This window comes from Sphingobium sp. B11D3D (genome assembly GCF_025961755.1).
Lineage (GTDB): Bacteria > Pseudomonadota > Alphaproteobacteria > Sphingomonadales > Sphingomonadaceae > Sphingobium.
In genome coordinates, this window is sequence record NZ_JAOQOG010000001.1 from 2,836,771 (window position 1) to 2,951,161 (window position 114,391).

105 protein-coding genes and 1 pseudogene (1 of these 106 cut by a window edge) are annotated in these 114,391 nt (G+C 65.0%); 36 read left to right on the plus strand and 70 right to left on the minus strand.

Annotated features, from left to right (window positions below):
• From M2334_RS13425 to M2334_RS13550, 26 genes are all read right to left on the minus strand, one after another.
• Nucleotides 1–423: the beginning of a D-alanine--D-alanine ligase gene (locus M2334_RS13425; protein ID WP_264605686.1), read on the minus strand. 540 nt of this gene lie to the left of the window's left edge; only the first 423 of its 963 coding nucleotides appear in the window; its start codon is at nt 421–423; its stop codon lies beyond the left edge, outside the window.
• The gene (gene murB / locus M2334_RS13430; protein WP_264605687.1) at nt 420–1,364 is read right to left on the minus strand and encodes a UDP-N-acetylmuramate dehydrogenase; all 945 of its coding nucleotides are present in this window, start codon (nt 1,362–1,364) and stop codon (nt 420–422) included. The genes M2334_RS13425 and murB overlap by 4 nt, the downstream gene beginning before the upstream one ends.
• Nucleotides 1,364–1,597 carry a hypothetical protein gene (locus tag M2334_RS13435; RefSeq protein ID WP_181558866.1) on the minus strand — a complete coding sequence of 78 codons (234 nt, stop codon included), beginning with the start codon at nt 1,595–1,597 and terminating at the stop codon, nt 1,364–1,366. Before M2334_RS13435 ends, murB begins: the two co-directional genes overlap by 1 nt.
• The gene (gene murC, locus M2334_RS13440; protein ID WP_181558865.1) at nt 1,597–3,024 is read right to left on the minus strand and encodes a UDP-N-acetylmuramate--L-alanine ligase; all 1,428 of its coding nucleotides are present in this window, start codon (nt 3,022–3,024) and stop codon (nt 1,597–1,599) included. The genes M2334_RS13435 and murC overlap by 1 nt, the downstream gene beginning before the upstream one ends.
• Entirely contained in the window at nt 3,021–4,187 is a 1,167-nt protein-coding gene (murG, locus tag M2334_RS13445; protein ID WP_264595019.1) for an undecaprenyldiphospho-muramoylpentapeptide beta-N-acetylglucosaminyltransferase, read from the minus strand. Before murG ends, murC begins: the two co-directional genes overlap by 4 nt.
• Nucleotides 4,184–5,344 (minus strand): putative lipid II flippase FtsW, encoded by a 1,161-nt coding sequence (ftsW, locus tag M2334_RS13450; protein ID WP_264572369.1) that lies wholly within the window; start codon nt 5,342–5,344, stop codon nt 4,184–4,186. The genes murG and ftsW overlap by 4 nt, the downstream gene beginning before the upstream one ends.
• Before the next feature lie 113 nt (nt 5,345–5,457).
• Entirely contained in the window at nt 5,458–6,792 is a 1,335-nt protein-coding gene (murD, locus tag M2334_RS13455) for a UDP-N-acetylmuramoyl-L-alanine--D-glutamate ligase (protein WP_264595020.1), read from the minus strand.
• Nucleotides 6,789–7,859 carry a phospho-N-acetylmuramoyl-pentapeptide-transferase gene (gene mraY, locus M2334_RS13460; RefSeq protein ID WP_264605688.1) on the minus strand — a complete coding sequence of 357 codons (1,071 nt, stop codon included), beginning with the start codon at nt 7,857–7,859 and terminating at the stop codon, nt 6,789–6,791. The genes murD and mraY overlap by 4 nt, the downstream gene beginning before the upstream one ends.
• The gene (locus M2334_RS13465; protein WP_264605689.1) at nt 7,859–9,238 is read right to left on the minus strand and encodes a UDP-N-acetylmuramoyl-tripeptide--D-alanyl-D-alanine ligase; all 1,380 of its coding nucleotides are present in this window, start codon (nt 9,236–9,238) and stop codon (nt 7,859–7,861) included. The genes mraY and M2334_RS13465 overlap by 1 nt, the downstream gene beginning before the upstream one ends.
• A complete protein-coding gene (locus M2334_RS13470) occupies nt 9,235–10,662 on the minus strand; it encodes a UDP-N-acetylmuramoyl-L-alanyl-D-glutamate--2,6-diaminopimelate ligase (protein ID WP_413716461.1) in 1,428 nt (475 codons plus the stop codon). Before M2334_RS13470 ends, M2334_RS13465 begins: the two co-directional genes overlap by 4 nt.
• Nucleotides 10,662–12,416 (minus strand): peptidoglycan D,D-transpeptidase FtsI family protein, encoded by a 1,755-nt coding sequence (locus M2334_RS13475; RefSeq protein ID WP_181558859.1) that lies wholly within the window; start codon nt 12,414–12,416, stop codon nt 10,662–10,664. The genes M2334_RS13470 and M2334_RS13475 overlap by 1 nt, the downstream gene beginning before the upstream one ends.
• Complete coding sequence (locus M2334_RS13480; RefSeq protein ID WP_264605691.1) at nt 12,416–13,045, minus strand: colicin transporter; 630 nt, start codon at nt 13,043–13,045, stop codon at nt 12,416–12,418. The genes M2334_RS13475 and M2334_RS13480 overlap by 1 nt, the downstream gene beginning before the upstream one ends.
• Complete coding sequence (gene rsmH / locus M2334_RS13485) at nt 13,042–14,022, minus strand: 16S rRNA (cytosine(1402)-N(4))-methyltransferase RsmH (RefSeq protein ID WP_181558857.1); 981 nt, start codon at nt 14,020–14,022, stop codon at nt 13,042–13,044. The genes M2334_RS13480 and rsmH overlap by 4 nt, the downstream gene beginning before the upstream one ends.
• On the minus strand, nt 14,022–14,519 hold the full coding sequence (locus tag M2334_RS13490) for a division/cell wall cluster transcriptional repressor MraZ (RefSeq protein ID WP_181558856.1): 498 nt from the start codon (nt 14,517–14,519) through the stop codon (nt 14,022–14,024). The genes rsmH and M2334_RS13490 overlap by 1 nt, the downstream gene beginning before the upstream one ends.
• Nucleotides 14,520–14,698: 179 nt before the next feature.
• Nucleotides 14,699–16,087, minus strand: coding sequence for a GldG family protein (locus tag M2334_RS13495; RefSeq protein WP_264605692.1), 1,389 nt, complete (start codon nt 16,085–16,087; stop codon nt 14,699–14,701).
• A gap of 20 nt (nt 16,088–16,107) precedes the next feature.
• Nucleotides 16,108–16,536 (minus strand): hypothetical protein, encoded by a 429-nt coding sequence (locus M2334_RS13500; protein ID WP_264572193.1) that lies wholly within the window; start codon nt 16,534–16,536, stop codon nt 16,108–16,110.
• An 11-nt stretch (nt 16,537–16,547) separates the two neighbouring features.
• Complete coding sequence (locus M2334_RS13505; RefSeq protein ID WP_264572192.1) at nt 16,548–17,534, minus strand: cysteine synthase A; 987 nt, start codon at nt 17,532–17,534, stop codon at nt 16,548–16,550.
• Nucleotides 17,535–17,629: 95 nt separating this feature from the next.
• Nucleotides 17,630–18,418, minus strand: coding sequence for a twin-arginine translocase subunit TatC (tatC, locus tag M2334_RS13510; protein WP_264574577.1), 789 nt, complete (start codon nt 18,416–18,418; stop codon nt 17,630–17,632).
• Nucleotides 18,415–18,885, minus strand: a complete 471-nt coding sequence (tatB, locus tag M2334_RS13515) for a Sec-independent protein translocase protein TatB (RefSeq protein ID WP_264595028.1) — start codon at nt 18,883–18,885, stop codon at nt 18,415–18,417. The genes tatC and tatB overlap by 4 nt, the downstream gene beginning before the upstream one ends.
• A 29-nt stretch (nt 18,886–18,914) precedes the next feature.
• The gene (locus tag M2334_RS13520; protein WP_181558851.1) at nt 18,915–19,157 is read right to left on the minus strand and encodes a twin-arginine translocase TatA/TatE family subunit; all 243 of its coding nucleotides are present in this window, start codon (nt 19,155–19,157) and stop codon (nt 18,915–18,917) included.
• Nucleotides 19,158–19,252: 95 nt separating this feature from the next.
• A complete protein-coding gene (gene scpB / locus M2334_RS13525; RefSeq protein WP_264595029.1) occupies nt 19,253–19,870 on the minus strand; it encodes an SMC-Scp complex subunit ScpB in 618 nt (205 codons plus the stop codon).
• Complete coding sequence (locus M2334_RS13530) at nt 19,867–20,622, minus strand: segregation and condensation protein A (protein WP_264585986.1); 756 nt, start codon at nt 20,620–20,622, stop codon at nt 19,867–19,869. Before M2334_RS13530 ends, scpB begins: the two co-directional genes overlap by 4 nt.
• 62 nt (nt 20,623–20,684) lie before the next feature.
• Complete coding sequence (gene nagZ / locus M2334_RS13535) at nt 20,685–21,701, minus strand: beta-N-acetylhexosaminidase (RefSeq protein ID WP_264595030.1); 1,017 nt, start codon at nt 21,699–21,701, stop codon at nt 20,685–20,687.
• A 10-nt stretch (nt 21,702–21,711) separates the two neighbouring features.
• Nucleotides 21,712–22,473, minus strand: coding sequence for an SPOR domain-containing protein (locus M2334_RS13540; protein ID WP_181558849.1), 762 nt, complete (start codon nt 22,471–22,473; stop codon nt 21,712–21,714).
• A complete protein-coding gene (argS, locus tag M2334_RS13545; protein WP_264605693.1) occupies nt 22,473–24,200 on the minus strand; it encodes an arginine--tRNA ligase in 1,728 nt (575 codons plus the stop codon). Before argS ends, M2334_RS13540 begins: the two co-directional genes overlap by 1 nt.
• A 71-nt stretch (nt 24,201–24,271) precedes the next feature.
• The gene (locus tag M2334_RS13550; protein ID WP_264576441.1) at nt 24,272–24,925 is read right to left on the minus strand and encodes a hypothetical protein; all 654 of its coding nucleotides are present in this window, start codon (nt 24,923–24,925) and stop codon (nt 24,272–24,274) included.
• Between the two features lie 245 nt (nt 24,926–25,170).
• Here M2334_RS13550 and ispH point away from each other — a divergent pair, with 245 nt between their 5' ends.
• The 5 genes from ispH (at nt 25,171) to M2334_RS13575 (ending at nt 29,427) form a co-directional block, all read left to right on the plus strand.
• Nucleotides 25,171–26,136 carry a 4-hydroxy-3-methylbut-2-enyl diphosphate reductase gene (ispH, locus tag M2334_RS13555; protein WP_264605694.1) on the plus strand — a complete coding sequence of 322 codons (966 nt, stop codon included), beginning with the start codon at nt 25,171–25,173 and terminating at the stop codon, nt 26,134–26,136.
• Nucleotides 26,137–26,139: 3 nt separating this feature from the next.
• Complete coding sequence (thrB, locus tag M2334_RS13560; protein ID WP_264605695.1) at nt 26,140–27,123, plus strand: homoserine kinase; 984 nt, start codon at nt 26,140–26,142, stop codon at nt 27,121–27,123.
• The gene (rnhA, locus tag M2334_RS13565; RefSeq protein ID WP_264572183.1) at nt 27,120–27,557 is read left to right on the plus strand and encodes a ribonuclease HI; all 438 of its coding nucleotides are present in this window, start codon (nt 27,120–27,122) and stop codon (nt 27,555–27,557) included. The genes thrB and rnhA overlap by 4 nt, the downstream gene beginning before the upstream one ends.
• Before the next feature lie 133 nt (nt 27,558–27,690).
• A complete protein-coding gene (gene amyA / locus M2334_RS13570; protein ID WP_264605696.1) occupies nt 27,691–29,178 on the plus strand; it encodes an alpha-amylase in 1,488 nt (495 codons plus the stop codon).
• Between the two features lie 105 nt (nt 29,179–29,283).
• Nucleotides 29,284–29,427 carry a hypothetical protein gene (locus M2334_RS13575; RefSeq protein ID WP_181558843.1) on the plus strand — a complete coding sequence of 48 codons (144 nt, stop codon included), beginning with the start codon at nt 29,284–29,286 and terminating at the stop codon, nt 29,425–29,427.
• A gap of 62 nt (nt 29,428–29,489) precedes the next feature.
• Here M2334_RS13575 and M2334_RS13580 read toward each other — a convergent pair whose 3' ends face one another.
• The 3 genes from M2334_RS13580 to M2334_RS13590 all read right to left on the minus strand — a co-directional run bounded on the left by M2334_RS13580 (nt 29,490) and on the right by M2334_RS13590 (nt 34,692).
• Nucleotides 29,490–30,707, minus strand: coding sequence for an argininosuccinate synthase (locus M2334_RS13580; RefSeq protein ID WP_264605697.1), 1,218 nt, complete (start codon nt 30,705–30,707; stop codon nt 29,490–29,492).
• Between the two features lie 410 nt (nt 30,708–31,117).
• A complete protein-coding gene (katG, locus tag M2334_RS13585; RefSeq protein WP_264605698.1) occupies nt 31,118–33,349 on the minus strand; it encodes a catalase/peroxidase HPI in 2,232 nt (743 codons plus the stop codon).
• A gap of 107 nt (nt 33,350–33,456) precedes the next feature.
• Nucleotides 33,457–34,692, minus strand: a complete 1,236-nt coding sequence (locus M2334_RS13590) for an SAM-dependent methyltransferase (protein WP_264576448.1) — start codon at nt 34,690–34,692, stop codon at nt 33,457–33,459.
• 119 nt (nt 34,693–34,811) lie between these two features.
• Here M2334_RS13590 and M2334_RS13595 point away from each other — a divergent pair, with 119 nt between their 5' ends.
• Entirely contained in the window at nt 34,812–35,435 is a 624-nt protein-coding gene (locus M2334_RS13595) for a flavin reductase family protein (RefSeq protein ID WP_264605699.1), read from the plus strand.
• Nucleotides 35,436–35,444: 9 nt separating this feature from the next.
• Here M2334_RS13595 and rlmN read toward each other — a convergent pair whose 3' ends face one another.
• The gene (rlmN, locus tag M2334_RS13600) at nt 35,445–36,713 is read right to left on the minus strand and encodes a 23S rRNA (adenine(2503)-C(2))-methyltransferase RlmN (RefSeq protein ID WP_264586663.1); all 1,269 of its coding nucleotides are present in this window, start codon (nt 36,711–36,713) and stop codon (nt 35,445–35,447) included.
• A 259-nt stretch (nt 36,714–36,972) separates the two neighbouring features.
• Between rlmN and M2334_RS13605 the strand changes: the two genes are divergently transcribed.
• A complete protein-coding gene (locus M2334_RS13605) occupies nt 36,973–37,266 on the plus strand; it encodes a PepSY domain-containing protein (protein WP_264605700.1) in 294 nt (97 codons plus the stop codon).
• On the opposite strand, the gene M2334_RS13610 is transcribed toward M2334_RS13605, so the two are convergent.
• Together M2334_RS13610 and M2334_RS13615 are read right to left on the minus strand one after the other, a co-directional pair.
• On the minus strand, nt 37,247–38,842 hold the full coding sequence (locus M2334_RS13610) for a M28 family metallopeptidase (protein WP_264605701.1): 1,596 nt from the start codon (nt 38,840–38,842) through the stop codon (nt 37,247–37,249). The genes M2334_RS13605 and M2334_RS13610 overlap by 20 nt on opposite strands.
• An 86-nt stretch (nt 38,843–38,928) precedes the next feature.
• Entirely contained in the window at nt 38,929–39,444 is a 516-nt protein-coding gene (locus M2334_RS13615) for a hypothetical protein (protein WP_264605702.1), read from the minus strand.
• A 172-nt stretch (nt 39,445–39,616) separates the two neighbouring features.
• Between M2334_RS13615 and dnaN the strand changes: the two genes are divergently transcribed.
• Nucleotides 39,617–40,729, plus strand: a complete 1,113-nt coding sequence (gene dnaN, locus M2334_RS13620; protein ID WP_181558834.1) for a DNA polymerase III subunit beta — start codon at nt 39,617–39,619, stop codon at nt 40,727–40,729.
• A gap of 15 nt (nt 40,730–40,744) precedes the next feature.
• Here the strand turns inward: dnaN and M2334_RS13625 are convergent, their stop codons facing one another.
• Nucleotides 40,745–42,076 carry an amidohydrolase gene (locus M2334_RS13625; RefSeq protein WP_264605703.1) on the minus strand — a complete coding sequence of 444 codons (1,332 nt, stop codon included), beginning with the start codon at nt 42,074–42,076 and terminating at the stop codon, nt 40,745–40,747.
• A 152-nt stretch (nt 42,077–42,228) separates the two neighbouring features.
• Between M2334_RS13625 and M2334_RS13630 the strand changes: the two genes are divergently transcribed.
• The gene (locus M2334_RS13630) at nt 42,229–43,806 is read left to right on the plus strand and encodes a gamma-glutamyltransferase family protein (protein WP_264606091.1); all 1,578 of its coding nucleotides are present in this window, start codon (nt 42,229–42,231) and stop codon (nt 43,804–43,806) included.
• 25 nt (nt 43,807–43,831) lie between these two features.
• Here the strand turns inward: M2334_RS13630 and hpxZ are convergent, their stop codons facing one another.
• The 4 genes from hpxZ to M2334_RS13650 are packed head-to-tail and all read right to left on the minus strand — an operon-like array spanning nt 43,832 to nt 46,207.
• Entirely contained in the window at nt 43,832–44,215 is a 384-nt protein-coding gene (gene hpxZ, locus M2334_RS13635) for an oxalurate catabolism protein HpxZ (protein WP_264595041.1), read from the minus strand.
• Complete coding sequence (locus M2334_RS13640; protein WP_264595042.1) at nt 44,215–45,015, minus strand: cysteine hydrolase family protein; 801 nt, start codon at nt 45,013–45,015, stop codon at nt 44,215–44,217. The genes hpxZ and M2334_RS13640 overlap by 1 nt, the downstream gene beginning before the upstream one ends.
• Nucleotides 45,015–45,443, minus strand: coding sequence for a cupin domain-containing protein (locus tag M2334_RS13645; protein WP_264595043.1), 429 nt, complete (start codon nt 45,441–45,443; stop codon nt 45,015–45,017). Before M2334_RS13645 ends, M2334_RS13640 begins: the two co-directional genes overlap by 1 nt.
• A complete protein-coding gene (locus M2334_RS13650; protein ID WP_264605704.1) occupies nt 45,440–46,207 on the minus strand; it encodes a creatininase family protein in 768 nt (255 codons plus the stop codon). The genes M2334_RS13645 and M2334_RS13650 overlap by 4 nt, the downstream gene beginning before the upstream one ends.
• A 242-nt stretch (nt 46,208–46,449) precedes the next feature.
• On the opposite strand from M2334_RS13650, the gene M2334_RS13655 reads away from it, so the two are divergent.
• Together M2334_RS13655 and M2334_RS13660 are read left to right on the plus strand one after the other, a co-directional pair.
• The gene (locus M2334_RS13655) at nt 46,450–47,805 is read left to right on the plus strand and encodes an FAD-binding oxidoreductase (protein WP_264595044.1); all 1,356 of its coding nucleotides are present in this window, start codon (nt 46,450–46,452) and stop codon (nt 47,803–47,805) included.
• Nucleotides 47,806–47,820: 15 nt separating this feature from the next.
• The gene (locus M2334_RS13660; RefSeq protein ID WP_264576461.1) at nt 47,821–49,131 is read left to right on the plus strand and encodes a Rieske 2Fe-2S domain-containing protein; all 1,311 of its coding nucleotides are present in this window, start codon (nt 47,821–47,823) and stop codon (nt 49,129–49,131) included.
• A 25-nt stretch (nt 49,132–49,156) separates the two neighbouring features.
• Here M2334_RS13660 and M2334_RS13665 read toward each other — a convergent pair whose 3' ends face one another.
• The 10 genes from M2334_RS13665 to M2334_RS13710 all read right to left on the minus strand — a co-directional run bounded on the left by M2334_RS13665 (nt 49,157) and on the right by M2334_RS13710 (nt 59,473).
• Complete coding sequence (locus M2334_RS13665) at nt 49,157–50,008, minus strand: bifunctional 5,10-methylenetetrahydrofolate dehydrogenase/5,10-methenyltetrahydrofolate cyclohydrolase (RefSeq protein WP_264595045.1); 852 nt, start codon at nt 50,006–50,008, stop codon at nt 49,157–49,159.
• On the minus strand, nt 50,008–51,171 hold the full coding sequence (locus M2334_RS13670) for a hypothetical protein (protein ID WP_264605705.1): 1,164 nt from the start codon (nt 51,169–51,171) through the stop codon (nt 50,008–50,010). The genes M2334_RS13665 and M2334_RS13670 overlap by 1 nt, the downstream gene beginning before the upstream one ends.
• Entirely contained in the window at nt 51,168–52,010 is an 843-nt protein-coding gene (locus M2334_RS13675; protein WP_264574553.1) for an ABC transporter permease, read from the minus strand. Before M2334_RS13675 ends, M2334_RS13670 begins: the two co-directional genes overlap by 4 nt.
• Nucleotides 52,007–52,795, minus strand: a complete 789-nt coding sequence (locus M2334_RS13680) for an ABC transporter ATP-binding protein (protein WP_264574552.1) — start codon at nt 52,793–52,795, stop codon at nt 52,007–52,009. The genes M2334_RS13675 and M2334_RS13680 overlap by 4 nt, the downstream gene beginning before the upstream one ends.
• Before the next feature lie 2 nt (nt 52,796–52,797).
• Nucleotides 52,798–53,379, minus strand: coding sequence for an NAD(P)H-dependent oxidoreductase (locus tag M2334_RS13685; RefSeq protein WP_264574551.1), 582 nt, complete (start codon nt 53,377–53,379; stop codon nt 52,798–52,800).
• 166 nt (nt 53,380–53,545) lie between these two features.
• Complete coding sequence (locus M2334_RS13690) at nt 53,546–54,253, minus strand: TetR family transcriptional regulator (RefSeq protein ID WP_181558823.1); 708 nt, start codon at nt 54,251–54,253, stop codon at nt 53,546–53,548.
• A gap of 104 nt (nt 54,254–54,357) precedes the next feature.
• Nucleotides 54,358–55,227, minus strand: coding sequence for a bifunctional 5,10-methylenetetrahydrofolate dehydrogenase/5,10-methenyltetrahydrofolate cyclohydrolase (locus tag M2334_RS13695; protein ID WP_264605706.1), 870 nt, complete (start codon nt 55,225–55,227; stop codon nt 54,358–54,360).
• Between the two features lie 180 nt (nt 55,228–55,407).
• The gene (gene argE / locus M2334_RS13700) at nt 55,408–56,571 is read right to left on the minus strand and encodes an acetylornithine deacetylase (RefSeq protein WP_264574549.1); all 1,164 of its coding nucleotides are present in this window, start codon (nt 56,569–56,571) and stop codon (nt 55,408–55,410) included.
• On the minus strand, nt 56,571–57,866 hold the full coding sequence (locus M2334_RS13705) for a cytosine deaminase (protein WP_264574548.1): 1,296 nt from the start codon (nt 57,864–57,866) through the stop codon (nt 56,571–56,573). The genes argE and M2334_RS13705 overlap by 1 nt, the downstream gene beginning before the upstream one ends.
• Complete coding sequence (locus M2334_RS13710) at nt 57,863–59,473, minus strand: CocE/NonD family hydrolase (protein ID WP_264595051.1); 1,611 nt, start codon at nt 59,471–59,473, stop codon at nt 57,863–57,865. Before M2334_RS13710 ends, M2334_RS13705 begins: the two co-directional genes overlap by 4 nt.
• A gap of 231 nt (nt 59,474–59,704) precedes the next feature.
• Here M2334_RS13710 and M2334_RS13715 point away from each other — a divergent pair, with 231 nt between their 5' ends.
• A complete protein-coding gene (locus M2334_RS13715; RefSeq protein ID WP_264572156.1) occupies nt 59,705–59,917 on the plus strand; it encodes a DUF4089 domain-containing protein in 213 nt (70 codons plus the stop codon).
• Complete coding sequence (locus tag M2334_RS13720; RefSeq protein ID WP_264595052.1) at nt 59,914–61,329, plus strand: AtzE family amidohydrolase; 1,416 nt, start codon at nt 59,914–59,916, stop codon at nt 61,327–61,329. The genes M2334_RS13715 and M2334_RS13720 overlap by 4 nt, the downstream gene beginning before the upstream one ends.
• A gap of 43 nt (nt 61,330–61,372) precedes the next feature.
• Here the strand turns inward: M2334_RS13720 and M2334_RS13725 are convergent, their stop codons facing one another.
• From M2334_RS13725 to M2334_RS13745, 5 genes are all read right to left on the minus strand, one after another.
• Nucleotides 61,373–61,975 (minus strand): nuclear transport factor 2 family protein, encoded by a 603-nt coding sequence (locus tag M2334_RS13725; protein ID WP_264605707.1) that lies wholly within the window; start codon nt 61,973–61,975, stop codon nt 61,373–61,375.
• 127 nt (nt 61,976–62,102) lie between these two features.
• Nucleotides 62,103–64,271, minus strand: a complete 2,169-nt coding sequence (locus M2334_RS13730) for a TonB-dependent receptor (protein ID WP_264605708.1) — start codon at nt 64,269–64,271, stop codon at nt 62,103–62,105.
• A gap of 460 nt (nt 64,272–64,731) precedes the next feature.
• Nucleotides 64,732–65,850, minus strand: a complete 1,119-nt coding sequence (locus M2334_RS13735) for a type I restriction enzyme HsdR N-terminal domain-containing protein (protein WP_264605709.1) — start codon at nt 65,848–65,850, stop codon at nt 64,732–64,734.
• 80 nt (nt 65,851–65,930) lie between these two features.
• Entirely contained in the window at nt 65,931–67,229 is a 1,299-nt protein-coding gene (locus M2334_RS13740) for an FAD-dependent oxidoreductase (RefSeq protein ID WP_264605710.1), read from the minus strand.
• A gap of 167 nt (nt 67,230–67,396) precedes the next feature.
• Nucleotides 67,397–68,158, minus strand: a complete 762-nt coding sequence (locus M2334_RS13745; protein WP_264605711.1) for a CsgG/HfaB family protein — start codon at nt 68,156–68,158, stop codon at nt 67,397–67,399.
• A 211-nt stretch (nt 68,159–68,369) separates the two neighbouring features.
• Between M2334_RS13745 and lepA the strand changes: the two genes are divergently transcribed.
• The 4 genes from lepA to M2334_RS13765 all read left to right on the plus strand — a co-directional run bounded on the left by lepA (nt 68,370) and on the right by M2334_RS13765 (nt 71,253).
• Nucleotides 68,370–70,190, plus strand: a complete 1,821-nt coding sequence (lepA, locus tag M2334_RS13750; RefSeq protein ID WP_264605712.1) for a translation elongation factor 4 — start codon at nt 68,370–68,372, stop codon at nt 70,188–70,190.
• Nucleotides 70,187–70,501 (plus strand): alkylphosphonate utilization protein, encoded by a 315-nt coding sequence (locus M2334_RS13755; protein ID WP_264605713.1) that lies wholly within the window; start codon nt 70,187–70,189, stop codon nt 70,499–70,501. Before lepA ends, M2334_RS13755 begins: the two co-directional genes overlap by 4 nt.
• A 40-nt stretch (nt 70,502–70,541) precedes the next feature.
• Nucleotides 70,542–70,736 carry a hypothetical protein gene (locus tag M2334_RS13760; protein WP_181558813.1) on the plus strand — a complete coding sequence of 65 codons (195 nt, stop codon included), beginning with the start codon at nt 70,542–70,544 and terminating at the stop codon, nt 70,734–70,736.
• A 190-nt stretch (nt 70,737–70,926) separates the two neighbouring features.
• Nucleotides 70,927–71,253, plus strand: coding sequence for a hypothetical protein (locus M2334_RS13765; RefSeq protein WP_264572147.1), 327 nt, complete (start codon nt 70,927–70,929; stop codon nt 71,251–71,253).
• A 20-nt stretch (nt 71,254–71,273) separates the two neighbouring features.
• On the opposite strand, the gene M2334_RS13770 is transcribed toward M2334_RS13765, so the two are convergent.
• The gene (locus M2334_RS13770; protein WP_264605714.1) at nt 71,274–71,462 is read right to left on the minus strand and encodes a flagellar FlbD family protein; all 189 of its coding nucleotides are present in this window, start codon (nt 71,460–71,462) and stop codon (nt 71,274–71,276) included.
• A 112-nt stretch (nt 71,463–71,574) separates the two neighbouring features.
• Nucleotides 71,575–71,778: a Flp family type IVb pilin gene (locus tag M2334_RS13775; RefSeq protein WP_264578257.1), complete on the minus strand. Its 204-nt coding sequence runs from the start codon at nt 71,776–71,778 to the stop codon at nt 71,575–71,577.
• Between the two features lie 397 nt (nt 71,779–72,175).
• Between M2334_RS13775 and gmk the strand changes: the two genes are divergently transcribed.
• From gmk to M2334_RS13790, 3 genes are all read left to right on the plus strand, one after another.
• Complete coding sequence (gene gmk / locus M2334_RS13780; protein WP_264595056.1) at nt 72,176–72,856, plus strand: guanylate kinase; 681 nt, start codon at nt 72,176–72,178, stop codon at nt 72,854–72,856.
• Between the two features lie 191 nt (nt 72,857–73,047).
• The gene (locus M2334_RS13785) at nt 73,048–74,847 is read left to right on the plus strand and encodes a DEAD/DEAH box helicase (protein WP_264595057.1); all 1,800 of its coding nucleotides are present in this window, start codon (nt 73,048–73,050) and stop codon (nt 74,845–74,847) included.
• Nucleotides 74,847–75,296 (plus strand): YaiI/YqxD family protein, encoded by a 450-nt coding sequence (locus tag M2334_RS13790; RefSeq protein WP_264577533.1) that lies wholly within the window; start codon nt 74,847–74,849, stop codon nt 75,294–75,296. The genes M2334_RS13785 and M2334_RS13790 overlap by 1 nt, the downstream gene beginning before the upstream one ends.
• A 20-nt stretch (nt 75,297–75,316) precedes the next feature.
• Here M2334_RS13790 and M2334_RS13795 read toward each other — a convergent pair whose 3' ends face one another.
• The 6 genes from M2334_RS13795 to M2334_RS13820 form a co-directional block, all read right to left on the minus strand.
• Complete coding sequence (locus M2334_RS13795; protein ID WP_264586641.1) at nt 75,317–76,393, minus strand: ABC transporter substrate-binding protein; 1,077 nt, start codon at nt 76,391–76,393, stop codon at nt 75,317–75,319.
• Between the two features lie 917 nt (nt 76,394–77,310).
• Nucleotides 77,311–77,709: a VOC family protein gene (locus M2334_RS13800; protein WP_181560230.1), complete on the minus strand. Its 399-nt coding sequence runs from the start codon at nt 77,707–77,709 to the stop codon at nt 77,311–77,313.
• A 236-nt stretch (nt 77,710–77,945) separates the two neighbouring features.
• Complete coding sequence (locus tag M2334_RS13805; RefSeq protein ID WP_264586640.1) at nt 77,946–79,571, minus strand: ABC transporter ATP-binding protein; 1,626 nt, start codon at nt 79,569–79,571, stop codon at nt 77,946–77,948.
• Complete coding sequence (locus M2334_RS13810) at nt 79,568–80,587, minus strand: ABC transporter permease (RefSeq protein ID WP_413714904.1); 1,020 nt, start codon at nt 80,585–80,587, stop codon at nt 79,568–79,570. The genes M2334_RS13805 and M2334_RS13810 overlap by 4 nt, the downstream gene beginning before the upstream one ends.
• A 65-nt stretch (nt 80,588–80,652) precedes the next feature.
• Nucleotides 80,653–81,732, minus strand: coding sequence for a microcin C ABC transporter permease YejB (locus tag M2334_RS13815; protein ID WP_181558805.1), 1,080 nt, complete (start codon nt 81,730–81,732; stop codon nt 80,653–80,655).
• Nucleotides 81,729–83,699: an extracellular solute-binding protein gene (locus M2334_RS13820; RefSeq protein ID WP_264595059.1), complete on the minus strand. Its 1,971-nt coding sequence runs from the start codon at nt 83,697–83,699 to the stop codon at nt 81,729–81,731. The genes M2334_RS13815 and M2334_RS13820 overlap by 4 nt, the downstream gene beginning before the upstream one ends.
• 274 nt (nt 83,700–83,973) lie before the next feature.
• Here M2334_RS13820 and M2334_RS13825 point away from each other — a divergent pair, with 274 nt between their 5' ends.
• On the plus strand, nt 83,974–84,903 hold the full coding sequence (locus M2334_RS13825) for a 1-phosphofructokinase family hexose kinase (RefSeq protein ID WP_264595060.1): 930 nt from the start codon (nt 83,974–83,976) through the stop codon (nt 84,901–84,903).
• On the opposite strand, the pseudogene M2334_RS13830 reads toward M2334_RS13825, so the two are convergent.
• A pseudogene (locus tag M2334_RS13830) lies at nt 84,890–85,358 on the minus strand (low molecular weight protein-tyrosine-phosphatase). The gene M2334_RS13825 and the pseudogene M2334_RS13830 sit on opposite strands and share 14 nt — an antisense overlap.
• 80 nt (nt 85,359–85,438) lie before the next feature.
• On the opposite strand from M2334_RS13830, the gene otsB reads away from it, so the two are divergent.
• The 3 genes from otsB to M2334_RS13845 are packed head-to-tail and all read left to right on the plus strand — an operon-like array spanning nt 85,439 to nt 89,525.
• Nucleotides 85,439–86,272 (plus strand): trehalose-phosphatase, encoded by an 834-nt coding sequence (gene otsB / locus M2334_RS13835; RefSeq protein ID WP_319801199.1) that lies wholly within the window; start codon nt 85,439–85,441, stop codon nt 86,270–86,272.
• The gene (locus M2334_RS13840) at nt 86,272–88,068 is read left to right on the plus strand and encodes a glycoside hydrolase family 15 protein (RefSeq protein WP_264572137.1); all 1,797 of its coding nucleotides are present in this window, start codon (nt 86,272–86,274) and stop codon (nt 88,066–88,068) included. The genes otsB and M2334_RS13840 overlap by 1 nt, the downstream gene beginning before the upstream one ends.
• Nucleotides 88,065–89,525, plus strand: a complete 1,461-nt coding sequence (locus M2334_RS13845; RefSeq protein WP_264605715.1) for an alpha,alpha-trehalose-phosphate synthase (UDP-forming) — start codon at nt 88,065–88,067, stop codon at nt 89,523–89,525. Before M2334_RS13840 ends, M2334_RS13845 begins: the two co-directional genes overlap by 4 nt.
• Here the strand turns inward: M2334_RS13845 and M2334_RS13850 are convergent.
• Together M2334_RS13850 and M2334_RS13855 are read right to left on the minus strand one after the other, a co-directional pair.
• Nucleotides 89,504–90,805, minus strand: a complete 1,302-nt coding sequence (locus tag M2334_RS13850) for an MFS transporter (protein ID WP_264605716.1) — start codon at nt 90,803–90,805, stop codon at nt 89,504–89,506. The genes M2334_RS13845 and M2334_RS13850 overlap by 22 nt on opposite strands.
• A gap of 64 nt (nt 90,806–90,869) precedes the next feature.
• Nucleotides 90,870–92,495 carry a GMC family oxidoreductase gene (locus M2334_RS13855; RefSeq protein WP_264605717.1) on the minus strand — a complete coding sequence of 542 codons (1,626 nt, stop codon included), beginning with the start codon at nt 92,493–92,495 and terminating at the stop codon, nt 90,870–90,872.
• Nucleotides 92,496–92,623: 128 nt separating this feature from the next.
• Between M2334_RS13855 and M2334_RS13860 the strand changes: the two genes are divergently transcribed.
• From M2334_RS13860 to M2334_RS13870, 3 genes are all read left to right on the plus strand, one after another.
• Nucleotides 92,624–93,013 carry a nuclear transport factor 2 family protein gene (locus tag M2334_RS13860; RefSeq protein ID WP_264574524.1) on the plus strand — a complete coding sequence of 130 codons (390 nt, stop codon included), beginning with the start codon at nt 92,624–92,626 and terminating at the stop codon, nt 93,011–93,013.
• 152 nt (nt 93,014–93,165) lie between these two features.
• Complete coding sequence (locus M2334_RS13865; protein ID WP_264605718.1) at nt 93,166–94,617, plus strand: sensor histidine kinase; 1,452 nt, start codon at nt 93,166–93,168, stop codon at nt 94,615–94,617.
• The gene (locus tag M2334_RS13870; RefSeq protein ID WP_264572131.1) at nt 94,614–95,009 is read left to right on the plus strand and encodes a response regulator; all 396 of its coding nucleotides are present in this window, start codon (nt 94,614–94,616) and stop codon (nt 95,007–95,009) included. The genes M2334_RS13865 and M2334_RS13870 overlap by 4 nt, the downstream gene beginning before the upstream one ends.
• Before the next feature lie 35 nt (nt 95,010–95,044).
• On the opposite strand, the gene M2334_RS13875 is transcribed toward M2334_RS13870, so the two are convergent.
• Nucleotides 95,045–96,304 carry a threonine ammonia-lyase gene (locus tag M2334_RS13875; RefSeq protein WP_181558795.1) on the minus strand — a complete coding sequence of 420 codons (1,260 nt, stop codon included), beginning with the start codon at nt 96,302–96,304 and terminating at the stop codon, nt 95,045–95,047.
• Between the two features lie 57 nt (nt 96,305–96,361).
• Here M2334_RS13875 and M2334_RS13880 point away from each other — a divergent pair, with 57 nt between their 5' ends.
• The 5 genes from M2334_RS13880 to M2334_RS13900 all read left to right on the plus strand — a co-directional run bounded on the left by M2334_RS13880 (nt 96,362) and on the right by M2334_RS13900 (nt 102,079).
• Entirely contained in the window at nt 96,362–97,231 is an 870-nt protein-coding gene (locus M2334_RS13880) for an NAD(P)-dependent oxidoreductase (protein WP_264605719.1), read from the plus strand.
• Entirely contained in the window at nt 97,228–98,898 is a 1,671-nt protein-coding gene (locus M2334_RS13885; RefSeq protein WP_413716449.1) for an amidohydrolase, read from the plus strand. The genes M2334_RS13880 and M2334_RS13885 overlap by 4 nt, the downstream gene beginning before the upstream one ends.
• Nucleotides 98,899–98,901: 3 nt before the next feature.
• Nucleotides 98,902–99,711, plus strand: coding sequence for a class I mannose-6-phosphate isomerase (locus M2334_RS13890; RefSeq protein ID WP_264605720.1), 810 nt, complete (start codon nt 98,902–98,904; stop codon nt 99,709–99,711).
• A 149-nt stretch (nt 99,712–99,860) separates the two neighbouring features.
• The gene (locus M2334_RS13895; protein ID WP_264572128.1) at nt 99,861–100,706 is read left to right on the plus strand and encodes a beta-etherase; all 846 of its coding nucleotides are present in this window, start codon (nt 99,861–99,863) and stop codon (nt 100,704–100,706) included.
• Between the two features lie 140 nt (nt 100,707–100,846).
• A complete protein-coding gene (locus tag M2334_RS13900; RefSeq protein WP_264605721.1) occupies nt 100,847–102,079 on the plus strand; it encodes a serine hydrolase domain-containing protein in 1,233 nt (410 codons plus the stop codon).
• 108 nt (nt 102,080–102,187) lie between these two features.
• Here the strand turns inward: M2334_RS13900 and M2334_RS13905 are convergent, their stop codons facing one another.
• Both M2334_RS13905 and M2334_RS13910 read right to left on the minus strand, forming a co-directional pair.
• Nucleotides 102,188–102,889, minus strand: coding sequence for a hypothetical protein (locus tag M2334_RS13905; RefSeq protein WP_264605722.1), 702 nt, complete (start codon nt 102,887–102,889; stop codon nt 102,188–102,190).
• A gap of 95 nt (nt 102,890–102,984) precedes the next feature.
• Nucleotides 102,985–104,313, minus strand: a complete 1,329-nt coding sequence (locus M2334_RS13910) for a S8 family serine peptidase (protein WP_264605723.1) — start codon at nt 104,311–104,313, stop codon at nt 102,985–102,987.
• A gap of 115 nt (nt 104,314–104,428) precedes the next feature.
• Between M2334_RS13910 and M2334_RS13915 the strand changes: the two genes are divergently transcribed.
• Both M2334_RS13915 and M2334_RS13920 read left to right on the plus strand, forming a co-directional pair.
• Entirely contained in the window at nt 104,429–104,887 is a 459-nt protein-coding gene (locus tag M2334_RS13915; RefSeq protein ID WP_264606093.1) for an RNA polymerase sigma factor, read from the plus strand.
• Between the two features lie 28 nt (nt 104,888–104,915).
• A complete protein-coding gene (locus tag M2334_RS13920) occupies nt 104,916–105,626 on the plus strand; it encodes an anti-sigma factor family protein (RefSeq protein WP_264605724.1) in 711 nt (236 codons plus the stop codon).
• A gap of 164 nt (nt 105,627–105,790) precedes the next feature.
• Here the strand turns inward: M2334_RS13920 and M2334_RS13925 are convergent, their stop codons facing one another.
• Nucleotides 105,791–106,927 carry an LLM class flavin-dependent oxidoreductase gene (locus tag M2334_RS13925; RefSeq protein WP_181558785.1) on the minus strand — a complete coding sequence of 379 codons (1,137 nt, stop codon included), beginning with the start codon at nt 106,925–106,927 and terminating at the stop codon, nt 105,791–105,793.
• A gap of 413 nt (nt 106,928–107,340) precedes the next feature.
• Here M2334_RS13925 and M2334_RS13930 point away from each other — a divergent pair, with 413 nt between their 5' ends.
• The gene (locus M2334_RS13930; protein ID WP_264605725.1) at nt 107,341–110,193 is read left to right on the plus strand and encodes a TonB-dependent receptor domain-containing protein; all 2,853 of its coding nucleotides are present in this window, start codon (nt 107,341–107,343) and stop codon (nt 110,191–110,193) included.
• 177 nt (nt 110,194–110,370) lie between these two features.
• Here the strand turns inward: M2334_RS13930 and M2334_RS13935 are convergent, their stop codons facing one another.
• The 3 genes from M2334_RS13935 to M2334_RS13945 are packed head-to-tail and all read right to left on the minus strand — an operon-like array spanning nt 110,371 to nt 113,318.
• Nucleotides 110,371–110,877, minus strand: a complete 507-nt coding sequence (locus tag M2334_RS13935; protein WP_264605726.1) for a flavin reductase family protein — start codon at nt 110,875–110,877, stop codon at nt 110,371–110,373.
• Nucleotides 110,878–110,890: 13 nt separating this feature from the next.
• On the minus strand, nt 110,891–111,529 hold the full coding sequence (gene ribB, locus M2334_RS13940) for a 3,4-dihydroxy-2-butanone-4-phosphate synthase (protein WP_319801351.1): 639 nt from the start codon (nt 111,527–111,529) through the stop codon (nt 110,891–110,893).
• A 22-nt stretch (nt 111,530–111,551) separates the two neighbouring features.
• A complete protein-coding gene (locus tag M2334_RS13945) occupies nt 111,552–113,318 on the minus strand; it encodes a CocE/NonD family hydrolase (RefSeq protein WP_264605727.1) in 1,767 nt (588 codons plus the stop codon).
• A 56-nt stretch (nt 113,319–113,374) separates the two neighbouring features.
• On the opposite strand from M2334_RS13945, the gene M2334_RS13950 reads away from it, so the two are divergent.
• Nucleotides 113,375–114,223, plus strand: coding sequence for a TetR/AcrR family transcriptional regulator (locus M2334_RS13950; protein ID WP_264595076.1), 849 nt, complete (start codon nt 113,375–113,377; stop codon nt 114,221–114,223).
• Nucleotides 114,224–114,391 lie beyond the last annotated feature (168 nt).

Below are 114,391 nucleotides of genomic sequence, written 5' to 3' on the forward strand. Positions count from 1 at the left end.
ATAGGGGCGCGGCAGGGGATCGCCGGCGAACAGGCTCTCGCATTCGACGACATGGCCGCCGGGCATCGGGATGCCATGGGGCACGAGATGCTGCTTGGTGAGCTGCTTGTCGATGGCGATGACCGAGGTTGCCAGACCGCTATGCGTGTAGGCGAACCCCATGATGTCCATGAGTCCCTGCACGGTGCCATCCTCGCCCGGCACGCCATGCAGGGCATTGAACACGATGTCGGGATTGGCCGCGATGAGCTTGGCCGGAAAATCACGGCCCTCCGCCCGGGTGGCGCCCAGGTCGATGGGCACGACCTCATGGCCGCGCTCTTCCAGCGCCTGGATGATGCCTTTCGCGCTCGACAGCGAGACATGCCGCTCGGCGGCCCAGCCCCCCATGAGCACGGCGACCTTGAGACGCTTGATGCTCATTGTCCCTGCTCCTGCGCCGAACGCCCCACGCGCTGAATCTCCCATTCGAGGGTTATGCCACTTTCTGCCTGCACGCGACGGCGCACTTCCTCGCCAAGGGACTCGATGTCCGCACTGGTCGCCCCGCCGATGTTGATGAGGAAATTGGTGTGCTTCTCGCTCACTTGCGCCCCACCAAGGCTGAGGCCCCGGCAGCCGGCCCGGTCGACCAGCGCCCAGGCCTTTTCGCCCGGCGGGTTCTTGAAGGTCGATCCACCCGTCTTGCTGCGCAGCGGCTGCGATTCTTCCCGCGCGGTCGCGATCCGGTCCATTTCCGCCTGAATAGCCGCTGGCTCGGCCGGCACGCCGCGAAAGGTGGCCGCGATCACCACTGCGCCTTCGGGCAGCGTCGAATGCCGATAGGTGAAGCCGAGCGCATCCAGCGGCAGAACAATCTGCTCGCCGGATCGCAGGATGACCTCGGCCTCGACCAGAATGTCCTTCACCTCCCGGCCATAAGCACCGCCATTCATGCGCACGAAGCCCCCGACCGTGCCGGGGATGGAGCGGAGAAACTCAAGCCCGCCAATGCCCGCATCGCGTGCGGTGGAGGAGACCAGAATGCCAGACGCGCCCCCGCCGCACCGCAGCGTCTGCGGCGCGCTCCGCTCGACGCGCGCGAAGGCCTTGCCGAGCCGCACCACCACGCCGGGCACGCCGCCATCGCGAACGATCATGTTAGACCCAAGGCCCAGCGCCATCACCGGCACCGAGAGATCCAGCGCCGAGAGGAATTGCGCGAGGTCATCCGCATCCGCCGGCTCGAACAACCAATCCGCCGCACCGCCCGCCTTGAACCACACCAAAGGCGCGAGCGGCGCACCGCGCGTCAGCTTTCCCCGTACGGCAATGCCGTCGGGGTTCAGGTGTCGATCGACGTTCACGGAAGCGGCAGGATTCATCAGGAGCGACCGCTCCACCAGCTGGACCAACGCCCGATCAAGTCGGCCTGTGCCTTGCCGGCGCGGTTCATGGCTTCACCCATGTCGAGCGCGGCCTGCCCCATGCCCTTCGGCCCCATAGCGGCATGGCTCTCGACGGCGTCGATCATTTCGCGCGCCATGTCGAGGCTCTTGCCATGCACCTCGATCATGCGCTCCTGCATCTCCAGGCCAATGCGCATCAGCTCCCACATCAGCCGCGCCCCTCGCCCGATGCCGCGATGGCCGGCGCCAGACCGGCCGCCCATTTGGTGATGTCGCCCGCGCCGAGGCAGACGATCATGTCATCGGCCTTCAGATCCGCGGCGAGGGCCGCGGCGAGCGCATCGGCATCGCCGATGGTCTGCGCCGCGCGATGGCCGCGACGCTTGAGGCCGGCGACCAGCGCATCGGCATCCACGCCCTCGATGGGCTGCTCGCCAGCCGGGTAGACGGGCGAAACATAGACCATGTCGGCATCGTTGAAGGATTGCTGGAACTCGTCCATCAGATCGCGCAGCCGCGTGAAGCGGTGCGGCTGCACCACGGCGATCACCCGGCCCTGCGCCCCCTCGCGGGCCGCTGCGAGGACCGCGCGGATTTCGACCGGGTGGTGGCCATAATCATCGATGACGACGGCCTTGCCGCCGCCCGTCTCGATCTCGCCCACCTTGGTGAAGCGCCGCTTGACGCCGCCGAAGCTGGCGAAGCCGGTCTGGATCGTTGCATCGTCAATGCCCATCTGCAGGGCGACGCCAATGGCGGCCATGGCATTCAGAACATTGTGCCGGCCGGGCATCGGCATGGTGATGTCCGCAATGCGTCGCGTCGAGCCATCACGCTCGCGGATCTGCACGTCGAACATATTGCCACCGGGAACGGGCCGGACATTTTCGCCGCGCAGGTCGGCCTGTGCGGAAAAGCCATAGGTCACGATGCGCCGATCCTGCACGCGCGGCAGGATCGCCTGCACCTCCGGGTGATCCAGGCAGAGCATGGCGGCGCCATAGAAGGGCACATTCTCGACAAACTCGACGAACGCGTCCTTCACCGCATCGAACGAGCCATAATGATCGAGATGCTCGGGATCGATGTTGGTGACGACGGCATAGGTACCGTCCAGCCGCAGGAAGCTGCCATCACTCTCATCGGCCTCGACCACCATCCAGTCGCTGTTGCCGAGGCGCGCGTTGGAACCGTAGCTGTTGATGATGCCGCCATTGATGACGGTGGGGTCAATGCCGCCGGCATCGAGCAGCGCCGCGATCATCGAGGTCGTCGTCGTCTTGCCGTGCGTGCCGGCCACCGCGACGGTGGATTTGAGCCGCATCAGTTCGGCCAGCATCTCGGCGCGGCGGATGACGGGCACGCGATTCTCCAGCGCCAGCTCCACCTCCGGATTGCCGCGCTTGATCGCGGTGGAGGTCACCACCACGGCGGCATCACCCAGATTCTCGGCCTTGTGACCGATCATCACATTGATGCCGAGATCGCGCAGGTGCTGGATGACATAGCCTTCCGACATGTCACTGCCCTGCACGCTGTAACCCATATTGTGCATCACCTCGGCGATGCCGGACATGCCGATGCCGCCAATGCCGATGAAGTGGATCGTACCGATATCCGTGCCGACGCCCTTCATGCGCCCGCTCCCGCAAGGCCAGCCATGCGCGGCGCTTCTGCGGCCCGCACGGTGTCGATGGTCTGCGGCGCGGGGCCGAAGCTCTCGATGAGATCGCACATGTCCTTCACCGCATCCGGGCGGCCGCAGCGATGCGCGCGCTTGGCGGCGTTCTGGAGCGCGCCCGGTTCCATTGCCAGCTTCTGCATCTGGCGCGCCAGCTCGGCGGGCGTGAACTTGCTCTGGTCGATCGCGCGGGCGCCGCCCGCCTTCACCATCTCGAGGACATTATAGGCTTGGTGGTTATCCATGGCACTCGGCAAAGGTATGAGGATGGCGGGGCGCCCCGCGGCGGTGAGTTCGGCAATGGTCGAGGCGCCGGCGCGCCCGATCACAAGGTGCGACCAGGCCAGCTTGGTCGGCATGTCCTCGATATAGGTCGCCAGATCGGCAGGAATTTCCATCTCGGCATAGAGCGCGCGGACCTGCTCGATGTCCTCGGGCCGGCATTGCTGCGTGACCTGCAGCCGGCGGCGCAGGCTGATCGGCAACATGCCAAGCCCGGCCGGCACGACTTGCGAGAGGATCGACGCGCCCTGGCTTCCGCCGGTGACCAGCAGGCGCAGCACGCTCTCATCGGAGAAGACCGGGAACGGCTCGTCGCGCAGGGCCAGAACGGACTCCCGCACCGGATTGCCGACCAGATAGGTCTTGTCCGCATGGCGTTTGGCGAGGCGCTTCACATCGGGATAAGCGGTCGCGATCGCAGCCACCTTGCGGGCCACCAGCCGGTTGACGCGGCCGAGCACCGCATTCTGCTCATGCACGATCGCCGGTATGCCTGCCGCAAAGGCGCCGAGCATCGCCGGCAGCGCCGGATAGCCGCCGAAGCCCACCACGGCGGCCGGCTCGAAGGTCGAATAAAGCTGCCTGGCCATGGCGCGCCCTTCGAGAATGGCCTTGAAGCCCCTGATCCAGCCGGAAATACCGCCGGACATGCGGCCGGCCGGCAGCACATGCGTCTGCACATCCTCGAACAGGCCCGGAATCTTGGCGCCACGCTCGTCGGTAATCAGGGCGACGCGGTGGCCCCGCGCCATAAGCTCCTGCGCGATGGCGTGGGCGGGGACCATGTGCCCACCCGTGCCACCGGCAGCCAGAACATAATGCCGAAAAAGGCTCATCGCCCGCTCCATGTGACGACGTAGGGGGAGCGCGACATATACGGGTTCCGCCGGGTGAAGGCCAGCAGCAGGCCGATGCCCGAGCACAAGGCAATCATCGACGAGCCGCCATAGCTGATGAATGGCAGCGTCATGCCCTTGGAGGGGAAGATATGAATGTTCACGCCCATGTTGATGACCGCCTGCACGCCCATCACGAAGACAAGGCCGGAGGTTGCCATGACGATGAATGGATCTTCCTCATCCAGCAGCCGCAGCAGCACCCGCACGATGATGGCGAGATAGACGAGCGCAATGGCGATGCAGGCGATCAGGCCGAACTCCTCGCCGATCACCGAGAAAATATAGTCGGTATGGGCCTCGGGCAGATTGAACTTGGCGGTGCCGCCGCCGGGACCAACGCCAGTCAGGCCGCCGCGCGTGATGGTCGCATAGGCCAGCTGCACCTGATCCGGCCCCGCCGCCGGATCGACGACCGGGTTGAGGAAGGAATCGATGCGCTCACGACCATTGTCGTAGAAGAGATAGGTCAGCACGAACAGGCCGAGGCCGCCGCATGCAAAACCCGAGAGGAGCTTGATCGAGGCGCCGCCCACCAGCAGCAGCGCACCCCAGCAGGCCACGAAAATGACCGTCTGGCCGAAGTCCGGCTGTCGCATGAGCAGGAGGGCGACGATGCCGGTCAACATGCCCGTCAGTGGGATCACCGGTAGTGACGGATCGCGCGCGCGCAGCGACAGCAGCCAGGCAATCGCAACGACGAAGAAGGGCTTGAGAAACTCGGAGGGCTGGAAGCGGAAGGCGCCGCTGCCCAGCCAGCGCGAGGCGCCATTCACGCTCGTCCCGATGATCGGCACCAGCACCAGCATCACCGCGAACAGCGCCGCCAGACCGACCGCCAAACGGCGGGCCTGGGTACGCGGGAGCATGGAAATCACGATCATCAGCGGCAGACCGAGGCCGATCCACATGAGCTGGCGATAGAAGAAATAGAGGGGCGAGAGCGAGGCCGAATGGGTCGACAGCTTGGCCGCCGCCACGGGCGAGGCCGCCGCGACCGCCACCAGCCCGATCGCGATCAGCACCACGATGAGGCCGAGCAGCACTCGGTCGATCTCCCAGAACCAGATCGCCAGCGCGGTCCGCTCGCGCGGCATGGGCTTGCCGGGGCGGGCGCGCAAAGGAGACAAGGCGACATCGAGCGGCGGCGCGGTAACCGGCTTCGCCGCCTCGCCTTCGACCATGACTACGCCTTCGTCCCCGCGCTCGCTCATGCCCCTGCCCCCGTTTCTGCCCCTGCTTTATCGCGAAGCGCGGCCACGGCGGCCGCAAAGGCATCGCCCCGCGCCTCGAAATCCCGGAACTGATCGAACGACGCGCAGGCCGGCGAAAGCAGGACGATATCGCCCGGCTGCGCATGCGCGGCAGCCTCGGCCACGGCCGTGACCATCAACTCGCATTCGGTGACGGGCACGGAGGCCTCACCCAGCAGACGGGCGAACAGCGGCCCGGCCTCGCCAATGGTGTAGCCCCGCGCGATGTTGGGGAAGCCCGCCGCGCACTCATCGAGCGAATCCGACTTGGCGAGACCGCCGAGAATCCAGTGGATGCGCGACCGTCCGTCGACCGGCGGCCAGGCAGCGAGCGCCGGCGCGGTCGAGGCGGCGTTGGTCGCCTTGCTGTCGTTGACGAACAGCACGCCGTCGATTTCGGCAACGCGCTGCATGCGGTGCGGCAGGCTGACATAGCTCGCCAGCGCCTGCGCCGTCGTCTCGGGCGCAATGCCCAGCGCCTCTGCCACGGCCTTGGCGACCGCGACATTCTGCGCATTGTGCGGCCCCTGCAAGGCGGGCCAGCGGGACTGGTCCTCGGCGGCAACCGACTGGGCCGTCACGGGCACGGTCTGCGGCAGAGCATCGGCGATGCGCCGCGTCACCGCGTCGTCCACCGCAATGATCGCCGGATGATCGGGCGACTGCATGGCAAAGAGGCGCTGCTTGGACGCGACATAGCCCTCAAAGCCATCATAGCGGTCGAGATGATCGGGCGTGATGTTGAGCAGCACCGCCACGTCGCAATCGAGACTGAAGGTCAGATCGATCTGATAGCTGGAAAGCTCCAGCACATAGACGCCGCCCTCCGGCAGCGGTGCCTGCGCGAGAATGGGCAGGCCGATATTCCCGCCCATGCGCGAGGGCAGGCCTGCGGTGCGCACGATATGATCTATCAGCGCCGTCGTGGTCGATTTGCCATTGGTGCCGGTGATGCCGACCACGCGATGCGCGGGCAGGCTCGACCGTGCCAGCGCGAAGAGTTCGATGTCCCCGATGATCGGCACGCCGGCGGCGCGTGCACGGCAGGTCACCGGATGGCGGTTGAGCGGCACACCGGGTGATACGACCAGCGCGTCCAGCCCGGCCAGATCCATCTCCATCGGATCGCCCAGCTCGGCCTTGTCCGCAACCAGTGCCCGCGCATCCTCGCGCTGGTCCCAGGCGATGACATGGGCACCGCTGGCCGCCAGGGCATCGACCGTGGCAAGACCGGAGCGGGCCAGCCCCAGAACGGCATAGCGCTTGCCGGCAAAGGCGGGGGAAACGATCATCGCAGCTTCAACGTCGCGAGACCGGCGAGCGCAAGCACGAAGGAGACGATCCAGAAGCGGATCACCACCGTGGATTCAGGCCAGCCAAGCTGCTCGAAATGATGATGGATGGGCGCCATGCGGAACACCCTTTTGCCGGTGCGCTTGTAGAAGAACACCTGAATGACGACCGACATCGCCTCCACCACGAAGATGCCGCCGATGACCGCCAGCACGATCTCGTGATGGGCCGCCACGGCGATCACGCCGATGGTGCCGCCCAGTGCGAGGCTGCCGGTATCACCCATGAACACCGCCGCCGGGGGCGCATTGAACCACAGGAAGGCAAGGCATGCCCCGACAATCGCGCCGCACAGGATCACCAGATCGCCCGCGCCCGGCACATGGGGAATGCCGAGATAGGACGCATAGTCGGCGCGGCCGACAAGATAGACGATCAGCATGAAGGCCATCGACGCCACGATCACCGGCATGGAGGCCAGCCCGTCCAGCCCGTCCGTGAGGTTCACCGCATTACCGAAGGCGACGATGACGAAGGCGCCGAACAGATAATAAAGCGGCCCAAGGTCCAGCGCGCCGCCGCTCCAGAAGGGCAGATACAGCAAGGTGCCGTTCTGGCTGACAATCAGCCAGGTGGCGAAACCGGCGATGCCGAATTCCGCCAGCAGGCGCGCCCGGGCGGAGAGGCCCTTGTGGCTCGCCTTGGTCACCTTGTCATAATCGTCCATGAACCCGATGGCGCCAAAGCCCAGCGTGACGATGAGGCAGGCCCAGATATAGACCGAGGTGACGTTCATCCACAGCAGCACGGCGCTCGCCATGGCGGTGAGGATCATCAACCCGCCCATGGTCGGCGTCCCGCGCTTGACGAAGTGCGTCTGCGGCCCATCCTCTCGGATCGGCTGCCCCTTGCCCTGGCGGACACGCAGCCAGCCGATGAAGCGGGGACCGATCACCAGCCCGATGATCAGCGCCGTCACGATCGCGGCGCCGGCCCGGAATGTGAGGTATCGGACCAGGTTGAAGATGCCTGGGAAATTCAGTTGTTCAGCGAGCCAATAAAGCATCAGGCCACCTCGCTTGCTGCGAGCTGTTCGACAAGTCGCGAAAGTCCGACACTGTTGGACCCCTTGACCAGCACCACATCGCCGCTTTTGACCGTTAAGCGTGCGAATTCAACGGCCTGATCGACATTTGCGACGTGCTCGACGGAAATTTCGCCGGCCAGAGCATCGGCGAGCGGTGCCATTTCCTCGCCGACCAGAAGCGCCACATCCACCTTCGCATCGCGAATGGCCTGCGCCAGCCCGGCGTGAAGCGGCGCGGACTGGTCGCCGAGTTCCTTCATCGCGCCCAATATCGCGATCCGCCGCTGCGCCCGCTCCTCGCCAAGCTGCGCCAAGGTGGCGGCCATGGAGGCGGGATTGGCATTATAGGCTTCATCGACGATCAAGGCCTCGCCACCGTCCGCGGTCGCGATGGGGCGGCGTGCGCCCCGGCCTGGCAGCCCGGTCATTTCCGCCAGCGCAAGGCCGGCTTGCGCCAGATCGCCACCGGCGGCCTCGACCACGGCCAGTACGCCCAGCGCATTGCTGACCCAGTGACGGCCCGGCATCCCGACCACCAGACTGAGGCGCGCCGCGCGGGTCTGCACGGTGATGCGGGTACCGGCAGCGCCCACGGACATTTCGTCGATCAGTCGGACATCCGCCCCGGCATCGCGCCCGAAGGTGACAACTTGCCCGGCGTGACGACGGGCGTGGTCTGTCAGCAGCGGCGCATGGGGCGAGTCGGCGGGGATAACCGCCGCGCCGCCTTCGACAAGGCCTTCGAATATCTCCGCCTTGGCCAGCGCGATCTTCTCTTCCGTGCCGAAATATTCGATGTGCGCGGGCGCAATCGTCGTGACGATGGCGACATGCGGGCGGACGAGCGCGGTCAGCGCGCGCAGCTCGCCCTCATGGTTCATGCCCATCTCGAACACGCCATAGCACGCCTCGCGCGGCATCCGCGCCAGCGAAAGCGGCACGCCGACATGATTATTGTAGCTCTTGAGCGAACGATGGGCGCCCCCCTGGCTCATCCGGTCAAACGCGGCGAACAGCGCTTCCTTGACGCCGGTCTTGCCGACCGACCCGGTGACGCCGATGATCTTTGCCGACGTCCGTTCGCGGGAGGCACGGCCAAGATCATCGAGGCCCTTCGCCGTGTCGGCGACGCGGACGCAAGGCCCCTCGACAGCCCGATCCACCAGCAGCCCTGCTGCGCCGGACGCCAGCGCCCCTGGAATATAGGCGTGACCATCCGCGCTCTCGCCATGCAGCGCGACGAAGAGATCGCCGGTCGCGACCTCCCGGCTATCGAACGCGACGCCGCCCACCGCGAAGGCCGTGGAGGCTGTCCCGCCAGTCGCTGCGGCGATCTCGTCGGAGGTCCACAAGCTCATGCAGCGCATTCCCGCGCCACGGTGACATCGTCGAACGGCAGCACGCGGTCGCCGATGATCTGACCCTGCTCATGCCCCTTGCCGGCCAGCAGCACGATATCGTCCGGCCCCGCCTCGGCAATGGCGGCAGCGATGGCAGCCCGTCGCCCGCCAATCTCCCGCGCGCCCGGCGCGCCGGCCATGATCGCGGCGCGGATCACCTGCGGGTCTTCCCCGCGCGGATTGTCATCGGTGACGATCACGACATCGCTGAGGTCGCTGGCAACGCCGCCCATCAGCGGGCGCTTGCCGGCATCGCGATCCCCGCCGGCGCCGAACACGGTGATGAGCCGGCCGCGCACATGCGGGCGCAGCGCTTCGATGGCCGCCCGCAGCCCGTCGGGCGTATGGGCATAATCGACATAAACCGGCGCACCGGCAGTGGTGATGACGGCGCGTTCCAGCCGACCGCGCACCGGCTGCACGCGCGAGAGCAATCCCAGCACCGTCTTCAGCGCGCCGCCGGTTGCGAGGACCAGTCCGGCGGAAACCAGCGCATTGGCGGCCTGATAGGCGCCGATGAGCGGCAGATCGACCTTGTGCGTGGCGCCCTCCGCCTCGATCATAAGCGTCTGCCCGAGATGCATCGGCGTTTGCGTGACCAGCCGCAGCGTCTCGCCGGCCGAACCGACGGTCATCAACTGCAAGCCCCGGCGACGCACATGCTCGATCACTTCGGCAGAGCGTTCGTCATCGGCCCAAATGACAGCGACGCCATCATCCGCGACAACCTCGTCGAACAGCCGCATCTTGGCCGCGAAATACATGTCCATGGTGCCGTGATAATCGAGATGATCGCGGCTCAGATTGGTGAAGGCGCCCGCCGCAACGCGCGGGCCCTCGGCGCGATATTGGGCCAGCCCATGGCTCGACGCCTCATAGGCGACATGGTCGATGCCTTCCTTGGCGAGCCCGGCGAGATTGGAGAGAAAGGTCACCACGTCCGGGGTCGTGAGGCCGGTCGAAACCTGATCCACGGCGGTCGTCACGCCCAGCGTGCCGATGGACGCGGCGCCATGACCCATCATGCGCCAGAGCTGCCGGGTCAGCTCGACCGTCGAGGTCTTGCCATTGGTGCCGGTGACCGCGACCAGCGTCTGCGGATAGGGCGCATAATAGCGCGCCGCGAGGCTCGCAAACAGGCGACGGGGTTCCTCGGCGGCAATGTGGGGGACGCCGGCCACGCGCGCATCCGGCGCCGCGACGACAGCCACGGCGCCCGCAGCGATGGCGGCGTCGATGAAGTCCTCGCCGTTCACCCGCGCGCCGCGAAACGCCCCGAATACGGCGCCGGGCGCCACTTTGCGATGGTCCAGCGCGAAGCCGCTCACCTCGGCGTCCTTGGCCGGATCAATCGAATCGGGCACGAGCGTGGAAAGGCGCATCATTCGGCCACCTCTTCGTCTTTGACCAACGGGGTCAGCTCAGAAATGTCGACGTCGCGGAACGCCTCGGGATAGACGCCCAGCAGCGGCGCGGCGCGCGACACGAAGGACTTCACCACCGGGGCGGCCGTATAAGCGGCCGTGCGTATGCCCGGGTAGCGGGCACTGCCCTGCGGCTCGTCCATCATCACGATGACGACGTAGCGCGGCGCTTCCATCGGGAAAGCCGCAGCGAAGGTGGAGACCAGCGAGCGACGGGCATAGCCGCCGTCCTTGGGCTTCTCGGCCGTGCCTGTCTTGCCGCCGACGCGATAGCCTTCGGCATCCGCATTGCGCCCGGTGCCGGTCTGCACGATCATCCGCAGCAACTGGCGCATCTTCGCGCTGGTCTGCTCGGAGAACACCCGGCGGGCGGCCACTTGTTCATTCGGCTTGCGCTTGAGAACGGTGGTGGGGTGCCAGATGCCGCCATTCACCAGCGCGGCATATGCGCTCGCCAGATGCATCGGCGTCACGGCGATGCCGTGGCCATAGGCCGTCGTCATGATCGTCGTGCGATACCAGCGCGACGGGAACAGCGTGCCGGCCTGTTCGCGCAGCTCCACGGTGGCCGGACGGTCGAACTCAAGCGAGCGATAGGCCGCCTCAAGCGGCTTTTGCCCCATTTCATCGGCGATGCGGGCCGTGACAATGTTGCTGGAGTGCACCAGCGCCTCCGGCACCGTCAGCCAGCGGCCCAGTGGGTGGTCATCCTTGATGGTGAACCGCCCGACCGGCAGCGGCGCCGTGGCATCATAGCGCTTGCTCATGCTGACGATGACGCCCGCATCCATGGCGATGGCAAAAGACAGCGGCTTGAACGTCGAGCCGAGCTCATAGCGCGCCTGAACCACGCGATTGCAGCGCGGCGACATGTCGCAGGTGATCTGGCCCCGGCGCATTTGGCCGTCCGGGCCCATCACCATCGGCGCCTCGACCGGCACCAGGCGGTTGGGATTGAACGTGGGCAGAGACGCCATCGCGATCACTTCGCCATTGCGCGAATCCAGCACGATGCCAACGGCGCCCTTGGCGCTCTGCTCCGCCATGCCGAGCGAAAGTTCTTCCTCCAGCGCGGCCTGAACGCGGCTATCGATGGAGAGCTGCAGCGGCTGCCCGCGCGTCTTTTCGTCAGTCAGCCGGTCATCAAACGCGCGCTCGACGCCCATGGCACCGAACCCATCCCGATTGACGAAACCGATAAGGTGCGCGGCCAGCGTGCGCTGCGGATACAGCCGCTCCGCCTCACGCGGAAACTCGATGCCGATCTCGCCCAGGGCATTCACAGCGGCGACGTCGCGCGGGACGGCGCGGGTGCGGAGGTAGTTCCACTGCCCGCCCGAGGTCAGCTTGGCGTAGAAATCCGCTTCAGACTGATCGGGGAAGATCGCGTGGAGCTTTTTGGCCAGATCGCGCGGATCGCCGAGCAGGCGGTCGCGGCGCACGGCAATGGCGTAGCCGTCAATATCGCGCGCCAGCGGCACGCCATTGCGGTCGACAATGTCAGCGCGACCGGGAATCGGGATGGGGCTGGCCATGCGCTCCGCCTGGGTGCCGGCGTCGATACCCATCCAGACCATTTTCGCCGCCATCACCATTGTGATCGCGGCGAAAATAAGCAGGAGGAGCATGATCCGGCCGTGGGCCACCGTGACCAGATCTGTCGGCTTCCGGGTCTCGGAACGCGGCTCCGGCCGCGCCAAAATGGTGGCCATCAGGGCACCATGGCTTCACTTAGAGCCGGGCCGCCGAGCAGCTTCTTGTCGAGCAGGGCCAGCCGGGCTGCCTTGCGGGAGGCCGGATCGGGCTCGACAGTGCGGCGCGCCGCAGCCTCTGCCGGCGCGCGCATTGCCGGCTTCGCCTTAACCTCCGCCACGGGCGGCCGGGGCTCGGCAGCCGAGGCGGTGCGAATGAACGCGAATTCCGAAGCGACATCGGCACCGCTGCGCGCTGCCGGCTTTTCGGGCGCTGCCGCGACCGGCGCAGGCGGGGTGTTCTGGGCCATCGCGGTCATGACGGGCGGCGGGCTGTAGCCGCCGGTCACCGGCGCCATGCGGTCCAGATTGGCGAGCGCGCGCTCATTGGGCAGATATTGCGCAGGCGCCGGCACATACAGGCGCAGGTCGCTGGTGTTCCAGGCGTGGAGCTGACGCATGGTTGCCCGCGCGCCGAATTCCGCCTCAAGATAGCGGATGTCGGCGCGGGTCCAGCGGATCTGGTCGATCGTATGCCGCACCGCGTTCCGCTCCGTCGCCACCTGCAGGCTGATCAGATAGGCGGCGAGCGCCCCCATGGCGACCACGAGAATCCACATGATGCTTTGCAAGCGCTTGATGGCGATCATGATCGTGCTCCCACAGATTGGTGCATGGCAGGGGCTTCAGTTCGGATGGCGCTACGCAGGGTTGCGGAGCGCGCACGGGGGTTGGACTTGAGCTCGGCATCGCCGGGGCGAACAGCGCGCGCGGGCTTCTGGAAGGTCGGCCGCACGGCGGATTTGACCTCCGGCCGGTGGCGCGAGCCGGCACCCTCCTGCCCGCTGCGCGTGCGGAGAAAATTCTTCACGATGCGATCTTCCAGGCTGTGGAAGGTCACCACCGCCAGCCGGCCACCCGGGCGCAACACGGCCTCGGCGGCATCCAGACCGCGCTCCAGCGCATCCAACTCACCATTGAGGTGAATGCGGATCGCCTGGAAGGTCCGCGTCGCCGGATCGGTCTTGTCGCCGGGCCGCTTGCCGAGCGCCTTGTGGACCGCGCCGACGAGATCGCCGATGGTCGCCAGCGGGCGCGCCGCCACGACGGCACGCGCGACACGGCGCGACTGCCGCTCCTCGCCATAATGATAGAGGATGTCGGCCAGCTCGGTCTCATCGACGCGATTGAGAAATTCGGCTGCCGTTTCGCCGGACTGGCTCATCCGCATATCCAGAGGGGCGTCCGGAAAGCGGAACGAGAAGCCGCGCCGCTCGCGATCGAGCTGCATGGAGGAGACGCCGATATCCAGCGTCACGCCATCCACGCTGTCGACACCGGCCTCAGCCAGCAGCCGTTCCATCTGCGCGAAATTGCCGGCGAGCAGCGTAATCGCGCCCTCACTGGCTGCGACGACCGCCTGCCCTTCGGCAATGGCGTCAGGATCCTGATCGATCGCGAAGACCCGCGCGCCGCGCGCGGCCATGGCGCGGCTGTACCCGCCGGCACCGAATGTGCCGTCGACATGACGCTCGCCAGGGGCAATGGCAAGCGCGTCCAGCACTTCGTCGAGCAGCACGGGGCGGTGCGGCTCGGCCGGCGGGTTCGCAAGGGAAGCCGCGCTCATCAGCGCTCCTCCCGTTTGGCCTTGAGCTCATCGAGGAAAGTTTCGCATTCCTCGATGGCAAGCAGGTTCGCCGAATTCTCGGCGAGGAAGCGCTCGGGGCTCCAAAGCTGGACGAGGCGGCCGCCCCCCACAATGAAGAGCGCGTCGGTGATGCCGTACAACCGCCGAAAAGCCGGCGGCAGGGTGAACCTGCCGCCGGAGTCGATGGTAACGGTCTTGATGGTGCTCCAGAAGTTCGCGTCCGCCATTTCCGCGTCGAAATCCTCGCCACGGGTCATGGCGATGCGGGCGGCCTCGTCGAACTTGTTCTGAAAGAAATCGAGCTGTTTGCTGCCGAAAAGCGACACATATTTGCGGGTGGGGTCGGCCCTAACAAGCATGGTGCCGGGCTGGGTGCTGTGCTCGTTCAGGACGGAGCGGAACGACATCGGCAGCGCGAAGCGCCCCTTGCCGTCCAGGGCACTGGCCCCGTTCCCCATGAAATAAGCCGATGACACCCCAACGAACTCCCTGCGCGGGGCACAGGCCTTCCCGCTCCGGAAAGCACCAAGCTGACCGGTTGATAGACTCGCGAAGATACGAGTGCCCCTAGGCCTGCGGTATTAGCAGTCCGCCCCCGGGGAGAAAAGGGAGAATCTTGGATAAAGTGGGAAATGATGGGAAAATCTTGGGCAGATTAGGGAGAAATGCCCTCCGTTTTTCTTATGTTCTCATTATGGCCCGTATTTGTCCGAAACATGGGCTGGGAATAGCGGGGATTGCGCACCACCAGGGCCAGCAGGAGGGAAAGGACAAGCGCAGCGGCCAGCGCGAAGCGGAGACCCCGCACCAGAGCGGCCTCGTCCTTCACCCAACTCGTGAAAGTGCCGGTCGAGAGCGGCTCGTTGCGCAGCCACGCGGCGAGAACGTCCGGCGCATCGCTGGTGCGCAGCGCGCGGTCGGCATCCTGCGAGGCCAGCGTCCAGAGGCGGTCATCGATCCAGTCCGCATCCGCCACCAGCAACGCCTGCCCCCTGCCCAATCGGCAGGTCGCGAGGAATCCCTGCTCGGCGGGCGTGCAGCCGGCCGTCGGCTCGCGCACCACGAAGCGCGAGGCGCCTGCCACCTGCAGCAAGGCGCCTGACGCCAGGCTCCGCCGATCCGACGCCTCGCCCCCATGGCCGTCGCCATGGGATTGCGCGCTGAATTCCGCAGCCTCCAGCCGCACGCCCCAATGGGCCAGCAGCGGATCGAGCAGACTCGTGAGCGGCGGCCGCCCAGGATGGACGAGCGGGCGCGGGTCCGGCCAGAGCAATAACGGATCGGCCAGCACCACCGCGCGTCCACCCGCGCGCACCCAGCGGTCCAGCGCGACCAGTTCTTCCGGCGCCATCGCGCGCGGCTGGGCCAGCAGCACGGCCTCGTGCCCGACAAGGCTCTGGTCATTGAGCGCATCCAGAGGGTGCAGGGCGACATGGAGGTCCAGCGCGCGCAGCAGGGGCGAGCGCAGGCCGATCGACTGCATGGCCGGCAATCCGTGAACGGCGCCCATGGCGACATCATGCAAGGGCAAGGCCGAGAACAAAGCGACGCTGGGCCGATCCCCGGCCGTGGCAGATTGGGAAGCCTTGCGCATGGCCGGCACGGCCCAATTCGCGACAAGCACAGCCCCCGCGCACAACGCCAGCGCGGAACCCAGCCTTACCCGGCGGGAACGTCCTGCGACCAAGGCCCACAGACTGCCGACGAGGGCCAATCCCGCCGCGAGCGCGATCATGCCGGCCCAGGGCAGACGGACGGACGCCAACCCGATCAGGCACAGCGGTGGCAGCAGGACGACGACCCACAGAGCCGCAACCGTCGGCCAGCGCAGCCTCGCAGGAGCAGCCTCGGCGCGGTCCCCCTGCCCGGAGCGGACCGCGCGGGTCAGCAAGATGGCGCCCAGAATGATCCCCGCCGTGCCCGGCCACAGCCAATCGAGCGGATCGAGCCGTCCGGTCCGCAGGCTGGTGCCGGTCAGCCCGAGCAGAAGCGACAGGATGGCAGGGGCAAGCGTCGCCGCCAGCAGCAAGGCAGTGCGGGGCATCGCGGCAACCGGGCGACGGCTCAGGGCGTCTGCTGCTGGGCGGGGCGCTGCGATTGGGCCTGATCGCGGTCCTGATCCATGCGCTGACGCAATTGCGGATCGGGCTCCAGATCGGGCACGGGCGATGGCAGGATGGGCGCGGCGCTGTCCGATGTGGTCGGGGTGACGCCCAGATCCGCCAGCGGCTCGTTGTTGGTCGGTGCCGGGGTGCCGGTCGTATTGGCGCCACCGGTCTGTGCGGCAGCGGACGACGCATCGCTCGACATGGTCGCGGTATCGCTCGTCCCATCCTGACGGACGGCATCGACGATCAGGTTCGCCAGCGTAACGACCAGCAGCACCGCGGCCAGCCCCACCAGGCCGATCTGCACGCGCTGCAATTCTTCACGATGGGCGCGAACGTCGCTTTTGCGGCTCACCGCTTCCCGTTCAGGCCGACTGTCCGCCATCCTTGCGCTCCCTAGTCCGCCAACCATGGAAAAGGCGTCAATCCCTTGGAAACCAGCCAGTCCCGATTGTAAAGCGTGGAAAGATAGCGAAGGCCCGTGTCGCACAGGATGGTGACGATGCGGCTGCCCGGCCCAAGTTTGCGGCCCAGTGCAACGGCGCCCGCCACGTTGATGCCGGTGGAAAGGCCAACGCACAGCCCCTCGCCCATCAGCTTCTCGACCCACATCATGCCCTCTTCATCGGACATGCGGAACTGCGTGTCGATCGGCGCACCTTCGAGATTGGCGGTGATGCGCCCCTGCCCGATCCCCTCGGCGACCGACGAGCCTTCCGCCTTCAGCTCGCCATGGGCGTAATAATTGTACAGTGCCGCGCCATAAGGGTCGGTCAGCGCAATGGTGATCGCCTCGCTCTTCTGCTTGAGGCCGAGGCCGACGCCCGCAAGCGTGCCGCCCGTCCCTGCCGCGCAGGTGAAGCCGTCGATCCGCCCTTCCATCTGCGCCCAAATTTCCTCGGACGTGCCTACGATATGGGCCTTGCGATTGGCGATATTGTCGAACTGATTGGCCCAGATCGCGTTCGGCGTTTCCTCGGCGAGACGGCGCGAGGTGTGCACGAAGTGACCGGGATTGGCATAAGGCGCGGCGGGGACGAGCACCAGCTCGGCACCGAGCGCGCGCAACGTGTCCATCTTCTCGCGGCTCTGCGTCTCGGGCATGACGATGATCGTGCGATAGCCCTTGGCATTGGCGACCAGCGCGAGGCCGATGCCAGTGTTGCCGGCCGTCCCTTCGACGATGGTGCCGCCGGGCTGCAGCAGGCCTTTTTCCTCGGCATCTTCCACGATGAACAGGGCAGCGCGGTCCTTGACCGAGGCGCCGGGGTTCATGAACTCGCATTTGCCGTAGATTTCGGCGCCGCTGGCCTCGGAGGGACCGGCCAGCCGGACAAGAGGCGTATTACCGATGAGGGAGATCGTATTGGGATGGACGGTCATAGCGACTGACTAGGACGACGAAGCGCGCTGAGCAAGGCAGGAGATTGCATGGCCGCCGCAAGCCCAGCTTGTCCCGCAGCGCTGCCGGAACGCGCTTATTCGGACCGGACGAGCGCCTGCTCGTCTTCGCCCTGTTCGCGGGCCGCGCGCCGATCCGTAAACCAGATGAAAATCAGCGTCATTTCGTAGAGGATGATGAGCGGAATGGCGAGCATGAGCTGCGAAACCACATCGGGCGGCGTGAGAACCGCCGCCACAGCCACCGCACCGACGATGAAATAGCGCCGCGCACCCACCAATTGCGCGCGCGAGACGATGCCGGCGCGATTGAGCAGCATCACCAGCACCGGCAGAAGAAAGCTGATGCCGAAGGCCAGGATGAACTGCATGACGAGGCTGAGATAGCTGTCCACGCTGGGCAGCGCTTCCAGCTGCATCCCGCCCGCATCGCCCTGAAAGCGCAGGAAGAAGTGAAATGCGGTCGGCATCACCAGATAATAAGCAAAGGCCGCGCCGCCGACGAACAGGATGGGCGTTGCCAGCAGGAAGGGCAGCAGCGCCCGCTTTTCCTTGGCATAAAGGCCCGGCGCGATGAACGCCCAGAGTTGGTTGGCGGTGATCGGGAAGGAGATGAAGAAGGCGCCGAACATGGCGACCTTCAATTCCACGAAGAACGCCTCATAAAGCTTGGTGTAAACGAGCTTTCCGACCGTGTTGCCAAAGCCCTGCTTGAGCGGCTCCACGAGAAAACCGAGAATGTCGCCCGCAAAATAATAGCAGACCGCGCCGGAAATGAAGAGCGCGGCGACGCAGCGCAACAGGCGCTTTCTCAGCTCGATGAGATGATCGAGCAGGGGCGCCTTGGTATCGTCAATGTCCTTCATGCGGTACGCGGTCCGTTCGGCTCGTCGGAGGTGCCAAGCGGCAGGCTGGACTGCGCCATGCTCTCGCTGGCGGGCGCGTCGGGCTTGTGCGCCGGGCCGGCATCCTCGACCGTCTCGCCGGGATGCGGCGGCGCGTCATCGGCGGCGACCTTGTCGTCGCGATCTCCTAGCAATTCCGGCGCGCTATGATCCTGCAGGGCGGGTGCGCTCGCCGGATCGCTGAACTCCGTATTGCGGGTTTCGTCCATGATCTTCTGGTTTTGCTTGGCCCACTGCTTTTGCAGCTCCTCAAGCTCGGCTTCGCGCACCATGGCGTCGATGCCGCTGCGGAAATGGCGCGCCATGCCGCGCGCCTTCCCGACGATCTGACCGAATTTATAGAGCGCGCGCGGCAAATCCTTGGGGCCGATCACGAGGACCGCCACCACCGCGATCAGCAGCAGCTCTGTGGACGCAATGTCAAACATGCCAGGTTGGCCTGATCAGACCGCCCGGATCAGCTTTCGAGCTTCTGCTCTTCGCGCGTCGCGCTGCTCTCGCCGGCTGCGGACTGGCGATCGATGCGCTGCGCAGGCTTCGCCGCGCTCGCCGTATCGCCGTCATCATCCGCAAGGCCCTTCTTGAAGCTCTTAATACCCTTGGCGACATCGCCCATCAGGCTGGAGATGCGTCCGCCGCCGAACAGCAGCACGATCACCAGCACCAGTACGACCCAGTGAATCGGGGAACCGAAACCCATCAGAAATCTCCTGTGAATGCGCCCTAACTAAGCCCTGCGGGTCCATAGCGCAATGGCCATCCCGGCATCAGCCCTTGCCTCATCGAATAAGGCGATCAGTCCTCATCTTCTTCATCTTGTGGGTCATTTTCAAGACTCCCCTGCAAATCCAGCGATTCCATCGCCAGATCGACCGGATCGAGCAGGCCGGCAGCCCGCAGATCGTCGATCCCGGGCAGATCGCGCCGACTGGAGAGGCCGAAGTGGCTGAGAAAATCAGGGGTCGTCGCATAAGTGAGCGGCCGTCCCGGCACCTCTCGCCGCCCCGCCGGGCGCACCCAGCCCGCCTCCATCAGCACGTCCAGCGTCCCCTTGCCGACCTGCACGCCGCGAATCGCCTCAATCTCCGCGCGGCTGACCGGTTCGTGATAAGCGATGATCGCCAGCGTCTCCACCGCCGCCCGGCTGAGCTTGCGCGGCTCCTCCCGCTCGCGGCGCAGGATATGGCTGAGATCAGCCGCCGTCTGGAAATGCCAGCGCCCGCCCCGCTCGACCAGTTCGATCCCGCGACCGGCATAATGCGCGGCCAGTGCCGACAGGCAGCCCCGGATATCGCCGTCCAGCCCGCTATGCCGCTGGATCTCGGCGACCGTCAGCGGCGCCTCGGCCGCGAACAGCACGGCTTCCACGAGACGTTCCATCTCGCTCGCAGCATGGGACTCCGGCGCGCTCATGACGGCACCGCCGGCGCGCGCAGATACAGCGGCGCGAACGTCTCTTCCTGCCGCAGTTCCACGCGACCCAGCCGCGCAAGCTCCAGCGCCGCCACGAAACTGCTGGCCAGGGCCGAGCGGCGCAGTTGCGGATCGGCGGTTTCGGGCAGGAACCGACCCAGCTCCGCCCAGTCCAGCTCCATGCCGATCAGGCGCGACACCCGCTCGATGGCTTCATCCAGCGTCATCACCGGCCGGCGATGGACGATGTGGATGCGCGGCGCCGTCCGCGCCTTCACCTGCCCATAGGCCTGAATGATGTCGAACAGGCTGGCCTGCCACACGATTGCGCGGGGCCGATGCAGCCCTTCCGGCGATGCGCGGGGGAAGACGTCCCGGCCCAGGCGATCCCGCGCCATCAGACGTGCGCCCGCCTCGCGCATCGCCTCCAGCCGCTGCAGCCGCAGATGCAGGCGCAGCGCCAGTTCTTCCGGCGAGGGCTCGGGCTGCGCTTCCTTGGGCAGCAGCAGCCCGGATTTGAGATAGGCGAGCCACGCCGCCATCACCAGATAATCGGCGGCCAATTCCAGCCGCAGTTCCGCCGCTTCCTCGATGAAGCGCAGATATTGCTCGACAAGGGCGAGGATGGAAATCTCGCGCAGATCCACCTTCTGCGTCCGCGCCAGCGCCAGCAACAGATCGAGCGGCCCCTCCCAGCTTTCCACGGAGACGGTGAGGATGGCATCGCCCGGCAGGCGGCGGACAGGCTCCATCCACTCGCCATCGAACAGCCCGGTCGGCGCCTTATCGGCAGGCTGGACGGGCGAGCTGGCGCTCATGCCGGCGCGAGGGCCAAGAGCGCGTCGCGCGTGGCCAGCGCCTTCTCGCCCGGCCAGGCCGGATCGGCCCCGGCGGCGATGCTCGCCATCGCCCGGTCCAGCCGCTCACGCGCCGCATCGGAGATGTCAGGCAAGCGCGCGGCGATGGCCGTCATCTCGTCCATCCGCCCCCAGCAGTTGAGCGCGAGATCGCAACCGGCCGCGACCACCGCTTCGGCCAGTTCATCCGCCGGACCGTTCAGCGCCTTCATGTCGAGATCGTCGGACATCAGCAGGCCATCAAAGCCAATGGCGCCGCGAATAATCTCGCGAATCACATAAGGCGACAGGCTGGCTGGCCGATCCGCATCCCAGGCGGTGTAGACGATATGCGCGGTCATGCCCGCCGGGGCGTGACGCAGCGCCCGGAATGGCGCGAGGTCGCGCTCCATCTCGTCGACGCTGGCCGAGACCGTGGGCAAAGCGAGGTGGCTGTCGACCAGCGCGCGGCCATGGCCCGGCATATGCTTGACGATGCCGGCGACGCCGCCGTCCCTCAGCCCCTCCAGCGTTGCCCGGCCCAGCGCCGCGACGCGCATCGGCTCAGCGCCGAAGGACCGATCCCCAACAATGTCGCTCGCGCCGGGATAGCGCAGATCGAGCACAGGGGCGGCATTGGCGGTGATGCCGACATCCGAGAGCATGGCACCCAGCAGACGCGCATTGCAGCGCGCGGCTTCCATGGCGCTGGAGGGCGCGACATCATAAAGGGCATCGAAGCGTGCGGCGGGGGGACAGTCCGGCCAGTGCGGCGGGCGCATGCGCGCGACGCGGCCGCCTTCCTGATCGATCATGATGTACAAATCGTCCCGCCCGGCGATCTCGCGCAGCTCGTCGGTCAGCGCGCGCATCTGCGCGGGGTCGACGATGTTGCGGCCGAACAGGATATAGCCTGCCGGGTCGCAAGCGCGGAACAGCGCCCGCTCTTCCGCGCTGACGCGCTCGCCGGCAAGGCCGAAGATGACCGGCTTCATCGCGCCGAGATCACCGGACGACGATGCAATTTTCGCCCGCCACGCGCAGCCGGCCGCAGGTGGCGGTGGCATCCGCCGGGGAAGCGACGCTGGCGCGCAGGCGATACAGGGTGCGTCCGCCCGTCTCGACCGGCTCGACGCTGTGCTTGAGGGCCGAGAGATAATCGAATCGGCCGGACTGCTTCTTCCAGACCTCCTCGGCGATGGCGCGCGAGGCAAAGGCGCCGAGCTGCACGCGCGGCCCGGTCAAGGTGTCGACATCCTCGACCTTCGCCGGAGCTGGCGCCGCCGGCTTGGGCGTGGCGGCCGTCTTGACCGGCGCGATGACGGTGGGCTTGGCCGCCGGACGCTCCGCCGGGACAGCCAGAGCCGGCGCGGTCGGGCCGGTCTGCTTCAAGTCGTCACGCGGTGCTTCCGGCACGCGGCTCGCGTCGATGCGCCCCGAAGCCTCCCGGCCCTCGCTGGCTGCAAAGGCTTCGTCCCCTTCCCCATCGAAGGTGCGCGCGTCCGACGCGTTGGCCGGAACCTTGTAATCCTTGTTCTCCGCCGCAATCAGCGGCGCCGAGCCATCGCTGCCGCTGCGATCGCGGTTGCTGAACAGATAGCCGCCGGCGACAATCACACCGAGCAGAACGAGGCCCAGCACCGCCAGACCGACAATGCGGATCGGGGACACCCTTTCGGTCTCTTCCTCGATTCCTGCGGGCTCCAGCCAGGGCAGCCGGTCCTCGTCATCAAGATTGAGACCGTTGTTCGGCTCCCCGGCTGACATCAGTTCATCTCCTCAAGCGCGCTGACGCCCATCAGGGCCAGGCCGTTCTTGATAACCTGACCGATTCCGGCGCTCAAGTGCAGTCGCGCCGCCGTGAGGCCCGCATCGCCCGCGACGATCACGCGCCGCTCGGGCTGATCATTGCCGAGGTTCCACCAGCCATGGAAGCTGGCGGCAAGATCGTAGAGATAGAAGGCGATGCGATGCGGCTCACGCGCATTGGCGGCAGCCTCGACTACGCGGGGGAAGGTGGCCAGCTGCTTGACCAGATCCAGCTCCTCCGGGCCGAACAGCGCGCTGTCCGCCGCGGGCAGGCCGTCCGGGAAGCTCTCCTGCACCCGGCGCGCCAGCGAGGAAATCCGCGCATGGGCATATTGCACGTAGAAGACCGGATTGTCCTTGCTGGCTTCCACCACCTTGGCGAAGTCGAAGTCCATCTGCGCATCGGCCTTGCGTGTCAGCATGGTGAAGCGCACGACATCCTTGCCGACCTCCTCGACGACGTCGGCCAGCGTGACGAAATTGCCGAGCCGCTTGCCCATGCGGACCAGCTCGCCATTGCGCATCAGGCGCACCATCTGCACCAGCTTGACGTCGAACTGGACCTTGCCGCCGGTCAGCGCCGCCACGGCGGCCTTGATGCGCTTGACGGTGCCGGCATGGTCGGCGCCCCAGATGTCGATCAGCTGGTCGGCATTCTCGGCCTTCTGGGCATGATATGCGAGGTCGGTGCCGAAATAGGTCAGCCCGCCATCGGACTTGCGCACCGGCCGGTCGCTATCGTCACCGAACTGCGTCGCCCGGAAGAGCGTCATCTCGGTCGGCTCCCAGTCGTCAGGCAGTTCACCCTTGGGCGGCTCCAGCACGCCCTGATAGATGAAGCCCTCCGCCTCCAGCCGGGCCAGCGCCGCATCGACGCGGCCGGCCTGCTGCACGGCCGCCTCGGAGGCGAAGACATCATGATGAATGCCGAGCAGCGCCAGATCGGCGCGGATCATGTCCATCATCGCGGCGACGGCACGCTCGCGGAACAGGTCGAGCCAGTCCGCTTCCGGGGCTCCGACGTAGCGGTCACCGAACTCCGCCGCCAGCGCCTGACCGATGGGGATCAGATATTCGCCCGGATAGAAGCCGTCGGGGATCGCGATGGTCTCGCCCAGCGCCTCCCGGTAGCGCAGATGCACCGAGCGACCGAGCGTCTGCACCTGCGCGCCGGCATCGTTGATATAATATTCGCGGATGACGCTGTGCCCGGCATATTCGAGCAGCGCCGCCAGCGCATCGCCGACGACCGCGCCCCGGCAATGGCCCATGTGCATTGGCCCGGTCGGATTAGCCGAGACATATTCGATGTTGACGCGCACGCCCTTGCCCATCGTCGAGCGGCCATAGTCCGCGCCAGCCGCATGGATGGCTGCCAGCTCGTCTTCCCAGGCGGTGCGGACAAGACGCAGATTGATGAAGCCGGGGCCGGCGATCTCCACGCCGTCGACATCCGCCAGCGCCCGCAGCCGGCCGGCGATCAGCTCGGCAAGGGCACGGGGATTGGTGCCGGCGGGCTTGGCCAGCACCATCGCCGCATTGGTCGCCATGTCGCCATGCGAGGGGTCGCGCGGCGGTTCGACGGTCACGGCGGCGCGATTGAGGCCGGCGGGCAATTCGCCAGCCTGCACCATGTCGTCCAGAAGGCCGTCCAGCGCGGCGGCGATACGAGCGAAGATATTCATCGGGTCAGCGGTCCTGTCAGCATCGGCGGCGCGGCTGCAGGATGCTGCGGTCGTCCGGCCGCCGGAAAATGTCAGCGGGTCACGTTATAGCGGAGCTGGTCGGTGGTCAGGTTGAAACCCAGGAGCAGCTCGAAGCTGCTTCGCTGGATCGCCTCGCGCACTTCCGGGCGGGCCAGCGGATCGAGCGCCGCGTCCTGGTCGCCCGTCTTGCGCGGGCGGGTGATCATGCGCTCGATCTCGGGCGGCAGCGTTGCCGCATTGCGATCGATATAGGCAGAGGTGCTGCCGGTCGCCTCGGCACGCAGCGCGCCCTCGGCGAAATTCAGCCGCACCATGGTGACGCGCTTGGCGGTCACCGCCGTCGCGCCGCGCACGACTGCCGCGAAGACGGGCAGATCGACCGTCCGCGCCGGCCCGGCATCGCGGCGCACCGCAACGACCTTGTAGCCGACCTGCGAATAAATGTCCGTCTCACCCGTGGTGCAGGCAGGCCGCACATCGGTGAGCGTCGCGACCACGTCGATCGCACGCGCGTCGCGGCTGTCGGCCGGGTCGAACAGCGTGACGTCGCCGGTGTGCGCGGCCACGGCCACGGTCGGGCATGCGGTGCGGAACTGGATGATGCCTTGTCCGGCGGAGTCGATGTCGCCGCGCTTCGCGCAGCCGGCCATCAGGGCGACAAGAGCTGCCAGAACGGCGGGTTTCGAGAGAGCGGCGATCCGCACGATGGCTCCAATTCCTTATTCTGGCGCGCGCGGGATATCCCGCGCACAATCGGGTCCGCGCTTCTTAGTCGCGCTCCCACGGGCGCGCAACCGAAAGGGCACGTCGCCCGGACGGGCTGCAAAGACCTCGCCCGCGCCAGATGACCGCAGGATGAACCGGACGGCCGTTGCGCCCTCTCCCATTCTTCCGGCTTTCCCTCGGGCGGCCATGCCCCTAATGGGACTGGATGGATGGATCGACACATATGCCCGACATGCCTGCCTCTCACCAGCGCCCCGCCCTCACCGTTCTGGTCGCCGCACCGCGCGGCTTCTGCGCCGGTGTCGACCGCGCGATCATGATCGTGGAGCGGGCGCTCGAGAAGTTCGGCGCGCCGGTCTATGTCCGGCACGAGATCGTCCACAACCGCTTCGTCGTCGATGGGCTGCGAGCCAAGGGCGCCATCTTCGTGGACGAGCTGGATCAGGTGCCCGATGGGCGGCCAGTGGTCTTTTCCGCCCATGGCGTACCCAAGGTCGTGCCCGCCAATGCGGAGGCGCGCGGTCTCGATTATCTCGATGCGACCTGCCCGCTGGTCTCCAAGGTCCATCGACAGGCCGAGCGGCAGGTGGAGGCCGGGCGCCACATCCTGTTCATCGGCCACGCCAACCATCCCGAGGTGATCGGCACGTTCGGCCAGGTGCCGGACGGCGCGATGACGCTGATCGAGACGCAGGCAGATGCCGAGGCCTTCCAGCCCGCCCCCGGCGTGTCGCTGGCCTTCCTCACCCAGACCACGCTCTCCGTCGACGATACCGCGGAGATCGTCGCGACGCTGGAGCGGCGCTTTCCGGACATTGCCGCACCGAAGGGCGAGGACATCTGCTATGCGACCTCCAACCGCCAGGCCGCGACGAAGGAAATCGCCCGTCGTGCGCAGGCGGTGATGGTCATCGGCGCGCCGAACAGCTCCAATTCCATGCGGCTGGTCGAGGTCGCCGACCGCAGCGGTGCGCGCGCCCGCCTGATCGAAACGGCCGACGAAATCGACTTCGACTGGCTGGCCGGCGTCGAGACGCTGGGGGTGACGGCTGGCGCCAGCGCGCCCGAAGTGCTGGTGCGCAGCGTGATCGACAAGCTCGCCACCCGGTTCGACCTGACCGAGGAGGAAGTGCTCACCACCACCGAATCGATCACCTTCAAGCTGCCGCGCGGCCTGGAAGCGGCCTGAGCCATGGCTGTCTACACGCAGGTGCCGGCCGAGACGCTGGCGCTCTTTCTCGAACGCTACGATGTCGGCACGCTGCTCGCCGCCAAGGGCATCGCCGAGGGCGTCGAGAACAGCAATTATCTGGTCGACACGACCGGCGCGGACGGCAACGGCGCCCGCTTCATCCTGACGCTCTACGAAAAGCGCGTGGATGTGGCGGACCTGCCCTTTTTCATGGATCTGCTCGACCATGTCGGCGCGCGTGGCTGTCCGGTGCCGCGCTTCATCCATGACCGCGAGGGCAAGGCACTGCAGATGCTGTGCGAGCGGCCCGCAGCCCTCATCGAGTTCCTGAACGGCGTCTCGGTGACCCACCCGACCCCGCCTCAGGCCCGGTCCGCCGGCGCGGCGCTGGGGCAGTTTCATCGCGCAGCCGAGGATTTCTCCGGCGAGCGCCCCAACACGCTCGGCCCGGAAGGATGGCACCGCCTCGCCAATGACTGCGGCGGCGCGCTGGATACCATCCAGCCGGGGCTGGAACCACGCGTACGAACCGAACTCGCTTATCTCGATGCGCATTGGCCGCAGGCGCTGGCCCGTGGCGTCATCCATGCCGATCTGTTTCCGGACAATGTGCTGATGCGCGGCGACGCGGTCGGCGGACTGATCGACTTCTACTTCAGCTGCACGGACATCCGCGCCTATGATCTCGCCATCATGCATGGCGCCTGGTGCTTCGGCCCGGATGGGCGGGACTTCGACAGCGCCGTGGCGTTGGCGCTGATCGCGGGATATCGCGCGACGCATGGGCTGAGCGCGGAGGAATATGCCGCGCTGCCTGTCCTCGCACGCGGCGCGGCGCTGCGCTTCCTGCTGACCCGCGCCTATGACTGGATCAATACGCCCGCCAATGCGCTGGTCACGCGCAAGGACCCGCTGGCCTATCTGCGGCGCCTCGACTTTTATGCCGAAACGGACGCAGCGGCGCTGTTCGGCTCGGCCTCGTGAAAACCGTTCAGCTGTTCACCGACGGCGCCTGCAAGGGCAATCCCGGACCGGGCGGCTGGGGCGTGGTGCTGCGCTTCAACGGCCATGAGAAGGAGCTTTCCGGCGGGGAAGCGCACACCACCAACAACCGCATGGAGCTGATGGCCGCAATCGCCGGCCTCAATGCCCTCAAGGGACCGTGTCACGTCATTCTCTCCACGGACAGCAACTATGTGAAGGACGGCATCACCCGCTGGATTCACGGCTGGCAGCGCAATGGCTGGCGCACCGCCGACAAGAAACCGGTCAAGAATGCCGACCTCTGGCAAGAACTGCTCGCCGCCGTCGCCCCCCACCAGATCGATTGGCAGTGGGTGAAGGGCCACTCCGGCCACCCGGAGAATGAGCGCGCCGATCGCCTCGCCAGTGATGCAGCGGAGCGGGCGCGGGGTTAGGCTTTCGCGCCTCCGGGCTGCTGTTCGCGTTAGCCCCATAGCGCCCGGTTTTACGCCGGCTGGAACGTCCGCCGCCAGCCTTCGTTACTGCGTGGAGCCGATCCTCGGCTCGTTAGCCAAAGATCGGACTGTTATGCCGCCACGCACCCTGATCCAGTTCTTCCATTGGTACACGCAGGATGGAGGGCTGCATTGGGATGAGGTGGCTGACAAGAGCGCCAGCCTGGCGGGCATCGGCATCACCGATGTCTGGCTGCCACCGGCCGGCAAGGGGGCGGCGGGCGGCTATTCGGTTGGGTACGATGCCTATGACCTGTTCGACCTCGGCGAGTTCGACCAGAAGGGCACAGTGGCGACCAAATATGGCGATCGCGCCGCGCTCGAACGGGCCTGCGCTGCCCTGCGCGATGCCGGATTGCGGGTGATCCACGACGTTGTCTTCAATCACAAGATGGGCGGGGATGAGACGGAGCAGGTGCGCGTGCGCCGGGTCAATGCGGATAACCGCACCGAGATCGAGGACGAGGCTTTCGAGGCGCGCGCCTATACGCGCTTCACCTTCCCGGGGCGCAATGGCGCCCATTCCAAGTTCATCTGGGATGCCCGCTGCTTCAGCGGCGTGGACCATCTCGACGAGCCCAATGAAAATGGCGTTTTCAAGCTCGTCAACGACTATGGCGATGGCGAGTGGAACGCCGAGGTGGACGAGGAACTCGGCAACTTCGACTATCTGATGGGATCGGACATCGAGTTCCGCAACAACGCCGTCTATGAAGAGCTGAAATATTGGGGCCGCTGGCTGGCCGAGCAGCTTCCGGTCGATGGCTTCCGGCTCGATGCCGCCAAGCATATCCCGGCCTGGTTCTTCCGCGACTGGGTGGGGCATATGCGGGAGAGCGTGGCGGACGATCTGTTTGTGGTCGCCGAATATTGGCACCCGGACATGACCGCCCTGCAGACCTATCTCGACCGCGTCGATCATCAGCTCGCCCTGTTCGATGTCGCCCTGCATCACCGCTTTCACGAGGCCTCCTGCGCGGGCGACGCATTTGACATGCGGACGATCTTCGACGGTTCGCTGGTGGCGGTGGCCCCGGACCGCGCGGTGACGATCGTCGCGAACCACGACACCCAGGCGCTGCAGGCCATGGAAGCACCCGTCGAGACCTGGTTCCGCCCGCTGGCTTATGCGCTGATCCTGCTGCGCGAGGCGGGGGTGCCCTGCGTGTTCTATCCCGATCTCTATGGCGCGCGGTACAATGATATGGGCGGCGATGGCGAGACTCATGAGGTCGAGATGCCTCCGATTGACGGCCTGGAGAAGCTGATCGAAGCGCGGCAGCGTTTCGCGCATGGGCCGCAGACCGATCTGTTCGACGATCCCCACGCCATCGGCTTCATCCGCCACGGCACGGAGGATGCGCCGGGCTGCGTCGTGCTGCTCACCAATGCGGGCGATGCCACCAAAGTCTTCGATCTCGGCCCGGATCATGCCGGCGCGGGTTTCCGCGATTATCTCGGGCATTGCGAGGAAGAAATCTGGTCGGACGACGAGGGACGGCTGACCGCGCGGGTGAATGGCGGAAGCGTGAGCGTGTGGGTGCGCAGCGACGCATTTTGAGGGGCTCAGCGCCAGCGCATTGCCCTTTTGGGAACTCCGAGGCGACCGATGCTCAGGAACGACCCTCCAACATCGCGCGTTGGCTCAATTGAAAGGAGTTCTCAGATGGAAGATGAGGTTCACAAGACCACCGAAGACGCCCGTGCCGGCCAGACGCCGCACATCGTCCGTTATGTGCTGAGCATCTCGCTCGTGCTTGCGGTGATTGTGATGGCGGTCGTTCTGTTCTGGGGCTCGGCCCAGAGCTGACGCCGGCCTGAACGCGCTTTTGCGCGCAGAAAGTGGGGCCGGACGCGGCCGGCCCACATTCCTTAAATATCGCGGCGCCCGAGCAAGCGCAGACGCAGGGCGTTGAGCTTGATGAAGCCAGCCGCATCCCGCTGATCATAGGCGCCCGCATCATCCTCGAAGGTCACAACCTTCTCGCTGTAGAGCGAGTTGGGCGACTTGCGGCCCACGACGATGCAGCTGCCCTTATAGAGCTTGAGGCGGACCGTGCCCGCGACCTTCAGCTGGCTGTGGTCGATCGCTGCCTGCAGCATCTCGCGCTCGGGTGAGAACCAGAAGCCGTTATAGACCAGTTCCGCATAGCGCGGCGCCAGTTCGTCCTTGAGGTGGGCGGCGCCGCGATCCAGCGTCAACTGCTCGATGCCGCGATGGGCCAGTGCATAGATGGTGCCGCCCGGCGTCTCGTACATGCCGCGCGACTTCATGCCGACGAAGCGGTTCTCGACCAGATCGAGCCGGCCAATGCCGTGCTTGCGGCCCAGCTCGTTGAGCGCCTCGAGCAGCGTCGCCGGGCTCATCGCCTGGCCATTGAGGGCCGTGCCGTCACCCTTTTCGAAATCGACGGTGATATATTCCGGCGTGTCCGGCGCATCCTCGGGATTGACGGTGCGCGAATAGACATAGTCCGGCACCTCCTCCCACGGATCTTCCAGCACTTTGCCCTCCGAGGAGGTGTGCAGCATGTTGGCGTCGGTGGAGAAGGGCGCCTCGCCGCGCTTGTCCTTGGGCACCATGATCTGGTGCTGCTCGGCCCACTCGATGAGCTTGGTGCGCGAGGTCAGATCCCATTCGCGCCACGGCGCGATGACCTTGATATCCGGCTGGAGCGCATAATAACCAAGCTCAAACCGCACCTGGTCATTGCCCTTGCCGGTCGCGCCGTGGGACACGGCATCGGCCCCGACCATCTTGGCGATCTCAATCTGGCGCTTTGCGATCAGCGGCCGCGCGATGGAGGTGCCGAGCAGATACAGCCCCTCATACATGGCGTTAGCGCGCATCATCGGGAAGACATAATCCCGCACGAATCCCTCGCGCAGATCGTCGATGAAGATGTGCTCGGGCTTCACGCCGGCATTCAGCGCCTTTTGCCGGGCCGGCTCCAGCTCCTCGCCCTGCCCCAGATCGGCCGTGAAGGTCACGACCTCGCAGCCATAATGGATTTGCAGCCACTTGAGGATGACGCTGGTATCGAGGCCACCGGAATAGGCGAGAACAACGCGCTTGATGGTGTCGGACATGGCGACAGGGGTCTTTCGAACTGGAGGTCGAGGATCAGGCCGGTCGCCTATCAGCGTCACTCAAAACGCGCAACCTGTGAGGGACGCCGGGCGCGCCAATCCGGTGGGAGCCCGCCTCTAGTCATCGGCAAGATCGATCATTGAGACGACTTTAATCGATTTTCATTCTTGAACGGGTGGCATTATTGTCAGCCTTGGAACGCAGCCTGCAGCCTGCGTCCATTGCTCGCCGGTTCCCCACGGCCGCGCGGGCACCTGCTGCCCCGGCACCCCCCTCCTGCCGGGGCAGCTATCGCCTCCCGAAATTCCCCAGCATCCGGCAGACCACGGCAGTTTTGCGCTGGCCTCAATCAAACCGCCCGGCCCCATGTCTGGAGCCGGGCGGCGAAGCATCCGTCATGGAAGGGGGATTATGCCGCGAGATCGAACCGATCGGCATTCATCACCTTCACCCAGGCCGCGATGAAGTCGGCGACGAACTTGTCGGCAGCGTCGGACGACGCGTAGACCTCCGACAGCGCCCGCAACTGGGAGTTCGATCCGAACACCAGATCGGTGCGGGTCGCGGTCCATTTCTCCATGTCCGTCTTGCGGCAGGTGCCGACGAACACCTCGTCACCGCGATCGTCGACTTCCTTCCACGCCGTGCCCATGTCGAGCAGGTTGACGAAGAAGTCGTTGGTCAGCTGGCCGGGACGATCCGTCAGCACGCCTTCCTTGCGACCATCATGATTGGCACCGAGCACGCGCAGCCCGCCCACCAGCACCGTCATCTCCGGCGCGCTCAGGCGTAGAAGCTGGGCGCGGTCGATCATCAGCTCCTCGGTCGGCACGCTGAAGCGCACCTGGAGATAATTGCGGAAGCCGTCTGCCTTGGGCTCCAGCACGGCGAAGCTCTCGGCATCGGTCCAGTCCTGCACGGCGTCGGTGCGACCGGGCGTGAACGGCACCGTCACCGTGCGCCCCGCTGCCTTGGCGGCCTGCTCGATGCCGACGCTGCCGCCCAGCACGATCAGATCGGCAATGCTCACCTTCTTCCCGCCCGATGCCGTCACGTCGAAGTCTGCCTTGATGCCCTCATAGACATTCAGGACGCGGGCCAGTTGCGCGGGCTGATTGACTTCCCAGTCCTTCTGCGGCGCAAGGCGGATGCGCGCGCCATTGGCGCCGCCGCGATGGTCCGAGCCGCGATAGGTCGAGGCCGAGGCCCAGGCGGTGGTAACCAGCTCGGCCACGGACAGGCCCGATGCCGCGATCTTCTCCTTGAGCGCTGCCACATCGGCGGCGTCGATCGGCGCATGGTCGGCCTTGGGGATCGGGTCCTGCCAGATCAGGTCTTCGGTCGGCACCTCCGGGCCGAGATAGCGCGCCTTCGGCCCCATGTCGCGGTGACACAGCTTGAACCAGGCCCGTGCGAAGCAATCCGCGAAATAGTCCGGATTCGCCCGGAATTTCTCCATGATCACCCGATAGGCGGGGTCCATCTTGAACGCCATGTCCGCCGTGGTCATCATCGTCGGCACATGCTTGGCAGGATTGTGCGCGGCCGGGGCCAGCGTCTCGGGCGGATTGCCGACCGGCTGCCACTGTTTCGCGCCGGCAGGGCTGCGCACCAGCTCATACTCATGGTCGAGCAACATGTCGAAATAGCTCATGTCCCAGCTGATCGGCGTCGGCGTCCACGCGCCTTCGATGCCGCTCGTGATCGTATGATCGCCGATGCCGCTCTCATGGCTCGACTGCCAGCCCAGGCCCTGCTGCGCGATGTCTGCGCCTTCCGGCTCGGCGGCGATCTTGGAGGCATCGCCCGCGCCATGCGCCTTGCCGAAGGTGTGGCCACCGGCCGTCAGGGCAGCTGTCTCTTCATCGTCCATGCCCATGCGCTTGAACGTCTCGCGAATGTCCCGTGCGGACTGGAGCGGATCGGGATTGCCGCCCGGCCCTTCCGGGTTGACGTAGATGAGGCCCATCTGGATCGCGGCGAGCGGGTCTTCCAGCGCGCGGCCCTCAGCTTCGTCAATGCGGGTGAGATTGCCTTCCTGGCCCACCCACTGCTCCTCGGTGCCCCAGTAGATGTCCTTCTCCGGCTCGAACACGTCGGCCCGGCCGCCGCCGAAGCCGAAGACCGGCCCGCCCATCGATTCGATCGCGACATTGCCGGCGAGGATCATCAGGTCCGCCCAGCTCAGCTTGGCGCCATATTTCTGCTTGATCGGCCAGAGCAGCCGGCGAGCCTTGTCGAGATTGGCGTTGTCCGGCCAGCTGTTGAGCGGGGCGAAGCGCTGCTGCCCGCTATTGGCGCCACCGCGACCGTCACCGGTGCGATAGGTGCCCGCCGAGTGCCACGCCATGCGGATGAAGAACGGGCCATAATGGCCGTAATCCGCCGGCCACCAGGGCTGGCTGTCCGTCATCAACGCATGGAGGTCGCGTTTGACGGCCTCATAATCCAGCGTCTTGAATGCTGCGGCATAGTCGAAATCGTCCCCCATCGGGTCGGTGGAGAGACCGTTTCTCTGGAGAATTTCGAGCGAGAGCTGGTTGGGCCACCAATCCCGGTTGGTGCGGCCCAGCAGCGAGCGCATGGCTGCGGACGTCTTCATCGGGCAACCCGACGGCGAACCACTTGTTTTCGCGTCCATTTCAATATCCTTCCCGATCAAAATTCATTGAGGGGAGATTATCGAATAGCGGCCGCCTGAAACAGCGATTAAACTTCGTTATTGAAAGCTAGATTTTCGATCAAGGATCAGCCCTTGGCGCGATAGCGTGCCTCGGCCTGCGCCATATAGTCTCGCGTGATCGGCAGAGTGTGGCGATTGCGGACGAACTGGAGCTGGTAGATCGTCTGGCTGCCATAGAGGAAGCCGGACGCTGCCGCCGCCAGATAGAAGGTCCACATGCGGAAGAAGCGCTCGTCATACAGGGCGACGATCTCCGTCTTCGCCGCAAGCGTGCGCTGATACCAATGCTCGAGCGTATAGTAATAATGCATGCGCAGCACTTCGATGTCGGTCAGCAGCAGGCGGTTGGGCTCGCTGCCTTCCATGATCTCCGACAACGCCGGGGCGTAACCGCCGGGGAAGATATACTTGCGCATGAAGCCATCCGTCGATGACGGGCCATTGAGGCGGCCGATGGTGTGCAGCAGCATCACCCCGTCCGGCTTCAGCAGGTTATGGCAGGTGCGGAAGAACTCGCGATAATGGCGCACGCCGACATGCTCGAACATGCCGACCGAGACGATGCGATCGAACGTGCCGTTCACATCGCGATAATCGATCAGCTCGAACCGGACGCGATCGGCGACGCCCGCCTCCTGCGCCCGGCGCCGCGCGACTTTGAGCTGCTCCTCGGACAAGGTGACGCCAAGCACGTCCACATCCGCCACGCGGTTGAGATAAAGGGCCATGCCGCCCCAGCCGCAACCGATATCCAGCACCTGCTGACCGGACTTCAGATCGAGCTTGGCGGCGATATGCGCCTTCTTGTCGATCTGCGCCTGCTCCAGGCTCACGGCATCGGGGTCGGTAAAGTAGGCGCAGCTATATTGCCGGTCCTTGTCGAGGAACAGCGCGTAGAGCTTGTCCGACAGGTCGTAGTGATGCGCGACATTGGCCTTGGAGCGACTGCGCTTGTTGTAATTGTCGCGCCAGTGCTTGATCCGCTCTCCCAGCCAGCCGAGCAAGCTCGGCTCATCGAGCGTCTTGCCGCTTTCCAAAGGCGAATTGGCCGCGACCAGCATGATCAGGTTCCAGATGCTGCCCTGCTCGATGATGAGCTTGCCATCCATGAACCCTTCGGCCGCGCCGAGCGCCGGATTGGTGAGGATGGCGCGTGCGGCGGCATCATCGGTGAAGCGGATGGCGACGTCCGGCCAGCCCCTCACGGCTGTTCCCAACACTTCCTGCGACCCATCCGCATAGCGGATGGTCAATGTGCCCTGACTGATGATCTTGCCGAGCAGGCGACCCAATATTCTCATGGCGCGCGTTTATAGCGCGGCGGATCGTTCGGTCACCCCCTTATCACGAAGAGCGGGCGCTTTCCCTGACCGTTCCATCTGCTATTCCGCTGCCTCGGCCCATCGGAGATGAGACGATCATGACCACCCCCAGCTTCCACAGCTACCGCCCGGCCGATGGCCATGGGCTGGCGCACAATCCGCTGAATGCCATCGTCGCGCCGAGGCCCATCGGGTGGATCGGGACGGTCAGCGCGACCGGTGTGCCCAATCTCGCGCCCTACAGCTTCTTCAATCTCTTCGCCTACAGCCCGCCGATCATCGGCTTCTCATCCAGCGGCGTGAAGGACAGCCTGACCAACGCCCGTGCGACCGGCGTCTTCACCTGGAATCTGGTCGGCCGCTCCCTGGCCGAGGCGATGAACGCCACATCTGCAGAGGTCGCGCCAGACATCGACGAATTCACGCTCGCTGGGCTGGAACCGCTCGCCTCGGCGGAGATCGCGGCACCGCGCGTCGCGGCCAGTCCGGTGCAGTTCGAATGCCGGGTGACAGACATACTGCCGCTGCGTGGCCTTTCCGGCGCGCAAACCGGCAATGTCATGGTGTTTGGCGAGGTGGTCCACATCCACATTGATCCGGCCTGCCTGCATGACGGCATCTATCGCACCACCGATGCCGTGCCGGTGGCGCGGGGTGGAGGGCCGGCCGATTATTACGAGATCCGGCCCGACACGCAGTTCCTGATGAAGCGCCCCGGCTGAACCCTCGGCTTAGCCGAGCGCGGCCTGCTTCTCGGCTGCGAGCCGGTCCAGCTCGGCGCGGCTCTTCTTCTCGCTGGCGGATTTGAGCTGCCCGCAGGCGGCCATGATGTCGCGACCGCGCGGCGTGCGCACCGGCGCGGAAATACCCGCCTCGAACACGATGTCCGAGAAGCGCCTGATCCGCTCCGGGGTGGAGCATTCGTAAGGCGCGCCGGGCCACGGGTTGAAGGGAATGAGGTTCACCTTGGCCGGCAGACGATATTGGCGGAGCAGACGGACCAGTTCGCGCGCATCCTCATCGCTGTCATTCTTGTCCTTGAGCATGACATATTCGAACGTGATGCGACGGGCATTATTGGCACCGGGATAGTCGGCACAGGCCTGGAGCAGCTCTTCCAGCCCGAACTTGCGGTTGAGCGGCACGATCTCGTCGCGCACCTCCTTGGTGACGGCATGAAGCGACACGGCCAGGTTGACGCCGATCTCCTCGCCGGCGCGGGCCATCATCGGCACCACGCCGCTGGTGGAGAGCGTGATGCGACGCTTGGAGAGCGCCAGTCCGTCGCCATCCATCACCACCTTGAGCGCATCGCGGACATGCTCGAAATTGTAGAGCGGCTCGCCCATGCCCATCATCACGATGTTGGTGAGCAGGCGCCCGTCCGGGCTGTACTGCGGCGCGTCGTCGTCCTCTTCCTCTTCGACCTCGCCGAAGCCGGCCATGCTGCCCTTTGGCCACTCGCCAAGGGCATCGCGCGCGAGCATCACCTGCCCGACGATCTCGCCCGGCGTCAGATTGCGCACCAGACGCATCGTGCCGGTGTGGCAGAAGCGACAATTGAGCGTGCAGCCGACCTGGCTGGACACGCACAGCGTCCCCCGGTCCGCATCGGGGATGAAGACCATTTCATAATCCTGCGCGTCGTCGGAACGGAGCAGCCATTTGCGCGTGCCATCCGAGCTGATCTGCGCTTCTACCACATTGGGCCGCCCGACGATGAAGCGCTCGGCCATCCAGCCCCGCATCGGCTTGGCCAGATCGGTCATCCGCTCGAAATCGGTCTCACCGCGATGATAGAGCCAGTGGAAGAGCTGCTTGGCGCGCAGCTTCGCCTGCTTCTCATCGAGACCTGCCGCACTCAGCTCAGCCTTGATCTGGGCGCGGGAGAGACCAACGAGATCGACCCGCCCGTCCTCGCGCGGCGTGATGGCGCGGGGGACTGGCACAGGATCGACATGGCCGGGGATCGGCATGAGGGGCGTCGCAGTATGGGGCATGGGGCGCATATAATCGCATGTTGGAGCTTGCGCCAGTGGCGTTCACCAACCCCGATGCCGGCAGACCATCCCCATACGAAACCGGATTTCCCGTCGTTGCGGGAACCCGGCGAGCGAGGAGCCGTTACGCTTTGGTCGTCGGGGCCCCTCTGGCGCTTGCTCACAAGCGTGATGTCGGACGCCCCACCGCGCCCGAGGCACGTCATTCCACGTACCCCATTCCCGTGGAATCCTTCGGCGCCTATCGGAGGATTGATCCATGAAGTTCGCGTTCCCGCTCTCCCTCGCCGCCCTGACCTCGCTCGGCTGCGCGACGCCCGCTTTCGCCGCGGACCGTGCCCCGACCCCGGAGGAGGCGAAGGCCATCACGGCCGTGCTGCACGACGCGGGTTTCAAGAGCTGGGACGAAATCGAGTTCGACGTCGACGACAATCGCTGGGAGGTCGATGACGCGCGCGATGCGCAGGGGCTCTCCATCTCGCCCCGAAAACCTACGCGATCGTCCGCCGCGAACGAGACTGACGACGGGCCGACTAGTTCGCAAAGCGCTTGAAATAGCTCGTCTCCAGCCACCGCGGGCGCTCTGGCGCGTCGGCGACGCGCTGGGTGAGCGCGATGACATAGTCGGTCAGCTTGACGCCCTCGGCCTTCATCACCGGCTGCAGAAGATCATCCTGGGGAGAATGGTAGATATTCGCGCGCCACGCGGCCTCCACCGCCTCTTCCGGCGTCCCGAGCTTGAAACCATATTTGGGGAAGAGCGCCGGGATACCCTGCTTTATGAAACTATATTGATCCGACCGGATGAACACGTTGCGATCCGGCTTAGGGTCCGGGACGATGGGCAGGCCCATCGCCTCGCTCACCGCCTGCGCATGAGCGCCGAGCGTGCTCTCCTCATAGCCGATGGGCGTGATGCTGGTCAGCGGAAAGATCGGCAGCGGCATGTCCAGATTGATGTTCGCCACGATCGACCCGGCCGGCACCGTCGGACGACTGGCGAAATAGCGCGAGCCGAGCAGGCCCTTCTCTTCTGCCGTGACGATGGCGAACAGGATCGAGCGGCGGGTCTTTTGGGGCGCCGCCGCCAGCGCCCTGGCCGCCTCGATCATGCTGGCGACGCCGACGGCATTATCGAACGCCCCGTTGTAGATGGCATCGCCATTGACCGGCGTTCCGATGCCATAGCCGTCCAGATGCGCCGAGAGGACGACATATTCCGAGGCCAGTGCCGGGTCCGATCCGGGCAGGACCGCGATGATGTTGTTGCTGCTGAGCGGCTTTTGGGTCGCCTCGATCGTCGCAGCAAAACGGCCCGGCAGGTCGAAGACGGGCAGCGGCGCCGATGCGTCCGACAGGGCGGACAGCGCCTCGAAGCTCTGCCCCGTGCCCTCGAACAGCAGGCCGGCCTTTTCCGGCGAGAGGGTTGCCATCATGAAGGGCACCGAGACATCGCGCAGCGCCGGATCGGCCAGATACATGGAGGAAAGGCTCGCATTGCCGACCTGCCGATCCCACCGGATCTCGACCTGTTTGGGGGTGGTGAGCGCAATCATGCCCAGGGCGCCACGCTCAGCGAGCAGCTTCGCGCGCGCCGAGCGCGCATCGGACTTCAGCGCGCCCGAAATGTCGGCTGGGCCGCCGGACAGCACGACCACCACCTTGCCCTTGACGTCGATCCCCGCGAAATCATCATGACCGGCCTCAGCTATGGAGAGGCCGTAGCCGGCAAAGACCAGCGGCGCGTCGATGCTGGCCGGCATGGGCGTGTTGCCACGGAAGAACAGATCCTGCGTGGTCGCCAGAGCCACATCGCCCGACGCGCGCTTGAGCACCGCCGTGCTCGCCGGCTGATCGAAACGCTGCTCGACCAGCTCGACACGCTGAAAATAGCCGTCCGTTCCCGCCGGCCGCGCCCCAAGCTTGCGAAAGGCCTCGACGACATAATCGGCCGCACGATCATAACCTGGCGTGCCGGCTCCGCGCCCTTCATTGGCATCGCTGGCAAGTTCCTCGACATGGCCCCACCAGGCATTGATCCGGTCAGTGGATGGTTCGGGCAGTTGCGCAGCCAATGGCGTGACGATCAGGCAGCCGATGACTGCCCCTAGGGCGTGGCGATAGAACATGAAGCATGGTCTCCCCGGACGATGCGCCGCATGCTGCAATGCAACAAGAGCGCTGTCAACGCATGGCGGGACCGGGAAAGCAGCGCTTAACGTCGCCGCGCGCAGCCCAACGCCGCCGCGTCGACGGCGGTGGCGGCACCGCCCAGGGCATAGCGATCGGTAAAGCGGCCGCCGGCCCGCGCCCGCCCGGAGATGCTCATCGTCCGATTGGTGCGCATGGCGGCGATGATCGCCGCATCGCTTGCCGCATCCGCCGCCCAGACATCCGCCTCGGACCCAACCAGCGCGAATTGCCTGCCGCCGAGGGACAGAACCGCGTGCGTATCCTTGGCCAGTTGATGGCTGAGGCGAATATTCACCTGTCCGCGCAGCCCGGCGCGGGGCCAGTAGCCAATGGCGGCGAACGGGCGCCAGGGCGAGGCTTCCCAGCCCCCGGCCATCGGCTGGGCCATGGCAAAGCAGCGCTGGGCGTTCGGATCCCGGAACGCGCCCCAGCCCTCGAACACGCCGAGCACATCCCGCGCCCGCGCGCTGCCGGCCGCGGCAAGCGCGGCGCCGATCAGCAGCAGAGCGAGCGCGCGGACAGGGCGGGTGAGCGTCATGCCGCCGGACAAAGCGTAACGCGCCCGCGAACACAAGACGGCGCCGGGTGGACGCGCGCTTTTTTCTCGGGGCGACTTGCCCCATGCGGCAATTTCGATAAGGAATGAGGCTCCAAGAGCGGACTCCTTCGCTCCGACTCCATCAACCGGATAAGAAACGGACACCAGAGGGATGAAGGCCACCATCGAACGTGCGACGCTCCTGAAGAGCCTCGGCCATGTCCAGTCGGTCGTGGAGCGGCGCAACACGATCCCGATTCTCTCGAACGTGCTGATCGACGCGACCGGCGACGGCGCCATCAAGCTGATGGCCACCGATCTCGATCTGCAGATCGTCGAGAATGTGCAGGCGCAGGTGGAAACGCCGGGCGCCACCACCGTCTCGGCCCACACCTTGTTCGACATCGCGCGCAAGCTGCCCGAGGGCAGCCAGGTCCGCCTGGAAGCTGCCGAGGGCAAGATGCTCGTGCAGGCCGGGCGTGCCCGGTTCAACCTGCAGACCCTGCCGCGCGACGACTTCCCGATCATCGCGGAAGGCGCGCTGCCCACCAGCTTCGAGCTGCCGGCCGCCTCGCTCATCCAAATCATCGACAAGACGCGCTTTGCGATCTCCACCGAGGAGACGCGCTATTATCTGAACGGCATCTTCCTGCACGTCGCGGAAGACCCCGCCCCGGTGCTGAAGGCCGCCGCGACCGATGGCCACCGCCTCGCCCGCGTGACGGTCGTGCGCCCCGATGGCGCCGAGGGCATGCCGGACATCATCATTCCGCGCAAATGCATCGCCGAGCTGCGCAAACTGCTCGACGAAGTGGATGGCAGCGTGCGCATCGACCTCTCGCCCACCAAGATTCGCTTCGACCTCGGCAATGCGGTGCTGACCAGCAAGCTGATCGACGGCACCTTCCCGGATTACAGCCGCGTGATCCCGACCGGCAACGACAAGCTGCTCAAGATCGATCCGCGCAGCTTCGAGGAAGGCGTGGACCGCGTCGCGACCATCGCCACCGAGAAGACCCGCGCCGTGAAGATGGCATTGGAGAAGGACAAGATAACCCTCTCCGTCACCAGCCCCGAAAACGGCACCGCCGCCGAGGAAGTCCCTGGCGACTACAGCGCCGCGCCCATCGAAATCGGCTTCAACGCGCGCTACCTGCTCGACATTCTCGGTCAGGTGGAAGGCGACTCGGTGGAAGTCCACCTCGCCGACGCCGCCGCGCCGACGCTCATTCGCGAGAATGAGAAGGCGCCGGCGCTTTACGTGCTCATGCCGATGCGGGTCTGATCCCGCGCACCAGGCTTATTTGGGATTGCCCAGCACCGAGAGGGCCGCGACCGACAGGCTGCGTATGGCCGTTGGGATGGCGCTTTCGGCGTCCGGCAGGAAGTAGGGCGAGTGGTTTGTCGGGAGCGGCTCGCCACGCTTGGCATAATCCGCGATGACCGACGACAGATAGCCGCCGACACCCAGATAGACCGAGCGCATGCCGCTGGCTGACACCAGTTCCGAATAATCCTCGCTGGCAGAACCGCCCGGCGCGCTGGCCGGGATCAGCGTAATGTCGTCCCACCCCGCCGTGCGCAGGGCAGCTGCGGTTTTCGCAGCGAGATCATCGTCATTGATGACCGATGCCGCGCCCCGGCTGTGATCGATCACCGGTTCGGGCGCCTGCGACATCGCCGCGACGGAGAGCGCCGTGCGCTTCACGCCCTCGACCAGCTGCTCGCGAACCTCCGGCGAGAAGGAGCGCAGCGTCAGGGCCAGCGATGCCGTGTCCGGGATGATATTGGCCGCCGAGCCCGCCTGGAACGAGCCGACCGTCACGACCCCGAACTCAAACGGATCCTTCTGCCGGCTGACCACGGTTTGCACATCCATCACGAAGCGCGCGCCCATCACGACGGGATCGATGGTGCGGCTCGGCATCGAGCCGTGACCGCCCTTGCCCTTGAAAGTGATCCGGATGGTGTCCGAATTGCTGGTAAAGGCGCCCTGCTTGACGACGATCCGGCCGACAGGATCATTGCCGACATGGGCCGCAAAGCCGTAATCGGGCTTGGGGAAGCGCGTGAACAGACCGTCCTCGACCATCTTGCGCGCGCCCTGCCCGCTTTCCTCGCCCGGCTGGGCGACAAACAGCATCGTCCCGCGCCACTGGTCCCGCATGGCGAGCATGGCTTTCGCCGTGCCGACCCACCAGGCCATGTGCAGATCATGGCCGCAGCTATGCGCGACGAACGTGGTCTTGCCTTGATACTGCGCCTCACGGGTGCTCGCGAAGGGCGACTGGCTCAGCTCCTTCATCGGCAGGGCATCCATGTCCGCACGGATCAGCACCACCGGCCCCTCGCCATTGCGCAGCACGGCGACGACGCCGGTCCCGCCGACCTTCTCGGTAACCTCCAGCCCCAGCTTGCGCATTTCCTGCGCCAGCCGCGCGGCCGTGCGGGTTTCCGCCAGGCTCAGCTCGGGATTGGCGTGCAGATCGCGGTAGAGCGCGATCAGATCAGGCGTGTTCTGCTTGATGGATTGCTCGATAGCACCGGTCGCTCGCGCATCCACGGTCGCGGCCATGGCCGGACTGGCCAGCGCCGACATGGCGAGGAGGAACGCGAGAGGGGATTTGAGCATGGCATCTCTCCGGAAAGCAGGAGGCTGGGTGGCACGAAGCGGGCCGGAGCATAGACATGGGTCTGGGCGAGGTGAAGTTGAAAGTTATGCAGAAGATGCATACTAGTACACCCGCAGCGGACGGGATGCGCTGATCGGAAAGGACCATGACCATGCAAGAGAGTGCCCACGGCAGCCACGGAATGGTCACCGCACCTCATCATCTGGCCAGCGAAGCCGGCCTGTCCATCCTGCGGGATGGCGGCACGGCGATCGAGGCCGCGATTGCCACCGCCGCCTGCCTCGCCGCGGTCTATCCGCATATGACGGGTATCGGCGGGGATGGTTTCTGGCTGATCCACGAGCCAGACGGCCGGGTCTGGGCCATCGACGCCTGCGGGCGCAGTCCTCTGGCGCTTGGCGATGCCTATGCCGGCCTGTCGGCCATTCCCTGGCGCGGGCCGCTCGCCGCCAATACCGTGGCGGGCACGGTCTCTGGCTGGGATCTGGCCCGATCGTCGCTGTCCTCTCCCCTCCCCCTGCATCGACTGCTCGCGGACGCCATTGCCCATGCCGAACAGGGCGTGGCGGTGACCGCCGGCGGCGCCGAACTGGCCGCGAGCAAATCGGACGAACTGACATGCGTACCGGGCGCCTATCGCACGATCTTTGAGCCGGAGGGCCGCCCGCTCCGCGAGGGCGAAACGCTGCGCCAGCCGCAACTGGCCGAAACGCTGAGAATGCTGACCGAGGATGGGCTGGACAGCTTCTATCGCGGCGCGCTGGCCGAGCGGATCGCCGATGATCTCGCGCGGCTGGGTAGCCCGGTGACGGCGCAGGATCTGGCAGCCCACCGCGCGACCTCGCCCGCCCCGCTCTCCGTGCGGCTACGCGACGCCATGCTCTACAACACTGCCCCGCCGACGCAGGGCCTTGCCTCGCTGCTGATCCTCGCGCTGTTCGACCGGTTGCCGGCGGAACAGGCCGAAAGCTTCGCGCATCTGCACGGGCTGGTCGAGGCGACCAAGCAGGCCTTTCTGGTCCGCGATGCGCATGTCGGCGATCCGGCTTTCATGGCGATTGATCCGCAGGCGCTGCTCGACGACGCGGCGGGCCTTGACCGGATGGCGCAGGCGATCGATCCGGCGCGCGCCATGCCCTGGCCGCGCCCCTCGGCCCTGGGAGATACCTGCTGGTTCGCCGCTGCCGATGCGCGCGGGCAGGTGGTGAGCTGCATCCAGAGCACCTATTTCGAGTTCGGCTCGGGCCTGGTGCTCCCGCAGAGCGGCATCACATGGCAGAATCGCGGCTGCTCTTTCCGCCTCGCCGACGAGGGCTGGAATGCCCTCAAGCCCGGCCGCAAGCCGTTCCACACCTTGAATCCCGCGCTGGCGCATTTCGATGACGGCCGGGTGATGGCCTATGGCACTATGGGTGGCGAAGGCCAGCCACAGACGCAGGCCGCTCTGTTCAGCCGCTATGCCCGCTTCGGCGTGCCGTTGCAGCAGGCGATCTCCGCACCGCGCTGGCTGCTCGGCCGGACATGGGGGGAAGAGAGCACATCACTCAAGCTGGAGGACCGCTTCGACCCGGCGCTTTATGCGCAGCTTCGCGCGGCGGGGCATGAGGTGGAGCTGGTCGCACCGATGACGGCGATGATGGGCCATGCCGGCGCCATCGTCCGCCATGCCGATGGGCAGCTGGAAGGCGCGAGCGATCCGCGCAGCGACGGCAAGGCGGCGGGCTTCTGAAGTCAGTCCGCGCGGGGGCGTGCCGTCAGTGGCCGCTTCCCTGCAGCGAGACATGGGCGGAGACGATGCGCCATCCCTCCGGCAGCCGCGCCCAGCTCTGGCTCTGGCGGCCGATGACCTCGCCGCCGATCCGCTGGAACTCGACATTGGCGGTCGCGAAATCATCGCCGAAGGTGGTGATCTCCATCCGCCGGATCGTGCGCGGCGGCGAGCCGCCCGCCCGCGCCTTGCGGAAGGCGAGGATCTCCTCGATCCCGTACAGGCATTCGCCAACGCCATAACGCACTGCGCGGGGCGACTGCCAGAACATGCCATCCAGCATGGCGATGTCATTGTCTCCCAGCGCACGTTCGTAGCGATCCACCAGCGCGGTCACTTCCGCGAGGATGGCGGCCTTGTTGATCTCCATCACGCGCGCTCCTGCCCGCTCACCGCATCGATGCCCGCAACGAGGGCCGCCGAATCGGTCACGAAGCCAAAGCACTGCTTCACATTGTAGAGCGTCGCCTCGGCGCAGAAGGCGGGCGAGGTGGTCGCCGCACAATCGGTGAGCAGCACGCAGTCATAGCCCAGGCAATTCGCGTCGATCAGCGTCGCCAGCACGCACTGGTCGCTGTTAACACCGGCGAACAGCACCGTATCGACCCGCAGATTGCGCAGGATGCTGTCCAGCGGCGTATCCCAGAAGCCGGACATGCGATATTTGGAGACGCACACGTCCTGCGGCCCGATCGGCAGTTCGTCGACCACGGCGGCCGCCCAGCTCCCTTCCTCCAGAACCGGTGCCCCGTTCGCCAGCGGGTCGCCGAGGCCGGTGCCGGTGCCGTCCGGCTTGTAGACATGGAGGATCGAGGGGCTGAGGTTCATCCGGTCCGGCCGGTTGCCCCAGTTGAGCCAGATGACTGGCACATCCTCTGCGCGCAGACGCAGCAGCAGCGCCTGCAACGGCGCGATGGGCGCGCGCGCGGCGGAAATATCCACGCCGATCGAGGCCAGCCAGCCATCGGGGTGGCAGAAGTCGTTCTGCATATCCACCACGACAATCGCCGTGCGCGCCAGATCGATCTGCAGATTCTGCGGCGCGGCTTCGCAGGCGACAACGCGGCGCGGCTGGTCGCCCTGCGCGAGAATGGCCTCCTGCGCATTCACCTGCCACGCGCGGCGCGGCGAGCTGCCGAGGCGATGATAGGAGGCTGTCTGGTCCGGCATCATGCGTTTCCTGAGAGAAGAGCGATATCGCTGGCATCGAGATCGACCGGCACGCCGGAGCGGATGAGGTCGGAGAAGCCTTCATCGGGTGTCATGACAGTAAGCGTGTAGAGCTTGCCCGGCCCGGTATTCTCGATGACATGCAGGCCGCCGGGCGGCAGCAGCATGGCGCTGCCCCGGCTGAGCGACACGCTGGCCCCATCGCAGGTCGCCCGCCCTTCCCCGTCCAGCACATAGAAGAACTCGAAGGCGGCCTTGTGGCTGTTCGGTGGGGTCTTGCCGCCGGGCTCGAAAATCTCGACGACGCACACATGCTCGAAGCCGGGCACGGCCTTGTCATGGAGGATCACGAAATAGTTGGTGTCGGTCGGCGCGATGCGGAACGCCTGCAGTTCGGTCGCACGGGAGAGATAGACGGCGGGATTCATGCGCGGGACTCCGGCAAGGGGTAGCGGCTGACATCGGCGAGCAGGCGCGCGAGGCCGCGCCCGGCATGGTCGAGACATTGGGCGCCGTGATCGGCATTGGCGAGGCTGGCATTGCCGATTGCCCCGTCCGGATTGATGTCCTGCGTCATCCAGCCGATGCCCACCGCGCCTTCGAGCCGAAGCTCATCATAATCGCGCGCAATCGCCGGGCCGGTCGAGGGGAAATCCGCCATCAGCTCGCGCTTCACCTGCTCGGGGCGCAGGTGGAGCATCATCGAGCTTTCGACCGCGCCGGCATGAATGCCATGATGCAGCTCGTCCTCGCTGAACAGGCCCTCCGGCACGCCAAAGCCATAGGTGCTCGCGGAGACGGCGAGAGCGCCGTGACGCACGCGCAGCTCGCGCACCAATATCTCGACAAGCTGGGGCTGGCCACCGTGCGAGTTCAGCACCACGATCTTGCGGAAACCGGCGCGCAGGACGGACTCGGCGATATCGATCCAGTAGCGCAGCAGCGTCTCGGTCCCCACCGTCAGCGTGCCGGGGAAGGCCATATGCTCGTTGCTCTTGCCGATGGCGAGCATCGGCAGCGCGACGACGCGCACGCCGTCCGCCAGGTGACGCGCTGCTGCCGCGACGACACCCGCATTGATATCGGCATCGACAGAGACCGGCAGATGCGGCCCGTGCTGTTCGATGGCAGCGACCGGCATGAGGGCAATATCGCGCGCGGCATCCACGGACTGGAAGTCGCGCGTCGTCATATCCTGCCAATATTCAAGCATTGCCTTTATCCCTCAAAACCGCAGGAACGCGCTGGCCGCCATCGCGCCCGTCGCTGCATTTCTGCCCTATTTCGGCCACCCAATCTACGACCCGCACGCGCAAATCCGAGATTCCCCTCTTCTCTTAGTAAGCAGTTTATGTATAACTACTGCTCGACCGAGCGCAAGGATGATCGCGATCCGGCCCGGTGCCGCGCAGGATTGAAACGGAATCGAAGCTTATGAACTTGAATGGTCTGATCGCCGCACTGAAGGGGCCGAAGGTCATCACCGATGCCGCAGCGGTGCGCCGGATGAGCCGGGACTATTACTGGTACAGCCCCATCCTCAAGCGCCAGCTCGCCGATGTGACCGGCGACGTACTGCTGGAAGCGCATTCCGAAGCCGACATTCTGGAAATCGCCGCCGCCTGCTATGCCCATGACGTGCCATTGACGGTGCGCGGCGGCGGCACCGGCAATTACGGCCAGGCCATGCCGATCCGGGGCGGCGCGCTGCTCGACATGCGCGCTATGGATCAGCTCCTGTGGGTGAAGGACGGCGTGTGCCGCGTGCAGGCCGGCAAGCGCCTCATCACGCTCGATCAGGAACTGGCCGAGCATGGCTATGAAATGCGGCTGCACCCCTCCACCCGCACTGTCGCGACCGTCGGCGGGTTCATTGCCGGCGGGTCCGGCGGCGTCGGCTCGATCAACTGGGGGATGCTGCGGGAGACCGGCAACATCCTCGGCGCCCAGCTCGTGACGCTGGAAGCCGAGCCGCGCGTGCTGGAGCTGCGCGGCGCCGACATTGCCAAGTTCAACCACAGCTATGGCGTGACCGGTATCATCACCGAGTTGGAATTGCCGCTCGCCAATGCGCAATTGTGGATCGATGCGGTCGTCACGTTCGACGATCTGCTGAGCGCCGCCCGCTTCGGCAAGGCGTTCGCCGAAAGTCCGGGCTTGGTTAAGAAGCAGTGCGGGGTGATGGCCCCGCCGATCGCCCACACCTATCTACGTCCCATCGCGCAATATGTCCGCGCGGATGAAGCCTGCGCGCTGGTGATGGTCGCCAGCCAGTCCTGGGAGGGGTTCGAGACGCTCGTCGCCGCTCATGGCGGACGCATCGCGCACGATAGCCGCACCGCGTCTGCCACGGGCAAGCGCGTGCCGCTCTACGAGCTGTGCTGGAATCATACGACGCTGCAGGCGCTCAAGATCGACCCGACGCTGACTTATTTGCAAACGCTGCTGCCGGCCCAGAATTGCGTGGAGCTGGCGGACGAACTCCAGCGCCATTTCGGCGACGAGGTGATGTTCCACCTCGAGTTCACCCGCAGCGGCCCGACCGTGAGCTGCTCAGCCATCCAGATGGTGCGCTTCACCACCGAGGAGCGACTGAACGAGATCATGGCCTATCATGAGCAGCGCGGCTGCCGTCAGTTCAACCCGCATGTCTACACCATCGAGGAAGGCGGCATGAAGCAGGTCAACCATGTCCAGTTGGCCTTCAAGCGGGAAGTCGACCCCAAGGGCCTGCTCAACCCCGGCAAGATGCTGGCCTGGGACAATCAAGACGCGCTCGCGGAAATCTGAAAGAAGGAAGGTTGCATGGTTTCGGTTGCGAATAATGAACTGATGACGCGCGTTGGCCCTGGTACGCCGATGGGCACCGTCATGCGCCAATATTGGATTCCGGCCTGCGCCTCATCAGAGATCGCCGCAGACGGCGCGCCGCTGCGCCTGATGCTGCTCGGAGAGAAGCTGCTCGCTTTCCGCGATACCGAGGGCCGGGTCGGCGTGATGGACCATCGCTGCCCGCATCGCTGCGCTTCGCTCTTCTTCGGGCGGAACGAAAAGGGCGGCATTCGCTGCGTGTACCATGGCTGGAAGTTCGACGTGAACGGCAAGTGCCTGGACATGCCGAACGTCTCGGAAGCCGACGCTGCCAAGTTCCAGCCGCGCGTCCATGCCAAGGTGTATCGCACCGCCGAGCGCGCCGGCGTGGTGTGGGTGTATATGGGCGAGCGCGAAACGCCGCCGCCCCTCCCCTGCATCGAAGCCACGATGCTGCCGGATGCCGAACTGCGCGTGACGCTCACACAGCGCGAGTGCAACTGGCTGCAGGCGCTGGAAGGCGACATCGATACCAGCCACTTCGGCTTCCTGCATGTCGGCAGCGTGGCCGACGAGGACGTCGACGCGACCAATATGCACAGCGTCGCGGTGACCAAGCGCGCGCCGGACTTCAAGGTGACGGATACCGACTGGGGCACGATGGCTGGCGCCTATCGCCCCTCTGCCGATGGCGAGGGCCTCTACTGGCGCATCTGCCAGTATATCTTCCCCTTCTGGGCACTCTTCCCGGATGGCACCTTCTCGGACAATGTGACCGCCAATGCCTGGGTGCCGATGGATGACAGCCACACCATGGTGATTAACTTCGCCTGGGTGAAGCGCACCCAGCCGCTGCGCACCACGGTGGATGGCAACACCATTGCGGGCCTCGAATTCCGCCACAACTTCCTGCCCAACAGCAGCGACTGGTTCGGCCGCTGGAAGCTCGCCCAGAATGCCGAGAATGACTATGAGGTGGATCGCACCGCGCAGAATGAGGTGAGCTTCACCGGCGTGACCGGCATCACCCTGCAGGACCAGTATATCACCGAGAGCATGGGCGACATCGTGGACCGCTCCAACGAGCATCTCGTCACCAGCGATCTGATGATCATGCAGACCCGCAAGCGCATCATCAAGGCGGCCCGCGCGCTGCAGGATGCCGGCACGGTGCCCCCCGGCGTAGACGATCCCGAGATCGTCAACGGCGCACGCGGTGGCGCCTATAATGCGCCGGCCGATGCCGACTGGATGGAAGAATATCAGGCCCAGCTCGCCGCGGCCATCGGCCCGGCGCGGGGATAGTCGAACGACGGAAAACCGGCGGCGCTCAGGTCTGGCTGAGCGCCGCGTTCAGCAGATTGCGCATGAGCATGGCACGGGTCATGGGCCCCACCGAGCCATGGCGCGGCGTCACCCAGCCGGCCACCTGCGCGACATCCTCGGCAATGTCCGACACCATCTGCCCATCCACATAGCTAATCCCGACCCCGACGACGCAGGCGCCCGGCCGAACCACCTCCGCGCGCACGAGATCGGGCTGACCGGCTGCGGCGATGATGACATCGCTGTCGCGCAGCATAGGCGTCAGATCCGCTACGCCGCGATGAAGCACGGTGACGACCGCATCGACATCCCTGTCGGCCAGCATCATCGCGAGCGGCCGACCGACCAGTAGCCCGCGCCCGATGATCGCCACGCGGCGCCCGGCGAGAGGTACGTCATACTCACGCAGCAGAGCGAGGATCGCGCTTGGCGTGCAGGGCCGCAACGCAGGTTGACCGGCCAGCATCCGCCCCAGATTGAGGGGGTGGAGCCCGTCCACATCCTTGTCCGGGCTGATCACCTCGATCACCGCGCCGGCATCAATGTGCGCAGGGAGCGGCAGTTGCACGATCAAGCCGTGACAGGCGGCGTCCCGGTTGAGAATGTCGATCAGGGCCAGCAGATCGGCCTGCGAAATGCTGGCGGGGAGATCGATCTGGCGGGAGGCAAAGCCGAGCGCCTCGCAATCCTGATGCTTGCGCGAGACATAGGCCCGGCTTGCCTCATCGTCGCCCACGAGCACCGTGACGAGGCAGGGCCGATGCCCCGCCCGCACGAATGCGCTCTCGTCCGCCCGCGCCTTGATCCGCGCGCGCCATGCTGCCGCGGTGGCATCGCCATCCAGAATCACAGGCATCAGCGCAGCCCGACCGAGGGATCGATGAAGCGGTTGGTCACGACGTCCTGCGGCTTGACATTCGGCTTGGCGCGGATGTCGAGATAGGGCTTGAGCCGGGAGAGGAGCACAGCGCTGCGGGTCATGTCGAAATCGCCCAAAGTCTTGTTCGGCCCGTTGCCGACGATGCCGCGCGAGAGCGAGACGGCAGAGGCTGCTGCCAGCAACTCGCGCGAGGTCTTCCACCAGGGCGCCGCGAAGCCGCCCTCGTTGAAGCGGTAGATCAGGTCGTTCACCTCGCCCGGCGCGCGGATATAATCCACCTGCGCGCGTTGCAGCAGCGGCACCAGCCCCCTGAGGCAGGGCGCCAGCTCGTTGAGCCGATTTGTCGCGACCGAGACCATGCCGGGATAGAGCGGATAGCCCATGTCCGAGAGCAGCAGAAAATCGACCGGCTTGTTCCAGCGCTTCCCATGCGCGAACTGATAGCCCTCGCTCGTGATGCTGCCCTGATTGAGCCAGCGCCCGCGGTTCAGCACGAAGGTTTCGGCGTCGCCATTATAGCCCTCCTGCACCGCATCCTTGGGCAGGCCGTTATTGATGAGATAGCGCCCGAATGTGCGCCGGGTTGTAGAGAGGTAGATCTTGCCTTTCCCCGACTGCGCGAACGCCCGCAGGTCGGCCACCGACCGGAAGCCGCGCGGATAGGTCGCGCGGTCCCAGAACAGACCCATGGGCGATTTGTCGAGCATCGCCACTACGCCCGTAGCGGGGAAGCGGCGCGAGAAGATGAAGGCATTGTCCTGATCGACCAGCGCCAGATGCGGGCGAAGGCCCGCGCGGCTATTGGCTATGTAGAGCGCGGAAAACGGCGTCTCGGCATCGCCAAGGCCGATGCCCTTGCCGCCCACCAGGATCAGCAGGTCGATCCCGGTCGCGCCGATCGGGCCTTGGTATCGCCCCTGGCTCATCTTCCCGCCGCCACCGATCAGCTGGAACAGCCCACCATGCTCGGCCTGCGGCAACCAGTCGAGCTGCACAACGACCGGATTGGGGCAGACCTTGGCCAACGGTGTGCGGTAATGCTCCCGGGCGAAGGTGCCCTGCGCGACCGGCGCAGCCTGCGCAACCGCACCGAGCAAGGCCAGCGCGGCCAACACGGCATGACGTGCCCGCCGCATCATCCCTTCGCCCCGGCCGAATCGTGCCAGTGAGAGAAGAGCCGGTCGCCAAGCCAGCCGAAGAACAGGTAGACGCCGATCGACATCACTGCCGAGACGATGAGCGCGGCGTACATCTGCTCGTAGAGGAAATCGATCTTCGAGTTCACCAGCATCTGGCCTAGCCCGCCATCGCCCGAGACGAAGAACAGTTCGGAGACGATGGCGCCGATCACCGCGAGGCTGGCTGCAATGCGAATGCCGGCAAAGAGCGACGGCAGCGCGGACGGGATGCCCGCCTTGAGCAACGTCGTGCCCCAGCCCGCGCCTTCCAGCCGGAACAGCTCGGCAATGCCCTTGTCGAGGCTCTTGAGGCCGAGAAGCAGCGTGGTGGGAATGGCGAAGAAGGTGAACAAGGCGACGATCAGCACCTTGGGCAGGAAGCCGAAGCCGAGCAGCGACTGGATAAGCGGGATGATCGCCAGCACCGGGATCGACTGCAGCACCACCAGATAGGGTGCGACGGCCCGCTCGATCCAGAAGGAGCGGAACATGAGGACGCCGAGCAGCATCCCGCCCGGAATCGACACGGCCAGACCGGTGAGCGCAATCTGCGCCGTCACGCCGGCGGCACGCAGCAGTTCCGCGCGCACGGCGGCCGAAGCAAAGGCGCCTTCCCAGATCTCGCTGGGGCCGGGCATCAGGAACTGGCGATACTCCTCAAGACCGGCGCGCGCATAAGCGTAGCAGGCCGCGAGCAGGAGGCCGAGCAGCAGCGGGGGCAGCAGTCGCGCGACCCAGCGTGCAGCGGGACTGGCCTTTGTGCGGGCAGCGCGGGGCGGAAAATAGGTCGCTTTGGTCATTTCACACCTCCCGATGCATCCCGCAGCGCCGCCGAGAGCGTGCCGCACAATTCCGCGAATTGCGGCGAGAAGCGCACCGCGTCATCTCGCGGAAACGGGAACGGGATGTCGTAGGCGCCGACAATGCGGCCCGGTCGCGCAGACATGACGATGACACGGGACGACATGAACACGGCCTCCGACACGGAGTGCGTCACGAACATCGCCGCGAACTGCTGGCGCAGTTGAAGGGTCTGCACTTCATCGTTCAGCCGCTCGCGGGTGATCTCGTCCAGCGCGCCGAAGGGCTCGTCGAACATGAACAGCGTGGGATCGAGGGTCAGGGCGCGGGCCAGCGACACGCGCATCTTCATGCCCCCCGAAAGGTGCTTGGGATATTGCTCCTCGAAGCCGCTCAGGCCGACCAGCGCGATCTTCTCCTGCGCCACCCGGCGCCGCTCCTCCCGCCCGACGCCGCGCAATTCCAGCAGCAGCTCGACATTGCGGCGCACCGTGCGCCAGGGCAGCAGCGTCGCATCCTGAAAGGTGAAGGCGATGTGGGAGCGATCCGCATGGAGCGCGCCGTCAGTATAGTCGATCAGCCCGGCGGCGATGCGCAGCAAGGTGGACTTGCCGCAGCCCGAGGGCCCCAAAATGCTGATGAATTCGCCGGGGCGGATATCGAGATTAATGCCCCGCAGGGCCTCGACACCGGTCCCGAACGTCAAAGAGACATCTTGGAAGGAAACGATCGGCGCGGCGGCATCGGCCGCGCCCTGATTCGGGTCAACGCGGCGATCGCCCATGGTCAGAAAGCCAGCATTTCTTTGCGGACCTTCGCCAGGAATTTGGCCGCGCGCGCTTCCGTCATGTTATTGATCCCATAGAGGGCGAGGTAATCCACCTTCACCTTCTTGTTGCACACAACGCGCAGGAAGCGCGTGGCATTCGAGCGCGGCGGATCGAACAGGTAGAGTGCGCGAAGCCGGTCCACGCCATAGGTCGTCACGCTGGTCAGCTTGCGGATGTTGGCGAGGCCCGGCGTCAGCTTGCCGTCCATCATCTTGAACGAGACATCGGGCAGGAACACCCGATCGAAATAGCCCTTGAGCATGGCGGGCCAGCCGAAATTCCAGACCGGATGGCAGAGCACCACGGCATCGGCCGCCTGCAGCCGATCGACATAGGGCTTGATCCGGCGCTGGTTGATCGTGACGTCATGATAGATCGTCCGGTCTTCCTCATTGAGGATCGGATCGAAATTCTCCGCATAGAGATCCAGATCATCGACCTCGTGCCCCGCCTCGATGAGGCTGGAGACAACCGTGTTGTGAATGTCGACCGCGAGGCCCGTCTTCAGCGGATAGGCATATATGACATGAACTTTCATGCCGATAGTTATACATAAACTGCTTACTAAGACAAGACTGACACTTGGCCGCTCTGCTATTTTTCAGTGTTATGATTCAATGACTTATCTGTTCATACCGCTGAGACATGCGCCGGCACTAAGACGGAAATACACCGACAGCGCCGATGAGTCTCCCGCGTCGTCCTCATGTGTCCGGCTTGGCGCTGGACAGGAGGTAGGCGCTCAGCATCTCCTGGGCGTGGCGCCGGCGTTCCGATTTCCAGCGCTCACTGTGCAGGTTGGCGCTGAAGATCGCCGAGAGCGTGTAGACGTTGGACAGGTGGAAATAGGACAGCGCAACCATCGACACATAGAGTTGCAACGGATCGATATCCTCGCGGAACACCTTCTGCTCCACGCCCCGCGCAAGCGTCTCCTTGATGGCGTCCATCAGCGGTGAACTCAGCGTCGGCGCGCGCATCGAGGTGGAGAGATAGGCGCCCTGCTGCAGGTTTTCCCCGGTCCACAATGAGATGACATGCGGGTTGGCCGCAAAGTGCGAGTAGGTGAAGTTGAACAGCTTCATCATCGCCTCATACGGTTCGAGGTTCGCGAGATTCAGCGCCGCTTCCTTCTTGCGGATGTCCTCATACACATGATCGAGCACGAAGACGTAAAGCTGCTCCTTGTTGCCGTAATAATGGTAGATCATCCGCATGTTGGCGCCGGAGCGCTGTGCGATCGAATCGATGCGCGCGCCGCTCAGCCCGCGCTCGGCGAATTCCTCGATGGCGGCTTCCAGAATCTTCTTGCGCGTGCCAGCCGCATCCCGCGTGCGGCGCAGACCCTTCGCATCGTCGGCCGGTTCAGCGACCTGCGTCCTGGCGGCACGCGCGCCGACAGTCTTCCGCACCGCTGCTTTCGGTCCTCTTACGCTCGGTTGTCTCGCCACGTCCCATCCTCTTCATATGACCCGGCCCACGCCGGCCCCTTGTTGACCCTATCGCCGCTTGCCCCTCAAGCCCCTGCGTGCCGCCTTTGCGCTGCCAGCACGGTATTCGCCAGCAGGAATGCCGTCGTCAGCGGGCCGACACCATCGGGAACGGCCGAGATCACGGCTGCAACCCCGTCGACAGCGGCAAGATCGACATCGCCCAGAATGCGCCGGCTGCCATCTGCCTGCGTCACGAGATTGATGCCGATATCGATAACCGTGGCGCCCGGCCGCACATGGCGCGCGCCGATCAGCCCCGCCCGGCCGGCCGCGGCGAACACCACGTCCGCCGTCTGGCAGGCTGCCACCAGATCGCGCGTATCGATATGCGCGATCGTCACGGTCACACCGCGCTGGAGCAGCAATTGCGCGAGCGGGCGCCCGACGCTGGCCGAGGCGCCGACGACGGTGGCATTGAGCCCGCGCAGATCGCCCAGCACCTCCTCCGCGAGCAGCACCGCGGCTTGTGGCGTGCAGGGGAACAGGCCCTCCAGCCCCGCCGCTAGCTGGCCGGCGTTAAGCGGAGTCAAGCCATCGACGTCCTTCTGGCTCGAGAGAATTGCAGCGATGTCCGCCATCGCGATGCCGGACGGGAACGGTGTGAGCGGCAGAATACCATCGATCGATTCATCGGCGTTCAACTGGCGCACCAGCGCCTGCATCTGCTCCAATGAGCCATCGGCGGGTCCAGTGACGATCATGGCGTCGACCTCGGCCAGCCCGGCAAACTCCTCGATGCGCGCGGCATATGCGCGGGCAGGCGCCGCCTCCCCCATCATGAGCAGCGCGAGACGCGGAGCGCGACCCAGGCTTGCTTGGGCAAGGGCCGAATTTTGCGCCGTTTGCGCTAGCAGGCGCCGGGCGGCAGCGTGGCCATCGACAATCCGCGTCATCGCGCGGTGGTCCTTGGCGCGTGCCCGGAGCGGTTAAGGGTTCGGCGTCTCACGATCCACCTGCACATCATCGGCTTCTTCCGGCTGGATCGATGCGACCGCCGGACGCGCAGAGAGCTCTGCACGGCCAGAACCCTTACATAAGTAAGCATGTTTTGCAAATAAGCCGGGCCAGTTTCGTTAACCTTTGGTCTCGTTCGACAAGCGGTCCGCCAAACGCATCAAGAAGTCCGCACCGGCGCGCAGCTGGTCGATCTCGATCCACTCGTCCGGTTGGTGGGCCTGGAGGATGGAGCCCGGCCCACACAGCACCGCCGGGATGCCGATCTTCTGATAAAGCCCCGCTTCCGCAACGAAGGCCGCGCCGCTCAGCCCATTATCGCCGGTCAACGACCGCACGAAGGATTCAGCGGCGCTGTCCCGATCCAGCTCCAGCGGCGGCGCGCTGGCCAGTTGGGTGATCACAACCCCGCCCTCCGGCGCACGCTCGCGAATGCGGGCATCCAGCGCCTGCGCCGCGGCCCGAAAGCGCGCTTCATAGCCGTCGGCTTCGGCCTCGCTGGGCGAGCGCAGATCCCAGCGGAAGGTGCACTGGCGCGCGAGGATGTTCGCCGCTGTGCCGCCGTTGACGATGCCGACCGAAAGCGTCGTACCCGGCGGGCTGCATGGATCGTCGGCCCGGATCGCGTCCTGCGCCTGCGCATTCATCTGGCCGATCAGGCTCATCAGCTCGACAGCAGCGGCAATCGCGGAGACCCCCTGATCGCGCTGGCTGCTGTGCGCTTCCCGCCCAGTCACCGTCACGTCGAACACCCGCATGCCCTTGTGGACCGACAATATCTTCATGCTGGTCGGCTCACCGATGATCGCCAGCGCTGGCGCCGGGACGAACGCCGTCATTTGATCGAGCAGATGCGGCGCGCCAAGGCAGCCGACCTCTTCATCATAGGTGATCGCGAGGATCAGCGGGCGCTGCAGGGATTGCACCGCCGGCGTGTCGATCAGCGCGAGCGCCAGCGCGATGAACCCCTTCATGTCCGCCACGCCGCGCCCGTAGAGCCGGCCCTCCCTGCGGGTCACCGTCCAGGGATCGCTGGTCCACGGCTGGCCATCGACCGGCACGACATCGCTATGTCCGCTCAGGACAATCCCGCCCGGCACATCCGGCCCGATCCGCGCGAGCAGATTGGCCTTCCCGCCATCCGCATCCTCTACCAGCCAATAGGGGATGTTTCGCTGGGCGAGCCGCGCGGCGACCCAATCGATGAGGGCGCGATTGGATTTGCTGGACGTCGTGTCGAACGCGACCAGCGTTTCCAGAATTTCGAGAGCGTGATCCAGCATCAGTCCAGCTCGCTAAAGTCAGGGAGGGGGGCATCGATGAAGATGCCGTCGCGCATGACCAGCAGGCCCGCGCCGTGGCGTACGAACAGCTCATTATAGCTCTTCGCCCGGTAGAGAACGAGATCGGCGGGCGCACCGGCGACAATCGCCTGCGCCTGCGAGACCAGCGCGCCGGGCGTGGTGGTGACGCTGCGCGGCCAGTCCCCCACCGGATGATCGAGATGCGCGATCCGCACCGCATCCTGAAAGGATTCGAGCGGATTGAAGTCGCCATAGGGATTGTAGGGATCACGGCAATTGTCGCCGCCGATGCAGATGGGAATGTCGCGCGCGGCCATCTCGTGCAGCAGGGTGACGCCGCGCCAACGGGGCGTGCGGCCCGGCGCGCGCGCCTGCAGATAGAGATTGCAGCCCGGCAGGCTCACCACGGAAAGCCCGGCCCGTGCCATCAGGTCCAGCGTGCGGTCCACCTCTGTCTCGTCCTGCACGGCGAGACTGCAGCAATGGCCGACCATCACCTGCATCCCCCCGCCCCGCCGGTCGGCGAGCGTCGCGACCCGCCGCACGATGTCCGAGGTCGCGTCGTCCGTCTCGTCGGCGTGGAAGTCCAACGCGAGGCCGTATTTGTCTGCCGCGTCGAAGAGCCGCTCAAGGCTGGCATCGACCAGCGGCGAGACATGCGCGAAGCCGCCCAGCACGCCGCCATGACGGCGCACGACATCGAGCACCCGCGCGAACCAGACATCGTCCGCCAGCACATCGGTGGAAATCAGCGGCACGGCCTGCAGGTCGATCCGTCCGGCCCAGGCTGCGCGCACCTCCGAGAAAATCCCCCATCGCTGCTCGATCTGCTCGTTCTGGGAGGCAAGGTGGGTGCGCATCGCGCGCACACCATGGGCATAGGCACAGCGCAGGCCGAAATCCATGCGCCGGCGCATGTCATCGGGCGTCCAGTGGGTTTCGCGGTCGGCGATGATCGCGCTGGCCGCAGAGCCGAACGTCCCGTCGGGATTGGGGGAGCGCGTCCAGATCTGCGTGCTGTCGAGATGCGTGTGCGCTTCCACGAAACAGGGCCAGACCATCATGCGATCCAGCCGGATGTCGCGCCAGGCGCTGGGCGTCTCGGCGAGCGACGGCGCGACAAAGGCGATCCGTCCCTGCTCGATGCCGATGTCCGCCGTGACGATCTCCGCGCCGCCCTCAAAAGCCGTGAAGGTGGCGGGCACATGCACGCCGCGCAGGACGAAGGGCTCGCCCGACGCGAGATCGTGCGGAAGCAAATCCTGAGGCGTCATGGCACTTCCTCCAGCACCGGCAACACCAGCCGGCTTTCGGCCAGGTTCAGACGCAGCGTAATCACGCCCGCTTCCTCCACGCCGGCATCCACCGGTCGCGTGCCGGTTCCGGGATTGATGGGATAGGCGGGGAAAGACGCCGCCGAAACCGCCAGCCGCAGGAGAGCCCCGGCGGGTATTGTCGCGCATGTCGGGCGCAAGCGCACAGTGGCAGAGCCGTCGGATGCGACCGCGAAATGGGCATAGCCTTCCGACAGGTGATGGCTGCGCCCGGCTTCATCAACGATGGTGAGGATGCAGCTCAGGTCGAAACTCGGGCAATCCGCTGCCACCTCCAGCGCAGCGACCGTCTCGCCCGCCAGCGTCACGGGCGCCGCCATCGGCGGGCTGGTGTAGGTGAGCACATCGGGCCGGGCATCCACATCGGTGCGGTCAACCGGTCCCGGCACCGCGCCGAAGGCCCCGCCCGTGGTCGGCACGGCGCGCCAGGGATCGTGCACCAGATAATCCGCCGGCGCCTGCGTCTCGCAATCCGGCGCCAGAACGCCGTCGCGCTCGTCCAGCGCCGCGCGACCGCCGCTGCCGATCTGCCAGCATTGCTGCTCGCCGGGCCATGCCGGAAAATCCCGCCAGGCTTTGCGCCCCATGTCGAACAGTCGCACGGCGCGGGAGGGCGCAATCGCCTCCCCCTCCCCCTTGAGGTGCTGGTCGAACCACGCCCGTTGCAACTGGTCGATCTCTCCGATGGCCGCCTCGCCAAAGTCCTTGCCGCCAAGCCGCCGGCCCCAGGGGAAATGCGTCCACGGCCCCACGACCAGCGCGGCATCTGCACGTCCCGCTTGCTCATAGGCCCGATAGGCCGCCACGGTGCCGGGAAGATGGGTGTCGTACCAGCCGGTCACGAACAGCGCCGGCGGCCCGCTCTGGGTCAGGCGATCCGCATGGGCGGACGGGGATATCCGCGCCCAATAGGGGTCCGCAAAATCCCGGTCGAGCCAGTCGCGGTAGAATGGCACATGACGGGCATGGCGATGCAGAATGTCGGGCCGCGCATGATTGCCATGCCCCAAGGCCAGCGCCCGTGCGGCCTGCGCCAGATCGGCAAAGGCGTCGGCATCCCCGGCATGCTTGGCGTTCTGCGCCGCAAGCTGCACTGCCCAGCCAATATTGGCGGCGAGGCAGAAGGCATCGTTCTCATAGGCCCAGTCCTGCCGCAAATCCCAGCCAACCATCGTCGGGGCGATGGCCCGGAGCGCAGGCGGCAGCGTCGCCGCAGCGAGGAGCTGGGTCACGCCCTGATAGGAGAAGCCGTACATGCCGACCGCGCCGGTCGATCCGGCCAGCCCCGCCGCCCAGTTGATCGCATCCTCGCCGTCCGCGGCCTCCTGCTCGAACAGTGCGAACACGCCCTCAGATGTCCCTCGGCCCCGCACGTCCTGAATCACGACGATATAGCCCTGCGCCGCATACCAGGCCGGATGCGCGAAGCAGACCGTCGTCGCGATCCGCCGCCCATAGGGCTGGCGCATCAGCAGCACGGGGTGATCGCCCGCCGGCGCGGGCCGATACACGTCCGCATCCAGCCGCACGCCGTCACGCGTCGTCATGGAGAGGAGTTCAGGGGGGCGCGTGTCCATCATCATTTTCGATCCAGCATTCCGGTCCGGCGCGGTGCAGCGCCGCGCCTGTCTTAACCCAAAGGCTAATCGCGATGCAGCAACTGCACAATTGCCTAAGTGAGCAAATTATGCATAAAAGATTCTGCCGGCGCCGACCGGCACCAGGAAACATCTGATTTCCAAAGATTTCAGCCCGCCGGTCGTCCGGACAAGGATCAAATGACGAATACGCAAAAGCAAAACCAGATCAGCGATCGGGACGGAGTGGCCGTTTATGTGGCGGCCGCGCCGGAAATCATCGGCTTGCCGGTGCCGGCCGAATATCGCGAGGGCGTCATTAACAATCTTCACCTCATCCTCGTCCAGAGTGCCCCGTTGCTCGCCCTTGAGCTTGATCCCGCGCTGGAAGCCGCGCCGGTGTTCCGGCCATGACCGATTTTGCAGCAATGGGCGCGGCGCAGATCGCCGGCGGGGTGAATGCCGGGACGTTCAGCGCATCGGATGTGGTGCGCGACATGCTGGCACGCATCGAACGGCTCGATCCGCTGATCAACAGCTGCACGGCTGTCTTTTCCGAGTCGGCCCTGGCTGCGGCAGCGGCGCTCGATGCCGCGATTGCGCGCGGCGAGCCCGGCGGCCCCATGGCGGGCGTGCCGATCGTCGTGAAAAACCTGTTCGACATTGCCGGCGAGGTGACGCTCGCCGGCGCCAAGATGCGCCGCGAGGCCCCGCCCGCCAGCGAAGACGCGACCGCCGTAAGGCTGCTGCGCGAGGCCGGCGCGATCATCGTCGCATCGACCAACATGGATGAATTCGCCTACGGCTTCACGACCGAGAATGATTTCTTCGGCCCGACCCGCAATCCCCACGATCTCGGGCGGCTCGCCGGGGGCTCGTCGGGTGGCGCTGCGGCAGCGGTCGCAGCGGGCCTTGCGCATATCGGCATGGGATCGGACACCAACGGGTCGATCCGCGTGCCCGCCTCCTTCTGCGGCCTGTTCGGGCTCAAGCCGACCTATGGCCGCCTGTCGCGTGCGGGCACCTTCCCGTTCGTGTCCAGCCTCGATCATATCGGGCCGATGACCCGCAGCGTGGCCGACCTCGCGCTGGCCTATGACGTGCTGCAAGGGCCGGATCCACGCGATCCCGTTTGCTCGACGGCAGCGCCTGAGCCGGTTCTGGACCGCCTCGGAGAAGACACCGATGCGTTTCGCGTCGGCGTTCTGGGCGGCTGGTTCCGGGGCAATGCCGAGGATGTCGCGCTGGAAGCCGTGGACAAGGTTGCCGACGCCCTGAATGCGGATCGCTATGTCGAGCTCGATGAAGCCGAGATCGCGCGCTATGCGGCCTTCGTCATCACGGCGGCCGAGGGCGGCAATCTGCACATCGATGCCCTGCGCCAGCGCCCGGACCAGTTCGATCCGGCGACGCGCGATCGCCTGTTCGCCGGCGCGCTGCTCCCTTCCACCCTCGTCGTGCAGGCCCAGCGCTTCCGCTACCGATTCCGCGAGGCGGCGCGCCGGGCCTTCGCGCACTATGATGTGCTGCTTGCCCCTGCCACGCCCTGTGCCGCGCTCAAGCTAGGCCAGCAGACCCTCAATCTGGGCGGCAAGGAGATGCTCGCCCGCGCGCATGTGGGCATCTACACCCAGCCGATCAGCTATATCGGCCTGCCCGTGCTGACCGCGCCAGTGATGACCAGCGGCCCCATGCCAGTCGGCGTCCAGATCATCGCCGCGCCCTGGGCCGAGGCCAAGATCTTCCAGATCGCCGCGCGGCTGGAAGCAGCCGGCGTGGCCGTCTCCAGCGTGGCACATTGCGCGCCGGTGTCGGAAAACGCCTGAAGCTCAGGCCTGGGTATCAGGGGCTGAGCCTCAGGGCTAATCTTCAAGGCGTTGGCGGCTGCTCCACCCGGGGCGGCCAGGGTGTGAGGAACGGCGCGTCCTCGCCATAAGTGAGCTTGCCCTCGGCCTGGAGAAGGCGCACGCGCCCATCCAGATACTCCTTGATGATCGCGATGCGCCCCTCGCGCACCGTGGCGATCCACACGTCGTTGACGACCTGCTTTTCGCCATTCTGGGTGACGCGGAACTGGACTTCCGCCGCCACGCGACCATTGCGCACATCGATATAGAAGGCGTCGGCGGGGAAGTAGATGCTGCGGTCGGTCGCGACCTTGCAGAAGCCCTCGAGGTCAGCGAGCGCGGCATCGCGACCGATCAGGCGGCGGCCGGGATAGGAGAAATCGACGTCGTCCGTCAGAATGCGGCGCATGAGGTCCGCATCGCAATCCGCCCAGACATGGGCGAGATCGAGGATCAGGCGCTGATATTGCGCGCGCGTCGTGCCGCGCGCCTCCATCTTGCCCGTGTAGATGACGCTGGGCTTGGCCCGAGCCGCCTGCTCGGTCATGGCCGGCATCGGGGACAGGACCGCGCAGGCGGCCGCGATACAGACCCAGCGGCTGCGCGATGCTCGGACGATCCTCATGCCTTGGTTCCCTTGCCGGTGTTTTGGCCCGCCCCATGTGCAGGCGTCTTGCCCCAAAAGTAAATCGCCGTGGTGTCGGCTTGCACTGACACCACGGCGATTGAGCGATCGGATGCGACCCGAGGCTCTAGCTGCCGAAGCGATAGGAAATGCTGCCGCCAATCCAGCGCGGACGGCCCCATACTTCGGTCGCCATGCCGAGGAATGCGAGGTCAAACGCGGCGGTGCGATAGCGCTTGTCCGTCACATTCTCGGCAAAGACAGCGAGGGTGAGCGAGTCGCTTGCATCGGTCCAGGAGAGGCGGACGTTTGACAAGGCGTAGGCTGCCTCACGCTGGCTGGGACTGTTGAAGGCGTCGAAATACTGCACGCCCTTATAGGCGATGTCGCCCTGCAGACCGAGCGTGCCGCCAAGCACGTTCGGCACGCGATAATTGGCCGTAAGGTTCCACGACCATTTGGGGGCCAGCGGCATCCGCCGATCGACCACCGGGCCGTTATTGGCGAGGCCGGGCAGCTGCACGTCGAGCAGCTTGGCATCCAGATAGGTCAGCGATCCACGCAGGCGCAGATTCTGCACCGGCTCTGCCGCGAACTCGGCTTCGGCACCGGTGATCTCGGCATCGCGGTTGAATGTGGTCGAGGAGAGCGACACGCCATCGAACTGGTAGGCTTGGCTGTCCTTATACTGGTAATGGAACACCGCGCCGCTGATGCTGTAGCGATTGTCGTAGGTGGCGAACTTGGCGCCGGCTTCATAGCTGGTCAGCCGTTCCGGGCGGACCGAGATGGCCGAGAGCGGAAGCGACGTGTAACCGACGTTGAAGGTGCCCGCCTTGAACGAGCGCGCCATGCCCGCATAGAAGAGCTGCCCGCGCTGCGGTTCCCAGCTCAGCCGCGCCGTGAAGCTCGTGCTGTCATCGTTCCGCTTGGCGAGATCACCCACCGTGGTGGTGTTGAACACCGGCCCGGTGTCCGTGTTGTTGAGGTCGTATTCCTTGTCTTCCTCGGTGTAGCGCACGCCGCCGGTCGCCGTGAGGGTCGAGGTCAGCGCATAGTCGACATTGCCGAAGATCGCCCAGCTCTCGCTGTCCAGATCATAATAGACCGGACGGCGCGGCCCGGCGGCGGCCGAGGTGGTGCGGCGCTGATAGCCGTTCACATTATAGTCGAAATAATAAAGGCCGGTGACCCAGGTGAGCGGCCCGTTCACGCCCGCCAGACGCAGCTCCTGCGAGAACTGCTCGGCGCGCGGGTGAACTTCGGTCGAGCGTGCACCGGGCGTTGAGTCGCTGTCGAACGCCGCGTCCTTCTTGCCCTTCTCGAAGCCGGTGATGGAGGTCAACTCGGCAAAGCCGAGGTCCGCCTTGATCTTGCCGATGGCGGTGAACTGCTCCGAGCGCATATAGGCATCGAAGTTGGTGTTCGTCTCCAGCGGCTTGCTGTCGCCATAGCCGAAGGAGTCGACGCCGCCCGGATTGCGAGTGGAGAGGCCCGTCACCGGGTCTTGCGTCACGGCAATGTGGGTGAACATGTTACCCGCTTCATTGTCGTTCTTGTAATATTGCACGAACAGCTCGGCGCTCAGATTGTCCGCGAACTGGTTCGACAATTGGCCGCGAATGGCGCTGGCGTTGAGCGCGTTGCCGTCTTCCCCGCCGGGGAAATTGTTCTTGATGTAGCCATCATAGCGGTGGCGGAACACGCTGACGCGGCCCAGCAGATTGCCGAACAGCCGGCCGCTGATCGCAGCCTCGGCCTGAACGCGATTGCGCTCGGCGAAGGTGACGGACACATGCCCCTCGAGCTGCTCGGTCGGCGCGGCGGCAATGAAGTGGATAAGGCCGCCGGTCGCGTTGCGGCCATAAAGCGTGCCCTGCGGACCGCGCAGCACCTCGATGCGGCTGATGTCGAACATCTGGGAATCGAGACCCATCAGGTTCGCCTTGTAGAACTCGTTCACATAGACGGCGGACGGGCTCTCATTGGTGTCGGCAAAGTCGCGCATGGCGACGCCGCGCAGCGAGATGAAGGGGAAGTCGCCGTCGCCCGAGTTCTGGCCGATAGAAAGGCCGGGCACCAAGCGGGCGAGATCGAGCGTGCTCGACGCGCCGGATTCAGCGGCCTGCGCACCGGACACGACGCTGAGGCTGATCGGCACTTCGGTGACACGCTGCTCACGATGCTGGGCGGTGACGATGATGTCGCCACCTTCGGCCGTGTCTGCGGCATCGGCAGCCATCAGCGGCGCGCTCGTCGAAGCCAGAAGAAGGGCGAGAAACGCTTTGTGGGACATCGTCAAAGATGCCTCGGGCTTGCGTGCAAACAACATTGTGGGCTTCCTCCAGATAAACCTGTCATGCCCGCAGGCCAGAGCTCACATCGGTTACCGCCTCGAGCCCACGCGCAGCGTGAGCGATGTTTATCCTGTTGAGCCCTCCCCGTTCGGCGTTGGTATGTATGCAGAGCGTGCTTACTTATGTAAAGGGGGTCGTGACGATTTTTTGACAGAGGCTCAAATGTGCTCTGCCTGCGTGGATCAATCCATAAACGGTAGTTTCCCGCCGGCCACGCGACAGCGGCAAGGCTGCCCTCAACACAGGCGAGCGAAAGATAATCAAATCAATGTCAGCGGAGTAAAGCCTGCCCAGCGCCGATTTGCTAAAATGAGAGGGGCCTGCGCTTTACGTGCTCATGCCGATGCCGGTGTGACGAGGGCGGGCACATTCGATGCACGACGGGGCACGCTTACGACATCATACGTCCAGAACAAGTTCAAACGTGCCAGTTATGTCCATCTCCAATCGCAGTTGGGAAATGCCGAGCACCAAAATGCACTGATCTGATAGCGAGACATACTGACCCATCATCTTGCCGTCTCGGTAGTACATCGCAGCTTTAATGAAAATGTTTCCTTCTAAATTTGAATCCGTTACTGTTGATCCACCGAAAAGATGAGGCAAAGCTGTACCTTGTGAAACCGAAAAGTCCTTTAATGATTCGAAAATCGTTGGACTATTCGGATCAATCGATATAAATTCATCTGCAGTTGTGAACGTGACTTCATTAATCCCGATTATCGCCATAGCTTGATCGTTATGGACTGTCGCTCCCGAGAAATTGGCATGAGCCAGAATGCGACCATCTAATCCGCGCTCCGCGTATCCTCCCGAAACGCGGAGTTCAAAGGCGGTCTTCATGAGTTCGAGCTGTTGATCCATGAGCGAAAAGCTAGGAACGGCTTGCCGGATCAAATCAGTGCAGTCCTGTCCGTTCATCAGAACTCGATACTCGTAGCTCGCCATGAAATAACGGCCGGATCGTATGGCTGCTTTGGAGCCGAGCCCTTCACAGATTCTCAGTTTTTTATCGTACTCAATTCGACAATTATTACGGAGACGTTCTGGCGAAAGGATATTTTCTAATTCATGAAATCTCTCATTTATTTCCTCGATAGGAATAAACGAGATGGGACCGAAGCCCGGCCCCGAGAGTGTCTCATACACGGAAATAGCTATTCCATTGCAAAGGACGAAATAATTCGCGCCTACTTGTGCATGAGCAGCGTAAGAATGCGCCTGTTCGATGTCTCGAAGCGAAATTTGAACGCTACCCGCTTTTGCTTCGACGATGAAGCTGCCCCGAGCGCCCTTTATCCCCGCACGATAGTCTGGATAACCCAGCGGCTGGTCCTTCTTAGACCGCCGTCCAATATGGATATAAGGATATTCTAATTTCTCTTCTAAATTTAGATAAACATTACCCGTGTCCGGATAACCTAGTTCCCGTAGGATCGGGTCGACGATATAAAATCGGACTTCGGCCTCATTGTAGTCAAGCGCTGCCCGAATGACAGTGTTGGCGATGATTTGCATTACGGCTCCCCCTTTTTGCCAGCATGCGAACGACCCCTCCGATTTTCAGTTTCAATAATGTGCCCCCCGCATCTCAGCCCCTACCCCCGCCCCGCCTTCACCATATCCGCGATCCGCACGAACTTCTCGCGCGGGGCGCCCAAGCGGGCTTGGGCGATTTCGGCTTCGTCGATCTTCTGCCAGTCGCGGAAGGTGACGATCTCCAGCCCGCGCTCGGCGATCAGCGCATCCAGGCCAGCCCGGCCCTGCTTGCCGGCGGCGGCGGGCTGGTCGGCAGCGATGGCTTCGGCGATCAGGAAGCCGTCGGGCTTGTTGGTGCCGATGGTGCCGCTCGGCCCCCGCCGCGCCCAGCCGACGCAATAGAGGCCCGGGCGAATGCGGCCCTCCTCATTGGCGAAGCGGCCGCGCGCCTCGTCATAGGGCACGTCGGGAATGGGCGGCGTGCGATAGCCGATGCAGCTGATGATGAGATCGGCCGGCATGGTCACGCGCTCGCCGGTACCGATGCTCTGCTGCTGCGCATCGAGCCGGGTCCGCTCCAGCACCAGCCGCTCGACGCGCCCCTCCCCCTCCACACGCTCGGAAACGACGAAGAAATCGAACCGGATCGCCACCACCTTCTCGGGCGATGGCTCGGCGAACTGGCGGAGCAGCGCCAGCGACTTGCGCTGCCCCGGCTCCAGCGCCTCATCCACCGACGTGGGCGGCAGATCGGCGGGGTCGACATGGACGGAGGCGCGCTCCAGCCGGCCGAGTTCGCCCAGCTCCTTGGGCGTCATCGCGATCTGCGCCGGGCCGCGCCGACCCAAGATGGTGATCGAGCGGGGCTGCGCCTTTTTTAGAATGTCATAGGCATGAGCGACGACATCGCTCTCCTCAAGCTCGCGCGTGGTCTTGGCGAGGATGCGGGCGCAATCCAGCGCGACATTGCCATTGCCAATGATGACCACATCCCGCTCGTCGATCCGCGGTGCGAGATCGGCATGATCGGGATGGCCATTATACCAGCCGACGAAAGCGGCACTGCCGATGACGCCGGGCAGATCGTCGCCGGGCACGCCCAGCGGGCGATCCGACGGCGCGCCGGTGGCGAGGATCACGGCATCGTAAAGGCCCTGAAGTTCCGGGATCGACACGTCGCGCCCGATGACGAGATTGCCGACGAAGCGCACCGTGTCGGTCAAGGCCACGGCTTCATAGCGGCGGGATACGGCCTTGATGGACTGGTGATCCGGCGCGACACCGGTGCGGACAAGGCCGAAGGGAACAGGCAGCCGGTCAATGATGTCGATCGCCACACCCTCGCCGAACTGCTTCTGGCAGGCTTCCGCGGTATAATAGCCGGCAGGGCCAGACCCGATGATGGCGATATGACGCATGGAACGGCCTCTCCAGAAAATGTGTCTTGCGCAGGGCAGCCTAGCCGAGGCTGCGCGCGAGGCAAGGGCCGTGCGCATGAGGACGACGCCCGTGGAGAGATAGGCGCGCCCAAACGAAAAGGGCGGACCATCTGGCCCGCCCTTTCAGATCGATTTACAGAGGCCGCTCAGCGTGCAGCGGGCGCTGCTGCCGAGGCATTGGCGGGCAGACCGCCGAGCTGGGTCACCAGCTTGGTATAGGCATCCAGATAGGCCAGCACGATGACCTGGCCGATATCCGTGTTCTGGTAGCCGCCGCCGGCCGCGCCGGCAAAACCGCCCCACCAGCCCGCGCCGCCGCCGGCACCGAAGCTCAGATCCGACTTGCGCGAATAGCCCTCGGTCATCGCTTCCTCGACCGTGGTGCGCGCGTTCACGATGGAGAGCGTCACATTGGCTTCGCTCTTCTTGATGTTGATGCCGCCGGCCAGCGCGCCGAACGTGCTGCGGCCAAGGAAGCCGCCCAGCATGCCGCCCAGAGCGTTGCCGCCGCTATTCTTGTTGGAGGTCACGATGTCCGGCTGGAGGAAATAGTCCGCCGCCTTCACCTGACCGCGCCCGATGTTGCTGCCGGCCTGCAGCTCACCCTGATCGGCCAGGGCGCGCTCCATCGCGCGGTTCTGCATCGAGCGCCCGCGGTTAACGAGCGTGAAGCAGCCGGACTGCTGGATGAAGATGCGCAGGATCGCTTCGGGGCTGCCGAGGCTCAGCTCGCGCCACCACTGCGTGTCCGGCTCGACGATGGCGACGGTGCCCAGATTCTTGGTGCAACGCGGGATGTCGCGCGTGCCCTTTTCCTGCGCCTTGCGGCCCGAGGATTGCGCCATGGCCGGCTGCACCACCAGGCCGATCGCGGACAGCGCCAGCGCCAGTTTGATCGATAGTTTCATGTGTTACCTCACCCACAAGGATTATGCAGTCGACGCCCCTGCCGAACCACAAGGCCCGCTGTTTATCACAGCAAAATGCCGGCACAAGGTTAACGACTGCACGGCGGCGGCGCATGACAGGCGGCGCTCCTCATGTCTTGTATGAAATGGTCGCGGCGGGCCCTCTTTCAGAAGGCTTTGCCGGAACCCTTCCGCCTGCTATCGGCGCGCAATGACTGACCTCGCCCACATCCGTAACTTTTCCATCATCGCGCATATCGACCATGGCAAGTCGACCCTTGCCGACCGCTTGATCCAGCGCACCGGCGGACTCTCGGATCGCGAGATGACCGCGCAGGTGCTCGATAACATGGATATCGAGAAGGAACGCGGCATCACCATCAAGGCCCAGACCGTGCGCCTTGATTACACCGCGAGCGACGGCAAGACCTATGAGCTCAACCTCATGGACACGCCGGGCCATGTCGACTTCGCCTATGAAGTCTCGCGCAGCCTCGCCGCATGCGAAGGCGCGCTGCTGGTCGTGGATGCCGCGCAGGGCGTGGAAGCGCAGACGCTGGCCAATGTGTACCAGAGCATCGAGCATGACCATGAGATCGTGCCGGTCATCAACAAGATCGATCTGCCCGCCGCCGAGCCGGAGAAGGTGAAGGCGGAGATCGAGGATGTGATCGGCATCGACGCCAGTGAGGCCGTGCTCGCCTCCGCCAAGGCCGGCATCGGCATTGACGAGATTCTGGAAGCGATCGTCAAGAAAATCCCCGCGCCCAGTGGCGACCGGGACAAGCCGCTGGAAGCGATGCTGGTCGACAGCTGGTACGACCCCTATCTCGGCGTCGTCATCCTTGTGCGCGTCATCAACGGCGTGCTCAAGAAGGGCCAGAACATCAAGTTCATGATCGGCGGCACGGAGCATCTGGTCGACCGCGTCGGCTGCTTCCGCCCCAAGATCGAGACGCTGCCCGAGCTTGGCCCGGGCGAGATCGGCTTCATCACCGCGCAGATCAAGGAAATCACCCAGACCCGCGTGGGCGACACCATCACCACCGTGAAGAACGGCGCGACCACGCCCCTGCCCGGCTTCAAGGAAGTGCAGCCGGTGGTGTTCTGCGGGCTCTTCCCGGTCGATGCGGCGGACTTCGAGAAGCTGCGCGAAAGCATCGCCAAGCTGCGGCTCAATGACGCCAGCTTCTCCTTCGAGATGGAGAGCAGCGCGGCGCTGGGCTTCGGCTTCCGCGCCGGGTTCCTCGGCCTGCTGCACCTCGAGATCATCCAGGAGCGGCTGACCCGCGAATATGACCTCGACCTCATCACCACCGCGCCCTCGGTCGTCTATCGCATCCAGCTGCGCAAATCGAAGACCGAGGATGCGCGCGAGATCCTGCTGCACAATCCGGCGGACTATCCCGACCCCAGCCGCATCGAACGGATCGACGAGCCGTGGATCAAGGCGACGATCTACACGCCGGACGAATATCTGGGCAGCATCCTCAAGCTCTGTCAGGACCGGCGCGGTATCCAGACCGGCCTCACTTATGTGGGCGGCCGCGCGCAGGTGAGCTACGAACTGCCGCTCAACGAAGTGGTGTTCGACTTCTACGATCGCCTCAAGTCAATCAGCCGGGGCTATGCCAGCTTCGACTATGAGCAGATCGGCCTGCGCGAAGGCGACCTCGTGAAGATGAGCATCCTCGTCAACAACGAGCCGGTCGACGCGCTCTCCATGATCGTCCATCGCGGCGTGGCCGAGGAGCGCGGCCGCCACATGTGCGAGCGGCTGAAGGACCTCATCCCCCGCCACCTCTTCAAGATCCCCATTCAGGCGGCGATCGGCGGCAAGGTGATCGCGCGCGAGACCATCGCCGCGATGCGCAAGGACGTGACCGCCAAATGCTATGGCGGCGACATCACCCGGAAGAAGAAGCTGCTGGAGAAGCAGAAGAAGGGCAAGGCGCGGATGCGCGAATATGGCTCTGTGCAGATTCCGCAGGAAGCCTTCATCGCCGCGCTCAAAATGGGGGACGACAGTTGAGCGAGCAGACTAACGACGAGGATTATGTGTTCGATGAAGCCAGCGGCGAGTGGCTGCCGGCTTCCGAACTGGCCGCCAAGCAGGGCGCGGCCGATGCGGTGGACGTGCGCGACGCGGTCGGCAATGTGCTGGCCGATGGCGATCAGGTCACTCTGATCAAGGATCTGACCGTGAAGGGCGCGGGGCAGACGCTCAAGCGCGGGACGCTGATCAAATCGATCCGCCTCACCGGTGACCCGCAGGAAATCGACTGCCGCTATGAGGGCATCAAGGGGCTGGTGCTGCGCGCTGAGTTCGTGAAGAAGCGGTGAGCGTGGCACCGGGCCGCCCATCGCAAAGGAGTGCAGCCTGATGGCCAAGACTGACGCCGGCGGACGCTTCGAGCGGCATCGCCAGCCGTGGACCGCCGCCGAGATCGACAAGCTGCACACGCTGGCGAAGAAGGGCATGGCGCTGAAAGCCATCGCTAAAGCGCTCACCCGCAGCGAGGAATCGGTGAAGGACCGCGCCAAGGCGGACGGGCTGACGATCGCGAAACTGCGTTAAGGCGCGGCCCCTAATCCCTTAGCAGCAAATGGCGCCCGTCCGAGCGAGCGTCCGGCAACCTTCGGGGCGCACAAGCGTCTCATCAGGGCCAGCTCCCAAGCGAGATGGAAGTGGCACATCGCCGTTGTGGACATGGTGCGTCCGCGGCGGTCGCGTGCCCCTGTGCGAGACCATGCTGGAGGATGTCCCCATGCCCATTTCCCATACGCCCCTGATAGAGCGCATTGCGCGCGTGCTCGCCGGACTGCGGCTGAGCGAGAATGCTGATGGCACCGAGCCGAGCGCCAGCCGGTCTGTGGACCTGGAATGGGAAGATTGCGTTGAGGACGCACGCGCGGTGCTCCGCACGATGCGCGAGCCGGACGCCGCAATGGCCAGCGCAGGCAATGAAGAGATTTGGGAAGCGATGATCGCGGCCGCATTATCGGGCGAAGCGAGCGGTACCGGTGTAAGCCAAGCCAACCCGGATGAGACCAATCCGCTTGCTCCCCCGATCAATCTCAACGCGGGCAGCTGAAGTCTCGGCGCGCTCGCGGCCTAGCTTTCGGGCAGCTGGTTGGTTCGGTTCAGCCGGTCGATCACTTCATCGAGCGGCTCGACGACCGTCACGCTACGGCCTTCGCCAAAGCGAATGCGCGTGCCCTCGCCGACATTGGAGATGAACGAAATCTGCGTGGCATTGACGGCGATGGGGGCGCGGTCCGGGCTGGTGAACTTGACGAACATGGGCACGCTCTCCTGCTTATGATTGGGGACAGCCTAAGCGCATTCTCGCGCCACGCAATTGCTCGTCGCGCGAAGGTGGAAAATATCTGGCAGGCTGCGGCCTCCCCCGGCCTTATCGGCCCGACAGGCTGTTGCTGATGCCGAAGAAAAGCTCGGAGAGATTGATGCCGAGCGACAGGAACGCCATGACGCAGGCCAGCGACACCAGCGCCGCGATCAGCCCATATTCCACTGCCGTCGCGCCCCGCTCATTTGCGCGCAGCCGAGCAAAGGGCGTCAGGTCACGGTCAACAGCAGGTGATGTCTGGCGCGGCATGGGGCACTCCTCACATTTGTCGGTTCAACGTCGCCGCAAATGGTGGAGAGGTGGTAAAGAGAAGGCGCCAGATGACATTGGACTAAAAGGGCGGAAGGCCCGTCAGCCCAAACCGAGTGAAGCCACGGCAATCAATGCCGCGATACCGGTGAGGCTGGTTACCAGCCCAAGTTCCAAAGCCTTTGCTCCGCGCTCGGTGCGGAGAATCCGCATAATCATGTCATCCTCCAATGACATAACCCATAGCACCCACTGGCTTTACGGGCGCTTAACGGCACCGCTGGAAGACCACCGATCCGCGCAAAAAGCCGTTCGCGCCGGCCGCGCAGAGGCGATTCCTCCGCCCAAGTCTCAGTCCGCCAATTGACGTGGCGACAGACTCACGGCAGGAGCAAGCATGGCCGACATGACCGATCCCGTTTCCGCCGACCCGCTCGCCCAGCCCGCATCGTTCAAGCGCCGGGGGATGCTTTTCGTGCTGTCCTCCCCGTCCGGTGCCGGCAAATCCACCATCTCGCGCAAGCTGCTGGCGCATGATCCGGGCCTGACCATGTCCGTCTCCGCCACCACCCGGCCGATGCGGCCCGGCGAAGTCAACGGCAAGGACTATCATTTCGTCGATCTGGAACGGTTCCGCTCCATGGTGACGGACAATCAGTTCCTCGAATGGGCGCATGTGTTCGATCATCGCTACGGCACGCCGCGCGCGCCGGTGGAAGGGATGCTGGAAGCCGGGCACGACGTGCTGTTCGATATCGACTGGCAGGGCGCCCAGCAGCTCCACCAGCTGGCCGGCGGCGACGTGGTCCGCGTGTTCATCCTGCCCCCCTCGATGATCGAGCTGGAAGCGCGGCTGCGCGGACGCGGCACGGACAGCAACGACGTGATCGAGCGGCGCATGGCGCGCGCGCACAGCGAAATCGCGCACTGGGACGGCTATGATTATGTGCTCGTCAATGACGATGCCGAAGCTTGTTTCGCCAAGGTGCTCACGATCCTGCAGGCCGAACGGCTCAAGCGCCACCGGCAGACCGGTATCATCGGCTTCATCCGCAAGCTCGATCGCGAGGAAATCTAGCCCTCAGCCCGGCCCGCAGGGGCCATCGGCCCGGCCACGCAAAACTTTGCAAGCCAGATGCCCTCCATATCTGTATGGGGGGCGCATAAGGCGGACCACCAAACAGGATGACGCGCGCAGATGAGGCCTTTGAAACAGGCTTTGCGGCGAGGATGGTCCACCGCTCCACTCTTTTTTGATTAGCGAGATACATGCCCTTTTCCACACTCCCCCCTCTTCTCGCCAATGCCCTTGCCGAGCGCGGCTATGCCGACCCCACGCCCGTTCAGGCCGAAGTTCTGGAGGCGCAGGCGCATAGCCGCGACCTTATCGTCTCGGCGCAGACCGGATCGGGAAAGACCGTGGCGTTCGGCCTCGCCATTGCCACAGACCTGCTGGAAAATGGCGAGCGCATGGCGCCGCCCGGCCTGCCGCAGGCGCTGATCATCGCGCCGACCCGTGAACTGGCGCTGCAGGTCAGCCGCGAGCTGATCTGGCTCTATGGCAAGGCCGGCGCGCGTATCGCCACCTGCGTCGGCGGCATGGATGCGAGCAAGGAGCGCCGTGCGCTCTCGCATGGCGCGCAGATCGTGGTCGGCACGCCCGGCCGCCTGCGCGACCATCTGGAACGCGGCGCCCTCAACCTCTCCACCCTGCGCGCGGTGGTGCTGGACGAAGCCGACGAGATGCTCGACATGGGCTTCCGCGAGGATCTGGAAGAAATTCTCGACGGCACGCCGCAGGAGCGCCGCACGCTGCTCTTCTCCGCGACCATGCCGGCCCCCATCGTGGCGCTGGCCCGGCGCTATCAGCGCGACGCGCTGCGCATCTCGACGGTGACGCAGGAGCGCGGCCATGGCGACATCAGCTATCAGGCGATGGCTGTGGCGCCGGCCGACATCGAACATGCCGTGGTGAACCTGCTGCGCTTCCACGAAGCTGAGACGGCGATGCTGTTCTGCGCCACGCGCGACAATGTGCGCCACCTCCATGCCGGGCTGGTCGAGCGCGGCTTCGCGGTGGTTGCCCTCTCCGGCGAGCATAGCCAGAATGAGCGCAATCAGGCGCTGCAATCCTTGCGCGACCGCCGCGCGCGCGTGTGCGTCGCAACCGACGTGGCCGCGCGCGGGATCGACCTGCCGACGCTGAGTCTCGTCGTCCATGTCGAGATTCCGCGCGATGCCGAGACGCTGCAGCACCGCTCCGGTCGCACCGGGCGCGCGGGCAAGAAGGGCACCGCCGTGCTCATCGTGCCCTATCCACGCCGCCGCCGGGTGGAATCGATGCTGCGCGGCGCGCGCATCCAGGCGGACTGGATTTCGCCGCCTTCCGCCGACGACATTCGCCGCGCCGATACCCAGCGCCTGCTTGAAACGCTGCGCACCCCTGTCGAACTGAGCGAGCAAGATCATGAGCTGGGCCGCCAGTTGCTGGCCGAGCGCAGCCCGGAAGATGTCGCCGCGATGCTGGCCCATGCCTATCGCGCGCGCCTGCCCGAGCCTGAAGATCTGCTGGGCAGCGATGCGCCCGCCGAACCGCGCGGCCCCCGCCCCGGTTTCGAGCAGAGCGCCTGGTTCCGCCTGAATGTCGGCCGCAATCAGAATGCCGATCCGCGCTGGATTCTGCCGCTGCTCTGCCGGCGCGGCCATATCAGCCGCACAGAGATCGGCGCGATCCGCATCGCGGCGCAGGAAACGCTGTTCGAGGTCGCGGGCGGCGTCGCTGCGCGCTTCCTCGATGCCGTGCGCCGCACCGCCAGCGAGGATGACGAGGTCGACATCCAGCCGACCGACGGCAAGCCCCGCGAGGAAGCGCGCCGCAATCGCCGCGACAATGCCCGCCCCGTCCATGCGCCCAAGCCCTATCGCGCACCCGCCGCGCGCGGGCCGCATGGTGGCCGCCCGGATCAGGCCCAGCCCGGCCCGCATGGCGCCGGCAAGAAGAAGGGCCCGAACAAGTGGAAGGGTGGCGCCAAGCCCTTCGCGCACAAGAAGCCCGGCAAGGATAGATGATCGCGATCCTCGTCGATGCCGATGCCTGCCCGGTGAAGGAAGAAATCTACCGGGTGGCATTTCGGCATGAGACGCCGGTCAGGATCGTCAGCAACCAGCGCATCCGCATCCCCGATCATCCGCTGGTCGAGCGGGTGGTCGTGTCCGACGCCTTCGACGCGGCCGACGACTGGATCGCCGAGCAGGCTGGCCCGACGACGATCTGCATCACTGCGGACATTTTGCTCGCCGATCGCTGCCTGAAAGCCGGCGCGAGCGTGATCGCCCCGACCGGCAAGCCCTTCACCACCGCCTCCATCGGCAGCGCCATCGCGACCCGCGCCATCATGGCCGATCTGCGCGCCGGCGGCGACATCATCGGCGGCCCCGCGCCATTCAGCAAGGCGGACCGCTCACGCTTTCTTTCGGCGCTGGATGAGACGATCGTGCGGCTGAAGCGGTCGCGCTGAGGGCTAGGGTCCGCGTTACGTCACTTCCGCTTGGGCAGCGGCGGCAGAGCCTTGGCTTCCTCCAGCACGCTCGTGTCGATCAGCGTCGCGAGTTGCGCGCGGGTGCGCGGCGTGCGCTTGTCCTGCTTGGCGAGCCAGGCTTCCTCTTCTTCGAGCACGTCCAGCAGGTCGCCGGTCCAGTCCGCCAGCCAATTGTGGTGGGACCAGCTCTGCTTGACCAGCTCCAGCGGATAGCCGCTGTTCTGCGCCACCAGCTCCTGCGCCCGTGTGGGATCGCGGCGGACCTCCTGCGTGGCATCGATGATCGCGCGGACCATCACAACGATGTTCCGCCGCATCTCCGGATTGGCCAGCGCACCGGCGGTGGTGTTGAGATTGAACAGCTCACGATAGACGCCCTTGCCGCTGAACTCGATGGCATCATCGCCGATGGCCTGCGCGGCGCGTTCGACTTCCGGCTCCCAGATCGCCACGGCATCGACCTTCCGGTCGGCCAGCGCCTGAGGCATGTCCGGCAGCTTCATGCCGACCATGGTGACATCGTCGCTGGAAAGGCCGACGGTTTTCAGCATCTTCTGGGTGAAGAATCCGGATGAAGTGACGGAAATGGTCGCAATCCGCTTGCCCTTGAGGTCAGCCAGCGAATTGATGCCGGCGGACTTGCGCGCGACGATGCGGTACAGTCCTTCGGTCACGGTCATGACGATCCGCATGTCCGGGTTGCGCAGCGAATAGCGCAGCGCCTGCGTCTCCGCATTGGTCGCGATGTCGGCCGGCGCGCTGCTGTCATCTGGCGTCGCACCGGGCTCGCCGACAAGATTGGCGACGCTCCCGCGTCCGATGGTGACGGGAGCGGGATAATAGGATTCAGCGGCGATGAAGAGCGGCGCGAACTCGAACACGGTGAGATTGCCGAACGCGCGGATCGGGCCAGCCTGCGCCACAGTTGCAGAGGTTGCCGACGCCGAGGCCACGGGCGTATCCGTCTGGGTGCAAGCCGAGGTGCCGGCAAGCAGAAGTGAGAGACCGGCCAACAGGACGCCGCGCCCACGCCGACGCGCATGGCCATGGCTCATCGCCCGATTGAATGCCGACATCCTCTTCTCCCTCACATCGCTTTTGACGGCAGGAGGCTAGCGAGCCGCAAGGCCGCCAACAATGCCCGGAACGGCATTGATCCTTGCCTGGGGTGGCGGGGGTTGGGGTTTGCTGGTTACAGGACAAGAGTGGTCAGTACAGACGAGACGCCGTTGCGGGCATTTGAAGGATCCGTAAACTCGGGGGCATCTGGCGTGGACGGGCAGAGATGGGGAGGCCTGGGTGAAAGTGTGCATACGCATTATCCTCCCAATCATCGCCTTAGGCGCGCTGGCCGTATATTGCTTACTCCCGCACCCGACTCATGATCAGGCGCAACTGAAATCAATCGCAGCCGATTCTCGACATCTGATGGGGGCCTATCCGCTTCGTGCTTCAGAGCGTTCCGTCGACATCCCACAAGATAAGTGGCCACCTGCAATCGCAAGGCTGAAGCCCTATTCGGTCACAGTCTACCCAGGGATGGTGGATATCGCGACAACGCCATCTTTCGATGGTGGCTGGGGCTATGGTTTCGCTTTAGACATGAAGGACCTGACGATGCTCTTAGGGTGCTGGTCGGAACTGGGACACGGCGTGTATTGGCACACCCCCTGCTGATGCCGACTCACCAAGCCAAGCTTTTCGTTCGCCGACCTCTTGTTAACGCTCCAAAGCGGTCATGGCACGCACCCGACCGTTGGGTTTACAAGCGGCCTGTCCAGACACGACGACATAGCTGCCTCTCGACGATCACTCTTCTAAGCTCGATTTCCTCAGCCAGTTTATTCGTCTCCTTCTCTTCCGATCGAGAGAGACAATGGAACCGGGTCGCCGTCGCTCTCAGCGGCGATAGCGTCAGCGAAACCTAGCCTTTACCAGAAAGTTCAGCTGCCCAACCAAAGCATAGGCGGGCAGCCGACTAAGAAAACGTCGATCACTGGGGGAAATGGATCCCGCACAGCTTATTTCCATCTGGATCGCGGAAATAGGCGAGTTCAATCGTGCCCAGAGACGCCGTATTGCGGGGACCGGGGGGTGCCTCAATCGATGTGGCGCCATTTGCAACGGCGACATCGTGAAACTGTTTTACCTGCTCTGGCGAACTGCATGAAAAGGCAACGGTGCCGCCGTTCGCGACGGTCGCAGGTTCGTCGTTGATTGGCTGCGTAACAATGAAATTGGTACCATTCCCGTTGTTGTAGATCAGGCGCTTATGGCCGCTGTCGGCCACGTTAACGGTCGCTTCCCCAACCCCCAGCGTGCCAAGTACGGTATCATAAAAGCGCTTTGCCCGCTCAATGTCGTTCGATCCCACCATCGTGTGAAAAAGCATGCTTCTTCTCCGTATTAAGCTACGTCGTGATTGAGCGCAGCCCTGCGGTCCGACCATAGCAGACACGGACGCTCGGTCACGCTCGGATCATCCTCGCCGGCAGTGATCTTTGACACGGCAACGCTCTCTTAGTTCAAACAAGCGAATGGCCGCTTCCCAAGACAAAGCGGCCATTCAGGTATGCGAGCCCCACATTTCTAAACGGACAATCACTCAGTTCGGGCTTGCTAACCCAATCACGCCGCCGCCCGCGCCCGCAACTCCAACGCCGCCGCGATTAGATCACGCGTGTAGTCCGTCTGCGGCGCATTGAAGATTTGCTGCGAGGAGCCCTGCTCCACGATCCTGCCGTTGCGCATCACCACCACTTCGTGCGCGAGGGCGCGGACGACCTTGAGGTCGTGGCTGATGAACAGATAGGTCAGGCCATGGCTCGCCTGTAGGTTGCGGAGCAGGTCGACGATCTGGGCCTGCACGGACATGTCGAGCGCCGAGGTGGGCTCGTCGAGGATCACGAGATCGGGCCGCAGGATGATCGCGCGGGCGATGGCGATGCGCTGGCGCTGGCCACCGGAAAATTCGTGCGGGTAGCGATCCAGCACCGCCGTGGAGAGGCCAACCTCCTCGATCATCGTCGCGACGGCCTCGTAGCGCTCCGCTGGCGTCAGGTCGGGCCGGTGGATCGGCAGCCCCTCCCCCACGATCTGGCCGATTGTCATCTTGGGGCTGAGGCTGGCGAAGGGGTCCTGGAAGACGATCTGCATCCGCTTGCGCAGCGGGCGCATCTGCTTCCAGTTGCGCTCGTGCAGCGGCTCGTCCTCGAACCAGATCGGCCCTTCCGAGCGGCTGATGCGCAGCAGCGCAAGGCCGAGCGTGCTCTTGCCCGAGCCGGACTCGCCGACGACGCCGAGCGTATGCCCGCGCGGAATCGAGAGCGTCACCCCGTCCACGGCCTTCACGAAGGCGCGCGGCTTGCCGAACCAGCCCTTGATCGGGAAATGGACCTTCAGATCCTCGGTGCGCACCAGCGGCGCGGGATCGCCTTCGATCTTCAGTGGTTCGCCGCGCGGCGTCGCATCGAGCAGCTTGCGGGTGTAGGCATGCTGGGGATTGTCGAACACCGCGCTGGTGTCACCCGCTTCCACCACCTCGCCCTGCGTCATCACGCAGACGCGCTCGGCCATCTTTCGTACCACGCCCAGATCATGGGTAATGAGCAGCATCGCCATGCCGAGGCGCTGCTGCAGATCCTTGAGCAGATCGAGCACCTGCGCCTGCACGGTCACGTCGAGCGCGGTGGTCGGCTCGTCGGCAATGAGCAGGTCCGGCTCGTTGGCGAGCGCCATCGCGATCATGATGCGCTGGCGCTGCCCGCCGGAGAGCTGGTGCGGATAGGATTTGAGGCGGTTCTCGGCATCGCGCAAGCCAACCAGCTTGAGCAGATCGATGGTCTTGGAAACCGCCGCCGCCCGGCTGATCGCCGGATCGTGCAGCTTCATCGCCTCGATGATCTGCCGGTCGATGGTGTGCAGCGGGTTGAGCGCAGTCAGCGGCTCTTGCGGGATCAGTGCGATGCGGGCGCCGCGCAGTGTCTGCATCGTGCGCTCGCTGGCGCCGACGATCTCCTGCCCGTCCAGCCGGATCGAGCCGGATGGGTGGAACGCCACCGGATAAGGCAGCAATTGCAGGATCGACATGGCAGCGGTGGACTTGCCCGAGCCGGACTCGCCGACCAGCGCCAGCGTCTGGCCCTTCTCCAGCGTGAATGACACGTCCTTCACCGCCTCGACGATGCGGCCTTCCGAGCGGAACGAGCAGCACAGCCTGTCGACCGCAAGCAGGGGCGTGTCCGTGGCGCTCATGTCGATTTCCTTGGATCGAAGGCATCCCGCGCCGCTTCGCCGATGAAGATGAGCAGCGAGAGCATGGTGGCCATGACGGCGAACCCCGCGATGCCGAGCCACGGTGCATAGAGATTGTTCTTCGCCTGGTTGAGCAGTTCGCCAATGGAGGGCGATCCGCGCGGCATGCCGAAGCCGAGAAAATCCAGCGCCGTGAGGATCGTGATCGACGAGGAGACGATGAACGGCAGGAACGTAATGGTCGCCACCATCGCATTGGGCAGGATGTGCCGGAACATGATCGTGCGGTTGCCAAGGCCAAGCGCCCGGGCGGCGCGGACATAATCGAGATTGCGCGCGCGCAGGAACTCGGCGCGCACGACGTGCACCAGGGTCATCCAGCTCACCAGCAGCAGCACGCCGAGCAGCGTGAAGAAGCTGGGCGTGAGGAAGCTGGCCATGATGATGAGCAGGTAGAGCATCGGCAGGCTCTGCACGATCTCGATGCAGCGCTGGAAAATGAGGTCGGTCCACCCGCCGAAATAGCCCTGTATGGCGCCGGCGGTGATGCCGATGATGGAGCTGAAAAAGGTGAGCAGCAGGCCGAAGGTCACCGAGAGGCGGAAGCCGTAGATGATGCGCGCCAGCACATCGCGCGCTTGGTCGTCTGTGCCCAGCCAATGGCGTGCGGACGGCGGCGACGGCGCGGTGACGGGGATATCGTAATCGATCGTCCGGTAGCTGTAGGGGATGATCGGCCAGATCGCCCAGCCGTCGCCCTCAGCGATCATCGCCCGCACGGCGGGGTCCTGATAATTGGCCTCCGTCTCGAACACGCCGCCGAACGTGGTCTCCGGATAGGCGCGCAGAACGGGCGCATAGATCTCGCCACGATAGCTCAGCAAGATGGGCTTATCATTGGCGATCAGCTCGGCGCACAGCGTCACCACATAGAGCGCAAGGAATATCCACAGGCTCCAATAGCCGCGCTTGTTGGCCTTGAAATTGGCCCAGCGCCGGCGCGTGAGCGGGCTCATCCGGCTGATCGGGCGCACAGGCCGGGGATGAACGGCCGGGGCTGCGACGGGCGTTTCGGCGTTCATCAGACGTCCCGCCTTTCGAAATCGATGCGGGGGTCGACCAGCACATAAGTGACATCGCCGAGTAGATTGGTCAGCAGCCCGAGCAGCGAGAAGATGAACAGCGAGCCAAGCATGACCGGATAATCCCGGTTGATCGTCGCCTCGAAACCCAGCAGCCCAAGGCCATCCAGCGAGAAGATCACCTCGATCAGCAGCGAGGAGGTGAACAGCACGCTGACGAAGGCGGCCGGAAAGCCGGCGATGACGATGAGCATCGCGTTGCGAAAGACATGGCCATAGAGCACGCCGTTCTCGGAGAGGCCCTTGGCCCGCGCCGTCGTCACATATTGCTTGCCCACTTCATCGAGGATCGAATTTTTGGTGAGCATGGTCAGGTTGGCGAAGGCGCCGATGACCATCGCGGCGACCGGCAGGGTGATGTGCCAGAGATAATCGAGCACCTTGCCGATGAGCGAGAGCTCCTCCCAATTGTCCGAGACAAGGCCCCGCGCCGGGAAGATGCTCCAGAACGTGCCGCCAGCGAACAGCACGACCAGCAGCACCGCGAACAGGAAGCCGGGAATGGCATAGCCGATGGTGACGAAGAAGCTCGACCAGGCATCGAACGCGGTGCCCGCGCGCACGGCCTTGCGGATGCCGAGCGGAATGGCAACGAGATAGGTGATGAGCGTGGTCCAGAGGCCCAGCGAGATCGAAACTGGCAGTTTCTCGATGATCAGATCGATCACCGGCTGGTCCTTGTAATAGCTGTTGCCGAACTCGAACCGCGCAAAATCGCCGAGCATCTTGAAGTAGCGATAGAGCACCGGCTTGTCGAAACCGTAGAGCTTCTCAAGCTCCTTCACCATCGCCGGGTCCAACTCGCCGGTGGGCATGATGCCGCTGCTCGCGCCGGTATCCACACTGCCGCCGATGGTAGCCGTCGCGTCCATCGCGGTGCCGGCGAACCGCGCCTGGATCTGGTCGATCGGGCCGCCGGGCACGAACTGGATGATGATGAAGGTGATCGTGACGATGCCGATCAGCGTCGGCACCATCAGCAGGAGCCGGCGGGCGACATAGGACCAGAGCGCCGTCATGAGGACTGTCCTTGTGCGTGCCCGGCCGTCTTGCCGGGGTCGGCCCACCACGTATCGAGCGTCATGATCGGGAAATTATAGGCGGGCTGCTTCTTCGGCATGCCGAACCGGTCCCAATAGGTGATCGGCATCTGCCCCACCGGCGCCGGGTAATCATGCTGGAAAGGAATGGCGTAGAAATTCCACAGCAGGATGCGATCGAGCGCCCGCATCGCGCCGACCACGGTCTCGCGGTCCGTCGCGGTGATCATCTGCGCGAGCATCTTGTCGACTGCGGGATTCTTGACGCCCGGATAGTTCAGCGATTGCGGCTGATCCGCAGCGTGCGACCCCCAGATCAGTGTCTGGCCGATGCTCGGCGTTTCATGGCCGGGGAACATCGGGATGTTGAGCAGCAGATCATAATCATAATGCCGCAGCCGATGCCGGAACTGCGCGCTGTCGAACGAGCGGAAACTGATGGCGATGCCCAGTTGCCGCGCATTCTCGACAAAGAGCGAAACCTGCCGGTCCATCAGCGGGGAATAGCTGATCAGCTCAAGCGCCATGGGGCGACCGGTTGTCTTGTCGATCAGCCGGCCATCCTGATAGCGATAGCCCGCCGCCCGCAGGATCCGCACCGCCTCGATGAGATTGGCCCGGCGATTGCGCCAGTTCCCGCCAACCGGCAGGTCCGGCGCCTTGGTGAACACCTCGCCCGGCACCTCGTCCTGCACGGATTGGAGCAGTTCCAGCTCCCGCCCCTGGGGCAGGCCCTCGGCCGCGAACTCGCTGTTGGTGTAGAAGCTGTGCAGGCGGCCATGATGTCCGGCGAGCAGGGTCCGGCGCACCCACTCGAAATCATAGGCCAGCATCAGCGCGCGCCGCAATTGGCGATCCGCCAGCGCGGGCCGCCGCGTGTTCATGACGATGCCCAGATAGAAGGACGGGCTGCGGTAATCGATGACCTGCCGCTTGATCTGGCCCGCGCGGAAGGCCGGCAACTGCTTCTCGCTTGCCCAGCGCACTGCGCTCGTTTCCTGCCGGAAGTCGACATTGCCGGCGAGGAAGGCCTCATAGGCAACCGTCTGGTCCCGGTAATAATCGTGCCGGATGATGTCGAAGTTGTAGCGGCCCTTGTTGACCGCCAGATCCTTGGCCCAATAATCCTTCACGCGCTCATATTCGATCCAGCGCCCCTGGCTGAAGCGGCCGACCTTGTAGGGGCCGCTGCCCAATGGGCGGTCGAGCGAGGCGGCGTTGAGCGCGTGCTTCGCGTAATAATGGCGGGGAAGCAGCCACATATCCATCACCACCGTCGGCAGTGTGGGATTATTGGGCTGGGTGAAATAGACGCGCACCGTGTGCGGCCCGCGCTTTTCCGCACGCGTCACGGCCTGCTCCAGCCGTTTGAGCGACGGCGTCACCAGGCCCTTGGCCTGATCGATGGTGAAGATGATGTCCTCGGGCGTGATCGGCACGCCATCATGCCAGCGCGCGCGGGGATCGAGATGGAAATCCATCCATGAAATATCTTTGGGATAGGTGATCGACTCGGCGACCAGCGCGTAGCGCATTGCCGGCTCGTCCGAACTGCGCCGCATCAGCGGCTCATAGACCTGCACCATGCCGATGGGCGGCGTGCCGAGCAGGGCCATGAGATTGAGACTGTCGAAGCCGCCAATATAGGCCACCCGCAGCGTGCCGCCCTTGGGCGCCTTGGGATCGGCATAGTCGAAATGCTTGAAGCCGGGGCCGTATTTGGGGGTGCCGAACACCGCATAGGCATGGCTGGAGATCAGCTCATTGCCGCCCGGCACGGCCTGAACGCTGGCGGAACTGATCGTCAGCAGCAGCGGAAGGCAGAGTAGCGCCAGCAGGAGTTGCCGAAGCACCCCGAGGCGCTGCCTCACCGGCCCGGCAGATGGTGGCGGGCCGCCATCATCCAGGCCATGGTCATTCGGGCCGTCCGCAGCATCTCCAGCCATACTCTCCCTTCCGAACCCCAGATGGAGTCCAGCAATCCGGTGATGCCCATTCGATCTTGCGCCGAATGTCGCCTCACCCGCTCCGTTGGTTCAATGTCTAACTTTAGTTGACTTAACTAACAATTCGAATCGAACTTATCTTGTCATAATTCGCGCTGCCAGGCGCGTAAACGCCCTGCTCGTCATCGTGCCGCGCCTGCTCTGCCAATGCAACCGGCTGCCGCACAGCGCGGCACGGCTTTGATCGCCGCGCGCATCCTGCTAGCCCATGCGCATGAAGAACATCGCCACGCTCACCCTCAATCCCACCATCGATGTGGCTTATGAGGTCGACAAGGTCTTCGCCACGCACAAGATGCGGACGGCTGGCGAATATCATAATCCCGGCGGCGGCGGCATCAACGTCGCCCGCGTGTTCGTGCGGCTGGGCGGCAATGCGCGGGTGCATTACCTGTCCGGCGGCGCGACGGGCGTGGCGCTCGATGGCTTGCTCGACCGGCATCAACTGGTGCGCGCGCAGATCCCGATCCAGGGCGAAACCCGCGTCGCGACCTCGGTGCTGGAGAAGGACAGCGGCAAGGAATATCGCTTCACGCCGCCGGGACCGGTGGTGGAGGAGGCCGAATGGCGGCTGGCGCTCGACCAGCTCAGTCAGGTGACGTGCGATTATTTCGTGGCCAGCGGGTCGCTGCCGCCCGGGGTGCCGGAGGATTTCTACGGGCAGCTTGCCGCCGCGCTGGCACCGCGCGGAATCGGCTTCGTGCTCGACAGTTCAGGCGCCGGTCTGCGCGGCGGCCTGAGCGGCGAGCATGTGCTGCTGGTCAAGCCGAGCCAGGGCGAATTGCAGCAGCTCGTCGGGCGAGACCTGAAAGGCCCGGATGCCATTGCCGCGGCGGCCCAGGAAATCGTGCGATCGGGCCGCGCCCGCTATGTCGCGGTCACTCTCGGCCATGAAGGCGCGGTGCTGGCGACCGCAGAGGGCACCCTCTATCACCCCGCCATCCCCATCGACGCGAAAAGCGCGGTCGGCGCGGGGGACAGCTTCGTCGCCGCGATGGTCTATGCGCTGGCCAGCGACTGGCCAGTGGAGGACGCCTTCCGCTATGGCATTGCCGGCGGCACTGCGGCGGTGCTGACGCCGGGCACCGACCTCGCCCGCCCGGCCGACATCGACCGCCTCTACGCGCAGATCAAAACCGGCTGACCAGCGCGCGCGCCGCCGCCTGCACATCCCGCCAGGTCACATCGAACCCGGCTTCATCGCCAAAATAGGGGTCGGCCACGGCCTGCCCTTCCCGCCCCGGCACCATGTCCAGCAACAGGCGGAGATGAGCGCGATGCCCTGCGGGCGCGAGGCGCCGGATGTTGGCGAGATTGTCCCCATCCAGCGCAAAAATTCATGTCGAAGCGCTGGAAATCCGCCGGCCCGATCTGCCGCGCGCGATAGGTCGAGATGTCGATGCCATGACGCAGCGCCGTCGCCTGCGCGCGCGGATCGGGCGGCCGCCCGACATGCCAGTCGCCCGTGCCTGCCGAGTCCGCCGTCACATCGAGGCCGGCCAGCGACGCCTCGTGGCGGAAGGCCGCCTCGGCCAATGGCGAGCGGCAGATATTGCCGAGACAGACGAACAAAATGGCGGATGGGGTTGGCTTGAGCATGCGCCTCGCTATCATGCGCGGACGACGAACGCGACCCGGCCGCGCTTCGGCCAGGCCGCGAAACAGGAACCCGCCCCCATGTGCGGGCGTTCGCAACAAGAGCCACGCCGAACCCAATCAGCGGCGGACCCAACCATGACGCCAACCACGCCAGGGGAATCACCATTTCGCATCCGTCCGCATTCGATCTTCCAGCGCCCTCAATCGACACCCTCGACCATCTCAGCCTGTTTCTGGATCTGGACGGCACGCTCTTCGAGCTGATCGACCATCCCGAAGAGGTGATCGCAGACGAGCGTCTGCGCAGCCTGCTCACCCGGCTGACGACGCGGCTCGACGGGCGTCTAGCGGTCGTGAGTGGGCGCTCCATTGCGCAGATCGACGCCATTCTCGGCCCTATCGCGCAGGATCTCGCGGTGTCCGGCAGCCATGGCAGCGAACATCGCTGGCGCGGCGTCGCGGCGCATCCGGTGCGGCCCAAGGGACTGGACGAAGCCGCTGCGGATTTTCGTGCCTTTGCCGGCCAGCATGAGGGCGTGATCGTCGAGGACAAGAGTTATGGCGTCGCGCTGCATTTCCGCATGGCGCCGCAGATCGAGGCGGAAGCCACCGCCCTCGCCACCCGCCTGGCTGAAGATCTCGGCCTCCATTACCAGCCCGGCAAGATGATGACGGAACTGCGGATGCCCGGCGGCGACAAGGGCAAGGCCGTGCGTACCCTGATGAGCCGGGCGCCCATGGCAGGCACCTCGCCGTGGTTCCTTGGCGATGACGAGACAGACGAGGCCGCGTTTCTCGCCGCGCAGGCGCTTGGCGGCGTTGGCGTGATCGTGGGCGATCGGCGGCCGACCGCAGCCCAATACAAGCTTGCCAATCCGCGCGCCGTACATGCCTGGCTGGAGGACCTGCTCTGATGACTGCAACACTCGACCTCTGGCCTATCGGCAATTGCCAGGTCTCCGCCCTGATCGACCGGGCCGGCCGCTTCGTCTGGGGCTGCGTGCCCAGGGTGGATGGCGACCCGGCCTTCTCCTCCCTGCTCGACCCGGCCCCGCGCGCCGCTGAGGGGGCGCGCGGCTTCTGGGAAATCGACCTGGAAGACTGCGTGGAGACGACGCAGCATTATGTGCGCAACACGCCGGTGCTGGTGACGCGGCATGAGGACAAGCACGGCAACGCCATAGAGGTCATCGACTTCTGCCCGCGTTTCCACCGGAGCGGGCGCATGTTCCGTCCCGTCGCTTATGCCCGCATCGTCAAGCCGGTGGCGGGCAGTCCGCGCATCCGAATCCGCCTGCGCCCGGCGCGCGACTGGGGCGCGCGCGACCCGCACCGCACGCGCGGCACCAATCACATCCGCTACATGCTCTCGGACATGACCCTGCGCCTGACGACGACGGCGCCGGTCGGCTGGATCGAGGACGAGCGGCTGTTCCGTGTCGAGCGGCCGCTGCACTTCTTCTTGGGCCCGGACGAGAGCTTTGCCGACGATCTGCGCATCACGCTGGACACCATGCTCGACCGGACGATCCGGGAATGGCAGGGCTGGGTGCGGGGTCTCGCCACGCCCGTGGAGTGGCAGAAAGCGGTCATTCGCGCCGCGATCACGCTTAAGCTGTGCCAGCATGAGGAAACCGGCGCCATCGTCGCGGCCCTGACCACATCGCTGCCCGAACATGCCGATAGCGGGCGCAACTGGGATTATCGCTACTGCTGGATTCGCGACGCTTATTACACGGTGCAGGCGCTCAACCGGCTCGGGGCGCTCGATGTTCTGGAGAGTTATCTCGAATATCTGCGCAACCTCGTCGACAACGCGCGCGGTGGCCATATCCAGCCGCTTTATGGGGTGGGTGGCGAAGCCACGCTGACCGAATGGATCGCGCCGGGGCTGGCCGGCTATCGCGGCATGGGGCCGGTGCGCGTCGGCAACCAGGCGGCCGAGCAGATCCAGCACGATGCCTATGGCCAGATCGTCCTCTCCAGCACCCAGAGCTTCTTTGATCGGCGGCTGCTGCGCATGGGCGGCACCGACGATTTCCATGCGCTTGAGGCCGTGGGCGAGCGCGCGTGGGACGTCTATGACAAGCCCGATGCCGGCCTGTGGGAGCTGCGCACCCGCAGCCATGTCCACACCTACTCCGCCGCCATGTGCTGGGCGGCGTGCGACCGACTGGCCAATGCCGCCGCCGCGCTCGATCTGCCGGAGCGGGCCGCCTTCTGGCAGGGGCGCGCCGATCGCATGCGCCAGACCATTATCGATGCGGCTTGGCGGGAGGATACCGGTCGCATGTCCGCGACATTCGGCGGCGACGATCTGGATGCCAGCATCATCCAGTTGCTGGACCTTCGCTTTCTCTCGCCGGGCGACCCGCGGTTCAAGACCACGCTGGAGGCCGTCGAGCAGGGGCTGCGGCGCGGCAGCCACATGCTCCGTTATGCCACCGAGGACGATTTCGGCCTGCCCTCGACCGCCTTCAACGTCTGCACCTTCTGGCTGATCGAGGCGCTGCACGCCACCGGACGGGTCGACGAGGCGCGGGTGCTGTTCGAGGAAATGCTCAGCCGCCGCACTGCCGCCGGCCTGCTCTCGGAGGATATCGACCCGGCCACGGGTGAGCTGTGGGGCAACTATCCCCAAACCTATTCGTTGGTTGGATTAATCAACTGCGCCGTTCTGCTCAGCAAGCCGTGGAGTACCATCAGATGACTCGCCTCGTCATCGTGTCGAACCGCGTCAGCCCGCCGACGGGGGAAGGACAAGCCAATCAGGGCGGCCTTGCGGTCGCGCTGTCCTCGGCGCTGCGCGAGACAAACGGCATCTGGTTCGGCTGGTCGGGCAATGAAACCGAGACGTTCACCGGTCATGTGAATTTCAGCAAGAGTGATGGCGTCACCACTGCCACCGTCGACCTCGAGCCGCAGGATGTCGACGAATATTATAACGGCTTTGCCAATCGCACGCTCTGGCCGCTCTTTCACGACCGGACCGACCTCGCAGAATTCGAGCGCAACTTCGCGGGTGGTTATGCGCGGGTGAACGATCGCTTCGCCGACACCCTGATGCCTTTGGTCACGCCTGAAGACCTGATCTGGGTCCACGATTATCACCTCATCCCGCTCGGCGCGGAACTGCGCAAACGCGATGTCACCAACCGCACCGGCTTCTTCCTCCACACGCCCTGGCCCGTTGCGCGCCTGCTGACCTCCCTGCCGAGCCACGCCAAGCTGGTGAATGCGTTGTTCGCCTATGATCTGCTGGGCTTCCAGTGCCAGGCCTGGCTCGATTCCTTCCTCTATTATGTCCACGACCAGTTCCCCGAGGCGGAAATATCGGACGGTGTGATCCGCATCGGCGACCGGACCGTGCGGGTCGTCGCCTGCCCGATCGGCATCGATGCGGGGGACTTCGCCAAAAGCGCGACCACCCCGGAAGCCGATGAAGCGCGCGAAAGCATCCTGCGCAGTCTGGAAGGCCGCGACCTCATCATGGGGGTCGACCGGCTGGACTATTCCAAGGGCATGGAGCAGCGTTTTCACGGCTACAGCCGCTTGCTGCAGGACCATCCCGAATTTCAGGAAAAGGTCACCTTCCTCCAGATCGCGCCACCATCGCGCGAGCAGGTCGCCAGCTATCAGGACATCCGACGCGAACTCGACGCGCTCTCGGGCCATATCAACGGCGAGTTCGCCACCGCCCATTGGGTGCCGTTGCGCTATGTGAACCGCGGCTATGACCGGCTTGCCCTCTCCGGCATGTACCGCTCCGCGCGCGCTGCGCTGGTGACGCCATTGCGGGATGGGATGAACCTTGTCGCGAAGGAATATGTCGCGGCGCAAGACCCGGAAAATCCCGGCGTGCTCATTCTATCGCGTTATGCCGGCGCTGCCGAGCAATTGCAGGACGCCCTGCTGGTCAACCCGTTCAGCCCGGAAGAACTGGCCGACGCGCTGCACCAGGCGCTGCTCATGCCGCTTGAAGAGCGCAAGACGCGCTGGCGGGCTATGATGGACAGCGTGGAAACGCAGGACATTCGCTGGTGGCTCAAGCGCTTCCTCGATCTGCTGACGAGCGAACACCCGCCGCGAGGGAGCACTGCCGAGGCCTCTGAGAGTTCAGAAGGCGCAGATACGAAAGAGGCCGCTCAGGCTGCAGCCTCCTCCTGAGCGGAGGGCGCGGTCGCGATCCGCGCCTTGGAGAAGGCGAGCACGCACAGGATGCAGCAGCCGACCGGCACCAGCAGCGCCAGAAAGAACATGCCGGCGGACATGTTGGCAGCGATCAACGCCCCGCCCACGAGCGGCCCCGCCATGGCACCCACGCGCGCGACGGCGACCGCCAGACCGATGGCGGCAGACAGCATCGTGATCGGGTAGATGCTCGCGGCCACGGCCGTCAGGGCGATATGGGCGCCGCCGACGCCCATGCCGATAATCAGCATGAGCAGGCCCCAGGTGGCGAATGCCGGCGCCAGCACCGCCAGCGCCACCAAGCCGAGCGACACCAGCGCATAGCCTGCCAACAGCGCCGGGATCGTGCGGTGACGGTCGATCTGCGTGGCCAGAATGAGGCCGCCGACCAGCCCACCGATCTGAACGATGGAAGCCATGTGGGCCGACGTCTTGAAGCTGAAGCCGACCCCGCGCAGCACCGTCGGCAGCCAACTCGCCAGCATGTACATGGACAGCGCATTGAAGCAGAACAACGCGGAAAACAGCGTGGTGCGCAGCAGATAGCCGCGCCCCAGCGGCGCCAAGATGGGGATGTCCGTCCAGTGCCACGCCCGCTCGCGCGCCGGTTTGGCCGCTAAGGGAGCCGCCGGCAGGCGCGTGAGAAACAGCGCGAGAAGAATCGTGATCACGAACATGAAGGTCGCCGGGACGGTGAACGCCGCTTCCCACCCGCGCCCGGTCGTGAGCCACGGCGCCACGATACCGGCGCCGGCTGCCCCGACGGGGATGCCGCACCCGACGATGGTCATCGCGCTCGCCCGCCGCTTGGCTGGCATCACCTCCGCGAGGATCGCCAGCACATTGGGCAGACAGGCGCCCAGCGCCGTGCCGGTGAGCAAGCGCCACCAGAAGAGCTGACTGACCGTCTGCGACCATGACGTGCCGAGCGTCGCGAAGCTGATGACGCCAAGCGCCACCACGGTCGTCGTGCGCCGCCCGACCTTGTCGCCCAGCGGTCCGAGAAAGAAGGCGCCGAGACCCAAGCCAATGACCACGGCGGATAGGGCCGGTGCGAACAAGGCCGGTGACTCCCCCCAAAGCTGCGCCAGATGCGGCACGATGACGGGCATCGACCCGATATCATAGCCATCGATGACCATGATGATGAAGCTCAGCAGGCCGACGATGTAGATCTGAAATCCGCTGGCCGTCCTGGCAGGCACAGGCGGGCCCGCTTGTGCATCCGCCGGCAGAATTGCATCGCTCTGGCTCATCTCGGTCCCATCCTCTCACCCTGTCGCCGCCGGTTCATCCGGTCTGGCCGTTCTTGCTCGTCCATCACCGTTGCGCTGGCTCGGCCGGGGCCGTCTTGCCCAGAATGAGGTCAGCCGCCTTTTCCGCGATCATGATTACGGGGGCGTTGGTATTGCCTCGGATCAGCGCCGGCATGGAGGAGGCATCGACCACCCGCAGGCTCTCGATGCCGCGCACCCGCAACTGCGCATCCAGCACGGCGGCATCGTCGGTGCCCATGGCGCAGGTGCAGGCGGGATGGCCCCCGCTCCGCGCCGTTGCGCGCAGCCAGCCTTCAAGCGCGGCATCATCCGCTGCATCCGAGCCGGGCGCGACTTCTGCGGCGACCAGATCACGCGCAGGCGCTGTCGCGAAGAAACGGCGCATGAAGTGCATCGACCATAAGAGCCGATCAAGATCGCCCTGTTCGCTCAGGAAGTTGAGGTGGATTTTCGGCAGCGCCTCTGGATCGGCGGAGCGCAGCGCGATGCTGCCCCGGCTCTGCGGATTGAGCAGCAGCGTGCCGGCCGAGAACTGGTGCCCCGCGCCTTTCCGCCAGCCGGGGAACCAGGGCCGCGCCGCGTAGCTTGCGTGGACGATCTGAAACTGAAGATCCGGCCGATCCTGCAACGGCCCAGAGCGCAGGAAGCCCTGAACCGACATGGGGCTCTGCGCCATATTGCCGGTGCCGAACAGGGCCCAGCGCGCCGCGTGCAGGGCGATCCGGTCGAGCCGCAACTGATCGTCAAAGGTCACCGGCGCGGCGGCCTGCCAGAAGCTGAGCGCGATCGGATGATCCTGCAGATTGGCGCCCACGCCCGGCAGATCGCGCAGCACCGGCACGCCCATGTCAGCCAGATGCGCCGCCGGGCCGATGCCGGAGAGCATGAGCAGTTGCGGCGAGTTGATCGCGCCGCCGCACAGGATCACCTCGCGGCGCGCCCGCAGCTGCCGCACGGTCCCGCCCTTGCGATACTCGACCCCGACCGCCCGGCCATGCTCCATGATGACGCGCGAGGCGAGCGCATGGGTCTCGATCCGCAAATTGGGGCGGCCACGCACCGGGTCGATGAACGCCCGCACCGTGCTGTGCCGACGCCCCGCGCGGATCGTGCAGTCAGGAATGCCGAACCCCTCCGGGCGCGGCACGTTGAAATCCGGTTCCTCGTCATAGCCCAGATTGCGCGCGGTGCGCATGAACGCCGGGAACAGCACCGGGTCCGGCTTCATCGCGGTGACGTGCAGTTCGCCCGTCCCGCCATGGTCGGCTCCCGCGCCGCGCCAATTGGTCTCCGAGCGGCGGAAATAGGGCAACACATCATCGAAGCCCCAGCCGGGCAAGCCCATGTCGCGCCAGCGATCATAGTCCGCCGCGTGGCCGCGAATATACATGGTGCCGTTGATCGAGGAGCTGCCGCCCAGCGCCTTGCCGCGCGGAATGGGCTGGGTGCCATTGCCCATTTGCGGGTCCGGCTCGCTCTCATTGCCCCAGATGAAGCGCTCGGTCGCGGCGGCCTGCATCCAGGTGAGCGGCATATCGATGATCGGATGACGGCACTCGCCGCCCGCCTCCAGCAGCGTGACGGAGGTTCCGGCCTGCGCGCTCAGGCGATTGGCCAGCACGCAGCCCGCACTGCCTGCCCCCACGATGACGAAGTCCGCCTCATCCATCGGTCGGTCGCCTTCCCCTCCACGCTGTCTCTGCCAGACCGTTGCGGCCTTTGCCCTGCTGGTCTTACGGTGCATATGCACGAGCACAAGTGCGATAACGCACGCCTGCGGCAATGGAGAGCGATGAGATGCGATATACCGCCGATGAGGAAGCCAATCTGGCGCTGGTGCGCGGGCTTTTCGACGAGGTGCTCAACCCCATGGATTCGGGCGCCGTGGACCGGTTCATCGCGCCCGACTACATCCAGCACAACCCCTCGGTCGAAACGGGGCGCGCGCCATTCAAGGCGTTTCTCGACCATATCAGGTCGGTGCACCCCCAGGGCGTCCATGATGTGAAGCGCATGTTTGCCGATGGCGATCATGTCATCGTTCACTACCACGTCCGCCGTTGGCCGGACGATAGCGGCTGGGCGGTGGTTGACATCTTCCGGATCGAGAACGGCCTCATTGTGGAGCATTGGGATGTCGCGCAGGACGTGAAGCTCGGCGGGCCGAACGCGAACGGGATGTTCTGAGCAGCGGGCCTTCGCCGCCCGTGCAGATGCGACCAAAAATCGTCGGGCTTTGGGCGGCGCCGGTGGAATGAAATTGACTCTGTGCAACCGACGCGCAAGATCGTGCATTGTCGGGCTGGATTCTACCGCCGTCCGTCTTTTCCGAGGGCTCCGTGACGATCGATTTTCAGGCCCTGCTGGCGCGTTCTCCCAATCCCTATGTGTTGCTCGATAGCGATCTGCGGATCGTCTGGATGAACGACGCCTATCTGCAGGTGACCATGCGCACCCGCGACAAGCTGCTGGGCCAGAACATGTTCGATGCCTTTCCGAGCGACCCGGACTCGGAGAGTCACCGGCAGCTGGAAGCCTCGTTCCGGCGGGTTTTCGCCTCCGGCAAGCAAGACGAGATCGCGCTCATCCGCTACGACATTCCCACGCCCGACGGCGGCATGGACGTGCGTTACTGGAGTGCGACCCACACCCCCTTTGCGGACGAGGCACGCAAGGTCGCCTACATCCTGCAACACACGGTCGACGTGACCGAACTGCAGACGCTGCGGGCCATGCGCGATGAAATGGGCCTGATCCAGCGCGCCAATGCCGTGCAGGCGCGCAATCTGGACCTTGCGGAAGAGGCCGGGCAGTTCAAATCCCTGTTCGAGCAGGCGCCGGGCTTCGTGGCCATTCTGCACGGGCCGGATCATGAGTTCCGCATGGCGAACGCCGCGTATCACAAGCTGGTCGGGGGCCGGGATCTGCTGGGCAAGCGGGTGAAGGACGCCCTGCCGGAAGTGAGCGGACAGCGCTTCCTGAACCTGCTCGACCAGGTCTATCGCTCGGGCAAACCCTTCATCGGGCGTCGCCTCAAGGTGCTGCTGCAGAATGACGAGGGAACCGAGGTGCAGGAGCGCTATCTCGACTTCGTCTATCAACCCACCGTGGGCGAAGGCGGGACTGTTTCCGGGGTGTTCGTCCAGGGCCATGACGTGACCGACCAGGTGGAATCGGAAGAACGACAAGCGCTGCTGATGAACGAGCTCAATCACCGCGTGAAGAACACGCTGGCGATCGTCCAGGGCCTCGCGATGCAGTCCTTCCGCCAGATGCCCGGGTCCGAGGTTCCGCGTCAGACCTTCAATGCGCGGCTAGCGGCGCTGGCGGCGGCCCATAATCTGCTGACGACCAGCAACTGGAAAACCGCCGGCTTCATCGAGACGGTGCGCAGTGCGGCCGAAGCCTCCATCGGCGAGGATCTGGCACGGGTGCATCTCGATGGCCGGGATTTCACCATCGCGCCGCAGACGGCGGTGTCTCTCTCGATGATCATTCACGAACTCTGCACCAATGCTGTGAAATATGGCGCTTTGTCCGTGCCTGAAGGTCACATAGACCTGAGCTGGACGATCGAGGACGAACAAGAGGATTACCGATTGATCGACCTGCGTTGGGAAGAACGCGGTGGCCCGCCCGTCCAGCAACCCGCAAGTCGGGGTTTCGGGTCACGCCTTATCGAGCACGGTTTCTCGACGGAACGGGCCAGCGGCGTCGTCATAGACTTTCGGCCGACAGGCCTGCTGTGCACCATCAAGGCAAAGCTCACCAACGCATCGATTGTTTCATGAGACTGGACGACCTGACCATCCTGATCGTTGAGGACGAGCCGATTATCGCGCTCGTTCTGGAAGACAAGCTGCTGGATCGCGGCGCGAACCCCGTTCTGGCGCACAGTTTCGACAGTGCGGCAGAGCTGATCGGCCGACAGGCCCTGGACCTCGCCATTCTGGATGTGAACATCCATGGCCAGCAAAGCTATCCGCTGGCGCAAATGCTGCGAGACAAGGGCACGCCGTGCATCTTCGTGACCGGCTATGGCGGCGCGCTGCACCCCGAGGCGTTCGCGCACGTCACCACGCTGACCAAGCCCTATAGCGTGGCCGCGTTGGATGACGCGCTCCAGACGGCGCTGGCATTCAGAAATGCCAGCCAGCCGGAACCCGACACGCCGCTGACCTGACCGGTCAAAGCCGCGTCACCGGCGCGGCGGCGTTTTCAGGCCAGCTCGACCGGCGTTGTATCGTAGCCCGCCACAGCCAGCGCCTGCATCAACCGCTGGAGATGGGCTTCGTCGCGCGTCTCGCACTCCACATCCAGAGTCAGGCCCTTGGCGGGCAGATTGGTGAAAATCCGCTGGTGGGAGAGCTCCAGGATGTTCACCGCCTCCTGATCAAAGATGCGAGCGACATGGAACAGCGCGCCGGGACGATCCTGCATGATGATGCGCAGGCGCGCCAAGCGGCCTGAACGGGCCAGATCGCGCAGGAGCACATTGGCGAGCAGGCGCGTATCGATGTTGCCGCCGCACAGCACCAGGCCCACCGTCTTGCCGGCGAACAGCGGCTTGTGCTCGATCAACGCCGCAAGACCGGCGGCGCCAGCGCCCTCGACCACGGTCTTCTCGATCTGGAGCAGCAGGCTCACCGCCTGTTCCAGCGCGCGCTCGGTCACGAGCACCACATCATTGGCGAGCGCGGTGACGAAGCGGCGCGTGAGCTGCCCCGGCTCCTTGACAGCGATGCCTTCGGCCAGCGTATCGCCATCGCATGGCAGGTTAGCGCTCTTCACCACATCGTACATGGAGGGGTAGAGCTCGGCCTGGACGCCGATCAGCTCGATATCCGGGCGGATGCCGCGCGCAGCGGTGCCCATGCCAGAGAAGAGCCCACCGCCGCCGATGGGAATGACCAGCGTGTCGATCTCCGGCGCGTCCTCCAGCATCTCCAGCGCCACTGTGCCTTGCCCGGCGATGATGTCCGGCTCATCGAACGGGTGGACGAAGGTCAGGCCACGCTCGGCTTCCAGCTTGCGCGCGTGATTATAAGCGTCCTCGAATTTCTCGCCTTCCAGCACCACGGTCGCGCCGTGACCCTCGGTCTGCATCACCTTCACCAGCGGCGTCGTCATGGGCATGACGATGGTAACGGGTACGCCGAGCTTGGCGCCGTGATAGGCAAGGCCCTGCGCATGGTTGCCGGCCGACGCCGCGATAACACCCTTGGACCGCGACGCATCGTCCAGCAGCAAAAGGCGATTGAGCGCGCCGCGCTCCTTGTAGGCGGCGGTGAACTGGTGGTTCTCGAACTTGAGATAGACGGTCGCGCCGGTCATCTGCGAGAGCGTCTTGCTGACCACCGTGGGCGTGCGCAGGATCGAGCCCGAAATTCGCGCCGCCGCCGCGCGGACATCGGCGACGGAGACGGGCAGCGCATCGGCACTGGCCGTCAGGGGCTCAAGCGGTTCGATCCTGTTCATGGCGCCGCCCCCTACTCCCATCTGGCGCATCCTGCAAACTGCCACTATGCCCTGCTTATGGCAAAAATCGCGTTTATCGGGCTGGGAGTGATGGGCGGACCAATGGCGGGGCATCTCGCCGCCGCCGGGCACGACCTCTCGGTGTTCAATCGGTCGATGGGCAAGACCCAGGCCTGGGTCGAGCAGCATGGCGGGGAGGCGGCAGTCAGCCCCGCGCAAGCCGCGGCGGAGGCCGAGGTCGTCATCAGCTGCGTCGGCAATGATGCCGATCTCGAAGCGGTGACCATCGGGCGCGACGGCGCGTTCCGCACGATGCGGCCCGGCGGGCTGTTCATCGACCACACCACCGTCTCCGCCAAGATCGCGCGGCAGCTCGCCGACGAGGCGGAGAGCCGGGGGCTTCATTTCGTCGATGCGCCGGTTTCCGGCGGACAGTCCGGCGCGCAGGGCGGCACGCTGTCGGTGATGTGCGGCGGCACCCAGGCGGCGGTCGAGACGGCGCGGTTGGTCATGCAGAGCTATGCCGCCCGCATCGTGCATTGTGGCGAGGCCGGCGCGGGTCAGACCACCAAGATGGTCAACCAGATCTGCATCGCTGGCGTGCTAGAGGGACTCTCCGAGGCGCTGCGCTTTGCGCAGGCAGCAGGCCTCGACCTCGGCAAGGTTCACGAAGCGATCGGCGGCGGCGCGGCGCAAAGCTGGCAGATGGACAATCGCTGGAAGACGATGAGCGAGGACAGCTTCGATTTCGGCTTCGCAGTGGAGTGGATGCGCAAGGATCTGGGCCTCGCCCTCGATGAAGCGCGCACGCTCGGCGCCACATTGCCGGTCACGGCGCTGGTCGATCAATATTATGCCGAGGTCGTCGCCATGGGCGGCGGGCGGCAGGATACCAGCGCGTTGGTGAGGCGCCTGCGCAAGCCATGAGTTTTGCACGAAGGACAAGCGCCGTTCTGGCGGCGCTCGCGCTTGGACTGGGCATGGGCGCGACCCGCGCCGACGCGCAGGGCCTGATCGATAATGTGAACGGCATCACGGTCGATGCGACCGGCGATCTCGTGCATTTCACCGGCCTTGTCATCAGCGACGATGGACGCGTCGAGAAGCGACTGGCGCGGGGCGAGAAACGCCCGGATCGGCCGAGCTTCCGCTTTGACGGCAAGGGCCGCACGCTGATGCCCGGCATCATCGACGCGCATGTCCATGTCATCGATCTCGGCTTCTCGCGCCTCAATCTGGACCTGAGCGATACCAATTCGCTCGATGAGGCACGGCAGAAGATCGCCGCCTTCGCTGCGGCCAACCCCGGCCGTCCGTGGATCATCGGCTTTGGCTGGAATCACGAGAAGTGGAACCTCGGCCGCTTCCCGACTGCCGCCGACCTCGATGGGCTGGGCGATGGGCGCCCGATCTGGCTGGAGCGCGTCGATGGTCATGCCGGCTGGGCCAATGCCGCCGCGCTGGCCGCCGCAAAGATCGCGCCGACCAGCAAGGCGCCTGTCGGCGGGCGGATCGAGATGGTCGCAGGGCGTCCCAGCGGCATCCTCGTCGACAAGGCGATGGCGCTGATGACGCCCGCCCTCCCCCGACCCCAGCCCAAGGATTATGACGCGGCACTGTCCGCCGCGCAGGATGCGCTGCTGGCGCGCGGTGTCACCACCGTCGCCGACATGGGCACCAGCATTGAGCATTGGCAGGCCTATCGCCGGGCCGGGGACCGGGGGGCGCTACGCATCCGCATCCTGGGCTATGCCGCCGGCATGGAGCAGGCCGCGCTGATCGCCGGGCCTGCGCCCACCCCGTGGCTCTACAACGACCGGCTGCGGCTGGGCGGCGTCAAGTTGGTGCTGGATGGCGCGCTCGGGTCACGCGGCGCCTGGCTCAAGGCGCCCTATGCCGATGCGCCCAAGGAGAGCGGCTTAGCGCTGCTGACCTCAGCCCAGTTGCGCAACCAGATGAGCCGGGCAGCAATGGACGGCTTCCAGCTTGCCGTTCACGCCATTGGCGATCAGGCTAATGCCGAGACTCTCGACGCCATCGAGGAGCTGAGCGAGACCTATAAGGGCGACCGGCGCTGGCGGATCGAACATGCGCAGATCGTCGACCCGGCCGATCTCGCCCGTTTCGCGCGCAGCGGCACGATCGCTTCCATGCAGCCGCAGCACGCCACCTCCGACTGGGCGATGGCGACGCGGCGGCTCGGGCCGGAGCGGCTGGGCGGTGCTTATGCCTGGCGGACAATGCTCGACAACAAGGTGCCGCTGGCGTTCGGCTCTGATGCGCCGGTGGAGCCGGCGGATGCCTTCATCGGCCTCAAGTCCGCCACCACGCGGCTCGATGCCCGCAACGAGCCAGCGGGCGGCTGGTTGCCAACGCAACGCCTGACGCTGGCGGAGGCGCTGCGCGCTTATGGCCGCGGCGCGGCTTATGCCGCATTTGCCGAGGAGCGCTTCGGCAGTCTCGCACCCGGCCAGCGTGCCGATTTCCTCATTCTGGACCGCGACATCGAGCTGGCCAGTCCCACCGACCTTGCCGCGACGCAGGTCCTCGAACTGTGGATGGACGGCAAGCGCGTCGCTCTGAAGGATCGCTAAATCGTGAACGCCATTCGCCTTGCCACCAAATATGTCGAGAAGCCCTGGGGCCGCACCGATCTGCCAGCGGCCTATCCGGATGGACAGGGCCGGCAGATTGGCGAGGTCTGGTTCGATGGGCCGGACGGCCAGCATCCGCCGCTGCTCGTCAAATATATCTTCACCAGCGAGCGCCTGTCCGTCCAGGTTCACCCCAATGACGCGCAGGGCCAGGCGCGCGGTCTGCCGGGGGGAAAGAGCGAGTGCTGGCTCATCCTCGATGCCGAACCCGGCGCGACCCTTGGCATGGGGACGCTCCGCACGCTGGATGACGAGACCCTGCGCGCCGCCTCGCTCGATGGCAGCATCGAGCATCTGATGGACTGGAAGCCGGTGAAGGCCGGCGACTTCTTCTACATCCCCGCCGGGACTGTCCACGCCATCGGTGCTGGCGTCACGCTGGTCGAGGTGCAGCAGAATGTCGATGTGACCTATCGGCTGTACGATTATGGCCGCCCGCGCGAACTGCATCTGGATGACGGCGTCGCCGTGAGTCGGGCCGAGCCCTATACGAGGGCGCCGGTCAACATCGCAGAGGTGGATGCGGACACGCTTCTCCGCCGCGACGAGGCGCCCTTCACGCTGGCGCTGGAGCGCTGGCACGCAGGCAGCCACAGCCTGGACTGCGCTAATGGTCCGTGCTGGTTCGTGCCGCTGAGCGGCCGGGGCACGATCGACGGACAGCCTTGGGCAGCGGGCGAGTGCTGGCTGGTGACGGATTCCGCCACGCTCACCGTGACCGAACCCGCCCGGGGCCTCATCGCGCAAAGCTGACACCTGCCAGACTTAGTCAATGAGAGAGTGCGCGCGGCCCGCGCAGCTGCGCTCATTCCCCTTGCGCTTAGCCGCAAAAATACTGGCATTCGAGATTGCAACGCCCTATTCAGCGCCCGACAATGGCGAGGACTGAAAGAGGCTCTGCAATGGCAAAAGACAACAAAATCACATTTTACGATCTGGCGTTGGCGAGCGGCGCGACGATCAGCCCCTTCGTGTGGGCGACGAAATATGCGATCGCCCACAAGGGCTTCGAGATCGACACGGTACCCGGCGGCTTCACCGGCATTCTCGAGCGCACCGGCGGCAAGACCGAGCGCCTGCCCGCGATCGTCGACGATGGCAAATGGGTGCTCGATAGCTGGCTGATCGCCGAATATCTGGACGAGACCTATCCCGACCGGCCGACGCTCATCCCGCACCCCAGCGTGCGCGCCCTCACCCAGGGCATGGAAGCCTGGCTGTGGAAAGAAGCGATCAGCCCGTGGATGACCTGCTTCCTCAAGGAATATCGTGATCGCTCGCTGCCGCAGGATCACCAATATGTTACCGAATCGCGCGAGCGGATGTTCGGCCGCAAGATCGAGGACATCATTGTGGGCCGTGAAGACCGTCTGCCCAAGGTGCCGCCAAACCTCCAGATCATGCGCAATGTGCTGGCGGAGAATAAGTGGTTCGGTGGCGACACGCCCAATTATGCCGATTACCGTCTGCTCGCCGTGTTCCTGTTCACCGCCTCGGTGGCAGATACGCCCGTGCTGACCGACGACGATCCGCTGCGCGATTGGATCGAGCGTGGGTTCGATCTGTATGGTGGCCTCGGCCGTCATCCCGGTCTCTCGCCCATCTTCGGTCTGCAACTGCGCGAGGGCGATCCCGAACCGTTCGTGAAGGGCAATGCCAAGAACGGGCTTTCCAGCCGCAACACCGGACCGCAGTCGACTTCGGCGGAAACCGCGCGGCTCAAGGGTGAGGCCCAGCCGGCCGCCTGAGCGCCCACAACATCGCCCTTTCGAGGCGACAAGAGACAGACAGGCGGCAGGCTTCACGGCGTGCCGCCTGTTCGTTTTTGCGATCTCTTGCCGTCCGCCCGCACCCGGATTACCCACAGCGCAGGAGAGGAGACATAATCATGAAAAATCTTGCTCGCCGGGTCGGCTTGGCCCTGGCTCCCATCGCCATCTGTGCCGCCCCTGCCCTCGCCCAGCAGGAACTGCCACCCGTGCTGGCCAGCGGCGCGAAGTCCGATGTCGCGCCCGCCGTGCAGATCCTGCGCTGGCACATGAACGATGCGGACGTCGCGTCCCTGACCTTCCGCAGCATGGACACGTTGTTCACCACGCGCTCAGCGCCGCGCTCCGGGCCGATCTGGCAACTCCCGCGCAACGACAAGCCGCTCGATTTCAGCTATGCCTATAAGGGCACGACCTACAAGGCCGACGACTTTCTGGAGCGCACCTACACCAATGCGCTGCTGGTGATGAAGGACGGCAAGATCGTCACCGAAATCTACCGCAACAACAGCAATGAGCAGACGCGGTTCATGGGCTGGTCGATGACCAAGTCGCTGACCTCGATCCTCATCGGCAGCGCGCTGGCGGAAGGGCGGATCAAGTCGCTCGACGACCCCATCACCGCCTATCTGCCTGAGCTGAAGGGTTCGGGCTATGACGGCGTGTCGATCCGCCACATCCTGCAGATGCGCTCGGGCGTGGATTATGAGGAGCGCTACGACTTCGCCAATCCCGGCATCGCGGCGACCTATCACATCAATGCGCTGGTCAAGAATGTCTCGCGCTTTGCGGACATGGCGCGGCAGGTGAAGCGGCTGCACACGCCGGGCACTGTGTTCCAGTACAAGACCATCGACACCGCCGTGCTCGGCTGGCTGATTGAGCGGGTCAGCGGCGGCGACACCATCGCCGGCTATGCGACCAAGCATCTGTGGGAACCGCTGGGCGCCGAGCGCGACGGCTTCTTCATCATGGATGGCCCGCCGGGCGTGGGCCGTGAGTTCAATGGCGCGGGCTACAATGCCACGCTGCGCGATTGGGCGCGCGTCGGCCAGATGATGCTCGACAGCGGCAAGGCCAATGGCAAGCAGATCGTCTCGGCCGCCTGGGTCGCGGAATCGACGCGGCCGACCGACCCCAAGGAAACAGGGCCGATGGGTTATGGCTATCAGTGGTGGACACTGGGCGGCGGCTCCTACTCCGCCATCGGCCTGCAGGGGCAATATGTGTTCGTCGATCCGGCGAGCCGCACGGTGGTGGTGAAGCTCAGCTACTTCCCGCCGGCCAATATGAGTGCGGACGAAGAGACGGCTGCATTCCTCAAGGCCGCAGCCGCCTGGACACCGCGCTAAGCGCCATCCCTTGAGCATGAGAAATGCCCCGGCCTCTGATCGAAGCCGGGGCATTCCGAACGGTCTGTCCCACACAGTGCCGTTCTACGGCGACGGTGCGAGGGAGGCTTACTCGTCGCCGGTGCTGGCAGACTGGCCGGCCGTGCCCGAAGCCGAGCCCTGGGCAGAGCCGCTCACGGCGCCGCTGGCATCCACCGAGCCGGCGGTGTCACGCACCTGACCGGCCGCGTTGCGAGCAGCATTGGCCGTTCCACGAGCGGTACCGCGCGCCGTTTGAGCCGCACCGCGGGCCGTGCCGCGCGCGGTCTCCACCGTGCCGCGAGCGGTGCCCCGCGCCGTCTCGGCCGTGCTCTGCGCCGTGCCACGGGCCGTGCCGACGACCTCACCCGCCGTATTGCGTACTGCGTCGGTGCCGACACCCTGCGCAGAAACGCCGGCGCTCTTGTCGATGCTCTGGCTGGTGCCAAGCGCGCCACCGCCGGTCACGGAGCCGGCCGGGCCAGTCGCGGACGTCGCCCCTTCAACGGTGCCAGCGACCGTGCCGGCCAGACCCGCATTGGCGCTGGCCGAACCCGAGCGCGTATCGACCGAGCGGCTGGTGTCGGCCCGGCCCGCACCGGACAGGGTGCCGGTGACGCTCTGCGAGGCAGAGCCGACCGAGCCGAGCGTACCGCCAAGGTTGCCGGCACCGCCCAGCGTGCCACCAAGCGTGCCGCCCAGCGACCCGCCGGCGTTACCAAGGAGCTGCGCCTGCGCGGGCATCGCGAAAATGGCGGCAGCGGCGAACGTGGTGATCAAAATCCGGTTCATATGACATCTCCTTCAAGATGCGGGCCTCTCTTCTGGCCCGTCGGAAGGAGAACGATGGCCGGATGGGACTTCATCCCGGCCCGCCGGAAAAATTTTTACCGGGCGGTCGCGGTCACCGTGCGACAGGCTTTGCAGACGATGCCGCGCCCGACATTGCCCTTGCCCTTCACCGCTTCACTGGCCACCGCGCTGACGCGGCGCGCGGGGGCACCCTGCGCGGCAGCCAGTCGTGCCGCCACGAGCGGCGCGGCGAAGGATGTGCCACGCACCTTGCCATAGCCCTTGCCGGGCAGCGCGGCGACCATGTCCGCGCCGGGCGCGGCGAAGTCCAGATGCCTGGCGCGCCCCGCCTCGATCAGCGCCCGGTCCCGGCCATCGACACCGGTGACCGCGATCACGCCGGGATAGGAGGCCGGATACATGGGCGGCGCGGCAGGCCCGTCATTGCCGACCGCCGCGACGATCGTCACGCCGCGTTGCTGCGCCAGCGCCACGGCGCGGGCCAGCAACTGATTGGGCGGGCCGACCAGCGAGACAGTAATGACCGGCGCGCCGCTCCTGACCAGCCAGCCCAGCGCCTGCGCGATCAGCTCAGCCGATCCGGCAGCGGGATTGCCGCCATAGACATCCGCCGCGAGCAATGCGCGTCCGGTGGCGGCGCCCTTGAAGGCACCGTCCCGCCCAACGAGCAGCGAGGCGATAGCCGTGCCATGGCCGCTGCCCTTGGGTCCACCCGCCGCGAAGCCGCGCTGGCGAATCGATGCCCTAGCCAGCGCCGGATGGGCCGCAACGCCCCCGTCGATCATGCCGATGGGCGCATCGCTGGGGGGCCCGCTCTCGCCGGCCTCTACTGCGCCGTCCGCGCCGCCCAGCGCCCCGCCGGCTGGCTCGAAGACATGGTTGAGATCGAACACCCCCTCCGGCGCGAGCTTGCGGGCGCGCTCCAGTGCCTTGCGCGCCGTCTCGCCGCGCGGCACGCCGAGCACATGGGTGCGCAGGCCCAGTTCCGCGATCGTCTCCGTCCGCAATGTCTCGAAACCCGCCGCCTTGAGGCGCGCGAGCAGATCCGGGGACGCATCAAGCGCAATGATCTCTCCCCGCCGCACCGGCAGGCCGTCGGCATCCGCCTCCAGCACATCGCGGTTGGCGCGGATCAGCGCATCCAGCCGGGCGCGGCGCAAATCGCGCAAGGACACCCGGTCCAGCGTATCGGCCGCGCGGACGCTGAGCGTGTCCACCGCGCCGCCAATGGTCGCGGGCGCATCGCGCAAGAGCGGATCGACCACGCCCCCGGCAATCTGGCCAGGAAGTTGCCCCGGGAGCTGGCCCGGAAGCTGGCCAAGATTGCCCGGCAGAAGCTGCGCCTGCGCACTTGCGCCGAGCAGAGCGGCGATCAGGAGAATTGCGGTTGATTGTCGCGCCATGGTCGGTCCTTATCATTTTTTCTCAAGCTTTGGATGAAACGCTCGTGCCGCGTCGTTTCATCCACAAGAGCTGAAAGGAATTGGCTTGGACGGGTTCGAGGAAGGCCTCACTGCCATGTTGCCGCGCCTGCGCCGGTTCGCACATGGGCTGTCGCACAGCGCCGCCGACGCGGACGATCTGGCGCAGATCGCCGTGGAGCGCGCCTTGCGGTCCCGCAGCCAGTGGCAGGCCGGCACACGCCTCGATTCCTGGCTCTACCGGATCACGCGCAACGCCTGGATCGATACGGCGCGCGCACGAAACCGTGAGTCCGCGCGCCTACTGCCGGAGGAAGCCGGCGAGCAGGTGGGCGAAGACCCCCGGCCCGGCCTCGAAGCCCGGCTGGACCTCGACCGGATGATGGCAGCCATGACCCGGCTGCCGGACGACCAGCGCGAGGCTGTCGCGCTCGTGCTGATCGAAGGCTGCGGCTATCGGGAGGCCGCTGAGATATTGGAGATACCCGTCGGCACGCTGTCGAGCCGGCTGGTGCGTGGACGCAATGCGCTGCTGGCGCTTGTGGGCGAAGGATGAGCAGATGACGGACCCAAGGATCGGCCCCATGATCGACGACGAAACGCTCTATGCCTGGCTCGATGGCGAACTGCCCGAGGATGAGGCCAAGCGCGTCGCCGCACTCGTCGCCGCCAATCCCGCGCTGGGCGAGAAGCTGGAAGCCCAGCGCCGGTTGCAGGCGGGCCTGCGCGCAGCGTTCGATCCTGTTGCCGCGGCCCCGGTGCCGGCGGGCATGGCCGCAATCGCAACGAGCGAGGGGGCTGTGCAAGGCCTGGCCGAAGCGCGTGCGCGACGCACAAGCCGTGCGGGCTTTGGCCTGCCGCAATGGGCGGCCGTCGCGGCGGCACTGGTGGCGGGGTTCGTCGGGGCGCAGATGCTGCCAAAGGACGGCGCGACCGCTCAGGACGGGCTGGTCGCAAGCGCAGAGCTAACCGAGGCACTCGACACCCAGCTTGCCAGCGCCGGGGATGCCGATGGCGCCGCCGCGCCGGTCAGGGTGCGCCTCACCTTCAAGGATGGCAAAGGCGACATTTGCCGCAGCTTCGATACCGCCAGCACCGCCGGCGTCGCCTGTCGGGACCAGGACGGCTGGGCCGTCCGCGCGCTGGTCAGCCATCCCCGCCAGACCGAGGGAAGCTATCGCATGGCGACCAGCGGCAATGCCGCCATCATGGCCTATGTGGACGCCCAGATCAGCGGCGATCCGCTGGATGCGGCGGCCGAAAAGCAGGCCATGGCGAAAGGGTGGAAGAAGTAATGCTGCAGCGCAGGCCGGTGGATAAAAAAGGTGGTCTTGCTGCGCCAATCGGCCCGAGTTGCCACCCTTGATAGCCCGACTCTGGGGCGGCGCCGTCCCAGTTTACCTGGGACGCACACCTCTCACCGACCGGCCCACCCCGCGAGTTGCCCCATATTGCCGGCTCAGCTTTTCCCGCCCTCCGAAACAGCCTTGGCAATAGCGGCCTGATTGGCACCGCTGAATTCATCGCGTCGCTCGTGGACCCAGTTGAAGGACCGTTCCCGTTGGGCATTGGCCCGGTTAAACCGCGGCATGACGTAGCGCATCATGAGCTCATAGGACCGCTTGGTCGCTTCGAAATCCATCCAGTTGGTCCCGGTCATCGTAATATAACCGAAGCCACCCGTCTTTTCCCACAGGGCTTCAAGATATTCGACGGCATCGTCTGGCGTGCCGATCAACCCGCCACGCGCCGCGATGATGCGTTCTGGATCGGATCCAGCCTTGGCGCGCGTATCCGCATAGCTTTTCGGGTTGAGTGCTTCCAGATAGGCCAGCCACGGCTCGAGCCCGAAACGCATGGCCGCAGCGGCATCCGCGCGGCTCTCGGCCAAGTGGAAGGAAACCACGACACGCAGATTATCGCGATTGAGTTGATTGCCGTGGGCGCTGCCGGCTTCTTCCGCCAGCTTCCATGCTGCGGCAACATCGCCGCCGCCATGAGTGAGGATACCCAAGCCATATTTGCCTGCCAGGCGCGATCCGATCGGCGTCTTGGAGGTCACGACAGCCATTTCGGGACGACGGAAGCTATAAGGCGCCATTTGGAGGCTGGCCTCCCGCAGCGAGAACCAGTCGCTATCGTGATCAACGACTTCGCCATCCAGCAACCGGACGATCACATCCAAGCCTTCGACCAGCCTCTCGCGCTGCTGCTCCGGCTTGATGTTCAACATGTGCGCATCGGACACCAGCATGCCGGGACCAAAGCCGAACATGGCCCGACCCCGTGTCTGATGATCGAGCTGCAGGATGCGATCCGCAATCATGTAGGGGTGATGATAGGGCACCGAGATCACCCCGGCGCCGAGCTTGATCCTCGAGGTCCGTTCCGCCGCAGCCGCGATGAACAACTCTGGCGAGCCATATATTTGCATGCCACCGGAATGATGCTCGCCCATCCACAATTCGGCGAAACCGAGATGCTCCAGCCAGTCCACAAGCTCGAAATCCCGACGCATGCAGAGCGCCACGTCCTCATCGTTGCCGTGATGTGGGGGCAGGAATACGCCTGCACGAACGTTGCGCCTCTCATACATGGGTTTTCTCCCGCAAATCTTATCGTCACGGCCCGACTATCAACGCAATAATTAAAACACAATAGAAATTATTATTTCGTGAGACTCGCGAAGCCTGACCGCTCGGACAGCGAGCGAACCGAGCGCGTGAAAAACGGCTCATCGCACGTGGGATACGGGCCGTAATATACCGTCTTTTCCGTGTCATATCCCGAGTGAAGGGAAGTTGGCAGATGACGCAAAAACGGCAACCTTCCCAAGCGCTCACAGCTTTACTTCGGTTTTTATATATATCTATAAATAAGTTGTTTCGGCGGGAATGATCGGTTAGGAGGATGGCGTTTCTCGCCAGGCCCAACCAGGGCTGGACGACGTCAAGAGACCAAAAAAACTCGGCGCGCCATATGCTGCCGAAGCTGACTGGAGGGAGGATTATGAAGACACTCAGGAAAGTTGCCGCTTTCACGCCACCGCGCGGAACATGGAAGGCAACCACCGCACTCGTGACCAGCATTGTCCTGAGCCTACCGAGCGCTGCGAATGCGTCGGAAGGTGGCCAGCCCGATGGCATGGCGGCTCTTCCTCAGGCCAGCACACAAGCCAGCGCGCCGGAAAGCGCCAGTAGCACCGACATCATCGTAACCGGATCTCGCGCCGCCGCGGCCGGTTTTTCTGCACCATCGGCCGTGTCAGTCATCGGCGCCGATATCGTCGATCAGCAGTCGCCGATCAGCATTGCTGAAGTGCTGCAGCAGGAGCCGGCTTTCAAGGCCACGCGCTCGGTCGGCGGAAATGCGAACAACTTCGCGAGTCCGGGGCAGGCGACGGCGGATCTTCGGGGGCTTGGCGGGCAGCGGACCCTTGTGCTCGTCGATGGGTCACGGGTTGTGCCTCAGGCATCTTCGGTCACGACCGGATCACCCGTCGCGACGGACCTCAACGTCATTCCAACGAACATGATTGAAAGGGTCGAAGTCGTCACGGGCGGCGCGTCCGCACAATATGGATCGGATGCTGTTGCAGGCGTGGTCAACATTCTTCTCAAGAAGAAGATGACCGGCATTGAGCTGTCTGCCCAGACCGGCATTTCGCAGCAAGGCGACAATTTCCGCTACAAGCTCGGCGCCGTGGGAGGCTTGTCGTTCGGGGACGGCCGAGGGAACATCGTCGTGGCGGTCGAGAAAGCCCGCAGTGACGAGATTCAGGACATTTATCGCCGCGATTGGGGACGCCGCGAAGAGATGATCGTCACCAACAGAGCCTATCTGACCAATGGCCTGCCCGCCAATATCGTGGCCGACGGCGTGCGCAATTCCAACAGCATCGGCGGCCGCATCATCGGCCCCGCCAATTTCAGCCTGCGCAACTATACCTTCAATGATGATGGCACCATCCGGCCCTATCAGGTCGGCAGTGTCGATGATGGCACCAATCAGATCGGCGGCGAGGGTCTTAGCCGGTCCAAGGGGTCGAGCCTGATCCCCGGCATCGAGCGCTTTGTCGTTCACGCCCTCAGCAGTTTCGAAGTCTCGCCTGCTCTTAATATCACCCTGTCCGGGGGCTATTCAGAGACGCTAGGCCTGTTCACCGGCGGCCTGCCGAACTTTGCGTCCTTTACGATCCGCAACGACAATGCCTTCCTGCCGCAAGCGGTCAAGAATGCAATGGCTGCGCAGGGGCTGACCAGCATCACCGTCGCCAAGGGTGTCTATGATGTCGGGAACATCAATTTCCGGGTAAAGAACAAGACGCCGCACGGCACGATTGGCGTCGAGGGCGACCTCGGCAATTCGTGGCACTATGATGCCCATTATTCCTATGGCGAAAACCAGTTCCGCAGCGACTTCAGCAATAATTTCTCACCCGCCTTCTGGAATCTGGCGGTGGATGCTGTCACGGCTCCAGGCGGCGGGATCGTCTGCCGGTCGACCCTCGCCGGGCAGCCTGCCAATCCCCTCGCCGCTGGCTGTGTTCCAGTCAACATCTTCGGGCCGAATGCCGTCAGCACCCAAACGCCGGCCGCGCTCGCTTATGTGAACCGCTCCGATTATCACGAGGTGATCTACAAGCAGCACGCCGCGAGCATCAACATGCGCGGCGAGCCGTTCTCCACCTGGGCTGCGCCTGTCGCCGTCGCCTTTGGTGGTGAGTATCGCCAAGAGTCGCAGGTTTTGACGGCCGGTCCGCTCGCGACAGCCGGTCGGTTTGCGATCGGCAATGTCGCGCCCTTCTCCGGCAAGTTCAATGTCAAGGAAGGCTATGTCGAGGCAATCGTGCCGCTCGCCAGGGACCTGTCTTTCGCGCGCAATCTCGATCTCAATGGCGCCATTCGCTATGCCGATTACAGCACGGCCGGGGGCCAGACGACCTGGAAGGTGGGTGGCGTATACGAGCCCATCCAGGGGCTGCGTTTTCGCGTGACACGCTCGAAGGACATCCGTGCAGCGGCGATCTACGAACTGTTCTCGCCCGGTTCTTTCGTGAACGTTCCTTTGACGGTGAACGGGGTCACGGCCGTCATTCCGCAGAACCGCACGGTGGGGAATCCCGATCTGAGGCCTGAGAAGGCCGACACGCTTACCCTAGGCGTCGTCGTGCAACCCGCGACCCTGCCCGGGCTGCGCATGTCGCTCGACTATTATCTCATCGACCTCAAGGATGCGATCGACTCGATCACGGCCGCCAATATCGGCAATGCCTGCTCGGCGGGCGATGCCCAGGCGTGCAGCTACATCACCTTCAGCGGCGCAACGCCGACGCGCCTTGTCGCGCCTGTCCAGAATATTTCGCAGTTCAAGACGAGCGGACTGGACATGGCGCTCTCTTACCAGGCCAGTCTTGGCGGCGGCGTGTCCATGAGCACGCGTTTCACCGGAACCTACGCCTTGCGGTCCTACATCAATGGCATCGACCGGTCGGGCGAGAACGGGATGGGCAGCCTCGGTTCACAGCCACGCTTCCGGGGAAATCTCACGCAGACATTCAGCACCGATGCGGTCTCGCTGTCAGCGCAGCTCTTGTACATCAGCAAGGGCAAGAACGATAACCAGTTCGACACGATCCCTGCGCTGACCATCAATGAGAATGACATCCCGGCGGCCGCTTACGTCAATCTGTTCTCGACGATCCGCGTGGCGGGCAATTTCGAGCTGTCCGCCAGCGTCTCCAATCTCCTCGACAAGGATCCTCCGTCCAGTCCCTATGCGACGCAGAGCCAGCCGGTGAACGGCCAGCTCTACGACAAGATCGGACGCGTGTTCGAGGTAGGGGCGAAGGTTCGCTTCTGACGGTCGGGCGGGCCAGTGCGGCGAGCGCGCTGGTCCGTTCCACGGAAGTCTCTGCTGCTTCAAATGCCCTGACGAGGCGAACTGCTCGCCACCGCCATGGCGACCCGTTCCGTTGGCCGGTTCAGCGGTGCATGGACCCGCCTTTCCAGACCTCCTGCTCTCACGCGGTAAAAACGATCATCCGGCAGCGATAGGGGCGCCCAGGCTGACGTAGGAACCGTTCGCGTATACCAGCGGGCTGACCTCATCAGTGAGGAACACTTCTTCGACACGGCCGATCACAATGTGATGCGTGCCATAGTCCAGAGCCTGCTCGTAGCGACAGAAAAAGCTCGCCTGCGCATCTTCCAACCGGGGACAGCCATCTGCAGCCGTGCCCCACTTGCCCGTGGCGAACCTCTCTTCCCCCCGCGCTTTGCCGGCGCAAGCTGCCGATATGTCGGCATGGTCGCTGTGCAGAATATTCACGCAGAAGTCGGCGCCTTCAGAGAGCGGCAGGTACAAGCTCGCCGAGCGATTGACGCAGATGAGCAGCGATGGGGGATCCATGCTGAGCTCGCTCACCGCGGTCGCGGCCATCGCGTAGCGGGTGCCGTTATGGCGACAGGTGATCACGACGACGGCTTTGGCCAGACGCCGCAGCCCCTCGCGCAAGCTGATGGCCACGGGGGAGAGTTCGGTCATGTCATTTGCTCCGTCACGCTGCCTGACGCTCTGTCTGGCGGCGGTGGATGATAAGGTCTTCGATTGAGCCAATGCAGAGCCCGTGCCGATCGGCGAAGCGGATGAGGTCGGGCAGACGCGCCATTGTGCCATCATCGTTGAGCATCTCGCAGATCACGCCTGCGGGCTTCAGCCCGGCCAGCCTTGCCATGTCGACCGCTGCCTCTGTGTGACCAGGTCGCGTGAGGACGCCGCCGGGCTGCGCGACGAGCGGAAAGATATGGCCTGGCGAGACGAGGTCGGGCGGCCCGCACTTGTCGTCGATGGCCACGGCGATGGTGCGCGCGCGGTCATGGGCCGAGATGCCGGTCGTCACACCCTCGGCAGCTTCGATCGACACCGTGAAAGCCGTGCCATGCGGCGCGTTGCTTGTTGCGACCATTGGCTGCAGAGCCAGATCCTCCGCGCGAGCCGCAGTGAGGGCGAGGCAAATCAAGCCGCGGCCATAACGGGCCATGAAGTTGATTTCCGCAGCCGTTGCGAATTCGGCCGCAATAACGAGATCACCTTCATTCTCTCGATCTTCCGAATCCACGAGGATGATAGGCCTGCCCGCCCGAAGCGCGCCAACCAGTTCATGGATGGGCGAGAGCGGGGACAGCGGTCCGTCCACGACCGGACGTGGATATTCTGCCTCAAGCATCGCGCAGGGCCACGACAGGGATCAGCAGGTGGGAGTCATGCTCGCCCCCGGTGTGGATGTGGTGCATCCCTCGATTGACCGTGTCTTCGTGCCGCATGTAGAGCATCGGCTTGGGATACTGGTAAATGTCCCGCCCCTTGATCCTGATCCGCAGCACGTCGCCGGCCCTGAAGAGCGTGCCGGAGGGCAGTATCTCGATCTGCGCTTCGACAATCTCTCCCGGCGTGACCTTCCACTCAGAGGTGTTGGTGAGCACGGGCTGAAATTCGGTCGAGCATGCGGAGTCCAATTCACGCCGCGAGAGGCGCAACCAGCCATAGGCGGCAGCGCCGTCCTCGAACACAGCCCAGTGGATGAAGCCTACCTTCTCGCCATCTTCGACCTTTTCGACCGCGACAAATACGTCCATGTCATCGGCGTCTTCGGTGGAGACCATGAGCTTGAGCTTCATATGCCCGACGAGCGCACAGTCTTCATCGAACCGATAGTCGAACGTCGCCTCTGCCGCGTCATCGAGCGGATCATAGCTCCGGATTGCTTCGGCGGCGACTGGCTTGCCGCTCATGTGTCCGGTCGCTGCGTCGAGATACAACCGACGGTATTGGGTGTTCTCCACGGGCCATTGCTCTGACTGCTTCATGATTGCCGAGCCAGCCTTGTCGCGCACGTGCAGCCTGATCGGCGGCCAGGCGCCCATGTCGTTCGATACGCCCTTCAGAACATGGTCGAAGAACGCTGTCTGGCGCGCGATGGACGCAGGTTCGTAATAATAGCCCCATTTCTTGCCGCCATGAACCTCGAGCCACTTGCGCGAAGATGCGATTTTCTTGAAGCCTTCGAGGGTGCCGCGCGTATGCACGCCGTGGTCGCTCCAGCTCGCGACCACATAGGCCGGGACGTCGATCCGGCCGAAATCAGGCACCTTCGATTGCCAGTACTCGTCGAAGAACGGATGCTCGGCGGTAAACGCCCAGAGATCCTCCACCATGGTATCCGAGGCGCCCCAACGCACCTGGATGTGCGGCCAGAAATGCGTCTCTGGGATGCCCCCGTGGCGCACGATCTCATTGAAAGTGTCCGACCAGCCCTCCCAAGGATTGATAGCCGCCAGATGCGGCGGGTTAAGTGCGGCCACGTTCCACTGCGACGACGAGAGGTAGGATACGCCTGACAGACCTACGCGCCCGTTGCTCCATGGCTGCGTGCCGGCCCATTCGATGAGATCATAATGAGCTTCGCCTTCCTTGCGCGAGAAATAGCTTGCTGCGGTTTCCGCGTACCAAGTTCCGGGGATGTCGGCCGTAATCACCGCATAGCCCTGGCCGGTCCAGTAGACGGGATCCGGGGCCTCGAAAATGGTGAGGTCCGACTGCCACTCTGCCTTCACGCCGGATGTCGGATAGAGCGTCGCAAGCGGCGCCGGGTCGTGCTTGCCATAGGGGGTCCAGGCGACCAGAACAGGGATCGGCCCCGTCAGGTCCGCTGGCAGAAAGAGGTCGATCCAGAGCGGCTTGCCTTCCCGGGTCGGCACCGCAATGTCCCGCTCGATGCGGATGCGATCGCGGAAGGAAAGCTCGTGCTGGCGGGGGCGCCCTCCACGAAATTGCGGCGTGTTGGGCGGCCGCCTCAGTCTTTCCCGATAATCGCCCATCCTCTCGCTCTCCACTGACCAATTGGCTTGCGCCTCATAACCGGGGCCGGGATTAATTTCAATACGATTAGAATTTATTCCGGGCGTGATGTAGGCCGCCGTTCCCATCCTGCCGGCCTTTCGCGTAAACTGCGCGTCCGTAGAAAATGACAAGGGGACCGGCTATGGCTATGAACGCCCCGTATCGCGGGATGTCGGCCGGACTAACTGGCTGGCGTGCAAGCCGATTATGCGCAGGCAGAGTTTTCAAGGTGTCGGATAAATCCGATGCCCTTTCCAGGGTGGTTAAGATGGGCCGGAAGAAGGCGGAGAGCCAAAACAGCAGCGAGGGTGCCGAAACGAAGGGCGCGCGACCGGCCAAAAAGCGCTCGATCGGCCGTCCATCCGGGCAGCGTGGTATCGGCAAGAAGCTGTTGATCGACAAGACTGTCGAACTCCTGCGCCATGTGCCGCCCGAAAAGCTGTCCCTGTCCATGGCGGCGCGCAATGCCGGGGTACACCTTACCCTTTTCAAATATTATTTCACCGACCGAACCCGGCTGCTGGTCGACGTCGCGCGAACCCTGGCCGTCTCTTTGGGCGACGGCCTCGCCCAGACCGAAGCGGGATCCCTGCCGGCCGTCGAGCGGATAAAAATCAGAATCGACACGATGGTCGACTTCTTTTTCGTTAATCCTTTCTATCACCGACTCATGACCGAGATTATCGCCGACGAGACCGATCCGCTCGCGGCTGAGCTGATCGCTTTGTGGGTGGGGAAGACGCTCGATATCTATCGCGACATCATCGACAAGGGCGTGGCGGAAGGGTCGTTGCGGAAGGTCGATCCCTATTTCACATTTTTCGCGATCATGGGGCTGTGCGAGCAATATCAGCACGCATCCCGCTTCGTCGAGCAAGGCAATTTGGCAGCAGGCGGCGCCCCTCATTCCGACGTGGCGGCAGAATATAAGGCCTTCGTCTATCAGCTCATGCTGAGTGGAATTGCGCTCGAGCCCGCCCGCAGGGGCTGAGCCTCACGGCAGCATTACTTCATCGGTGTTCGACGACGTTCCACCAGTGGGAGCGAGCGATGCCGCTCGTCCTGAGCATGAACATCCGCACGACGGCCGGGGTGGTACATATTTATAGTATCCTATAAAAAACTTTTCTTCTCATTTTGCGCGTGATAGGGAGCCCAA

Coding starts and splice junctions, on each gene's coding strand:
- murB (WP_264605687.1), bottom strand. CDS start 1,364: ATGAATCCTGCCGCTTCCGTGAACGTCGATCGACACCTGAACCCCGAC.
- M2334_RS13900 (WP_264605721.1), top strand. CDS start 100,847: ATGAAAAATCTTGCTCGCCGGGTCGGCTTGGCCCTGGCTCCCATCGCC.
- tatC (WP_264574577.1), bottom strand. CDS start 18,418: ATGAAGGACATTGACGATACCAAGGCGCCCCTGCTCGATCATCTCATC.
- M2334_RS13645 (WP_264595043.1), bottom strand. CDS start 45,443: ATGAATCCCGCCGTCTATCTCTCCCGTGCGACCGAACTGCAGGCGTTC.
- M2334_RS13575 (WP_181558843.1), top strand. CDS start 29,284: ATGGAAGATGAGGTTCACAAGACCACCGAAGACGCCCGTGCCGGCCAG.
- M2334_RS13820 (WP_264595059.1), bottom strand. CDS start 83,699: ATGGCTGGAGATGCTGCGGACGGCCCGAATGACCATGGCCTGGATGAT.
- M2334_RS13795 (WP_264586641.1), bottom strand. CDS start 76,393: ATGTCGGCATTCAATCGGGCGATGAGCCATGGCCATGCGCGTCGGCGT.
- amyA (WP_264605696.1), top strand. CDS start 27,691: ATGCCGCCACGCACCCTGATCCAGTTCTTCCATTGGTACACGCAGGAT.
- M2334_RS13910 (WP_264605723.1), bottom strand. CDS start 104,313: ATGGCGCGACAATCAACCGCAATTCTCCTGATCGCCGCTCTGCTCGGC.
- M2334_RS13735 (WP_264605709.1), bottom strand. CDS start 65,850: ATGCAAATCATCGCCAACACTGTCATTCGGGCAGCGCTTGACTACAAT.
- M2334_RS13660 (WP_264576461.1), top strand. CDS start 47,821: ATGGTTTCGGTTGCGAATAATGAACTGATGACGCGCGTTGGCCCTGGT.
- katG (WP_264605698.1), bottom strand. CDS start 33,349: ATGGACGCGAAAACAAGTGGTTCGCCGTCGGGTTGCCCGATGAAGACG.
- M2334_RS13530 (WP_264585986.1), bottom strand. CDS start 20,622: ATGGAGCCTGTCCGCCGCCTGCCGGGCGATGCCATCCTCACCGTCTCC.
- gmk (WP_264595056.1), top strand. CDS start 72,176: ATGGCCGACATGACCGATCCCGTTTCCGCCGACCCGCTCGCCCAGCCC.
- M2334_RS13505 (WP_264572192.1), bottom strand. CDS start 17,534: ATGACCGTCCATCCCAATACGATCTCCCTCATCGGTAATACGCCTCTT.
- M2334_RS13950 (WP_264595076.1), top strand. CDS start 113,375: ATGGCTATGAACGCCCCGTATCGCGGGATGTCGGCCGGACTAACTGGC.
- M2334_RS13875 (WP_181558795.1), bottom strand. CDS start 96,304: ATGAACAGGATCGAACCGCTTGAGCCCCTGACGGCCAGTGCCGATGCG.
- M2334_RS13810 (WP_413714904.1), bottom strand. CDS start 80,587: ATGAGCCCGCTCACGCGCCGGCGCTGGGCCAATTTCAAGGCCAACAAG.
- M2334_RS13465 (WP_264605689.1), bottom strand. CDS start 9,238: ATGAGCTTGTGGACCTCCGACGAGATCGCCGCAGCGACTGGCGGGACA.
- M2334_RS13475 (WP_181558859.1), bottom strand. CDS start 12,416: ATGGCCACCATTTTGGCGCGGCCGGAGCCGCGTTCCGAGACCCGGAAG.
- M2334_RS13495 (WP_264605692.1), bottom strand. CDS start 16,087: ATGCCCCGCACTGCCTTGCTGCTGGCGGCGACGCTTGCCCCTGCCATC.
- lepA (WP_264605712.1), top strand. CDS start 68,370: ATGACTGACCTCGCCCACATCCGTAACTTTTCCATCATCGCGCATATC.
- M2334_RS13625 (WP_264605703.1), bottom strand. CDS start 42,076: ATGCTCAAATCCCCTCTCGCGTTCCTCCTCGCCATGTCGGCGCTGGCC.
- M2334_RS13785 (WP_264595057.1), top strand. CDS start 73,048: ATGCCCTTTTCCACACTCCCCCCTCTTCTCGCCAATGCCCTTGCCGAG.
- M2334_RS13925 (WP_181558785.1), bottom strand. CDS start 106,927: ATGTATGAGAGGCGCAACGTTCGTGCAGGCGTATTCCTGCCCCCACAT.
- M2334_RS13895 (WP_264572128.1), top strand. CDS start 99,861: ATGGCAAAAGACAACAAAATCACATTTTACGATCTGGCGTTGGCGAGC.
- rsmH (WP_181558857.1), bottom strand. CDS start 14,022: ATGAGCGCGGCTTCCCTTGCGAACCCGCCGGCCGAGCCGCACCGCCCC.
- M2334_RS13740 (WP_264605710.1), bottom strand. CDS start 67,229: ATGCGTCATATCGCCATCATCGGGTCTGGCCCTGCCGGCTATTATACC.
- M2334_RS13670 (WP_264605705.1), bottom strand. CDS start 51,171: ATGATGCGGCGGGCACGTCATGCCGTGTTGGCCGCGCTGGCCTTGCTC.
- argS (WP_264605693.1), bottom strand. CDS start 24,200: ATGAATATCTTCGCTCGTATCGCCGCCGCGCTGGACGGCCTTCTGGAC.
- M2334_RS13610 (WP_264605701.1), bottom strand. CDS start 38,842: ATGTTCTATCGCCACGCCCTAGGGGCAGTCATCGGCTGCCTGATCGTC.
- M2334_RS13630 (WP_264606091.1), top strand. CDS start 42,229: ATGCAAGAGAGTGCCCACGGCAGCCACGGAATGGTCACCGCACCTCAT.
- M2334_RS13920 (WP_264605724.1), top strand. CDS start 104,916: ATGATCGACGACGAAACGCTCTATGCCTGGCTCGATGGCGAACTGCCC.
- M2334_RS13520 (WP_181558851.1), bottom strand. CDS start 19,157: ATGGGTTTCGGTTCCCCGATTCACTGGGTCGTACTGGTGCTGGTGATC.
- M2334_RS13640 (WP_264595042.1), bottom strand. CDS start 45,015: ATGCCGGACCAGACAGCCTCCTATCATCGCCTCGGCAGCTCGCCGCGC.
- M2334_RS13860 (WP_264574524.1), top strand. CDS start 92,624: ATGCGATATACCGCCGATGAGGAAGCCAATCTGGCGCTGGTGCGCGGG.
- M2334_RS13470 (WP_413716461.1), bottom strand. CDS start 10,662: ATGCGCCTTTCCACGCTCGTGCCCGATTCGATTGATCCGGCCAAGGAC.
- M2334_RS13655 (WP_264595044.1), top strand. CDS start 46,450: ATGAACTTGAATGGTCTGATCGCCGCACTGAAGGGGCCGAAGGTCATC.
- M2334_RS13765 (WP_264572147.1), top strand. CDS start 70,927: ATGCCCATTTCCCATACGCCCCTGATAGAGCGCATTGCGCGCGTGCTC.
- murG (WP_264595019.1), bottom strand. CDS start 4,187: ATGAGCCTTTTTCGGCATTATGTTCTGGCTGCCGGTGGCACGGGTGGG.
- M2334_RS13855 (WP_264605717.1), bottom strand. CDS start 92,495: ATGGATGAGGCGGACTTCGTCATCGTGGGGGCAGGCAGTGCGGGCTGC.
- M2334_RS13720 (WP_264595052.1), top strand. CDS start 59,914: ATGACCGATTTTGCAGCAATGGGCGCGGCGCAGATCGCCGGCGGGGTG.
- M2334_RS13605 (WP_264605700.1), top strand. CDS start 36,973: ATGAAGTTCGCGTTCCCGCTCTCCCTCGCCGCCCTGACCTCGCTCGGC.
- M2334_RS13770 (WP_264605714.1), bottom strand. CDS start 71,462: ATGTTCGTCAAGTTCACCAGCCCGGACCGCGCCCCCATCGCCGTCAAT.
- scpB (WP_264595029.1), bottom strand. CDS start 19,870: ATGAGCGCGCCGGAGTCCCATGCTGCGAGCGAGATGGAACGTCTCGTG.
- M2334_RS13880 (WP_264605719.1), top strand. CDS start 96,362: ATGGCAAAAATCGCGTTTATCGGGCTGGGAGTGATGGGCGGACCAATG.
- M2334_RS13825 (WP_264595060.1), top strand. CDS start 83,974: ATGAAGAACATCGCCACGCTCACCCTCAATCCCACCATCGATGTGGCT.
- M2334_RS13775 (WP_264578257.1), bottom strand. CDS start 71,778: ATGCCGCGCCAGACATCACCTGCTGTTGACCGTGACCTGACGCCCTTT.
- M2334_RS13595 (WP_264605699.1), top strand. CDS start 34,812: ATGACCACCCCCAGCTTCCACAGCTACCGCCCGGCCGATGGCCATGGG.
- M2334_RS13500 (WP_264572193.1), bottom strand. CDS start 16,536: ATGGCGGACAGTCGGCCTGAACGGGAAGCGGTGAGCCGCAAAAGCGAC.
- M2334_RS13615 (WP_264605702.1), bottom strand. CDS start 39,444: ATGACGCTCACCCGCCCTGTCCGCGCGCTCGCTCTGCTGCTGATCGGC.
- murC (WP_181558865.1), bottom strand. CDS start 3,024: ATGAAGGGCGTCGGCACGGATATCGGTACGATCCACTTCATCGGCATT.
- M2334_RS13540 (WP_181558849.1), bottom strand. CDS start 22,473: ATGTCAGCCGGGGAGCCGAACAACGGTCTCAATCTTGATGACGAGGAC.
- M2334_RS13850 (WP_264605716.1), bottom strand. CDS start 90,805: ATGAGCCAGAGCGATGCAATTCTGCCGGCGGATGCACAAGCGGGCCCG.
- M2334_RS13705 (WP_264574548.1), bottom strand. CDS start 57,866: ATGACGCCTCAGGATTTGCTTCCGCACGATCTCGCGTCGGGCGAGCCC.
- M2334_RS13815 (WP_181558805.1), bottom strand. CDS start 81,732: ATGACGGCGCTCTGGTCCTATGTCGCCCGCCGGCTCCTGCTGATGGTG.
- M2334_RS13710 (WP_264595051.1), bottom strand. CDS start 59,473: ATGACGACGCGTGACGGCGTGCGGCTGGATGCGGACGTGTATCGGCCC.
- M2334_RS13760 (WP_181558813.1), top strand. CDS start 70,542: ATGGCCAAGACTGACGCCGGCGGACGCTTCGAGCGGCATCGCCAGCCG.
- M2334_RS13580 (WP_264605697.1), bottom strand. CDS start 30,707: ATGTCCGACACCATCAAGCGCGTTGTTCTCGCCTATTCCGGTGGCCTC.
- thrB (WP_264605695.1), top strand. CDS start 26,140: ATGGCTGTCTACACGCAGGTGCCGGCCGAGACGCTGGCGCTCTTTCTC.
- ispH (WP_264605694.1), top strand. CDS start 25,171: ATGCCCGACATGCCTGCCTCTCACCAGCGCCCCGCCCTCACCGTTCTG.
- M2334_RS13745 (WP_264605711.1), bottom strand. CDS start 68,158: ATGAAACTATCGATCAAACTGGCGCTGGCGCTGTCCGCGATCGGCCTG.
- M2334_RS13435 (WP_181558866.1), bottom strand. CDS start 1,597: ATGTGGGAGCTGATGCGCATTGGCCTGGAGATGCAGGAGCGCATGATC.
- M2334_RS13805 (WP_264586640.1), bottom strand. CDS start 79,571: ATGAGCGCCACGGACACGCCCCTGCTTGCGGTCGACAGGCTGTGCTGC.
- M2334_RS13870 (WP_264572131.1), top strand. CDS start 94,614: ATGAGACTGGACGACCTGACCATCCTGATCGTTGAGGACGAGCCGATT.
- M2334_RS13935 (WP_264605726.1), bottom strand. CDS start 110,877: ATGACCGAACTCTCCCCCGTGGCCATCAGCTTGCGCGAGGGGCTGCGG.
- M2334_RS13480 (WP_264605691.1), bottom strand. CDS start 13,045: ATGATCGCCATCAAGCGCTTGCAAAGCATCATGTGGATTCTCGTGGTC.
- M2334_RS13695 (WP_264605706.1), bottom strand. CDS start 55,227: ATGACGCGGATTGTCGATGGCCACGCTGCCGCCCGGCGCCTGCTAGCG.
- M2334_RS13590 (WP_264576448.1), bottom strand. CDS start 34,692: ATGAGAATATTGGGTCGCCTGCTCGGCAAGATCATCAGTCAGGGCACA.
- M2334_RS13945 (WP_264605727.1), bottom strand. CDS start 113,318: ATGGGAACGGCGGCCTACATCACGCCCGGAATAAATTCTAATCGTATT.
- nagZ (WP_264595030.1), bottom strand. CDS start 21,701: ATGAAGCCGGTCATCTTCGGCCTTGCCGGCGAGCGCGTCAGCGCGGAA.
- M2334_RS13840 (WP_264572137.1), top strand. CDS start 86,272: ATGACTGCAACACTCGACCTCTGGCCTATCGGCAATTGCCAGGTCTCC.
- M2334_RS13680 (WP_264574552.1), bottom strand. CDS start 52,795: ATGGGCGATCGCCGCGTTGACCCGAATCAGGGCGCGGCCGATGCCGCC.
- dnaN (WP_181558834.1), top strand. CDS start 39,617: ATGAAGGCCACCATCGAACGTGCGACGCTCCTGAAGAGCCTCGGCCAT.
- M2334_RS13730 (WP_264605708.1), bottom strand. CDS start 64,271: ATGTCCCACAAAGCGTTTCTCGCCCTTCTTCTGGCTTCGACGAGCGCG.
- M2334_RS13905 (WP_264605722.1), bottom strand. CDS start 102,889: ATGAACCGGATTTTGATCACCACGTTCGCCGCTGCCGCCATTTTCGCG.
- M2334_RS13650 (WP_264605704.1), bottom strand. CDS start 46,207: ATGACGACGCGCGACTTCCAGTCCGTGGATGCCGCGCGCGATATTGCC.
- M2334_RS13675 (WP_264574553.1), bottom strand. CDS start 52,010: ATGACCAAAGCGACCTATTTTCCGCCCCGCGCTGCCCGCACAAAGGCC.
- M2334_RS13845 (WP_264605715.1), top strand. CDS start 88,065: ATGACTCGCCTCGTCATCGTGTCGAACCGCGTCAGCCCGCCGACGGGG.
- M2334_RS13685 (WP_264574551.1), bottom strand. CDS start 53,379: ATGAAAGTTCATGTCATATATGCCTATCCGCTGAAGACGGGCCTCGCG.
- argE (WP_264574549.1), bottom strand. CDS start 56,571: ATGCTGGATCACGCTCTCGAAATTCTGGAAACGCTGGTCGCGTTCGAC.
- M2334_RS13715 (WP_264572156.1), top strand. CDS start 59,705: ATGACGAATACGCAAAAGCAAAACCAGATCAGCGATCGGGACGGAGTG.
- mraY (WP_264605688.1), bottom strand. CDS start 7,859: ATGCTTTATTGGCTCGCTGAACAACTGAATTTCCCAGGCATCTTCAAC.
- M2334_RS13915 (WP_264606093.1), top strand. CDS start 104,429: ATGTTGCCGCGCCTGCGCCGGTTCGCACATGGGCTGTCGCACAGCGCC.
- ftsW (WP_264572369.1), bottom strand. CDS start 5,344: ATGCCGCGCGAGCGGACCGCGCTGGCGATCTGGTTCTGGGAGATCGAC.
- M2334_RS13930 (WP_264605725.1), top strand. CDS start 107,341: ATGAAGACACTCAGGAAAGTTGCCGCTTTCACGCCACCGCGCGGAACA.
- M2334_RS13725 (WP_264605707.1), bottom strand. CDS start 61,975: ATGAGGATCGTCCGAGCATCGCGCAGCCGCTGGGTCTGTATCGCGGCC.
- murD (WP_264595020.1), bottom strand. CDS start 6,792: ATGATCGTTTCCCCCGCCTTTGCCGGCAAGCGCTATGCCGTTCTGGGG.
- rlmN (WP_264586663.1), bottom strand. CDS start 36,713: ATGCCCCATACTGCGACGCCCCTCATGCCGATCCCCGGCCATGTCGAT.
- M2334_RS13885 (WP_413716449.1), top strand. CDS start 97,228: ATGAGTTTTGCACGAAGGACAAGCGCCGTTCTGGCGGCGCTCGCGCTT.
- M2334_RS13800 (WP_181560230.1), bottom strand. CDS start 77,709: ATGCTTTTTCACACGATGGTGGGATCGAACGACATTGAGCGGGCAAAG.
- hpxZ (WP_264595041.1), bottom strand. CDS start 44,215: ATGGAGATCAACAAGGCCGCCATCCTCGCGGAAGTGACCGCGCTGGTG.
- tatB (WP_264595028.1), bottom strand. CDS start 18,885: ATGTTTGACATTGCGTCCACAGAGCTGCTGCTGATCGCGGTGGTGGCG.
- M2334_RS13665 (WP_264595045.1), bottom strand. CDS start 50,008: ATGCCTGTGATTCTGGATGGCGATGCCACCGCGGCAGCATGGCGCGCG.